This window comes from uncultured Streptococcus sp. (assembly GCF_963456385.1).
GTDB lineage: Bacteria > Bacillota > Bacilli > Lactobacillales > Streptococcaceae > Streptococcus.
Genome location: NZ_CAUOLF010000004.1, coordinates 1 through 115343, shown reverse-complemented (window position 1 = coordinate 115343; position 115343 = coordinate 1). Strand labels below are relative to the sequence as shown.

General features: G+C 43.7%; 112 protein-coding genes, 2 tRNA genes and 1 pseudogene (1 of these 115 running past the window's edge). 21 read left to right on the top strand and 94 right to left on the bottom strand.

All coding sequences use genetic code 11. The features are described 5' to 3' along the window. Positions 1-308: the start of a sugar-binding transcriptional regulator gene (locus RP262_RS02900; protein ID WP_311154246.1), read on the bottom strand. The gene continues 664 nt to the left of window position 1, outside the view; only the first 308 of its 972 coding nucleotides appear in the window; the start codon lies at positions 306-308; its stop codon lies beyond the left edge, outside the window. 18 nt (positions 309-326) lie between these two features. Then, positions 327-1070: a DeoR/GlpR family DNA-binding transcription regulator gene (locus RP262_RS02895; protein WP_002918201.1), complete on the bottom strand. Its 744-nt coding sequence runs from the start codon at positions 1068-1070 to the stop codon at positions 327-329. 124 nt (positions 1071-1194) lie between these two features. On the opposite strand from RP262_RS02895, the gene RP262_RS02890 reads away from it, so the two are divergent. Next, positions 1195-1971 (top strand): glycyl-radical enzyme activating protein, encoded by a 777-nt coding sequence (locus RP262_RS02890; RefSeq protein WP_311154245.1) that lies wholly within the window; start codon positions 1195-1197, stop codon positions 1969-1971. Between the two features lie 71 nt (positions 1972-2042). Here RP262_RS02890 and RP262_RS02885 read toward each other — a convergent pair whose 3' ends face one another. Then, a complete protein-coding gene (locus tag RP262_RS02885) occupies positions 2043-2912 on the bottom strand; it encodes a glycosyltransferase family 2 protein (RefSeq protein WP_311154244.1) in 870 nt (289 codons plus the stop codon). A 210-nt stretch (positions 2913-3122) separates the two neighbouring features. Between RP262_RS02885 and RP262_RS02880 the strand changes: the two genes are divergently transcribed. After that, entirely contained in the window at positions 3123-4103 is a 981-nt protein-coding gene (locus RP262_RS02880) for an NERD domain-containing protein (protein WP_311154243.1), read from the top strand. A gap of 48 nt (positions 4104-4151) precedes the next feature. On the opposite strand, the gene RP262_RS02875 is transcribed toward RP262_RS02880, so the two are convergent. The 6 genes from RP262_RS02875 to RP262_RS02850 all read right to left on the bottom strand — a co-directional run bounded on the left by RP262_RS02875 (position 4152) and on the right by RP262_RS02850 (position 10408). Beyond that, entirely contained in the window at positions 4152-5561 is a 1410-nt protein-coding gene (locus tag RP262_RS02875) for an LPXTG cell wall anchor domain-containing protein (RefSeq protein WP_311154242.1), read from the bottom strand. 118 nt (positions 5562-5679) lie between these two features. Continuing rightward, positions 5680-6609, bottom strand: a complete 930-nt coding sequence (locus RP262_RS02870; protein ID WP_311154241.1) for an aldo/keto reductase — start codon at positions 6607-6609, stop codon at positions 5680-5682. A gap of 9 nt (positions 6610-6618) precedes the next feature. Further along, entirely contained in the window at positions 6619-8397 is a 1779-nt protein-coding gene (locus RP262_RS02865; RefSeq protein ID WP_311154240.1) for a beta-galactosidase, read from the bottom strand. Continuing rightward, complete coding sequence (locus RP262_RS02860) at positions 8398-9759, bottom strand: PTS transporter subunit EIIC (RefSeq protein ID WP_311154239.1); 1362 nt, start codon at positions 9757-9759, stop codon at positions 8398-8400. It lies immediately after the preceding gene. A gap of 5 nt (positions 9760-9764) precedes the next feature. Further along, the gene (locus RP262_RS02855; RefSeq protein ID WP_002898520.1) at positions 9765-10082 is read right to left on the bottom strand and encodes a PTS lactose/cellobiose transporter subunit IIA; all 318 of its coding nucleotides are present in this window, start codon (positions 10080-10082) and stop codon (positions 9765-9767) included. Positions 10083-10090: 8 nt separating this feature from the next. Beyond that, positions 10091-10408, bottom strand: a complete 318-nt coding sequence (locus RP262_RS02850; protein ID WP_004188921.1) for a PTS sugar transporter subunit IIB — start codon at positions 10406-10408, stop codon at positions 10091-10093. 204 nt (positions 10409-10612) lie between these two features. Between RP262_RS02850 and RP262_RS02845 the strand changes: the two genes are divergently transcribed. Next, on the top strand, positions 10613-11809 hold the full coding sequence (locus tag RP262_RS02845) for an ROK family protein (protein WP_311154238.1): 1197 nt from the start codon (positions 10613-10615) through the stop codon (positions 11807-11809). A gap of 86 nt (positions 11810-11895) precedes the next feature. Here the strand turns inward: RP262_RS02845 and RP262_RS02840 are convergent, their stop codons facing one another. Both RP262_RS02840 and RP262_RS02835 read right to left on the bottom strand, forming a co-directional pair. Then, a complete protein-coding gene (locus RP262_RS02840; RefSeq protein WP_311154237.1) occupies positions 11896-12792 on the bottom strand; it encodes a haloacid dehalogenase-like hydrolase in 897 nt (298 codons plus the stop codon). Positions 12793-13025: 233 nt separating this feature from the next. Beyond that, positions 13026-14918 (bottom strand): M13-type metalloendopeptidase, encoded by a 1893-nt coding sequence (locus RP262_RS02835; protein WP_311154236.1) that lies wholly within the window; start codon positions 14916-14918, stop codon positions 13026-13028. Between the two features lie 149 nt (positions 14919-15067). On the opposite strand from RP262_RS02835, the gene RP262_RS02830 reads away from it, so the two are divergent. The 4 genes from RP262_RS02830 (at position 15068) to tpx (ending at position 18228) form a co-directional block, all read left to right on the top strand. Then, complete coding sequence (locus RP262_RS02830) at positions 15068-15787, top strand: metal ABC transporter ATP-binding protein (RefSeq protein ID WP_311154235.1); 720 nt, start codon at positions 15068-15070, stop codon at positions 15785-15787. A 1-nt stretch (position 15788) separates the two neighbouring features. Then, positions 15789-16637, top strand: a complete 849-nt coding sequence (locus tag RP262_RS02825; protein WP_042763134.1) for a metal ABC transporter permease — start codon at positions 15789-15791, stop codon at positions 16635-16637. Between the two features lie 19 nt (positions 16638-16656). Next, the gene (gene ssaB, locus RP262_RS02820; RefSeq protein WP_311154234.1) at positions 16657-17586 is read left to right on the top strand and encodes a metal ABC transporter substrate-binding lipoprotein/adhesin SsaB; all 930 of its coding nucleotides are present in this window, start codon (positions 16657-16659) and stop codon (positions 17584-17586) included. 150 nt (positions 17587-17736) lie between these two features. Beyond that, positions 17737-18228, top strand: coding sequence for a thiol peroxidase (gene tpx / locus RP262_RS02815; protein ID WP_002896683.1), 492 nt, complete (start codon positions 17737-17739; stop codon positions 18226-18228). Between the two features lie 20 nt (positions 18229-18248). Here tpx and RP262_RS02810 read toward each other — a convergent pair whose 3' ends face one another. The 3 genes from RP262_RS02810 to RP262_RS02800 form a co-directional block, all read right to left on the bottom strand. After that, positions 18249-19346, bottom strand: coding sequence for a DUF3114 domain-containing protein (locus RP262_RS02810; RefSeq protein WP_311154233.1), 1098 nt, complete (start codon positions 19344-19346; stop codon positions 18249-18251). Between the two features lie 287 nt (positions 19347-19633). Further along, positions 19634-21874 (bottom strand): SEC10/PgrA surface exclusion domain-containing protein, encoded by a 2241-nt coding sequence (locus tag RP262_RS02805; RefSeq protein ID WP_311154232.1) that lies wholly within the window; start codon positions 21872-21874, stop codon positions 19634-19636. 279 nt (positions 21875-22153) lie between these two features. Then, a complete protein-coding gene (locus RP262_RS02800) occupies positions 22154-24727 on the bottom strand; it encodes a GBS Bsp-like repeat-containing protein (RefSeq protein WP_311154231.1) in 2574 nt (857 codons plus the stop codon). A gap of 227 nt (positions 24728-24954) precedes the next feature. Here RP262_RS02800 and RP262_RS02795 point away from each other — a divergent pair, with 227 nt between their 5' ends. The 3 genes from RP262_RS02795 to RP262_RS02785 all read left to right on the top strand — a co-directional run bounded on the left by RP262_RS02795 (position 24955) and on the right by RP262_RS02785 (position 26587). After that, on the top strand, positions 24955-25602 hold the full coding sequence (locus RP262_RS02795) for a metal-dependent transcriptional regulator (RefSeq protein WP_311154230.1): 648 nt from the start codon (positions 24955-24957) through the stop codon (positions 25600-25602). Positions 25603-25707: 105 nt separating this feature from the next. Beyond that, positions 25708-26169 (top strand): MarR family transcriptional regulator, encoded by a 462-nt coding sequence (locus tag RP262_RS02790; protein WP_311154229.1) that lies wholly within the window; start codon positions 25708-25710, stop codon positions 26167-26169. Next, positions 26162-26587, top strand: a complete 426-nt coding sequence (locus RP262_RS02785; protein WP_311154228.1) for an EVE domain-containing protein — start codon at positions 26162-26164, stop codon at positions 26585-26587. The genes RP262_RS02790 and RP262_RS02785 overlap by 8 nt, the downstream gene beginning before the upstream one ends. Positions 26588-26631: 44 nt before the next feature. Here the strand turns inward: RP262_RS02785 and RP262_RS02780 are convergent, their stop codons facing one another. Beyond that, a complete protein-coding gene (locus RP262_RS02780; protein ID WP_311154227.1) occupies positions 26632-27246 on the bottom strand; it encodes a CPBP family intramembrane glutamic endopeptidase in 615 nt (204 codons plus the stop codon). 499 nt (positions 27247-27745) lie between these two features. Here RP262_RS02780 and RP262_RS02775 point away from each other — a divergent pair, with 499 nt between their 5' ends. Then, positions 27746-28543 (top strand): DUF4037 domain-containing protein, encoded by a 798-nt coding sequence (locus RP262_RS02775; RefSeq protein ID WP_311154226.1) that lies wholly within the window; start codon positions 27746-27748, stop codon positions 28541-28543. Positions 28544-28636: 93 nt separating this feature from the next. Here the strand turns inward: RP262_RS02775 and dtd are convergent, their stop codons facing one another. The 6 genes from dtd to RP262_RS02745 all read right to left on the bottom strand — a co-directional run bounded on the left by dtd (position 28637) and on the right by RP262_RS02745 (position 33576). Then, positions 28637-29080: a D-aminoacyl-tRNA deacylase gene (dtd, locus tag RP262_RS02770; protein ID WP_002910787.1), complete on the bottom strand. Its 444-nt coding sequence runs from the start codon at positions 29078-29080 to the stop codon at positions 28637-28639. A gap of 68 nt (positions 29081-29148) precedes the next feature. Then, the gene (locus tag RP262_RS02765) at positions 29149-31368 is read right to left on the bottom strand and encodes a bifunctional (p)ppGpp synthetase/guanosine-3',5'-bis(diphosphate) 3'-pyrophosphohydrolase (RefSeq protein WP_311154225.1); all 2220 of its coding nucleotides are present in this window, start codon (positions 31366-31368) and stop codon (positions 29149-29151) included. Positions 31369-31635: 267 nt separating this feature from the next. Then, positions 31636-32028: a DUF1310 family protein gene (locus RP262_RS02760; RefSeq protein ID WP_311154224.1), complete on the bottom strand. Its 393-nt coding sequence runs from the start codon at positions 32026-32028 to the stop codon at positions 31636-31638. Between the two features lie 45 nt (positions 32029-32073). Continuing rightward, complete coding sequence (locus RP262_RS02755; protein ID WP_311154223.1) at positions 32074-32466, bottom strand: DUF1310 family protein; 393 nt, start codon at positions 32464-32466, stop codon at positions 32074-32076. A gap of 66 nt (positions 32467-32532) precedes the next feature. Beyond that, entirely contained in the window at positions 32533-32667 is a 135-nt protein-coding gene (locus RP262_RS02750) for a hypothetical protein (RefSeq protein WP_311154222.1), read from the bottom strand. A gap of 249 nt (positions 32668-32916) precedes the next feature. Beyond that, positions 32917-33576, bottom strand: coding sequence for a hypothetical protein (locus tag RP262_RS02745; protein WP_311154221.1), 660 nt, complete (start codon positions 33574-33576; stop codon positions 32917-32919). A gap of 251 nt (positions 33577-33827) precedes the next feature. On the opposite strand from RP262_RS02745, the gene RP262_RS02740 reads away from it, so the two are divergent. After that, positions 33828-36239: a bifunctional 2',3'-cyclic-nucleotide 2'-phosphodiesterase/3'-nucleotidase gene (locus tag RP262_RS02740; RefSeq protein WP_311154220.1), complete on the top strand. Its 2412-nt coding sequence runs from the start codon at positions 33828-33830 to the stop codon at positions 36237-36239. A 43-nt stretch (positions 36240-36282) separates the two neighbouring features. On the opposite strand, the gene RP262_RS02735 is transcribed toward RP262_RS02740, so the two are convergent. The 5 genes from RP262_RS02735 to RP262_RS02715 form a co-directional block, all read right to left on the bottom strand. Further along, on the bottom strand, positions 36283-37035 hold the full coding sequence (locus RP262_RS02735; RefSeq protein ID WP_311154219.1) for a 16S rRNA (uracil(1498)-N(3))-methyltransferase: 753 nt from the start codon (positions 37033-37035) through the stop codon (positions 36283-36285). Then, entirely contained in the window at positions 37036-37989 is a 954-nt protein-coding gene (gene prmA, locus RP262_RS02730) for a 50S ribosomal protein L11 methyltransferase (RefSeq protein WP_311154257.1), read from the bottom strand. It abuts the gene before it with no gap. A 143-nt stretch (positions 37990-38132) separates the two neighbouring features. Continuing rightward, on the bottom strand, positions 38133-38603 hold the full coding sequence (locus RP262_RS02725; protein WP_311154218.1) for a GNAT family N-acetyltransferase: 471 nt from the start codon (positions 38601-38603) through the stop codon (positions 38133-38135). Then, complete coding sequence (locus RP262_RS02720) at positions 38600-39052, bottom strand: NUDIX hydrolase (RefSeq protein ID WP_311154217.1); 453 nt, start codon at positions 39050-39052, stop codon at positions 38600-38602. Before RP262_RS02720 ends, RP262_RS02725 begins: the two co-directional genes overlap by 4 nt. A gap of 9 nt (positions 39053-39061) precedes the next feature. Then, complete coding sequence (locus tag RP262_RS02715; RefSeq protein ID WP_311154216.1) at positions 39062-39532, bottom strand: DUF3013 family protein; 471 nt, start codon at positions 39530-39532, stop codon at positions 39062-39064. An 87-nt stretch (positions 39533-39619) separates the two neighbouring features. Between RP262_RS02715 and RP262_RS02710 the strand changes: the two genes are divergently transcribed. Together RP262_RS02710 and RP262_RS02705 are read left to right on the top strand one after the other, a co-directional pair. Then, positions 39620-40888 (top strand): replication-associated recombination protein A, encoded by a 1269-nt coding sequence (locus RP262_RS02710; RefSeq protein ID WP_311154215.1) that lies wholly within the window; start codon positions 39620-39622, stop codon positions 40886-40888. Between the two features lie 265 nt (positions 40889-41153). After that, positions 41154-41226 (top strand) — tRNA-Lys (locus tag RP262_RS02705). 81 nt (positions 41227-41307) lie between these two features. Here RP262_RS02705 and RP262_RS02700 read toward each other — a convergent pair. The 22 genes from RP262_RS02700 to RP262_RS02595 all read right to left on the bottom strand — a co-directional run bounded on the left by RP262_RS02700 (position 41308) and on the right by RP262_RS02595 (position 61955). Beyond that, complete coding sequence (locus RP262_RS02700) at positions 41308-42435, bottom strand: site-specific integrase (RefSeq protein ID WP_311154214.1); 1128 nt, start codon at positions 42433-42435, stop codon at positions 41308-41310. Between the two features lies 1 nt (position 42436). After that, the gene (locus tag RP262_RS02695; RefSeq protein WP_311154213.1) at positions 42437-42622 is read right to left on the bottom strand and encodes a DUF3173 domain-containing protein; all 186 of its coding nucleotides are present in this window, start codon (positions 42620-42622) and stop codon (positions 42437-42439) included. Positions 42623-42637: 15 nt separating this feature from the next. Further along, the gene (locus RP262_RS02690) at positions 42638-43648 is read right to left on the bottom strand and encodes a replication initiation factor domain-containing protein (protein WP_311154212.1); all 1011 of its coding nucleotides are present in this window, start codon (positions 43646-43648) and stop codon (positions 42638-42640) included. A gap of 4 nt (positions 43649-43652) precedes the next feature. Next, positions 43653-44072, bottom strand: coding sequence for a hypothetical protein (locus RP262_RS02685; protein WP_311154211.1), 420 nt, complete (start codon positions 44070-44072; stop codon positions 43653-43655). A 265-nt stretch (positions 44073-44337) separates the two neighbouring features. Then, positions 44338-45735 carry an FtsK/SpoIIIE domain-containing protein gene (locus tag RP262_RS02680; RefSeq protein WP_311154210.1) on the bottom strand — a complete coding sequence of 466 codons (1398 nt, stop codon included), beginning with the start codon at positions 45733-45735 and terminating at the stop codon, positions 44338-44340. Then, entirely contained in the window at positions 45728-45937 is a 210-nt protein-coding gene (locus RP262_RS02675) for a hypothetical protein (protein ID WP_311154209.1), read from the bottom strand. The genes RP262_RS02680 and RP262_RS02675 overlap by 8 nt, the downstream gene beginning before the upstream one ends. A gap of 63 nt (positions 45938-46000) precedes the next feature. Continuing rightward, entirely contained in the window at positions 46001-46321 is a 321-nt protein-coding gene (locus RP262_RS02670; protein ID WP_311154208.1) for a hypothetical protein, read from the bottom strand. Positions 46322-46485: 164 nt separating this feature from the next. After that, positions 46486-46872, bottom strand: a complete 387-nt coding sequence (locus RP262_RS02665; RefSeq protein ID WP_311154207.1) for a hypothetical protein — start codon at positions 46870-46872, stop codon at positions 46486-46488. A 309-nt stretch (positions 46873-47181) separates the two neighbouring features. Next, a complete protein-coding gene (locus RP262_RS02660; RefSeq protein ID WP_311154206.1) occupies positions 47182-48690 on the bottom strand; it encodes a PIN-like domain-containing protein in 1509 nt (502 codons plus the stop codon). A 668-nt stretch (positions 48691-49358) separates the two neighbouring features. Continuing rightward, a complete protein-coding gene (locus RP262_RS02655; protein ID WP_311154205.1) occupies positions 49359-51203 on the bottom strand; it encodes a Cna B-type domain-containing protein in 1845 nt (614 codons plus the stop codon). Between the two features lie 466 nt (positions 51204-51669). Beyond that, complete coding sequence (gene groL / locus RP262_RS02650) at positions 51670-53292, bottom strand: chaperonin GroEL (protein WP_002928978.1); 1623 nt, start codon at positions 53290-53292, stop codon at positions 51670-51672. Positions 53293-53315: 23 nt separating this feature from the next. Continuing rightward, the gene (gene groES / locus RP262_RS02645) at positions 53316-53597 is read right to left on the bottom strand and encodes a co-chaperone GroES (protein WP_311154204.1); all 282 of its coding nucleotides are present in this window, start codon (positions 53595-53597) and stop codon (positions 53316-53318) included. 210 nt (positions 53598-53807) lie between these two features. Next, positions 53808-54098, bottom strand: coding sequence for a hypothetical protein (locus RP262_RS02640; RefSeq protein WP_002901670.1), 291 nt, complete (start codon positions 54096-54098; stop codon positions 53808-53810). A 12-nt stretch (positions 54099-54110) separates the two neighbouring features. Next, positions 54111-54941, bottom strand: coding sequence for a PTS system mannose/fructose/sorbose family transporter subunit IID (locus RP262_RS02635; RefSeq protein ID WP_002923061.1), 831 nt, complete (start codon positions 54939-54941; stop codon positions 54111-54113). Between the two features lies 1 nt (position 54942). Continuing rightward, positions 54943-55800, bottom strand: coding sequence for a PTS sugar transporter subunit IIC (locus RP262_RS02630; RefSeq protein ID WP_002927051.1), 858 nt, complete (start codon positions 55798-55800; stop codon positions 54943-54945). A 27-nt stretch (positions 55801-55827) separates the two neighbouring features. Then, the gene (locus tag RP262_RS02625; RefSeq protein ID WP_002896729.1) at positions 55828-56322 is read right to left on the bottom strand and encodes a PTS sugar transporter subunit IIB; all 495 of its coding nucleotides are present in this window, start codon (positions 56320-56322) and stop codon (positions 55828-55830) included. A 43-nt stretch (positions 56323-56365) separates the two neighbouring features. After that, a complete protein-coding gene (locus RP262_RS02620; protein ID WP_002896730.1) occupies positions 56366-56803 on the bottom strand; it encodes a PTS sugar transporter subunit IIA in 438 nt (145 codons plus the stop codon). A 220-nt stretch (positions 56804-57023) separates the two neighbouring features. After that, a complete protein-coding gene (locus tag RP262_RS02615; RefSeq protein WP_311154203.1) occupies positions 57024-58307 on the bottom strand; it encodes a sugar ABC transporter substrate-binding protein in 1284 nt (427 codons plus the stop codon). After that, entirely contained in the window at positions 58304-58987 is a 684-nt protein-coding gene (locus RP262_RS02610; protein ID WP_311154202.1) for a response regulator transcription factor, read from the bottom strand. The genes RP262_RS02615 and RP262_RS02610 overlap by 4 nt, the downstream gene beginning before the upstream one ends. Continuing rightward, on the bottom strand, positions 58980-60293 hold the full coding sequence (locus RP262_RS02605; RefSeq protein ID WP_311154201.1) for a sensor histidine kinase: 1314 nt from the start codon (positions 60291-60293) through the stop codon (positions 58980-58982). Before RP262_RS02605 ends, RP262_RS02610 begins: the two co-directional genes overlap by 8 nt. Further along, positions 60293-61279: a substrate-binding domain-containing protein gene (locus tag RP262_RS02600; protein WP_311154200.1), complete on the bottom strand. Its 987-nt coding sequence runs from the start codon at positions 61277-61279 to the stop codon at positions 60293-60295. Before RP262_RS02600 ends, RP262_RS02605 begins: the two co-directional genes overlap by 1 nt. Positions 61280-61559: 280 nt before the next feature. Further along, positions 61560-61955, bottom strand: coding sequence for a single-stranded DNA-binding protein (locus RP262_RS02595; protein ID WP_002896737.1), 396 nt, complete (start codon positions 61953-61955; stop codon positions 61560-61562). A gap of 128 nt (positions 61956-62083) precedes the next feature. Between RP262_RS02595 and RP262_RS02590 the strand changes: the two genes are divergently transcribed. Continuing rightward, positions 62084-62671: a hypothetical protein gene (locus tag RP262_RS02590; protein WP_311154199.1), complete on the top strand. Its 588-nt coding sequence runs from the start codon at positions 62084-62086 to the stop codon at positions 62669-62671. An 82-nt stretch (positions 62672-62753) separates the two neighbouring features. Here the strand turns inward: RP262_RS02590 and ytpR are convergent, their stop codons facing one another. The 3 genes from ytpR to RP262_RS02575 are packed head-to-tail and all read right to left on the bottom strand — an operon-like array spanning position 62754 to position 63996. Next, positions 62754-63380 carry a YtpR family tRNA-binding protein gene (gene ytpR, locus RP262_RS02585; RefSeq protein WP_002901679.1) on the bottom strand — a complete coding sequence of 209 codons (627 nt, stop codon included), beginning with the start codon at positions 63378-63380 and terminating at the stop codon, positions 62754-62756. Next, positions 63377-63712: a thioredoxin family protein gene (locus RP262_RS02580; protein WP_002901680.1), complete on the bottom strand. Its 336-nt coding sequence runs from the start codon at positions 63710-63712 to the stop codon at positions 63377-63379. Before RP262_RS02580 ends, ytpR begins: the two co-directional genes overlap by 4 nt. Beyond that, on the bottom strand, positions 63709-63996 hold the full coding sequence (locus tag RP262_RS02575) for a DUF4651 domain-containing protein (RefSeq protein WP_032910658.1): 288 nt from the start codon (positions 63994-63996) through the stop codon (positions 63709-63711). Before RP262_RS02575 ends, RP262_RS02580 begins: the two co-directional genes overlap by 4 nt. A gap of 170 nt (positions 63997-64166) precedes the next feature. Here RP262_RS02575 and pepA point away from each other — a divergent pair, with 170 nt between their 5' ends. After that, positions 64167-65231 carry a glutamyl aminopeptidase gene (gene pepA, locus RP262_RS02570; RefSeq protein WP_311154198.1) on the top strand — a complete coding sequence of 355 codons (1065 nt, stop codon included), beginning with the start codon at positions 64167-64169 and terminating at the stop codon, positions 65229-65231. Positions 65232-65350: 119 nt separating this feature from the next. After that, positions 65351-66835 (top strand): DUF1846 domain-containing protein, encoded by a 1485-nt coding sequence (locus tag RP262_RS02565; protein WP_311154197.1) that lies wholly within the window; start codon positions 65351-65353, stop codon positions 66833-66835. Between the two features lie 56 nt (positions 66836-66891). Here the strand turns inward: RP262_RS02565 and RP262_RS02560 are convergent, their stop codons facing one another. The 32 genes from RP262_RS02560 to pbp1b form a co-directional block, all read right to left on the bottom strand. Next, complete coding sequence (locus RP262_RS02560; RefSeq protein WP_311154196.1) at positions 66892-67326, bottom strand: hypothetical protein; 435 nt, start codon at positions 67324-67326, stop codon at positions 66892-66894. Between the two features lie 9 nt (positions 67327-67335). Beyond that, positions 67336-67500 carry a hypothetical protein gene (locus RP262_RS02555; RefSeq protein ID WP_124765806.1) on the bottom strand — a complete coding sequence of 55 codons (165 nt, stop codon included), beginning with the start codon at positions 67498-67500 and terminating at the stop codon, positions 67336-67338. Beyond that, positions 67497-67700, bottom strand: a complete 204-nt coding sequence (locus tag RP262_RS02550; protein WP_311154195.1) for a helix-turn-helix transcriptional regulator — start codon at positions 67698-67700, stop codon at positions 67497-67499. Before RP262_RS02550 ends, RP262_RS02555 begins: the two co-directional genes overlap by 4 nt. Positions 67701-67849: 149 nt before the next feature. Next, complete coding sequence (locus RP262_RS02545) at positions 67850-68887, bottom strand: HAMP domain-containing sensor histidine kinase (RefSeq protein ID WP_311154194.1); 1038 nt, start codon at positions 68885-68887, stop codon at positions 67850-67852. After that, entirely contained in the window at positions 68854-69552 is a 699-nt protein-coding gene (locus RP262_RS02540) for a response regulator transcription factor (RefSeq protein WP_311154193.1), read from the bottom strand. The genes RP262_RS02545 and RP262_RS02540 overlap by 34 nt, the downstream gene beginning before the upstream one ends. A 12-nt stretch (positions 69553-69564) precedes the next feature. Continuing rightward, positions 69565-70287, bottom strand: coding sequence for a lantibiotic ABC transporter permease (locus RP262_RS02535; protein ID WP_311154192.1), 723 nt, complete (start codon positions 70285-70287; stop codon positions 69565-69567). Next, positions 70287-71075, bottom strand: coding sequence for a lantibiotic ABC transporter permease (locus tag RP262_RS02530; RefSeq protein WP_311154191.1), 789 nt, complete (start codon positions 71073-71075; stop codon positions 70287-70289). The genes RP262_RS02535 and RP262_RS02530 overlap by 1 nt, the downstream gene beginning before the upstream one ends. A 1-nt stretch (position 71076) precedes the next feature. Next, positions 71077-71784 (bottom strand): ABC transporter ATP-binding protein, encoded by a 708-nt coding sequence (locus tag RP262_RS02525; protein ID WP_084945598.1) that lies wholly within the window; start codon positions 71782-71784, stop codon positions 71077-71079. Between the two features lie 94 nt (positions 71785-71878). Beyond that, the gene (gene folK / locus RP262_RS02520) at positions 71879-72691 is read right to left on the bottom strand and encodes a 2-amino-4-hydroxy-6-hydroxymethyldihydropteridine diphosphokinase (protein WP_311154190.1); all 813 of its coding nucleotides are present in this window, start codon (positions 72689-72691) and stop codon (positions 71879-71881) included. Positions 72692-72778: 87 nt separating this feature from the next. Continuing rightward, on the bottom strand, positions 72779-73333 hold the full coding sequence (gene folE / locus RP262_RS02515) for a GTP cyclohydrolase I FolE (RefSeq protein ID WP_002896758.1): 555 nt from the start codon (positions 73331-73333) through the stop codon (positions 72779-72781). Further along, the gene (locus tag RP262_RS02510; protein WP_311154189.1) at positions 73314-74708 is read right to left on the bottom strand and encodes a folylpolyglutamate synthase/dihydrofolate synthase family protein; all 1395 of its coding nucleotides are present in this window, start codon (positions 74706-74708) and stop codon (positions 73314-73316) included. The genes folE and RP262_RS02510 overlap by 20 nt, the downstream gene beginning before the upstream one ends. Before the next feature lies 1 nt (position 74709). Further along, a complete protein-coding gene (gene folP / locus RP262_RS02505; RefSeq protein WP_311154188.1) occupies positions 74710-75663 on the bottom strand; it encodes a dihydropteroate synthase in 954 nt (317 codons plus the stop codon). Positions 75664-75856: 193 nt separating this feature from the next. Continuing rightward, on the bottom strand, positions 75857-76495 hold the full coding sequence (locus tag RP262_RS02500) for a CAAX protease family protein (RefSeq protein ID WP_311154187.1): 639 nt from the start codon (positions 76493-76495) through the stop codon (positions 75857-75859). A gap of 117 nt (positions 76496-76612) precedes the next feature. Next, positions 76613-77362 carry a type II CAAX endopeptidase family protein gene (locus RP262_RS02495; protein WP_311154186.1) on the bottom strand — a complete coding sequence of 250 codons (750 nt, stop codon included), beginning with the start codon at positions 77360-77362 and terminating at the stop codon, positions 76613-76615. 143 nt (positions 77363-77505) lie between these two features. Further along, positions 77506-78699 carry an acetate kinase gene (locus RP262_RS02490; protein WP_311154185.1) on the bottom strand — a complete coding sequence of 398 codons (1194 nt, stop codon included), beginning with the start codon at positions 78697-78699 and terminating at the stop codon, positions 77506-77508. 36 nt (positions 78700-78735) lie between these two features. After that, positions 78736-79701, bottom strand: a complete 966-nt coding sequence (locus RP262_RS02485) for a class I SAM-dependent methyltransferase (protein WP_311154184.1) — start codon at positions 79699-79701, stop codon at positions 78736-78738. 81 nt (positions 79702-79782) lie between these two features. Next, on the bottom strand, positions 79783-80175 hold the full coding sequence (gene comGG / locus RP262_RS02480) for a competence type IV pilus minor pilin ComGG (RefSeq protein WP_311154183.1): 393 nt from the start codon (positions 80173-80175) through the stop codon (positions 79783-79785). Next, on the bottom strand, positions 80156-80593 hold the full coding sequence (gene comGF, locus RP262_RS02475) for a competence type IV pilus minor pilin ComGF (RefSeq protein ID WP_311154182.1): 438 nt from the start codon (positions 80591-80593) through the stop codon (positions 80156-80158). The genes comGG and comGF overlap by 20 nt, the downstream gene beginning before the upstream one ends. Continuing rightward, positions 80577-80870 (bottom strand): competence type IV pilus minor pilin ComGE, encoded by a 294-nt coding sequence (gene comGE / locus RP262_RS02470; RefSeq protein ID WP_002911065.1) that lies wholly within the window; start codon positions 80868-80870, stop codon positions 80577-80579. Before comGE ends, comGF begins: the two co-directional genes overlap by 17 nt. Next, the gene (comGD, locus tag RP262_RS02465; RefSeq protein ID WP_311154181.1) at positions 80836-81270 is read right to left on the bottom strand and encodes a competence type IV pilus minor pilin ComGD; all 435 of its coding nucleotides are present in this window, start codon (positions 81268-81270) and stop codon (positions 80836-80838) included. The genes comGE and comGD overlap by 35 nt, the downstream gene beginning before the upstream one ends. Further along, complete coding sequence (comGC, locus tag RP262_RS02460) at positions 81230-81547, bottom strand: competence type IV pilus major pilin ComGC (RefSeq protein WP_002896769.1); 318 nt, start codon at positions 81545-81547, stop codon at positions 81230-81232. The genes comGD and comGC overlap by 41 nt, the downstream gene beginning before the upstream one ends. Next, complete coding sequence (gene comGB / locus RP262_RS02455; protein WP_311154256.1) at positions 81547-82581, bottom strand: competence type IV pilus assembly protein ComGB; 1035 nt, start codon at positions 82579-82581, stop codon at positions 81547-81549. The genes comGC and comGB overlap by 1 nt, the downstream gene beginning before the upstream one ends. Then, positions 82511-83452: a competence type IV pilus ATPase ComGA gene (gene comGA, locus RP262_RS02450; protein ID WP_311154180.1), complete on the bottom strand. Its 942-nt coding sequence runs from the start codon at positions 83450-83452 to the stop codon at positions 82511-82513. The genes comGB and comGA overlap by 71 nt, the downstream gene beginning before the upstream one ends. 130 nt (positions 83453-83582) lie before the next feature. Then, complete coding sequence (locus RP262_RS02445; protein WP_311154179.1) at positions 83583-83963, bottom strand: DUF1033 family protein; 381 nt, start codon at positions 83961-83963, stop codon at positions 83583-83585. A 377-nt stretch (positions 83964-84340) separates the two neighbouring features. Next, complete coding sequence (locus tag RP262_RS02440) at positions 84341-85447, bottom strand: glycosyl hydrolase family 8 (RefSeq protein ID WP_311154178.1); 1107 nt, start codon at positions 85445-85447, stop codon at positions 84341-84343. An 8-nt stretch (positions 85448-85455) separates the two neighbouring features. Continuing rightward, entirely contained in the window at positions 85456-86766 is a 1311-nt protein-coding gene (locus tag RP262_RS02435) for a glycosyltransferase (RefSeq protein WP_004189100.1), read from the bottom strand. After that, positions 86759-86902 carry a hypothetical protein gene (locus RP262_RS02430; RefSeq protein ID WP_002928913.1) on the bottom strand — a complete coding sequence of 48 codons (144 nt, stop codon included), beginning with the start codon at positions 86900-86902 and terminating at the stop codon, positions 86759-86761. The genes RP262_RS02435 and RP262_RS02430 overlap by 8 nt, the downstream gene beginning before the upstream one ends. Positions 86903-86913: 11 nt before the next feature. After that, complete coding sequence (locus RP262_RS02425; protein WP_002896779.1) at positions 86914-87702, bottom strand: hypothetical protein; 789 nt, start codon at positions 87700-87702, stop codon at positions 86914-86916. Then, positions 87695-88852 (bottom strand): non-hydrolyzing UDP-N-acetylglucosamine 2-epimerase, encoded by a 1158-nt coding sequence (gene wecB / locus RP262_RS02420; RefSeq protein WP_002911057.1) that lies wholly within the window; start codon positions 88850-88852, stop codon positions 87695-87697. The genes RP262_RS02425 and wecB overlap by 8 nt, the downstream gene beginning before the upstream one ends. 762 nt (positions 88853-89614) lie before the next feature. Beyond that, positions 89615-93262 (bottom strand): DNA-directed RNA polymerase subunit beta', encoded by a 3648-nt coding sequence (gene rpoC / locus RP262_RS02415; protein ID WP_311154177.1) that lies wholly within the window; start codon positions 93260-93262, stop codon positions 89615-89617. A 40-nt stretch (positions 93263-93302) separates the two neighbouring features. Then, a complete protein-coding gene (gene rpoB, locus RP262_RS02410) occupies positions 93303-96869 on the bottom strand; it encodes a DNA-directed RNA polymerase subunit beta (RefSeq protein WP_311154176.1) in 3567 nt (1188 codons plus the stop codon). A gap of 393 nt (positions 96870-97262) precedes the next feature. Then, on the bottom strand, positions 97263-99677 hold the full coding sequence (gene pbp1b, locus RP262_RS02405) for a penicillin-binding protein PBP1B (protein ID WP_311154175.1): 2415 nt from the start codon (positions 99675-99677) through the stop codon (positions 97263-97265). 154 nt (positions 99678-99831) lie between these two features. Between pbp1b and tyrS the strand changes: the two genes are divergently transcribed. Then, positions 99832-101088: a tyrosine--tRNA ligase gene (tyrS, locus tag RP262_RS02400; protein WP_311154255.1), complete on the top strand. Its 1257-nt coding sequence runs from the start codon at positions 99832-99834 to the stop codon at positions 101086-101088. Between the two features lie 70 nt (positions 101089-101158). Continuing rightward, on the top strand, positions 101159-102007 hold the full coding sequence (locus RP262_RS02395) for a putative RNA methyltransferase (RefSeq protein ID WP_311154174.1): 849 nt from the start codon (positions 101159-101161) through the stop codon (positions 102005-102007). Positions 102008-102076: 69 nt separating this feature from the next. Here RP262_RS02395 and RP262_RS02390 read toward each other — a convergent pair whose 3' ends face one another. After that, positions 102077-103207, bottom strand: a complete 1131-nt coding sequence (locus tag RP262_RS02390) for an ABC transporter ATP-binding protein (protein ID WP_002896829.1) — start codon at positions 103205-103207, stop codon at positions 102077-102079. Positions 103208-103384: 177 nt separating this feature from the next. Beyond that, positions 103385-105727 carry an SIALI-17 repeat-containing surface protein gene (locus tag RP262_RS02385; RefSeq protein WP_311154173.1) on the bottom strand — a complete coding sequence of 781 codons (2343 nt, stop codon included), beginning with the start codon at positions 105725-105727 and terminating at the stop codon, positions 103385-103387. Between the two features lie 356 nt (positions 105728-106083). On the opposite strand from RP262_RS02385, the gene RP262_RS02380 reads away from it, so the two are divergent. Further along, positions 106084-106686, top strand: coding sequence for a TetR/AcrR family transcriptional regulator (locus tag RP262_RS02380; protein ID WP_311154172.1), 603 nt, complete (start codon positions 106084-106086; stop codon positions 106684-106686). A gap of 212 nt (positions 106687-106898) precedes the next feature. Beyond that, positions 106899-107473, top strand: a pseudogene (locus RP262_RS02375) (TetR/AcrR family transcriptional regulator). Positions 107474-107611: 138 nt separating this feature from the next. On the opposite strand, the gene RP262_RS02370 reads toward RP262_RS02375, so the two are convergent. From RP262_RS02370 to RP262_RS02330, 9 genes are all read right to left on the bottom strand, one after another. Continuing rightward, the gene (locus tag RP262_RS02370) at positions 107612-108214 is read right to left on the bottom strand and encodes a DUF6287 domain-containing protein (protein ID WP_311154171.1); all 603 of its coding nucleotides are present in this window, start codon (positions 108212-108214) and stop codon (positions 107612-107614) included. Positions 108215-108299: 85 nt separating this feature from the next. Next, on the bottom strand, positions 108300-108518 hold the full coding sequence (locus tag RP262_RS02365) for a heavy metal-associated domain-containing protein (RefSeq protein ID WP_311154170.1): 219 nt from the start codon (positions 108516-108518) through the stop codon (positions 108300-108302). A gap of 20 nt (positions 108519-108538) precedes the next feature. Further along, positions 108539-110785 (bottom strand): heavy metal translocating P-type ATPase, encoded by a 2247-nt coding sequence (locus RP262_RS02360; RefSeq protein ID WP_311154169.1) that lies wholly within the window; start codon positions 110783-110785, stop codon positions 108539-108541. Beyond that, a complete protein-coding gene (locus tag RP262_RS02355; RefSeq protein WP_311154168.1) occupies positions 110785-111228 on the bottom strand; it encodes a CopY/TcrY family copper transport repressor in 444 nt (147 codons plus the stop codon). Before RP262_RS02355 ends, RP262_RS02360 begins: the two co-directional genes overlap by 1 nt. 148 nt (positions 111229-111376) lie before the next feature. After that, positions 111377-112879, bottom strand: coding sequence for a zinc ABC transporter substrate-binding protein AdcA (locus tag RP262_RS02350; RefSeq protein WP_311154167.1), 1503 nt, complete (start codon positions 112877-112879; stop codon positions 111377-111379). Between the two features lie 9 nt (positions 112880-112888). Further along, positions 112889-113695, bottom strand: a complete 807-nt coding sequence (locus tag RP262_RS02345; RefSeq protein ID WP_004189713.1) for a metal ABC transporter permease — start codon at positions 113693-113695, stop codon at positions 112889-112891. Beyond that, the gene (locus tag RP262_RS02340; RefSeq protein WP_311154166.1) at positions 113688-114398 is read right to left on the bottom strand and encodes a metal ABC transporter ATP-binding protein; all 711 of its coding nucleotides are present in this window, start codon (positions 114396-114398) and stop codon (positions 113688-113690) included. The genes RP262_RS02345 and RP262_RS02340 overlap by 8 nt, the downstream gene beginning before the upstream one ends. After that, entirely contained in the window at positions 114395-114838 is a 444-nt protein-coding gene (locus RP262_RS02335) for a zinc-dependent MarR family transcriptional regulator (RefSeq protein ID WP_311154165.1), read from the bottom strand. The genes RP262_RS02340 and RP262_RS02335 overlap by 4 nt, the downstream gene beginning before the upstream one ends. 357 nt (positions 114839-115195) lie before the next feature. Further along, positions 115196-115279 (bottom strand) — tRNA-Leu (locus RP262_RS02330). Positions 115280-115343 lie beyond the last annotated feature (64 nt).

Here is a 115343-nt window from a genome sequence, read left to right as displayed (position 1 = left end):
AGCATAGCTGCAGCAGCTTGGGCAAGCCTCTCTTCCAGGTCTGCTGGAGATTCATCCACTAAATTACTGACAATTTCGATTCCCTTGAGCCCATATTTTTCTTTTACATAGTTTTCTAAATGAAACAAGCGGGTATCAAAGTCTTCAATCTCAATCTTTACAATGCCATCTTTTTTCGCTTCTGCCAGCATTCGGCTAATGGTGGTGCGATAAATCCCTGTCTCAGCCGCAATGTCAGACTGGCTTCTTTCTTCTATGTAGTAGAGATAAGCAATTTTTGCCAATAGTTTTTTTCTTTCATTTTTCATCTTATCTCCTTCTCTCTGCTAGATTAGAGTCAGTTTGATATCCGCAGCTTTCAAGCGCTCAACAGCTTCTTTAGGAATCGCCTTGTCAGTCACCACTTGGGCAATCTGTTTGAAGCCAAATCTCTTAACTATTCCTTTTCTGGTAAACTTACTTGAGTCCGTCAAGACAATCATCTGGTCAGATGCCTCTGACATATACTGAACAACCTCACTCCGCATCAGATCCTTGCCTGTAAAGCCTAGATTTTCATCATAGCCATCTGTTCCTACAAAAGCATGTCCTACGTGGAAAAACCGAATCATTTCCTTGAGAAGAGGCCCTACTGTCACTTGAGAATCTTTCTGAAATTCTCCGCCCAGTAAGATAATTTTACAAGAATCAGTTTGTTTTATATAATCCGCAATAAAATAAGAATTGGTAATAATCTTGACATTCTTCTTCGTTCGGCAGATTTCCTCAGCTAGCAAGGCACAGGTTGAGCCCGATTCGATCATAATGGTTTCATTATCCTGAACAATTTTTGCTGCTTCCTGGGCAATTCGGCGCTTGGTATCATAATGAAAGGAAAGCCTGACATTCAGATCATCGCCGCTATTTAAAACAGCATAGCCATGCTCTCTGCGCAACAGACCTTTGGTTTCCAGCTTATCCAAGTCTTTGCGAATCGTCACTTTGGAAACTTTTAAGCGGTCAGATAAAGTATTGACATCAATTCGTTCAAATTCAGATACTAATTTAACAATTTCATCTAAACGTTCCATTCTATCACCTCTGCTATTATTGTAACAAAAGACGCCTTAAAAATAAAATAAAAATAACTTTCATTCGTAATTGTTTTTCTTTCCAAAATAAGTTATAATGATTGTATCCAAAGGAGGCCTGAGTATGGAAACAACAAAAGGAATTATTTTCAACATCCAACATTTCAGTATTCATGATGGACCAGGGATTCGTACAACGGTTTTCCTCAAGGGCTGTCCTCTGCGTTGTCCTTGGTGCTCCAATCCAGAATCACAGCAATTAAAACCCGAGCCTATGCTGGATGCTACTACCAAAAAAAGCATCACTATGGGGGAGGAAAGAAGTGTCGAGGAGATTATCAACGAAGTCCTAAAGGACAGAGATTTTTATGAAGAATCTGGCGGTGGCCTAACCTTATCTGGCGGAGAGATTTTCGCCCAGTTTGAATTTGCCAAGGCCATTCTCAAAGCGGCTAAGGAAAAAGGGATTCATACCGCTATCGAAACAACTGCCTTTGTAGAACACGAAAAATTCGTGGATCTCATCCAGTACGTTGATTTTATCTATACAGACCTGAAACATTATAACTCTGTCAACCACCGCAAGGTGACTGGAGTAAAAAACGAATTAATTGTTCAGAATATCCACTACGCCTTTACTCATCAAAAGACGATTGTTCTCCGCATTCCTGTCATTCCAGATTTTAATGACTCTTTAGAAGATGCGGAGCAGTTTGCGACCCTGTTTAATGAACTATCCATCAATCAAGTACAGCTGCTGCCTTTCCATCAATTTGGCGAAAATAAATACAAATTACTTGGCCGAAAGTATGCCATGGAAGATGTCAAGGCCTTGCACCCTGAAGACTTATTTGAATACCAAGATGTCTTTTTGAAGCATGACATTAATTGTTATTTTTAGTCTTTAATTTTTCAAACACCAAAAAACAAGCCACGCTTTCAGCCCTACGGTTGAAAGGTAGCTTGTTTTATTTATTCTCCAAATAGTTGGAGTTTGCTTTCAATTTCCTGATAGACCCGACTGGACTGCATGCCAACGGCTGCAGCGCTGTCACGACAATACTGGAGCAGGAAGGTGTAATACTTGTAGTAGAAGCTCAGGTCATAGCCCAGCTTACCTAGAATGGCTAGCTGCTCCTCAAAACCTACAATCAAGTCTCGAAACCACTGCTCATTCCAAGTCATGGAGATGCTATTTGGCCGCAAGCGATAGTAATAGAGCGGTTCATTGAGGTAGATAATCTTCTCTGACTGAAGGTACAGCTTATAAGTCGTGAAGGCATCTTCGGCCACTCGGCCGACTGGATAGCGCACTGTATCAAAGAGCTCACGCTTATAGAGCTTAGCCCAGGCACAGAGAAAGACACCGTCTAGCATGCGCCGTCTAGGATACTCCTCGATTATCTCTTCTCGCGTATAGAGGGTTTCAAAATGCTCTGTCGAATAGTAGAGGAAGGCTGAATCCTCTGCACGAAAACTACAGTGGTGACCAATAGCAATGTCCGCATCATACTCCTTGAGCTTTTCATAGAGGCGGGCAACATGCTGCTCAGGCAGCCAGTCATCCGAATCCACAAAAATCAAATAGTCTGCACTGGAGTGCTCAATCCCTGTATTGCGGGCACCGGACAAGCCTTGATTGTCCTGATGAATGAGACGAATCCTCGCATCCTGGTCAGCCAGCTCTTGGCAAATCTGGCCAGAAGCATCTGTTGAACCATCATTGACTAGAATAATCTCCAGATTTTGATAGGTCTGACGACAGACGCTGTTCACACATTCTGCTAAATACTGCTCAACATTGTAAACAGGGATGATAACACTGATTAATTCCTGAGACATGATAACTCCTATTCTTTTCCTGTCTTTTTATTATACATGATTTTTTAGGTTTGTGAGGTGTTTTTGGAAAATAAGTTTTTAAAGGATAGCTTTCTATTTTTAGAGATATTTCAATCCATTGTTCAATTGTTTTGTTTTTACACTTATAAAAATCTTTCGTTCTTTATTTTGTGCTATACTCGAATTAGGGATTTTAAGGGAGATTAGGAAATGATTGGATTCTTTTTCGTCGCATTTGTGGCTGTCTTTGGCATCGTCTTTTTTATCAGTTATAAGCTACTCGAAGACCGAGAAGATACAGACTCGGATTGGTCGTCCAGCCAAAGCCAAGAGCCTGACTATTTCCAGCAAACTCAGACTGCCCCTTGGGAACTCAAATACAACAAGGGAAAACAGGGAGAGTACCAGCTTGGTCAGGTCTTGAACCAGCTCTATGGCTATAAAAAGATTTTGTACAATCTCTACATCTTCAAAGAAGATGGCACTACCACTGAGATTGATGCACTGCTGATTCATCCATCTGGAATTTACATTTTTGAGTCAAAAAACTACAAGGGCTGGATCTTCGGCTCAGAAAATCAGCAATACTGGACTCAGGTTCTTTCCAGAGGCCGCGGAAAATCTTACAAGCATTCTTTTTTCAATCCCATTATTCAAAATAAAGTCCATCTCAAATGGCTCAGCTATTATCTCAACCAATACACGCCAAATCTATATTCCTATATCGTCTTTGGCAATGACTGTCAGCTTAAGGAAATCCATCTAAACAGTGACAGGCATAAGGTTATTCAGACCTGGCAAGTGATTGGGGCAATTGACCGGCAGGCCTGCCAAAGTCCAGTCTACCTGTCGCCTGAGCAGATTGACGACCTCTATCGTATGCTCCTGCCCTTGACCAAGCGAAAGCAGGTCATCAAAGAGCGCCATATTAACAGCATTGCCCAGAATAAACAGCGTAGAGAAGCAGAAAAGATCTGCCCTCGCTGCCAGCATGGATTGGTGCTCCGTACAGCAGCCAAAGGTTCTAAGGCCGGTCAGAAATTTTGGGGCTGCTCCAACTTCCCAAGATGCCGCTTTACTCAAAAATACCAAGAGCCTGTCTGCAGTCCGATTGCCGAGCAGGTTGCGCAAGCACCTAATTTTGGACAGCCTGTCGTGCAAAACCTAAATCAAACACAAAGCAACAGCTAGAATCTGCTGTTGCTTTTTTGTAGATTATTTTCCCTCTAGCTTGCAAAACTAAGATTTTTTCTTCAAGCCAAGGAAGCTAGCACTCAGCCCTAAGAGCCCGAATCCAAGCAGATTGGCCAATAGGCTGCTTTGGCTACCGGTCTTAGGCAGTTGTTTGGAAGAAGCTTGTTGAAGAGTTGGCTGTTGAGACGCTGCTTGAGGGCCCGTCTTGCCGCTTGTTTTGTAGGTCAGATTTTCCGCTTGGCTACCCTTTGGATCAGGTCTTGCAGGGGTTGGCTGCTGAGCTTGATTTTGGGCGGCTTGCTCCATATCGGCCAGCGGCACGATACTCTTCATAAACTCATCTTGTGAAATGGCCCTTTCTTCGACTGCATCTTGAATACCAGTGAGGCTTACAAAATAGTAACGAGCCCAATCCTTGGTCAGTCGCTGAATACCAGCCAAACCAGCTCCTGGATACCAGAGCGGCTTACTCACTTCTTCAGCAAATTTCCAGTCACCGCCAACTTGAATACCAAGCTTGGCATCTGGGTCAGATTTTTCAGAAATACGCGCTTCGACAGAAACCAGAACAGCCCGAATGGTCTGAGGATTCGGAATATCACGAGCCTGATCAGAACCCCAGTGGGCAACCCGATCCTGCTTAGGTAAGACCTCAATAGCTGTTCCCCCGCCAGCCAAGGCTTCCTGCCGGGCATCTCCTACGTTGCTGGACATATTTCCCTTGAATTGAGAAACCCATTGAACCCCTTGAGGGTGATCTACAATTTTCTCCCAGACATTGGAGTCCTTCCGAAGGACGAAAGCCTGCATGTTACGAATATCCGCCCAAGCATTGCCAGCCTTATTGTCCGTCATTTCCATCACAACACCCCAAGGATCAAATTCATTCATCCATTTGCCGCGTTCCTTGTCAAAGACAGCCTGCGCTTCTTCGTCGGTCATCCCTTCGCCTTTATAAGCTAGGTAGTACCAATCAGCCGCTGGGTCATAAGTCGGACGACCGCCTAACACAACGGCTCCGCCATTAAATTGGCCGGGGCCGCCATTAGGGCCACGCTTTTGACGCTCCCCATTTTCTTCAACGACATTTTCCTCCGACCAAACCCAGACATCCCCTTGATTGGCCCCCATCTGAGCAATGGCGCGCTGCTTCTGCTCATCGGACATGACCTGACTGGCTGGCAACTCGCTAGCAGCTGATTCGGCCTGACTTGCAGGAGCTGCTTGGGGTTCAACCACAGCTGGATTTTCAGCCTCAGAACTTGCTTGGGCTGCTGGAGAAGTCGGCGTTTCAGTTACTGCGGCAGGGGCAGTCGCAACATCTTCTGCTTCAACTCTTGAGACGCACGTCAAAGCTGCTAAGGACAAGAGGGAAGCACATAGCAGCAAGCCGCTTCCATACTTGGCAGCAGAAGCAGATTTTGCTAGGCCTTGCCAAGAAAACTTATTATTCATATCATTCTCCTTTCATAAGGTACAGAATCTAGCTTAATCAATGAAACAAGCAGACTGATTCACTGCTCTTAGCCTTCATTGATTCTGAATAACAAATAATCTCCCTGCAAAAACAAGCTTAGGGCAGAGGATTCCCTGCGCTCTTGTATATCTTATACCAGTCAGACCGAGAGAGCTCAATATCAAAAGCAGCCACCATTGAGCGAATTCGCTGCGGATTCATGGAGCCAACAATCGGCTGCATTTGTGCCGGATGACGCAAAATCCATGCGAGAACTAAGGCTTCAAAAGAAACTTGATAGTCTGACGCAAAGGCATGCAGAGTTTCTGTAAGCTGAGCATATTTAGGATGCTTCATAAAAAGTCCCTGATTCAAGTCGACCTGAAATGGTGACCAAGGCTGAATCGTGATATGATGCAATCGACAATAGTCCAGTACACTACCATCCCGAACGATTGCTAAAGGATTGAGCATATTGGCATTGAGCCCAGCGTCCAGCATCGGAGTATGGGCTGGGCCAAACTGCAGTTGGTTAGCAATCAGTGGCTGCTCCACACTTTTCTGCAGCAGCTCGATCTGATAAGGATTTTGATTGCTGACTCCGAAATAGCGGACCTTCCCAGCTTGGTGCAGCTGTGAGAAAGCTTCAGCTACCTCTTCCGGCTCCACAAGAGCATCCGGCCGGTGCAGGAGGAGCACATCCAGATAGTCTGTCTGTAAGCGCTCCAAACTGGCTTCAACCGAACGAATAATATAATCCTTAGAAAAGTCAAAATGGTAGTTAGTGTGAACATCTCGCAGTCCGCACTTGGACTGGATGAGAACTCGGTCCCGGGGGATCTTAGCCGTACGCAGAGCCTGCGCAAACTTAGCTTCAGACTGGCCGCCAGCATAAACATCTGAGTGGTCAAAGAAATTAATTCCCACTTCTATGGCTGTTTCAAGAACGGAAACGACCTCTTCAGGATTGTGTTCTGCCAATCGCATGCAGCCCAAAATCAGCTGACTGGCTCCCTCCAGTTCATTCCCGACTGTTATATATTTCATCGCAACACCTCATTTCTTATAGACTGGATTGTCAAGCAAGGTCAACTCTTCAATCTTGACATTTTCAGTTTCAAAGACGATAAATTCATTCTTTTCCTTGAGCAAGCCAGACGGCACATAGAGATAGTGAATTGGTCCTTCATTCCAGTAGCGGCCAAGGTTGAAGCCGTTGACCGCAATACAGCCCTTCCCATACTTAGAGCAGTCGATGAAGGTATCAGCGATATCATCCAGCTCTGCTTCAAAGCGATAGAAGGTCGGTGCTTTGACACTTTCAGGTGGATCTGAGTAGCAGTCTAGCTTGGCCAGCATTTCCTGGTCAAACTTAAGCGCATAATGCTTCCAGCCCTTGCGGAACTGGTGGTTAATCATGATACCACCCTTGACTCCCTTGGATTGACTGGGTGCACCCAGCTTGTAACCATAGTTGACTCGCCCCATATTTTCCACCAGCACATCAATCTGAATCCGCTCGGTATCAGCTGAGAAGAGCATCTCATCACCGATTTCTTCCCGATACTGGGTAGCTAGGTGCTCCTGATTGACATAGAAATGGCAGCGGTCATGAGTCTCCAATGCCTTGAGCCTTTCCTCATGGTATTGATTTTTGATATCGGAACGGTAGAGGATATAGCCATGATTCTGCCCAATCTGCTCCATAGGCTGCGGATAATCCAGCAGAATTTCCTCTGTGATGTCCGCTGCCACATCCAGCAGGTTTGCAGTCCCAAGCAGCGGAAAACTGCCATAGGCTTTGGCCTGTCGGCTAATCGGCTCCATCTGCTCAAGCTCTGGAAAGACCTCGTGGGTCACCCGCTGAACAGCGTAGTATTTCTCGGTCGGCTGCCCCCACTCAGTAATAGGAGCATCAAAATCATAGGAGGTAATCTGTGGCAAATCCTTGGTCTTTCGAGCTGAACAGCCGCTGATAAAACCAAAATTGGTCCCACCTCTCAGTAGAAAGAGGTTCATGCTGCCTAGCTGCAGCATTTCTTTGACATCCTGAGCCAAATCTTCTGCCTCTCGCCGAACGATTTCCTCGCTCCAGCGGCTGAACCAGCCGTCCCAAAACTCCGTACACATAAGCGGCCATTTCTTGCCATAGCGATCCATGAAAGCTCGCAGATTATCTGTATTTTCCTTGGGCTGAGATCCGAAATTCCCCGTCACAAAAATATCATCCTCAATCAAGGTCCCAGATTCCAAAGCCTCAATCCAAGTCCCATCAGAGGTAAAGAGGGGAACCGTAACGCCACGTACCTTCATCATCTGCGCAATGCTGCGCATGTAGGCCTTGTCTTCGGCGTAAGAACCGTATTCATTTTCCACCTGCATCATGAGGATAGGTCCGCCTTGATCACTCTGATAGGGCAGAAGCTTGGGAAAGAGCCAGTCATAGAAATGACTGACCTTTTCCAGAAAAAGCGGATGATTGACCCGCAGGCGCATCGAAGGATATCTCAAGAGCCAAGCCGGCAGGCCGCCAAAGTCAAACTCTGCACAGATGTAAGGCGTCGGACGGACAATGAGATAAAGCCCCATCTCCTCAACCAACTTGAAGTATGCTTCAAAATCCAGCATGCCCTCTGCCTGAAACTGCCCTTCCTGAGGTTCATGCAATGCCCAAGGAATATAGGTTTCTACCGTATTAAAGCCTAGAGCTTTAAGATTGTAAAGGGTATCTCGCCACTGGTCTGGATGAAGTCGAAAATACTGAATAGCTCCCGATAAAATCTTAAAAGGCTTGCCATCCAAGTAAAATTCTTCTTTAATTTCAAATTTTGCCATTTATCCAAACTCCTCCTGTTTATCTGCCATCTTGACAAAGGGCAGATATATAGCGGTTGAAATAGCGATATTAACCAGCGAAAGAATAATTGCCCGCCAGTCGAAGGCTGTCGCAAAGAAACCGTAGAGAATCGGCGGCATGACCCAAGTAACGTTTTGAGTAACCGGCGCAACCAAGCCCATAGAGGTTGCAAAGTAGGCTACTGTTACCATGACCATTGGAGTAAGGACGTATGGAATAAACATAATTGGATTCAAAACGATTGGCAGACCGTACATGACCGGCTCACCGATGTTGAAGACCATTGGGAAAATTCCCAACTTGGCCACTTCGCGATAGTGCTTGTTCCGAGATTGCCATAGAATGGCAATGGCAACCCCAATCGCATCAAACCAGACAAAAGCACCAAAAGAATTATCCGTCCACATGTAAGGAATCGCATGCCCAGCCTGATAAGCTTCCAGATTGGCCAGCATGGTCACACCAAAGAGACTGGCCATAACTGGCGCCAGCACATTACCCCCGTGCAGTCCGAAGAACCAGAAAATCTTATTGAGAAAGACAATGAGCAACACAGCCCAGAAGCTTTGAGACAAGCTGAGAAGCGGTGCCTGAAGAATCTTGTAAATCCAGTCAATCAACAGCTCGCCTGTCACCAGATTAAAGAGATAGGTCGCAATTCCCACGACATACATTGCAATTGCAGCCGGAATGATAGACAGGAACGGCTTCATGATAGCTGGAGGAACAGAATCCGGAAGTTTGATAGTCCAGTTACGATTCATGACCTTACAGAAGATGATGACAGACACAAAACCAATCAGAATGGCAGTAAAATAGCCACGCGCACTGATCTGGTCACCGGGAATGACACTGTTAATCGTCACAGACAGGTCACTGCCGTCAAGTTTTAGCTCTGGAAGTTTTGAAATTGCCTTGCTCAGCCCTGGTGTTTTGCCAGCCAACTCAAAGGTTTTAGTAACAGAGCCACCAATGGTAATGATATAGGAAGCCACAGCTACCAGACCGGCAGACACCTTGTCGGTATTGTAAATCTTAGCGATATTGACCCCGAAGGTAAAGAGGAACAAGAGGGTAACGATAGGAATACTGCCCTTAAATACCAGCCAGTTAATATCAATCAGCCACTGGAAGGTAGAGGAAATCCAGGTCCAGCCGAACTGTCCTGGCAAGTCAGATAGAAAGGCGTTGACCATGAGGGCGAAAGAGCCCGTCATAATCACAGGCATGGTCCCGATAAAGGAATCCCGGAGGGCAACCAGAAATTTTTGGTTGCCGATTTTATTGGCAATAGGCATGAGACGCGCTTGCCATTTATCAACCAAACTACTCATCTGCATTTCTCCTATTCATCAAATTTTTTATGTAAATCAACAATCTCCTTTGCCAAATCAACAAAGGCGATACTGGTCATGAGATGATCCTGCCCATGTACCATAAATAAACTAAGTTCTGTCTTCTCTCCTTGTGCCTCCTTGCTCAGCATTTCAGCCTGAGCGTGATGGGCTTGCAGCAGGGCCTTCTGAGCCTGACTCAGTCTCTCCTGAGCTCGGTCAAAGTCCTGCTTTTTAGCTGCCGCAATGGCTTCGATAGCACAAGACTTAGCCTCTCCGCCATACATAATGAGGGTCATAGCGACCTCTAAGGAATCTTTATTTTCCATAGGAGCACCTACTTCATGAGCGACTCTGCCAGATCCAGGACCTTATCCCCCTTCATCATTCCGTAGTCCGTCATAGGGATAACATCGACCGGAATGCCTTTTGAAGCTAGTTTTTCCTGTAAATCCTCCAATAGATAGCGGACCTGAGGCCCCAGCAAAAGGACATCAACCTTTTTCTCGCTTAGATAGTCTTCTGCTTCTGACACTGGCACCGCAAATATCGTCGCAGCTAAGCCTCGCTCCTCTGCAGCTTTCTGCATTTTATTGACCATGAGACTGGTGCTCATCCCAGCCGCACAGACTAACATAATCTGTTTTGTTTCCATCGGCATCCTCCTTTATGAATCTGACCTAGCCTGCAACGACGCTTGCTATTTATTTTTAATATATAAACAAAAATCCAAAAATAGAATATTTTTCACCATGTTATTAATATTCTATAAACATTATAACTATTTTTCTGTACTATGTCAACGCTTACATTTGAGATTTTAAGCTTTTTTTGATAGTATAGCAGCAGAGGAAACAAGATGACACGAACTAGAAAACAAAACGAGCTAAGGGCAACTGTTCTGGATCAGCTCTATGCCAAACGACCGATTTCTCGGATTGATATTTCAAAAGAAACTCAAATTACACCAGCCACGACCGGCAGCATCATCAATGAACTGATCAAGGAAGGCTTGGTTCTAGAGCTGGGCGAGCTCAATGACGAGAGCGTAGGCCGCAAGAAAACCCTGCTAGATATTGCGCCTCGTAGCCGCTACTATCTGGGCTTTGAGATTTCTGAAAAACAGCTGGCCATCGTCATAGCTGACAATACCGGTGAGATTGCAGAAAGCAGCATTCGGACTTATCAGATCGAGGTGACAGGCGGCCCGTCTGACCAGGAAATCATCCGGCTGATTCAAGATTTTCTAAAAAAGAACAGCCAATACCCCATCTCAGCGATTGCCCTCGGGTTGCCGGGGCATGTGAATCTCTCTGAGAGTGATTTTATTATTTCTAAAAACCCCCACTGGGGACAGATTAACCTGCGGACTATTCAAGAAGCCTTTGACTTCCCTGTCTACTTCGCCAATAAGTCCCACTGTTTGACACTGGCTGAACGCCTCTTTAGCTATCATCCGACAGACAGTAATTTTATCGTCTATCATGTCGCCAGAGGTATTCATTGCTCTTACATGTACAAGGGTAGCATTTACAGTCAGGATAATTATCTTATCGGGGAGGTGGGGCATACCGTTATCAACCCTGAAGGCGAGCGCTGTCCTTGCGGCAAGCACGGTTGCCTACAGGTCTATGCCAGCGAGAGCGCTCTGATTGACAAAGCTGCTATCCTGTACCGGGCTTCCCAGACCTCGCTCTTAAAGACCCTTGTAGAGGACGTCAATGATATCGATTTGACAAGTCTGATGACCGCCTATCGCTTAGGAGACCTGGGCAGCATTAAGTTGATTCATACTGCCTGCCGCTATCTAGCCATTTCCATTTCTAATCTCTGCCAGCTTATTGATAGCGAAAGGATTTATCTGGACGGCCAAATATTCTCCTATCCGGTTATTGCCGAACAGGTCCTGGCTCAGTTAGAGCAGGAAGTACCTCTCTTTCCAAAGCAAAAACAAGCAGAGATTGTCATTATCCCCTACTCTAAATACAGCATTGCCCGCTCTGCAGTCAGCCTCTGTGTCTATCATGAATTTTTAGATAAAAAAGGAAACCTATAAAAGCCGAGACAAGAATCTCGGTCTTTTTTATAAAAAATAGAGACAGGCTTTCTAGGAGCTTACCCCTAAAAGTCTGTCTCATTTTACTATCTATTGATTGAGCGTGAAATCATGGAAATGGTGTGGCGCTGTCCTCTGAGAGCCTTGCTCATGGCAAAGATATTTTCAACCGGAGCCAGACAGCCGTAACCGGAATCTCCGATATGCTGGATATCTACACCGCAGATTTTGTTGCGGATGGCCATTTGCTTGACAATATCCTCATCAGCACTCTCCTGGCTGGTACCGATAGCACTCATAACCAGAGCCCCTTTTTGATGGGCCAGTCGGACAATCTGCTTCAAGTCCTGCTCATCAAAGCCAGGCACACTTCCGACTGCCGGTGCTAGGACAATATCAACACCTGCTTCGATAAATCGAGCGATTGCTTCCAGGTCTGCTACCGGCTCATCCACACCTGAAGCATGCATTTTGCCAGCAATCAGGAGGCCTGAAAAATTCTCCTTGACCACTCGAATGGTGTCGATAATGGCCTGATTGGTGACACCAGTTCCTGGATTACCCGTCAGACAGATAAAGTCAACCCCCAGCTCTTCCGCTATCTGAATGGTTGCTAGACTAGCTTGACGGCCTTCATTAATGATCAGGCGTTCTCCCGCCATCTGGGCCTGGCTATCCACCGGCTCTAGATTGATACCGATAGGACGACCCACCAAGCGATGAAGTTCCTGAACAAAATCTTCCTTGGCATCCAGACCAGCTACAAAAGGCTGGAAGATATCAATCCCATTCAGCAGAATCAAGTCAGCACCAAAAGACCGAGCAATTTCTGCATTGGTCACATCGCCAATATAAGATTCTTTGAAAGCTACGTTTTCAGACAGGATAACGCGGCCCTCACTGGCCTTGATGCTCTGTTTCAGCTCCGGCGCAGTCATACTTAAAATTTCTGAAGCATTTGAACTAATGAATCGTTTTACCATAAGAACATCTCTTTTCTTTATTATTCATTAATAAACACTTTGAAATCTATTCTATTTGGATATTTTGTTTATTTTTTGTTATCAACTACAGTATAGCACAAGGTCACGAAAATGTAAACGCTTTATATTTTCCTTTGAAAAAATAGCCTGCTTTCACAAACAAAAGCAGACTATTGAAATGAGCTCGATTATTTTTGATTTGAGCAAAATTCGATAAGCGTCTTATCTCGGCATCACCAGATGACCACCCGCTCTTCTGGACTCCGCCACATGCCGTCTCCCTCTTGGACATCAAAGGTCGTAAAGAAGTCGTCAAAGTTAGGCAGCTGCACATTGGTCCGAAGCTTGGCTGGAGCATGGACATCGACACTCGCCAAGAGCTTCATATATTCCTCTCGCCCCTTCATTCGCCAGATGCGGGCAAAGTTGGTAAAGAATTCCTCTGCAGAGAAATCAGCTTCTTTCTTTGCTGCTTCTAGGGCTGCTGCAATCCCGCCCAAATCTGCCACGTTTTCTGAAACAGTCAGCTTGCCATTGACCTTAGCACCATAGGAATCCTGTCCTTCGAACTGGTCAATGACCTTTTGAGTCCGCTTGGTAAAGGCTTGGTAGTCGTGCTCTGTCCACCAGTTATTGAGGCTGCCATTTTCATCAAAGGACGCTCCATTGGTATCAAAAGCATGAGAAATCTCATGGGCGATGACCGCTCCGATACCACCATAATTAGCTGAAGAGGACTGGTGCAGGTCATAGAAAGGCGCCTGCAGGATAGCCGCTGGAAAAACAATCAGGTTTTTCTGCGGATTGTAGTAGGCATTGACCATATGGGCTGGCATGCCCCATTCCTTGTAGTCCACTGGTTGATTCCACTTGCTCCAGCTGTAAGCAATATCAATCTGGCTTAGCTTCTGAGCATTTTCAAAGAGAGTCAGCTTTTCATCGACGACCTTGCGGGAATAGCGTTCAGGCAGCTCGTCAGGATAGCCAATATAAGGCTTGATGGCATTGAGTTTGACAATAGCCTTGTCCCGAGTTTCTGGTGTCAGCCAGTCATTCTGGGCCAGGCGATTTTTGTAAACTTCAATCATCGTCGCCACTTTCTGCTCCACATCAGCCTTGGCTTCTGGTGAGAACTTTTGACCGGCATACCAAAGACCGACAGCTTGATTAAAGGGACCTTGGGCTAGGTAAAAGGCTGCTTTTTTCTTGTCCTGAGCCTGAGGAGTCCCTGATAGAGCACGATGATAAGCTCCTGCCAAGACACGGATGTCATCCGTTAGATAAGGGGTTGTATTGCGGACCGCAGAGAGAATCAGCAGAGCATGGAGTTTGTCCCAGTTAGCAGCTGTATAGATATCCTTAGCCGCCTGCCAAAAACGCTCTTCTGGCACAATGACTTGGTCAGGTTCTTGGCCGATTAACTTGGTGAAAATATCCGCCAGAGGCAATTCCGGTACCAAGGCTTTGAAATCGTCCCACTTATAAGGATGGTAGAGCTTAGCATACTCAGAGCTTTCTTCACTAGACAGAACATACTGAGCAAAAACAGCATCCAGCTCCAAGACCTTATCCAAAAGATCCTTGATTTCCTCTTCCGCAAAGTCGAATTTGGCTAGCAAGTCTTCCTGAGCCTTGCGCCATTTTGCAAGCAGGTCAGCCTTCTGCGGATGGTCTTCCGCATAATAGGTCGTGTCTGGCAAAATCGTTCCCGGTCCGTCTGCCCAGAGGACATTGATTCGGGCATCCATAAAGTCAGGCGCTACACCAAATGGGAAATAAGTCGGCTTGCCAGCCAGCTCGAAGTCTGCAATCTTAGAAGCATAGTCTTCAAAAGATGTTAGGTTGCGAATTTCATCAACGTAAGCACGCGCAGGTTCAATCCCATCTGCTTCCCGTTTATCATAATCCGCTGCCAAGCGATGGTAAGCAACAAAGTTCTGCAGAATAGCATCTTCTGGCACTCCATCGCCAGCCAGCCATTTGTCAGTCGTGGCGAGCATAAGATCTTCAATCTCATCTGCCAGATCCATGAAACCTCCCGTCACTGGCTTATCATCAGGAATGACCGCCGTCTTGGCCCACTCACCATTAATCGCATCATAGAAATCATCTTGTAGTCGTGTCATCTTCTTCTCGCTTTCATGCTTTTGATATAACCTTATCAAAATCTACTTGTTTTTTCAAACATTTCTTATATTAATTTTAGAGATTTATTAAAAATTAACTTGACTTAATTTTTATTTTAATGTATATTAATCTCATAGAGGTGTATGAGATGATTACGATTAAAGATTTGACTGTCAGCTATCAGGATACGCTGGCTCTTGAGCCCCTTTCATTAACCATTAAGGAGCCAACCATTACTGGGATTATCGGCCCTAACGGAGCCGGAAAATCCACCCTGCTCAAGGGCATGCTAGGGATTATTGACCACCAAGGCCAGACTCTGCTGGATCAAAAGCCGCTGCAGAACTCTCTCCAGCGCGTCGCCTATGTAGAGCAAAAGATTAATATTGATTATCATTTTCCTATCAAAGTCAAAGAGTGTGTCTCTTTGGGACTTTACCCGCAGCTCAAACTCTTTCAAGGACTAAAGAGTTCCCATTGGAACAAGGTGGCTGAGGCATTGAAAATTGTCGGTTTAGAAGACTTGGCTGAGCGCCAGATTAGCCAGCTATCCGGCGGCCAATTCCAGCGGGTCTTGATTGCTCGCTGCTTGGTTCAAGAGGCGGATTGTATCTTTTTGGACGAGCCCTTCGTCGGGATCGACTCTGTCAGCGAAGAGATTATCATGTCTACCCTGCGCAGTCTCAAAGCCGCAGGCAAGATTATCCTGATTGTCCATCATGACCTGAGTAAGGTGGTTGATTATTTTGATCAGGTCATCCTGCTCAATCGTAAGCTGATTGCCTTCGGTCCTACTGAGACCAGCTTTACCAAGAACAATATGAAAAAGACTTACGGCTCCCAGCTCTTTATGAATGGAGGTGCCTAGATTGATTTTAGAATTTTTCCAAGGGCTGCGGGACTTTCACTTTCTGCAAAATGCCCTCATCACAGCAATCGTCATTGGAATTGTCGCTGGAGCTGTAGGCTGCTTTATCATTCTGCGCGGCATGTCACTCATGGGAGACGCTATCTCTCATGCGGTTCTGCCCGGTGTGGCTCTCTCCTACATTTTAGGGATTAATTTCTTTATCGGAGCCATCACCTTCGGACTTTTGGCCTCGATTATTATCACTTACATCAAGGGCAACTCCATTATTAAAAGCGATACGGCCATTGGGATTACCTTTTCTTCCTTCCTAGCTCTGGGTGTGATCCTAATCGGCGTTGCCAATAGCTCCACTGACCTCTTTCATATTCTCTTCGGGAATATCTTGGCCGTACAGGATATTGATATGTGGATTAGTATTGGAGTTGGAATAGCTGTGCTCTTAATCATCACCCTCTTTTTCAAACAGCTATTGATTACTTCCTTTGACCCCTTGCTGGCTCAAGCAATGGGCATGCCAGTCAGCTTCTACCACTATCTGCTGATGATTCTCTTGACCTTGGTCTCTGTGACAGCTATGCAGAGCGTGGGAACCATTCTCATCGTCGCTCTCTTGATAACGCCAGCAGCAACGGCCTACCTCTATGCCAACAGTCTGAAAACTATGATTCTGCTGTCCTCAGGGCTGGGCGCTCTAGCTTCTGTACTGGGACTCTTTATCGGCTACAGCTTTAATGTCGCTGCAGGATCCAGCATTGTCCTGACCTCAGCCCTCATCTTTCTCCTCTCTTTCTTTATTGCCCCTAAGCAACGCTATTTAAAACTTAAAAACCGACCTAAACTAAAATAAAATTTAATGGAGGAATCCCATGAGAAAATTAGGTTTTTTATCCCTGCTTTTGCTAGCAGTCTGCACTCTCTTTGCCTGCTCCGGTCAGAAGAGCGCATCCAGTGACTCGTCCAAGCTCAAGGTTGTTGCGACCAACTCAATTATCGCTGATATTACCAAAAATATAGCTGGCGATAAGATTGACCTGCATAGCATTGTACCAGTCGGCAAAGACCCCCACGAATACGAGCCCCTGCCTGAAGATGTAAAAAAGACTTCTCAAGCGGATCTCATCTTCTACAACGGTATCAACCTGGAAACTGGCGGCAATGCTTGGTTTACTAAGTTGGTCAAAAATGCCAATAAGCAAGAAAACAAGGACTACTATGCTGTCAGCGATGGCGTTGACGTCATCTACCTTGAAGGGCAAAGTGAAAAAGGCAAGGAAGATCCTCATGCTTGGCTCAACTTGGAAAACGGTATTATCTATGCGCAAAATATCGCCAAGCGTTTGATTGAAAAAGACCCTGACAATAAGGCTACTTATGAGAAAAATCTCAAAGCCTATGTAGAAAAACTGACCACTTTGGATAAGGAAGCCAAGGAGAAATTCAACAATATCCCAGAAGAAAAGAAAATGATTGTGACGAGTGAAGGCTGCTTCAAGTACTTCTCTAAGGCCTACAATGTGCCATCAGCCTATATTTGGGAAATCAACACCGAAGAAGAAGGAACTCCAGACCAAATTAAAAGCTTGGTTGAAAAACTACGCAAGACCAAAGTGCCGTCTCTCTTTGTCGAATCAAGTGTGGACGATCGTCCGATGAAAACTGTTTCTAAAGACACCAACATCCCAATACACGCTAAAATCTTTACTGACTCAATCGCTGATGAAGGCGAAGAAGGCGACAGCTACTACAGCATGATGAAATACAATCTGGATAAAATTTCTGAAGGATTGGCCAAATAATGATAAAAGGTTAGGAAGACAAAATCCTAACCTTTTATTTTTGGAGAAGGAGCTTCGCATGGAGTCGATTTCAAATTTCCGGTCAAATTATTCGAAAAAAATCACTATTCGCTGTACAATGAAGCTATCAAACATGAATGGAGACTTCCTATGACAACTTTTCTCGGAAATCCTGTAACCTTTACTGGAAAGCAACTGCAAGTCGGCGACACCGCCCACGATTTTAGCTTGACAGCAACTGACCTTTCAAAGAAAACTCTGGCTGATTTTGCTGGCAAAAAGAAAGTTCTGAGCATCATCCCATCTATCGATACTGGTGTCTGCTCGACTCAGACTCGCCGTTTCAACCAAGAGCTATCTGACTTGGACAATACCGTTGTTATCACGGTTTCAGTTGATTTGCCTTTTGCTCAAGGCAAGTGGTGTGCTGCTGAAGGCATTGAGAATGCTGTCATGCTCTCTGACTACTTCGACCATTCTTTCGGCCGTGACTATGCTGTCCTCATCAATGAATGGCACCTTTTGGCCCGCGCAGTTCTAGTTCTGGATGAAAATAACACTGTGACCTACGCTGAATATGTCGACAATATCAACACCGAGCCCGACTTCGAAGCTGCTATCGCCGCAGTTAAGAGCTTGTAAGAGATAAAAATACGGACCTGCTAGTCCGTGTTTTTTTGTGCGAAAAACTTCTGCCAAAACTGATGGAAGCAAGCCCAGGAACGCAAAAGAACGGATGGTCGATTCAGAAATTTCTTGAATTGAGCAATCTCTGCCTTTACCTGTTTATAAGCACTCCGCCCCTTTCGAGCATAAGGGCTCTTAGCCGAACGATAGCCCAGCGGACCACGATTATTCTGAGGTGACTTGAACTTGCGGCCGCTATTTTCAATGGCAAGCCTGCGAAAGCGAGGATCCCAGACAGCAGGCGTTTTGACATCGTAGCGAGTATGAGAAGCCTGGTTGACCGGACGATTGCGCTCACCGTAGTTAAAGCTGGCGCCATTCACAACACCATTTTGGCTAGCCCCCTCTGGATCGATAATATTGAGAAAACGACCTGTCTGATCCAGAATAAACTCTGTATGAAAATCAATCAGGATTTTTATATTGGCCTGACTTGCTTGACCATCCGGATAGACAGCTTGCTCTGACTTCTTATCAATATAGACTTTATTGTGCAAGCGAGAGGATTCTTGAAAACTATAAGACAGCGCTGGAAAAGCCTTTAGATAGGAGGCCAAGGCTTCTGCATCTGTCATACCAGTCTGACGGTAGTGATCTCTGACCCACTGGGCCTGCTGGCAGGAAATGACATAGCGAAACTGATGCAGCTGCTTTTTGAGCTTTTGATTACCATCCTTTTGGCTCAAATCATCTGCCGGAAAAGCCTGGCGCAAGGTCCTTGAGAAAATCTTCCAAAAGCCATCATGAGGTGTTAGGCTTGGAGCAATCCGAGCCAGCAAAAAATCCGTCTCTGACTTGTCCCCGCTCAACTCCTCAGGCATATTAACAATATTCATAGCCAGAACCAGCAGCTCCTGAGCTCCTAACCTGCTGATTTGAGTCTCCTCAGCCTGCCAGAGCTCTTGAAAGAAGGGACTGCCAAAAAGTTGAGCCTCCTGCAAGTAATCTTCTTCTGACACTGTTTTTCCTTGCCCGTTATTTAACCCTGCAAAAACTTGTTCTAGTGCTGTCTGAGACCAACCGATTGATTGCAATTGCTGAAAGAGATGTTCTTTCCCTTCTTTCGGATACATGGCTCCCCTCCTTTCTATTAGCTCTAATAGTTCAAAACTGTAGAGATTATAATAAAAAAATTAATTCACATAGAACAATTAGATTTTATCACAAACTCACATGATGACAAAGAACAAAATATGAATCCTTGGACTATTAACAATAAAGATGTTCTTAACAAATCACTCAATAAATAAAGAGAAGACCAAACTGGTCCTCTCTCAGTATGAGTTTTATTGAAATGAGTCGTCCAACTTTTCACCGATTGGACAATTCATCTAGAATTTGATTTTATCGATAAATTCTCTTAAGCTTTACGACGTTTTGCAAAAGCCAGTCCCAGCATAGAGAGCAATCCCAGGCCTGCAAGTGCTAGAGATGATTCAGCAGAACCTGTTTTTGGAAGAGCTGCCGGAGCCTGATAGGTCTGAACTGGTTTCTTTCCCTTCTTCACTCCCGTTGTAGTGACTTTCAGAACCTTTCGCTCATTCTTAGAAACGAGGTTGGTTGGGTCGTCTGTCTCTAGGGCTGCAAGAGCCGCTTTCAAAGCTTCAAGTTTTGCATTTTCGACTCTATAGGTTTCTTCCTTACTTGCCAAATTTGCTTTAGCATCATTGAGAGCCGCTTCTGCTTCTTTTAGAAGAGCAGGGGCATTTTGCAAGCGAGTAACATAGTCTTTAGCAGCTTGAACAGCGCGTTGAGCCTCTTCCAGAGCTGTAGCCGCAGCAGTTGCCTTTTCTTGAGCGTTTGCTGTAGCTGCTTTCAATTCAGCAAGCTTGGCATTAGCTTCCTCAGCTGTTTTTTGCGCAGTTGCTTGGGCTGCTTCTTTTTCTTTCAAGCTTGCTTGAGCTTTAGCTAAAACTGCAAGCTTAGCCTTGGTTTCTTCAGAAGCCGAATTCTTGCTATTTTCGAGTTCAGCTTGGTAAGTACTTTCCGCCTTGGCCAACTTGTCCTTAGCAGTTTTCACAACCTCACGCAGTAATGGGGCTGTCTCCTGCTTGTTCTGAGCATTTGTCAACGTACGTTGAGCAGCGTCCAACTTAGCTTGCGAAGCCGCCAAATCTTTACGAGCTGCATCTGCCTCTTGATTATTAGTATTTGGATTGATTAAGGCTGGTGTTATTTTGGAAGGATCTTTAATATCACCGTCATTATTTGGGAAAAGAAGGAAGTTAATTCGGTTAATAATGCCGTTGTTGCTAAAGTTAACAGCAACATATGCACCTTTCTTCTGATTATCAAGATGCCCCACTACCTTTTGGGCATAGATAGTCCCTCTCTCCCTATACGCACTGCTATCTCCTAAATCAAACAGTTGGAATTTGATATCATCATAAATAACCTTTTTCAAGTAGTCAACAGAGACATTCTCTTGGCTAGCAAGAATAGGATAAGGGCCGAGTTCGTTAGTTCCTGATACTCTATGACCAAACTGATCCAGTCCAAATTTAGCAACCACACTTCTTGGAACATCTACTTGTGAAGTTATAGGTTCTTTTGATTGGTATTTATATTTTTGTTCACGGGCTGCTTGGCTTAGAGCTGCTGCATAGTCAATACTATTTTGTGTTAATGTTACTGGTGCTGTTCCTGCTTGCTTACGGATTTGATTAATCAAATCTTGTGCATAATAGTTCAATTCCATCAGAACATCATTTGGAATGGCATTGATGTTAACCATTCGTTGCGCATCTTTTTGACTGCCAATATAATTGTTGCTGGATTTTAGGGTAGCTGCTTCTTTAGCAAGTGTTTCTTGTGCCTCAGGTGTTAATTTAGCTGTACCGTTGATATTGTTACTTTTAATTGCATTTATATAGGCTTGTGATAGGGTAAAGGTATTGTGTACTTGGTCCTGGGAAGAAAGTTTCGCTTCTTTTTCCTTGATTTCTGCTTGAGCTGCTTTAATCTCTGCTTGGGCTTGATCAATCACTGCTTGACGTTTGGCATCTTCCGCTTCAGCTGTCTTCAACTGATCTTCGTAAGAAGCTAAGTTATTTTTAGCTTTGTCAAGCTCCTCCTTTGCCTTCGTTACCTTTTCACTTACCAGTTTGCTGTCCACATCTTTTTGAGCTGCATTCACAGCATCCTGAGCTGTTTGGGTTTCAGTTTGTGCCTTAGCTGCTTGAGTTTGAGCATCTTGAGCTACAGCTGCCTGTGTGTTTTCCGCAGTTTTAGCTGTATCAAGAGCTGCTTGGGCTTGCTTGGCTGCGTTTTCCGCTGGGGCAACTTTTTTCTCAGCTTCTGTCACAGCTGCCTGAGCTTCCGCAATCTTTTGTGCACTTGTATCAGCATTATCTTTCTTAGCTGTTTCAACCTTAGTCTCAGCAGTCGCAACCTGTTCTTTGGCTTGGTCAACAGCCGTTTTGGCTTGCTTAACCTGCTCAGTCTGCTGTTTAAGAGCTTCTGGACTTGCAGATAGAACCTTATCTTGGTTTGCAGGGGCATTTACATCCACTGGAGTTGTATCTGCAGCTACAGTGTGAGCAAAGCCAGTACTGGCAAGAACTGCTGCACCTAGAATGACATGTTTTTGGATTTTTTTCATGGGTTTCCTCCTGATATGTTAATAGCATAACGAGAAAAACTTTGTTTGTCAAACTATTTACATGTTTTTTTGAGAACATTCATCGCAAATATGTCCAAAAATAGAATCTCGTCTCCATCGCTTCCAAAAAAACCTATGTGTCTGTCCAAAATCATAAAATGATTTTTACTCTTACTGACCTTGCCAATGATAAAGTCTTAACCGATTACAAACATATTAGTCATAGAATGCAGAAAACCGCCCGTCAAACAACGAGCGGTCTTCTTATTCACGAATTTCTTATCCTTTGATGGCAATGAAGGGAGAGCCCTCAGTATTATCCGTCGGATCTACACTCTTGACTCCAAAGAGATAGTCTACTGGGTACCAGCCATTATTAGCTGCATTATAAGGGTCACGGACATAGGTTTTTCCATTGTCATAGCCTTTAAGAACCAGCTCATGAGTTACTGGATAATGGGCAAAGATGCTGGTACCAACGGCACCTAGGACATGATGCCCCTGCGAAAGTACTTCTTTGACCGCAGAAGCTGTAAACAGGGTCTCAGTCGTCAGATCCCAGTGCTGGGCAGCGCGGACAATGCCACGGCTGCTGGTGCCAAATCCATCTTTATTAAATTCATTAGTATGGTTATATAGGTAATCCGCAACAGTTGTCGGAAGCACTTCTGTCCCAGTAATCCCAGAAATAACCATGGCTAGCGTTGTTGGCACGCATCCTGTCGCATCCATGCTGTAAGGACCATACTTCCTGCCGCCCCAGCGACCATCACGCTGTGAGTAGTATGGAGTATTGTAAACTGCTTTGGAGACCTGGGTCGTAGTAGCATCAACAGCGATGAGCTGACCATTGTCCTGCTTATAGTAAAGATGAATCTTGTACTCGCCGGTAGAAAGCTTATGGTCGCTAGCTCGGACTGTGATTTTATAGGTACCATTCGCCTGCTTTTGAGCTAAATACCACTTGACATCATCCTGATCCTTATCTGTTGACCAAGTTGGCAGATAGACTGCTTGAATCCCTCCAGGATTGGATACATTTGTCACAACCACATCAAAAGTTCCTGTTCGCGCATTATTGTTTTGGATATTGATTTTTCCGGTCGCACGGATATTCTCAGGCGCTACAGAAACCATCAGCTTCTCGCCACCTGCACCTTGCATCTGGCCGTCCTCATTCAGATAGTAAAGATGAACCTTGTACTCACCCACTGAAAACTTATGATCCTGAGCTCGAACATGTTTTTTATAGGTGCCGTCAGATTGGCGCTCAGCGATATACCACTGCACATCGTCTTGGTCATCCTTGCTGGACCAAGTCGGTAGGTAGACCGCCTTCAGGCCATCCGGGGCAACAATATCAGAAACGACTATATCAAATTCACCTGTCTGCGGATTATTGTTCTGAATGGTGATTTTTCCCTGTGGCTGCGCGCGAGTAACTACCGTCTTAGCCGAACCCGCACCCTGCAGCTGGCCTGCATCATTCAAGAAATAGAGATGAACATTATACTCACCCAAGGAGTTCTTGTGGTTGCGGTGGCTAACATGTTTGAAATAGGTCCCATCAGCTCGTCTTTCAGCTGTGTACCACTGCACGTCGTCTTGGTCGTTAACAGCTGACCATGTCGGCAGGTAGACCGCCTTCAGGCCATCTGGGGCGACAATATCGGACACAACAATATCAAATTCACCTGTCTGCGGATTGTTGTTCTGAATGGTGATTTTACCCTGTGGCTGGGCGCGGGTAACCACTGTCTTAGCCGAACCTGCTCCCTGCAGCTGGCCTGCATCATTCACAAAATAGAGGTGAACATTATACTCACCAAGAGAGTTCTTATGATTGCGGTAGCTGACATGCTTGAAATAGGTCCCATCAGCGCGCCTTTCGGCTGTGTACCACTGAACGTCGTCTTGGTCGTTAGCAGCAGACCAAGTCGGCAGGTAGACCGCCTTCAGACCATCTGGGGCTACAATATCTGACACGACTATATCAAATTCGCCTGTCTGCGAATTATTGTTCTGAATGGTGATTTTTCCCTGTGGCTGCGCGCGAGTAACTACCGTCTTAGCCGAACCCGCACCCTGCAGCTGGCCTGCATCATTCACGAAATAGAGATGAACATTATACTCGCCCAGAGAGTTCTTGTGGTTGCGGTAGCTGACGTGTTTAAAATAGGTCCCATCAGCGCGCCTTTCGGCTGTGTACCACTGCACATCATCTTGGTCGTTAGCAGCTGACCATGTCGGTAGATAAACAGACTTCAGACCATCTGGGGCGATAATATCGGACACGACAATATCAAATTCACCTTTCTGTGAATTGTTGTTCTGAATGGTAATCTTGCCTTGAGGCTTTTTGACTTCTGCTGCTGCCAAGGGGCGCTCTGTAGCAGAAGCTGCTTGTGCTGGCTGATTAGAAGCATCACTTTTTTCTGAGTTCTCAGCCACAGCAGGTTGATTTTCTGTCGAAGCTACAGTGTCACTTTTCGGCTGGGCATTTTCTACAGGAACTGAAGAAGGAGACTGAGCACTGGTATCGGAAGACGTAGGTATCTGACTAGCGTCAGGAGTAACAGCCTCCGGTGCTGGTGCAACCTTATCCACGCTTGACAGACTGGTTTCTGTCACAGTCGGACTTGCAGCTGTGCTAGCTTGGTCCTCCACAGCCTGACTGACAGCGACACTGTCAGCTGTCTGGCTAAGCGCTAGCTGATCTGCCTGCACTGCTCCACTTCCAAGAAAGGCCAGACCAGTCGCAATCGCTACTGAGACTGCTCCCAGACTGCATTTGCGAATTCCAAAACGAGTAAACTTCTCTGCTCGAGACGCAATTATTCGTCTTTTTTTCATAATAGGATTCTCCTTTTGCAAAAAAGTAAAAAGCAAGCCAAATTTTTGCAAACCAGCTAAAGAATTTTTACTTTTTATTTTTTAAATCGTACGCTTTGATTATATAATAATCGCAAAACGATTACAAGCGAATAAAGAAAATCTAAACATCAAAGAAAGGCTTAGACACTGTATTCTTGCAGCGATTTTTGTTATACTAATGATAGAAAGTTCAGCGAGGATGCAAGATGACCCCAAATAAAGAAGACTATCTCAAGTGTATCTATGAGATTGGCAGCCGCCACAAAAAAATCACCAATAAAGAAATCGCCCAGCTCATGCAGGTTTCACCTCCAGCTGTGACGGAAATGATGAAAAAAATGCTGGCGGAAGAACTTCTGGTCAAGGATAAAAAAGCCGGCTACCTGCTGACTGATTTGGGGCTAAGGCTAGTTTCTGACCTCTACCGCAAGCACCGTCTGATTGAGGTCTTTCTGGTCAATCATCTCGGCTACTCGACTGATGAAATCCATGAGGAAGCCGAAGTCCTAGAGCACACTGTTTCTGAGCGTTTCGTTGAGCGTCTGGATGCCATGCTCCAGTACCCCAAGACTTGTCCTCACGGAGGCACCATCCCAGCCAAGGGAGAGCTTCTGGACGAAGAAAACCAACTGACTCTGGAAGAGACTTCTGCCCCTGGTGACTATATCATCAAACGCGTACACGACGACTTTGACTTGCTCAAATACTTGGAAAAATACAACCTGCAAATCGGCCAAACCATCACCTTCATCCAATACGATTCTTTCGCTCAGGCCTATCTTCTCAAGACAGAAACCCAAGAAATCCAAATCAATCCTATAATTGCCCAGCAGATTTATGTAGAAAAACTATAAACAGAACCCAGTTAGGACTTTTTAGTCTAAACTGGGTTTTTATTGACAAAAAGAAAATGTCAGATTATAATAAGTGTACTTATAAAATATCTAGAGGGAAAGCTAATGGAAAAATCGCAGTTTAACTCCATCTACAAGGATGAATACAAAAAATCAACCGGTCTGCTCTTTATCCGTGCCTACCACAAGTGGCATGGGCTGGTAAAAAACAAACTGAGAACGATTGATTTGACCCATCCCCAGTTTGTCGTTCTGACCACTCTTGCTGCACTCCTGCGTCAGCAAGAATGGGTTAGTCAAACCGATATTGCCCGATTTTCTGACATGGATGTTATGACCGTATCCCAAATCATCCGCCTCTTGGTCAAGAAAGGTTTGATAATGCGGGAAGTCCATCCCAAGGACAGCCGCGCCAACATCATACTTCTAACGGATACGGGGCTGCAAAAGGTCAACCAAGCCCTCCCTCTAGTAGAAGGCATTGATCAGGCGTTCTTTGGAAAATTAGGAAATAAAACAGAAATATTGAATCAACTCTTAATGGAACTGGAGGCAGAAAATGACTAGATTTTGGATTGGTGTCGTATCAAAAGAACATGTACTAAGAGGTGTAGAAGGTGGATTTTGCCAAGTCTGCCATGGTAAGAAAGCGCCGCTGAACCGAATGAAAAAGGGGGACTATCTTCTGTACTACAGCCCCAAGTATCAACTGAACGGTCAGGAAAAATTGCAGGCATTTACAGCAGTTGGCAAGATTCTAGATGACACTGCTTATCAAGTAGAGATGTTTGAAGGCTTTTTCCCATTCCGGCGAGATGTCAGCTACTACCAGCCTGTCAAAGACTGCCCTATTGAGCAAGTCCGACAACATCCTCAGTGGCGCCAATATGCTTCTCAGATAAGATACGGACATTTCGAAGTTTCGAAAGACTTCTTCCTTTATGTTTTTGAGCAAATGAAACTGGACAGCCATGCAAATCAGTAGAAGCAGCTTCGTTTGACTTACACCTAAACCTTGCTCACCTGTCATCAAATCAGCATAAATGCCGATAAACTACCCGTAATCACATTTGCTAGAGCATGTATGATCCAGCTGGCTAAAACGGAGCCATCAGATTTCTTTTCATTGACAAAGCCCATATAGGCCGCGATGCCACCCGTACACAAAATGATGAGCAGGGTTTGCTGCCAAGAGAGCACTGTTATAAACATTAAGCCATGGAGCAGACCAAAAAGAGCAGCTTGTATGGTGTTGGCTACCACAAAGGGTAAGCGACTAGCCAATCTCTTTAAAAGAAAACCTCTGAATAGCAGTTCTTCTGACAGAGAAGTTTGAAAAATACCATAAATCAAAACAGCTGGCAAGGCTTGAAAGCCAAGGCCTGAGAAATTCGAAGTCGCTGTATCCAGATTTTTTACAGCAGGATATACTAGCAAAAACGAAAGAAGCAAGAAAGATAGCGAACCCAACAAAATCCACAGCCAGATCTTCCGGCTGCCAGCATCTTTTAGTGGTTTTAAGCCAAGCCATTCTAAAAATGGACTTTTTCTTCTAGCACTTATCAACCACCAAACAAAAGGAAGAAAAGCAAACAAAGCGATTTGAATCAGAGCATCCAGCATCTGTTGAACTAGATTTTCCATGATAAGAGACTCCTTTCTTTTCTTTAATATGATTATACAAGACAAACTTCAAGAATTTATAAAGTAATTATAAAATATTTCTAAAGAATGATAGAAATCATAAACATAAACAAATCAAAGATTATTGTCACTTCCACTTGCTTGCTATGCTCATCATTTTTGGACTAAATGATGTCAAAAAACTCTTTAAAGGCCTATCTCAAAATCTAAGAAAAGTTGCAGATAAAAATAAGGCGTTGAGTTTAAAAAATAGAAAACTGACAATGCATTAAAGAAAGAAAAAAGTCCTAAAATTTTATCACCCTAAGTCAATTTTTTAGCCTATCTATCCTAGATGATTTTCTTTTTAGTCAAATACTCCCAGCTTCTGTTTATCAACTTCATCCCCCTCGGAGTCTCAATTTTTCAAGCTCAGTACCATGCCAAAAGCTGTTTTTTCCTTCTTGCCAACCCGCTTACATTTTGCTAAAATGATGTCAAAAATCAGCGAGGAAAAATTATGCCACAAGAACTTTTTAAAGAATTTGCCCAGCTAGATCAAGTGGAAGCTATTGTTCTCGGTGGCTCTCGTGCTGGACAGCATTTTGACAAAGACTCAGACTATGATGTTTATATCTACTTGACAGATTCCATTGCTCCCCTGACCCGACGCGATATCCTCAGCAAGTACTGCTCCTACATGGAAATCGGCAATCAGTTTTGGGAACTAGAGGATGACTGTGTGCTGAAGAGCGACATCGAAATTGAGCTCATTTACCGTACACTGGACAGCTTTGATAAAGACCTGCAGACTGTCGTCCTAGACCACCAAGCTCAGAATGCCTACACCACCTGTATGTGGCACAATCTGCTCCACAGCAAAATCATCTACGACCGAAATGGTCGCTACGAGGCACTTCAAAACAAGTACAGACTGCCTTATCCAGCTGAACTTAAAAAGAATATTATTAAGAAGCAGCTCCTCCTACTCGATCAAGCCATGCCAGCTTTCTCCAAACAAATAGAAAAAGCGCTCAAGCGTCAAGACCTGCTCAGTATCAATCACCGCAGCAGTGAATTTTTTGCTTCCTATTTTGACTTGCTCTTCGCCCTAAACGAACAGACTCACCCTGGAGAAAAGAGAATGCTGGAGTTTGCAAAAACCAACTGCACGCTATTGCCTCAACATTTTGAAGAAAATATACAGACCTATTTTCAAAAACTCTACACTGAGCCCGCTGAAGCCATAAAGCTTATCAATCAGCTAGTGACGACCATCAAACAAATCATTCCTCAAGAAATGATTGATGGCTTTTAGTAATGTTGTCGGAAACTATACACTCATTGCTACAGAAGTAAAAAAAATTAGGAGTTTGAACATTAGTGTTCAAACTCCTTTTCATGCTTCTTATCAGCGATTTTTCGTATCGAGAATAATGGTCACTGGACCATCATTAACTAGTTCTACCTGCATGTCTGCTCCAAAAATCCCCGTCCGAGTCGGCACCTCTTGCTGCAAGGCAAGATTGAAGGCATCATAAAAATTGCTAGCCATCTCTGGCGGAGCAGCCTTGACAAAGGCTGGCCGATTACCCTTTTTGGTATCTGCATGCAGAGTGAATTGAGAAATCGATAAAATCTCTCCGTCAATGTCCTTGATAGACAGGTTCATCTTGCCCTCAGCATCGGAAAAAATCCGCATATTGACAATTTTCCTGACTGCATAATCCATATCCTCCTGACTATCGTCAGGGCCTACACCGACTAAGAGCAGAAGACCTTGTCCAATACTGCTGCGCAGCTGTTGGTCAATGCTGACCTGAGCACGTTTCACGCGCTGAATCACTATTTTCATATTTTTTCCTTTGATTTAAGCAAGTCACCAAGGGTAACTTACAGCTAGATAATGATTTCCGAAATGGATCAACCATTGGTCCGCTTGACCGAGTAGACCTCCGGCACGCTCTTGATCTTATCCACCACCGTCGTCAGCATGGACAGATTAGCAATGCCAAAAGAAACGTGGATATTAGCAAATTTCATATCCTTGGTTGGCTGAGCATTGACTGTTGAAATATTTTTGGTGGTATTGGACAGAACCTGCAACACATCGTTGAGGAGGCCAGAGCGGTTGAGACCGTAAATATCAATGTGAGCCGTGTACTCTTTGGTTGTGTTATTGTCTTCCCATTCCACATCAATCAGCCGCTGCTCGTAATTTTCCTGAGCCTTGAGATTCATGCAGTCCTGCCGATGAATGGCTACACCGCGTCCTTTGGTAATATAGCCGACAATATCATCACCCGGCACGGGATTACAGCACTTGGCAATCCGGATGAGGAGGCCAGACGCCCCCTGAATAACAACACCACCTTCATGCTTGACCTTGAGGGTGTCTTTTTTGTTTTCAACCTTGACTTCCCCACCCTTAACCAATTCCTCCGCTTCTGCTCTAGCCTTGGCCCGTTCTTCCTCACGGCGCTCTTTTTCTGTCAGGCGGTTGAAAATACTAATGGCACCAATCTCACCGAAGCCAATCGCCGCAAAAAGCGCCTCTTCAGTCTTATAACTGGTCTTCTGCAGCACTTCTTCCATGTGCTTCTTGTCCATGTACTTATTGGCTACATAGCCATGCTCCTGAAATTGAGCCTGCAAGAGCTCCCGCCCTTTGGAGATAGACAACTCCTTGTCTTGATTTTTAAAGAACTGACGGATTTTATTTCTGGCCTTGCTGGTCTTGACAATATTGAGCCAGTCGCGGCTCGGTCCGAAGGAGTTAGCATTGGTGATGATTTCCACCTGATCACCTGTCCTGAGCTTGGTTGTCAGAGGAACCATGCGGCCATTTACCTTGGCTCCCGTGGCTTTCTCACCGACCTTAGTGTGGATCTCATAGGCAAAGTCAATGGGACCCGAGTCCTTAGGCAGAGAACGAACTGCTCCATCCGGTGTGAAGACGTAGATTTCCTCAGCCAGATAGCTCTCCTTGACCGAGTCAACGAAGTCCTTGGCATTGTTAGACTGGTCCTGCAGCTCCATCAGCTCCTTGATCCAGTTCATCCCGATGGCTGATTCTTTGCTGTCTACCTGTCCTTTAACACCTTTTTTATAAGCCCAGTGAGCCGCAACCCCATACTCAGCGACCTCATGCATTTCCTTGGTCCGAATCTGAAACTCAATCGGACCTTTGGGTCCATAAACGGTCGTATGGATAGACTGGTAGCCATTGGCCTTGCGGTTGGCAATATAATCCTTGAACCGCCCTGGCATAGGACGCCAAAGCTCATGAATATAGCCCAGCATGGCATAAACATCACTTTGAGTATCCAAGATACAGCGAATAGCAATCAGATCATAAATCTCATCAAAACGCTTCTTCTTGTCCTGCATCTTGCGATAGATTGAGTAGATATGCTTGGGCCGGCCATAAATCTTACCGTACAGATTGCGCTCGCCAGCATAGGTCTCAATCTTCTGAACCACCTCTTCTACCAGAGCTTCACGCTCCCGCCGCTTCTCCTTCATCATGTGGGAAATTTTGTAAAATTCCACTTCATTGAGATAACGGAAGGACAAATCTTCCAGCTCCCACTTGACACTGGAAATCCCCAGGCGGTGAGCCAAGGGTGCGTAGATTTCCATTGTCTCTCGAGAAATCCGCTCCTGCTTATCCTTGCGCAAGTGCTTGAGCGTCCGCATATTGTGGAGACGGTCTGCCAGCTTGACCAAAATAACCCGGATATCCTCCGACATGGCCATCAGCATCTTACGGTGGTTTTCCGCCAGCTGCTCTTCATGGGATTTGTACTTGACCTTACCCAGCTTGGTAACCCCATCCACAATCACGCGCACATCCGTCCCAAACTCTCTTTCCAAATCATCCAGCGTCGCACGAGTATCCTCGACCACATCATGCAGAAAACCGCAGGCAACCGTTACCGCATCTAGCTTGAGTGTGGCCAAAATCCCTGCCACCTGAATAGGATGCACGATATAAGGCTCACCTGACCTGCGAAACTGCCCACTGTGACAATCAATCGCATAGATCAAAGCTTTCTGTATAAAGGCCACATCCTCCGCAGCCAGATATTTTCTCGTAAGGGCCAATACCTGATCGCCCGTCAAATTCACTTCTTTTGGCATCTCGTCTCTCCAATTCCTGCCTACTATTTTATCACTTTTAACCCGATATGAAAACCTAGAAGACAGTTCATATAAAAACCCGCCTTAAACGGGCGGGAGTTATCCGGTGTGAGGCTGGTAAAAACAAAGCCTTACTTATTATCCTGCAATTCCTGAATGCCACTTCTCTTTTGCTGGGCACTTTCTTTGACTTGTCACCGATTTTATAACTAGTATATTCTTGCCAAGCAATTTTATTCTTTTCTTCATCATTGTAAAACATCGAAATCACTCCTTAAGCAAATCTTGAAATTTCTTTGATTTTGACATTCCCACTGTACTAATTGGTTCGTCTTCCCCATATTTTTGAATGCCAAACTTCCCTATAATATCTCGGTTTTTGTTAATCATAATATGAAATATGATTCCGCCCATAGGATTATGACGGATGGTCTTGTCATCTATTTTATAAGAGCGAATCTTCCCATTCTCCGTTAAAGCATTCGGGTCCTTTCTCCTTAAATCTTCTTCAATCAACTCTCTCACTTCCTCACTATGGACAATCCTGAACATTTCATCCTGAAATTCATGATTTTTATGAGCTAGGTAGAGGCCAACTCCTATGCAAGCAGCCACAAACAAGCTGATAATCGATAAGATAATTTTATGTTTTTTCTTCATGTATTCACCTCTAAAAAAAGAAATCTTCTTATGGCTATTTGGCTGTCACTCCTCTAGTAACTGTTGAAGTTTTTCCGTAAGAGTGCCGCCAACTAAACTCATTCTACCATCTTGACTATATTTCCTTATACCAAATTTAAATACAGCATCCGAATCGTCATTAATTATAACATGAAACATAATGCCTCCCATTGGATTATGTTTAATGGAGCTATCATCAATTTTATAAGAACGAATTTTCCCTTTATCCGTTAAAGCATTCGGATCTTCTTCTTTTAATGCTTCTACAATCATTTTTCTAACTTCCTCACTGTGGACAATTCTTGTCATTTCATTTTGAAATTCTTGATTTTTATGAGCTAGGTAGAGACCCCCTCCCAGCAATATCAATACACTTAGGCCAATAAGCCCCATAATCCTATTTCTTCTCTTAAACATATAAACATTCCTCAATCTTTGTCAGTTTCATTATATAATATATTTTCCCAAAAGCAAAAACCCGCCTTAAACGGGCGGGTTGTGATGAAGAAAGTGATGAACTTCTTCCTTGATAAATTGACAATAAGCGTAGACAAGGTAGCAAGTAGATGCCACACCTAAAAGGCCGACAAACAACTCAAATAAGGCAGACACAGTCATGGCGAACCTCCTCTCCTTATCAGGCAAAATGCAGATACGCTTCCCAGCTTAGGTAGTCTGATTTTTTCCGTTTTTATTTTCCTTTCCGACTTACCCAAGTGAGTTCATTACTATTATACCAAAATACGAAAGCGGATACAAGACAGTGAGACAGTTGTTCCTAACAATGATTTTATCAAAATAGATAACATGCTAAATTTGAAGCGTCTAACGTAGGAATGTCACTGTTAACAAATTTTTTATCTCCTTTTAATTTGACACGGTTTCTCTAAATGAATAAACATTGTCGTAGTTGACAGTTACTGAATAATAGTAATAATCGTCGTTTCGGTTTGAGCTTCCAAATCCTAAAGTTGCCTGTTCTCTTTCATTTTTGTGAAAATACTGATTGATAGTTTGATTTTGAATCGAATAATCAATATCAAACGCCCCGTTGTTGCCGTTATAACTTTTGGATTTCATAGATAAAGAAGATAGAAAAGACTGATTAATTGTTAACTTTTGAAATAAGAATCCATCAAAAGGCCATAATTCTTTCGCTTTCCCCTCATCAGAAAAGATAAAGTTGCTGTCTATATAATCAACTCTTATTGTTTCTTCTGGCTTTTCAGTAATATCATCAGAAGCCCGTGTCTTGGTTAGCACTCCAGAAATTGTGTGATTGCTACTATCCCCTTGTAAAGACATTTCGATAAGATAAGTCCCACGTTTGATATACACTTGCCCTACTTTAAACCCATCCGGAAATTGCTTAAACAAATCAAATAGATTTTCAGTGGGATAGACGCGACCCACTTCAGCTACCTTATTCTCAATCCAATCTCGGCTGCTCCTCTTTTCTCCACATCCTATTAATCCTATCATCACTCCCCCTAAAAGTAATATTTTGAGAAAAATCCGCTTTTTCATAACATTCTCCTTGATTATTATGCTTAACAAAGTAACTTATTTCAGTCACTGTATAGTGTACCATAATTTTTTAAAACTCTATTTTATTCTACCTTCATCCAATCATTCACTTATCCACTGATATCTTCATTCAGTATTTTCAAACCAATATTAGACAGCATGAAAGCTCTAAACTGGAAATTCCTTCTTGATGATAGCGTTTTAATATAGTATAATATAAGTCTGAAATTTATTTTAACAAAGGAGATATTATGTCTAAATCATCCCTTCAAAAAACGGTTGTACTTTTGAGCGCAGCGGCTCTTGCGGCAGCTGTAAATGCTGTTCAAGCTGATGAGAATACTGCACCAGTCACTGCTAATCCTGCCCCAGTAGAAAGCAGCGCGGCGGAAGCAAAACCAACGACTGCTGCAAGTCCTACTGAAGCTGCTGAGACACCAGAGAGCACGGAGCCTAGCTCTGCTATTTCCCCAGAAAATGCTGGTGGAAATATTGATGCTCTGATGGCTATGGCTCGCAATGTCGCGGCTACTGAGGATACTAAGCCCGTGGAGGGACAGACTGTTGATGTGCGTATCTTGGCAACGACCGACCTCCATACCAACTTAGTCAACTACGACTACTATCAGGACAAGCCGGTTGAGACCTTGGGACTGGCTAAAACAGCCGTGCTGATCGAGAAAGCAAAGAAAGAAAATCCAAATGTCCTCTTGGTAGATAATGGCGATACTATCCAAGGAACGCCGCTTGGAACCTATAAGGCCATCGTGGATCCTGTGGAGAAGGGCGAGCAGCACCCTATGTACGCTGCCTTACAAGCACTGGGCTTTGAAGCTGGCACGCTAGGAAACCATGAGTTCAACTACGGTCTAGACTATCTGAACCGTGTGATTGAGACAGCAGGCATGCCTCTTGTCAATGCCAATGTGCTGGATCCAGCGACTGGTAAATTCATTTATCAGCCTTACAAAATCATCGAAAAGACCTTTACAGATACTCAGGGCCGCTTGACGACCGTCAAGATTGGTGTGACAGGGATTGTACCGCCACAGATCCTCAACTGGGATAAGGCAAATCTAGAAGGAAAAGTGGTTGTTCGCGATTCTGTTGAGGCTATTCGAGATATTATTCCTGAGATGCGTAAGGCTGGTGCAGATATCACCTTGGTGCTTTCTCACTCCGGTATCGGGGACGACAAGTATGAAAAAGGCGAGGAAAATGAAGGTTATCAAATCGCTAGTCTGCCAGGTGTGGATGCTGTTGTAACGGGCCACTCTCACGCAGAATTTCCAAGCGGTAATGGAACTGGATTCTACGAAAAATATCCTGGTGTAGATGGGGTCAACGGTAAAATCAATGGTACTCCAGTAACCATGGCTGGAAAATATGGCGACCATCTGGGCGTCATTGACCTCAAGCTCAACTATACCGACGGCAAATGGAAAGTCACTGACAGCAAAGGCTCCATCCGCAAGGTAGATACCAAGTCTAATGTGGCAGATCAGCGCGTCATTGACATAGCCAAAGAGTCTCACGAAGGTACTATCAACTACGTCCGCCAGCAAGTCGGGACCACCTCTGCACCGATTACCAGCTACTTCGCTCTGGTCAAGGACGATCCATCCGTTCAGATCGTCAATAATGCTCAGCTTTGGTATGCTAAGCAAGAGCTGGCTGGCACGCCTGAAGCCAACCTTCCTATTCTGTCTGCAGCAGCGCCTTTCAAGGCAGGAACTCGCGGGGATGCAACGGCCTACACAGACATCCCAGCTGGTCCTATTGCCATCAAGAACGTAGCAGACCTCTATCTCTATGACAATGTCACTGCTATCCTCAAGGTCAACGGTGCCCAGCTCAAAGAATGGTTGGAAATGTCAGCTGGCCAGTTCAATACCATTGACCCTAACAATAGCCAACCGCAAAATCTGGTCAATACTGACTACCGGACTTATAACTTTGATGTTATCGACGGTGTGACCTATGAGTTTGACATCACCCAGCCTAACAAATACGACCGCGAAGGCAAACTAGCAAACCCAAATGCCAGCCGGGTCCGTAATCTGAAATACCAAGGCAAGGAGATTGACCCCAATCAGGAATTTATCGTCGTGACCAACAACTACCGGTCTAACGGTAACTTCCCTGGTGTTCGAGAAGCCAGCCTTAACCGTCTGCTCAATCTGGAAAACCGCCAAGCTATCATCAACTATATCTTGGCTGTCAAAAATATCAATCCAAGTGCAGATCAGAACTGGCATTTCGCTGATACCATCAAGGGACTGGACCTGCGCTTCCTGACAGCTGATAAGGCCAAGAACTTGATTGGTACTGACGGAGACATCGTCTATCTAGCGGCATCTGCCCAAGAAGGATTCGGCGAATACAAATTCGTCTACGTCGCACCGAAAACTGAACCGGTTCCTATTGAGCAACCAAGCTCTCCTACTATCGCTGTTGAAGCAGCTAACCTGCAGCACAGCAGAGTAGATTTCCCTGTCTTGACTGCTGTTGACCCTAGCACGAACAAGCAAGCGTCCCACAGACAGGCAGGAGCAGAAAGCCTCCCAGTAACCGGAGAAAAGGCGTCCTCACTTGGAGTCTTGGGACTTGTCATGACCGGACTTGCAGGAATCTTCGCCTTTAAAAAACGTGAAAGACAATAATGATTAAAAAATCAGCAGCCAAAATGGCTGCTGATTTTACTTTTTAAAGACTGTCCTTGCTCAATTCCAACAAAACACTGACTGCAGTCAAGGCATAAAGCGGAGCGGTTTCAGCTCGCAGGATACGTGGACCTAGACCAGCGGAGACAGCCCCTGCTTGGCCAAAGGCTGCTATTTCCTCTGACGAGAGACCGCCCTCCGGTCCGAAGATAAAGAGGACTTTTGCGCCGGCTGCCAAGCCCAACAGAGCCCGGACTAGAGCTGCAGTTTCTCCTTCTTTGGCCGATTCTTCATAGGCCACGATGATGCGGTCAAAGTCTGCCAAGGCTGCCAGAAAGTCTGCCTTTTTATCAAAGAGCCGAACCTCCGGTATCAGATTACGCTTGCTCTGCTCTGCTGCTCCCTGAGCAATTTTCTCTAGCTTTTCACTCTTTTTAGCCAGCTTTTTGCAATCCCATTTGGCCACCGACCAGTCCGCTGGAAAGGACCAGATAGCACTGGCTCCTAGCTCCGTTGCCTTTTGAGTGATAAACTCTAATTTATCACCCTTGGGAAAGCCTGAAGCAATGGTCACTTGAACCGGCAGCTCGGTATTGTCTGCCAGCTCCTCCAAGATTTCCAAGCTCTGCTGGCTAGGATCCAATACCCGAGCCAGCCGTTTTATGCCATCATCAAAGACCAGTGTAACTTGATCGCCCTCTTTGAGCCGCATGACTGAAAACATATGTTTAGCCGTGTCCTTATCCGTGACCACCAGAGGAGACTGAGGAATTCCTTTTATAAAATAGTGTTGCATCTAACCACCTATCACACCTGAAATGTCCTGCGTTTTCTTAAAGACACAGGCATTCCATTCGCCCTGAATCATATGCGTTTCCAGGAAAAATCCTGCCGCTTCTGCTGACTCGCGCACCATTTCCCACTTCTCAGAAATGATCCCACTCATAATCAGATAACCCTCATCCTTGACTAGACGATAAGCATCTTCTGTCAGATGGATGAGAATATCGGCCAAGATATTGGCAACGATGACATCCGCCTCGATTTCTACCCCTCGGAGAAGATCACCTGGTGCCACATGAATGTTCTCCATACCTGGATTGAGCTCAATATTTTCCTGAGCCACGCGCACTGCCACCTCGTCTAAATCATAAGCGTAGATGTCCTTAGCGCCCAAGAGAGAGCTGGCAATGGAGAGGACACCACTTCCTGTACCTACATCCAGCACCGTTTCTCCGCCCCGCAAGACCTGCTCCAGAGCAAAGAGGCTCATCTTGGTCGTCGGATGAGTGCCTGTACCAAAGGCCATACCAGGATCCAGTTTGATAATCTTCTCACCAGCTGTCGCTTCATACTCCGTCCAGGACGGCACAATAGTCAAGTCATGGGTAATACGAGCTGGCTCAAAGTACTTCTTCCAGTTGTCCGCCCAGTCTTCCTCAGCCAGTTCCTGCCGAGTCAGCTCAATATCTCCCGTCTCCAAGCCGAAGCCATCCAGCTCAGCCAGTCGCTTATTGGCCCGGGCTGCAATGGCCTCTATATCCACCGAATCCGGGTAGTAGCCAGTAATCCGGACCCGATTGCTCTGCTCAACTTCTGGAAAAAGCTCACCATACTGGTCAACCTGCCCCAGATAATCTGCGCTGTCATCAATAGCCACACCCTGACTGCCCAGCTCAATCAGAATATTCGAGGCTGCTTCCTCCGCCTCACGCTTCACTTCAATCGTTAATTCCTGCCAAGTGTCCATCATTAAAATACCAAGCCCGTAAAACACAAAGCCAAAATAGGAAATTCTCTGACGACGTTTGCGTCTAAGAGAACTTTATCTTTTTGCCACAGTTTTTAGGGCGTGTTCAGTTTGGAAATTTAACTGAACAATCCTTTCTTTGTTTATTTCATTGTCTTTGTCATGTAAACCATATCCATGCCCTCTTTTTCGGGCTCAGTATGGGTCTGATGATAGCCGTTTTTCTCATAAAAAGCTACCATGCCTTTATCTTGAAAAACCGTGCACAAATCCCATTGCATAACGGTGGAGAATTTCTCCTCTATCAGACCAAGCCCCTCAGAACCATATCCTTTATTCTGGTACTCTGGCAAAATCGCTACTGTTCCAATCCAGCCTGCTGTCTGTTCGTCATTTGTATTCAAGCGAATAAAGCCAAGAATCTTCTCGGCGTCTTTGACAAAATAATAAAAACTATTGGGCCGCTCAACCAGCTTCCAGCGAATCCGCTCTCGCTCCTCCAGATAGGGGTCGTATTGATCCTGATATTTTTCATAAACGGCCTTAAAACTCGCTCGCTGAATGGCAATAATGGGCTCTAAATCCTCAGCTCCCGCCCGTTCAATATGAATCATGCTCGCACCTCCAAATAATCGCTCAACCTGTCCTGCAACTGCGGAATAACCTTTTTATCTGATAAGAACTGGCTCACATCCACCATCTGATAAGCCTGTCCCTCATCGCCAAAGACTATACTGGCAAAATCTTCCTGATTGATAGTTCCCACCATAAAAATAGAGGTTTTGTCTGGATCAAGCATCCCTTGATATTCCTTAACCCAGACAATAGCACCTTCTTCAAGCTTCAAACCAAGCTCTTCAAAAACCTCTCGTTGGACGCATTCAAAAGGCGTCTCCTCACTCTCTCGGCCACCGCCCGGCAACTCCCACATATTGGGCCAAGGGATGGTTGAAATATCATCTCGCAAGATAGTCAGTAGCTTGTCATCACAAATCAAGGCAATCTTACAGCCAGAAAATTCCATCCGTTTGTGCAGCAAATCTAATTCTTCTGCATTTTCCATAAGCGCCTCCTAATACCTCGGATATGAATAACATTCTGTCTCAGTCAACTCAGCTCTGCCATTTTCAAAAGCCTCAGAATTCCAAGCCATCTCAAACTCTGCTGCCTCTGGATCTGCTAAGAAGTCCATGAGCGCATCAAGGCCAGACTCAGCCGTTTGAGTTAGGAAATCTACGAAATAAGCCAGAAACTCCCGTGACAGCCCCTTCTTAGGCTCGTAGGGCAGGGTAGCCAGATAGTTCTCGGCCTCAAAACGAGACTTGGTTGGATTATAGAAAAGCACGGCTTCCTCAAAGTAAATATCCTCAGCCGAGGCATTGCCCTCAGCATCAACCGTCTCAATCCCGCCTGGATTTTGCACCTCAAGGAGAAAGGCCACTTCCACTGCGTGATTCTTCTTGTCCCAGTTTATCTCGTAGTCAAAAGGAAAGCTCTTCTCCATTTCCTCGTCCAATATCTCCAAAAAACCGTACTTAGCCATGATTTCCTCTTTTCATTGTGATAAAATATTACTATCTACAATAGTAACACAAAAAGCCAAGAAAAACACTTGCAGAAAGGAAATCTTATGCCAGAAAACCTAGCCCTGCGCATGCGGCCGACCGGCATTGATCAGATCATCGGCCAACAGCATCTGGTCGGACCCGGGAAAATCATCCGTCGCATGGTTGAAGCCAACCGCCTGTCCTCGATGATTCTCTACGGACCACCCGGCATCGGCAAGACCTCTATCGCCTCAGCTATTGCCGGCACAACTAAATATGCTTTTCGGACCTTTAACGCCACCGTAGATAGCAAGAAGCGCCTGCAGGAGATTGCTGAAGAGGCTAAATTTTCCGGCGGTCTGGTGCTCCTGCTAGATGAAATTCACCGTTTGGACAAGACCAAGCAAGACTTTCTGCTGCCGCTCTTAGAAAGCGGTCTGGTCATCATGATTGGAGCGACGACAGAAAATCCTTTCTTTTCCGTCACCCCTGCTATTCGAAGCCGGGTTCAGATATTTGAGCTTGAGCCCCTCAGCAACGACGACATCCGGACGGCCATTCAGCTAGCCTTGACGGATAAGGAACGAGGATTTGATTTTCCAGTAGAGCTAGATGATGAGGCTCTGGAATTCATTGCCATCTCTACCAACGGAGACCTGCGCTCCGCCTATAATTCACTGGATCTAGCCGTACTCTCTACCCCAGAAGATGGCAAGGGTATCCGCCACATCACGCTCCATGTCATGGAAAACAGCCTGCAAAAGAGCTATATCACCATGGATAAGGACGGGGATGGCCATTACGATGTCCTCTCTGCCCTGCAGAAGTCCATCCGTGGCTCCGATGTCAATGCCAGCCTCCACTACGCAGCTCGTCTCATTGAGGCAGGAGACCTGCCTAGCCTAGCTCGACGCTTGACCGTCATCGCTTACGAAGATATTGGACTAGCAAATCCAGACGCTCAAGTTCATACCGTTACAGCTCTGGAGGCAGCTCAGCGGATTGGTTTTCCTGAAGCCCGTATCCTTATTGCCAATATTGTTATCGATCTGGCTCTATCGCCCAAGTCCAACTCAGCCTATCTAGCCATGGACAAGGCCTTGGCTGACCTAAGAAAGAATGGAAACCTCCCCATTCCCCGCCACTTACGAGACGGCCACTATGCAGGAAGCAAAGAACTGGGCAACGCACAGGACTATCTCTACCCTCACTCCTATCCTGGCAATTGGGTCAAGCAGGACTATCTGCCTGACAAGATTAAAGATGCCAATTATTTCACCCCTAACGAGAATGGCAAATACGAGCGAGCCCTTGGGATGACCAAGGATAAGATTGACGACTTAAAAAAATGATGACATCGTTTGCAAAAAATTACATTTTTCTCTTGAATTTTTCAAAATTTATGGTATCATAATTATAGAAACGCTGTGGTGTACGACTTCACACTTAAGTGTTGACCGACTATTTTTTGTATTATTAGGGAAACAAAAGACTTCTAACAGCATGCAAGCCGTGTCACGCGGAAGCAGCTTCAGTTAGAGCGAGTTGCCCACCTGCTTAATTGCGCGGGTTCAATACAAATCGTGAAGGTCCGGCACCAATACAGCTTTTTCTATTGCCTCCTTAGCTCAGCTGGCAGAGCAGCGGACTCTTAATCCGTGGGTCGCAGGTTCGATCCCTGCAGGGGGCATAGAAATAGATTAAAAAAGCCTTGATAATCAAGGCTTTTTTGCTTGTCTTAAGTAAATTTGTTGCGAAATTTGTTGCGATTTCACAGTAAACTTTTTATCTCTTCAAATTCTTGATTAATTTTTTCCTCCAACGTGTGACCATAAACCTCTACTAACATGGATATATCCTTGTGTCCAAGAATTTTAGCAATAACTCCAAGGTCAACTCCTTTATGCCATAAATAACTGCCATAAGTATGACGAGCCCCTTTAGTGGTAATGATTGGAAAAACCTCAAGCTCTATCAGCATAACTTTGATAGCTTTGTTTACTGTCGCTATATCTGGCACAGCATGAATATATCCATAATGTTGAAAAATTAGGTTATCTTTATTTACAATATTTAATGACTTATTTGCTTGAGTCTGTAGTTTTTTCAAACTATTTAACAAACCAAGCATATCTGGAGTGATAGGCACTACTCTTACTGAAGTTTTATTTTTAGGAGGAGTAAACTTATGTATTGATGTGTTATATCTACGATATGTTTTCATCTGTCCATTTATTTCATCAATATCATCCCAAGTCAAGGCAATCAACTCCGCAAATCTCATGCCCGTTTTAAACAAGAAATAAATGATATAAGGAACAATAGATGTCTCATAATCAAATTTTTCTCGTAAAAAGGTTAGTACTTTTTGATAGTCATATTCTGTATGCAGATACTTTTCATCTACTGCCTGTCCACTTTTTGTTGAAAACAGCTCTACATAAGCAGTAAAATCTTCAATAACAACTTTATCAGCGATAGCCATCTGAATACTTGCACGAATACTTGAATTAAGACGTCCTAAAAAATTTCTAGAAACCCTTTTACCATAGTCGTTCATCACTTTCTGATATTCACTTGGCTTAATTTTTGAAACAGGTGTATCTCCAAATAGTCTAACAATGATATTTTTCCTCATGATATATTTGGCTTTAGTAACATCACTCTTGCCACTCGGTAAAATTTTCAGAACCAACCACTCTTGATAGAGTTCTGGTAGTGTCATATTCGCCCTCAATACACTGCCCGTATTCAGCTTGTGTAACACCTTTTCAGCATCTATCTTTGCCTCTCGCTTCGTTTTGAAGCCACTTTTATATTGTAAACTTCGATTCCCTTCCCTGATTGTATAAGCCCATAATCTTTTCTTTCCACGTTGGCTATATCCAATATAAGCCATTTTATAGCTCCATTCCCAGCAGTTCAGCTACGACTGATTTAGGAACTACCATTAATCGTTTTCGAGAATAGAATTTATAGCCACGAGCAACTAGTATTTCTCTAGCTTGATGAATAATGGCGTTAGCTGTCGATGGTCTATACCCCATAGCTATCAAATCTTTATTTGAAACTGTATTTTCAGACATACTGACACTTCCTTTCTACTTTACAATTCCCCAAGAATCAGAACTATTCTGCTCTCTAATATATTGCTCTATGTCTTTTTCGTCATTATCAGTCAGTTTTGATAAACCTTCTTTTAGTAGTCCTTGAATATAGGATTCAGCTTCCTCGACATCATAGGCTTGATACTTTGCTATATACACTTTTGCCAACGTTTTAGCTACTTGTTTCTCCGTCCAAACCTCCGATTGCCGCAGTGTGGGTTTAGTCCTTACAACGCTCAAAACTGTCTGATTTTCGGTTTTTAGATAATCTATCCACCACTTGACCTTTTTTCTTCTCCAACGGTTGCTATCTACCTCATTAGGACGGATAAAACGATAATGACCGTTGATAGCCTCAAAATAGATAGATGATAAAGGACGCTTTAGAAACAACTGCTCCGCAATAATATTGGCTTTTTCCTGCCAACATCTCAGTTCTGCACGAATCCAAGACGGAGATTCTACAACCTCTTGCTTGCCAAGTTGTTCCATACGTTTATTATATATACACCATTGCTGATTGCCTCTTGAACCTATAGCAACGGTTTCTCCAACTCGCTCTCCATTTTCCAAGATAGATTTTTCATGATACTCAAAATGTTTTGCCTTTGATATACATAACCCTTTTTTACAGTAGTCATATATCCTCTGAACATCTAAGCTACCATCAAATATATCATGGGCAATATCTATTCGAGTAAAATTCACAGTGTACTGATATAAACGACATATCAAAGCAATCCAATTATTTTCATTACCGTCTAAAAATTCTTCATATTGGCGACAACTCTGTCCCTTTAATTCGATAAATACTCCCATTGAAAGCCTATCTTCGTTAAAGTAAACATTAATTTCTGAGCAGGAATAATGTCGCTGATACTTATTGATTCCCCAGTTATTTAACGTGAAAGCTTCTAAAGGAATTAAAAGAATTTCAGTCAAAACTCTTTCTGGAGGAATATTTTTCACAGTCACTGCAAAGTAATCAATTCTGACTGTATTCATAGGACTATGCTCCTAAAAGTTTAATATCCTCACATACCAACTTAACGCCTGCCCAGTTGCTTCTTGCCATGTTCCAAGCCAATCGAACTTTAGGTTGAATCAATTCAACAGGAACGTTCAACAAAGACTCATTCTGAGCAAGTTTAGAGATTTTATCTAAATTTCCAACAATCTCTAAGTTTATAGCTTTTAAATCATCAGTAGAAATTCCCATTTCAGTTAGAACTTTCACTTTGTCAGCGTCTAGAACAGTACAAGTAATTTTACTTACTTCATCAGTCTTCACATTTTCGCCGTTGACTTCTTTGTATTTGTTGTTCACCCTAACTGACAAAATCACTACTTTCTTAGGAATATCAAATTGTGACATTTCAAGGTCAAGTAACCCAATTTTAATATTTACATCTGTCATATTGTAAACCATATTTTTCTCCTTTAAATCCGTATCCTACATGAAAATACCTCTCAGCCTTACTCTCCCAAGGGTTTGCGGCCATTTAGTGCAACTAACAAGCCGTAACCCCTTACGTACCAAGGGTTTAGAGTACATTTCACGTATGTGTGCGCCCCCTATTAGTACTGGGGGAATTCTCTGACCTCCTGCTAAAGCAGTCGGTGGGCTCTTTCTCCCTAGCGAAAAGAGGAACGCTCCGCTCGATTCTGCCCCCTGGGCAATCGTCCCTATTTAGCTAGGGAGAAAGACCATCATTGTTTCTCATACTCCAATAAAAATCGCAAGCCTTATCAAAATATTTCTCAAAATCTAGTTCATCAGACTTGAATGGAGTTTCAACATATTTAGGAGTAGCAATAACTCTGTCAATTTGAACATACCCTGTTCCAATATCACAAGTCTTGTAATCAATATCTTGACTTGAAAACATCATGCGACACGAATCTGAATCAGCAGTAGTCGAACCTAATAAGAGTGCTGTGCCAAAGTTTTGTCTCATATACGTCGGAATGAAGTCACTTGAGGCTCTCTGCAGACCTACTATAACTTCGATAGAGGCTTGGCGAGATTTTACTAATAGACTTCCAAGGTTCGACATTGCCTCTTGATAGGCTTGTTTCCCTTCTTTAGTCGTTTCTGCCTCTGTTTTAAAAGCAATCCCCTCATCAAGCACAATAGCAAGAGGATAGTTCCCCTTGACATCAGCCCAAGATAAAACTTTCCCTTTAGCAATATAGGTATCTGGGTTATCTGCCATAACCTGAAAGCGTCTATTCATTTCCTCAACAGCCTCTCTTAAAGCACCAGCAATTTGAAAGGGAGAATTATAAACTACTTTATAGCCTAACCTATCCTCTAACTTTTTACCAACAACCCAAGAGAGTTCTCCCTTTTTGGGGTCTAGTAACCTAATTTCAGACCCTAAATGCAAGTATTGAGCCACAAGGTTTTCTATCATCACCGTTTTTCCCGACTTCGTCGAACCTGCCAAAAGGACGTGAGGCGGGGAACCGAATTGCCATCCTACTTTCTCGGAAATTGTCAATTTTGCAGTTTGAAGGGTATCTTCCCAAGTTAATCTCTTTTCAGCAGATTTAGGGAAAATATACATCACGGAATTAGTGTATTCAATCATCTCTTCTAACTCTAAAGATACAGAACTAGAGAGAAGAGAGCCGAGTTGATTCGCTTTAGAATCATACTTACTCCCGTATTTCATACAAGCAACTCGAATATCTTCTGTATTCTCTTGATACTGAAGGCTAATATGGTTCATGATTTTTTCTTTACCGTTGACTACTTTACTTTCAAAGAAGCCATTAGAGACCACCATATAGTTTAAAGCGTATTCGATACCATTAAAATACTTTTTTTGCCTCTTCCTCCAAAATCTAAAGACAACTATAGTAATTCCTAAAAAGATAGTCGCAACAAACACATTGGCGAAGTTTGTTTGAAAATTAGCTATAATACTAATCGTAAGTATTCCAAAAATAGCATAGAAATAAATAGAAACCATTTTACTATATCTAAAGGGGAGATATAGTCTTGGCTTAAGAGTTCTTACCTTTTGCTTATTCCACAAGAAGGAAAAGTGATTTAGCACATTCATATAAAGCCCTCGCTTACTCATTTGAACGCTCTTTGTCAATGAATAGCATAATCAGTGCAGGCAACTGAACAGCCACTACAACTACTGACAATAATACTGCCGCTTTGGCGGACAACATCGGAGTGTATGCTTGGAAATTGATGCCATCAGCTGTGAAGCCAGCTAAGACTGAAATAATAGAAAGTAGCACAAATGTACTCGTTTGCCAAAAGTAATTTCTCATTTTTTATGTTCTCCATTTCTTTTTAATAATGAATGTAGGGGAGAAAAATTCTCCCTTACAGTTTTAAGATTCACTTACAGACGTGTAAAACGAATTATTTCTATACCCTTGATAAACAGGTTCATTCATCAAAGAAAGTCGAGTTCTATCAGAAACACGATGTTTCTGTCGATTAAGAATAAGAATATTTTCTGCGAACTTCTTCAAAGTCGGTTCATAGATTACATCAATATCTGACAACTCTTCCTTGAGGAACTCTCTAGATTCATCGTCTAAAATAAAGCTTACGGATTCGTCCGAATTAAAGCTTTGTACACGCTTAATCCCATTGCTAGTCGGCATTTCCATATTTTCTTTGTCAAAAATTTCTTTAAAAGTTTTCATGTTTTCTCCATTTCTCTATCTTATTGTTGCAGTTAAAGTCAATATTCTTAATAAGTATTGGCGAAGCTCGTACTCTCATTTTTTTCCCTCTTAGGTGGTTTATTTATCCCGTAAAACATTTTGTTTTAGCGAGGTATTCACACCTCGCTTTAATGTTAATAATACTATAAATCATTATTACTTGATATTGATAGAAATTGAGCTTTAAGACACAGTCTTACGCAGAAAGCCCGATGAATACGCTTAGCTTGAAAGACTTCTAAGAAGTAATTTTGCAGTTCAGAAAGCAAGGTTAGCACGTCTTCCTCTAACATGAATGATGTCTGATAGTCCCAATCGCTCTGCTCTGTTGAAGAAAACTTCAAGCTTGTTTCTTTCAATTGTATCCAATCAATACTATCTTTTTTAGGAACGAATTGTCGAACAGCTTGACTAACTAAGCTTGAATAGCTGACCTCGTATCCTAACTTACTGTAAATATCTTTTTGGAGTTTATCTAAAATTATTTTAGATTCAGACGATAATCGCATTCTTATATTCTCTTTTTCCACATTAGCCTCCTTTTACGTGGTTTATTTATCCCGTTATTGATTTAAGTATAGCACAATAATGATAATAACGCAAGCCAAATACAAATTTTTTTGCAGCCCATTATGCTATACATTCTAATATATTTGAAAGTACTAAATCTGTTGCGAATTTGTTGCGTTTTATAAAATACTATAAGTTTTATAAAACTTTAAACGTCCTTAAAATACTTTTATATCAACACTTTGCAGTAAATGAAAACTCAGATTATAGCTGCAGGGGGCATCTAAAAAAACCAAAAGAGGATTCCTTAGTCTGGAATCCTCTTTTGGTTAAAACACTTCAAAAATTGAGTTATTCAAAAACATAATCTTAATATTATCTTCATTAACTGATTTTTTAAAATTATATTTAAATTCTTCATCAATATCATTCGAAACTACTATTAGACATTTAGTTGCAACTTTTCCAGTATCTCTATAATACTTTTCAGCATAATTATTTAAGATTTGTAACTTATTATCAAGTTTTGACTTGTCAATGTACTTAAAAATGCTAATTTCAAATATAATATCTTTTCGATTTGGATTTTTACTAACAGCAAGAATATCCATTACATAATCAAAATTTGGTTTTAGATTTGTAAATACATCATAGTCATCGACTAATATTTTTCTTAGTAAAACTGTTACTTTTTCTTCAATTTCTAGATAACTATTATTATATTTTGAATATATATCATTTATTATTTCAGGATTCAAATTATACTTTTTTATATCTTCTATATTAGCTATAAAACTAGAAAAATCATCTATTTTGCTAAATATCTTATTATCACTTTCTGAATCTAGTAAGTCGCGTGTTATATCTTCTCTCGATACTTCCCCACTGTCAAATTTTGAAACAAAATCAGAATTTGATAGATGTCTAATAGTTGCTTTTCCAGTATAATTAATAAATTCTAATATCATTTGAGGATAAAATGAATTATTAAGAGTTTTATCTATCCAATCTCCCTTCTTCTCATCATCACTTACAATAACGAAATTACTTTTATCTGATTCTTTTGCGTAGTCTAATGTTTCCAACCATAAAAATATATCTCCATATTTAGCTGGAATTATTTTCCCGTTCCAAATTCTATTCCCCTTTGACAAATCTTCCTCGGATATTCCAGGGAATTGTTTTTCTTTTATTCTTATTTCTATTTTTTCAGTATATTTTTTTAGTTTTTCCTCACTATATTCGTCTCCAACTATAATTTGATTGCTCTCTATCATATTATTTATTATTCGCAAATGTTCTTTTATTTGAGGTATGTAATTGTCAAAAAACTTGAAATTTTCAAGTTGTGTTTTTTTCCATTCATCAATATTTTCATCTAATATCTTATTTACCGATTTTAAACTATTAACAAAGTGTTTATTTTGCTTTAATTTAGATAATATTTTATCTTTTTCATCTTGTAATAACTCTTTACCTAGACTATTGTCACTTTTTAAAATTTTTTTCTTAAAAATACTATCTATCTTATCTTCAATATCTTTATCCTCAAGACGTATACTACGGTTATCATCTAATTCCGTTAGCATTGCTTTTGTTTGCTTTAAAAATCCTTCTGTCTGAAAAATAACTCTTTGGAAATTATGTAAAAATTCTATCCATACAATAAAGGGTAAAAATATATTATTGATATTCTTTTTTAAAGCATTAATATAGTTTTTTGAATAATTTGGAGACTTTAAAGAATTTATTAAAAAATTTGTATCTAAAATATATATTATATCATCCTCATCAATTTTATCGTTTAGTATATTTGTTAAAAGATTTTTACTCATCATTCATCCCTCTTAAACTTCTAAATGATTTTTGAATACATTCCAATAAAAGTAGTGTAACTAAAATTTATCATTATAAGTAGTGTTCTCGCTGCAATTATTTTGATTATTCCTTTACTTTATTATACCTTATATTAGTACTCAACAGCACATTATAATATATATTTAATCCCGCTTTTTTCAACTCAATCATCTCCTTAAATTCAAAGTAGATTTTCAACAAAAAATCCCCTTCTTTTAGGCACAAAAAGGAGGGGGCATCGCATAGAAAAAACTACGAGAGAAGGCTGAAGCAAAATATGTTTGACGAAAACCTGATAAAGATGGTCACACACCGAGCATATTCCTAAGGATGTCTTATAATTTTTTTGATTTAGGAATTAAGAAAGATTATATATCAAGTTTTGATATGCCTCACGCTTGCATATCCAAGCGGCTTTCCCCGTAGTTTTGAGCAACTAATTTGTTCTAGGAAACATCTTAGTTGCTTTTTATTTTAAAACAACTATATTACGGAACATCACAGTCTTGATTAACAAAAGGATACAAGATAGTGACTGATTGTAAAAAACATTCTTAATTCTTAATTCTTCTTTCTAAAAAGCGACCACTGCTAATTCGGAGTTGGAATAAAAAATCTCTGTCCCTTAAGGGAACAGAGATGAAATAAGTTACTTCTTCGAACGGAAGACAATGAAGCCTACCAAGCCTACTAGAGCTACTCCAGCAGCAATCATGATCCAGCTAGCATTCTCACCCGCTTTAGGGAGAACTTTCTTGGTTCCAACATTAGAGGCATTTCCTCCGCCAGTACCATCGTCTGATTCGATGATCACAACAGTGCTTCCTGTAGTGCTGCTTGAGCTAGAAGTCGTGCTACTGCTGCTTGAGCTACTTGAACTAGAGCTGCTCTTAGAGCTATTGTCCGAGCTAGGTTTCGGCGGTTGCGGAACTCCTGGAACTGGTGTATTGGTAATGTTCATACCATCAACAGTAGCTGTATAGCCATAAACACGGTCTTCAGTAACTGAGTAGACAATATCTTTTCCATCTTCACCAGTCGCTGGCAAGTCAGTGAACTCATACTTCCACTCACCCTTATCATTCGGACCAACTTCTTTATGATCGACTTCAACACCGTTAGCATAGAGACGAACGGTAATCTTGTCTGGACGTTTGCCATCTTTATCGTTGTCATCATTCCAAGTCTTGGTACCTGAAGCGGTAACCAATGCCTTACGGTTGGTAAAGTCTTTATAAATAATACCAGAACCATAATTTTTGAGCTGAGCCGCATTGACCTGAATCTCTTCATCTGACAGTTGGTAACCTTCTGGTGCCTTGGTTTCCTTAATCAGATAATGCTCCTTAATCAAGTTGCTGAAAGAAGCAATCCCGTTAGCATCACTGGTTGCTTTTTGAACAATTGTCACACCATCTTCATCGTACAATGTGAATTCAGCACCTGCTAAGGCTTTACCAGCTTCATCTTTCTTAGTCACCTGCACACCATAGACATCCCCATGTGCATAGCCGTTCGCACGTTGGTAGCGGACAGCAACTGATGATTTTTGCTCTTCAATATTATCTGCTCGCATAATTGCTTCGTTCGGGAAGACTGTTCCATCAGCCGGAACTGTAGGGAAGTTAACACGATAGCGAACATAGAAGCCTTCATTGGCACCGATATGCCCCATGTTAATGGTAAAGGAACGCTTGTCAGCAGCAAGATTAATCGTATAATTTGCTGTCACATCCTCGCGTTGCTGACTTAGTCGATAAGAGTTATCAGCTGGGTCAACAACCCATGAACCTTTAAGAATTTGGAAGCTGTTAAGATCAATTTCTCCGGTATTAAAGCCCAGAGTATCTGAAATAACAACATTATCCAGTTCTTGATTTTGTTGGTTGATATTCAGGCTGTAAGTAATACTCTTGATATTATCCGCATTATTCCAGCCGTATTTTATGAAAGTATAAGGAGTTGCTTGGCCAGGAAGACCTTTGTAGTCAATTTTTCCATATTCGACAATCTTCTTGCCAACGATAAGTTTCAGAGGAATAGAGCCTTTATCTCTGGCTACTGTATGATCAACGCGAGCCAAGAGATGAACTTTCCCTTCAATATGAGAGCGAGTCAGGACATAGTCTGTATAAGTCAGTGTAAGCTGCTTAGAGCTTGCATCAACAACAGCTGTCGCTACGAGATTTCCGTCATCATCTTTGACTTCAAAATCAGCTCCCTCCAAGGCAAACTCAGCAGGAAGTCCAATAGTCGTAGTATCTCCCGGCTGAACCTTACCATAATTGAAGGCAAAGTTTGCGTCAATTTGAAATTTTTCCCAAGGGGAAAGGCCGTCAGTCAGTTCTTCACCCTTCTGATTGTAGACATTGATTGATGTGATAACATCATCTACCGTGTTAGCTCTGGCAGATTGACTGCTAGAAAACAGGCTAAAGAGGAGCACAAAGGCTACTGAGAAAAAGCGCGCAATAGTATGAGATATTTTTTTCATAAATAATCCCTCCATTTTTCCTTTTTTCCTTTTTACTGAACATGTAAAAAACATTAAGATTTCTTTACATTTCCAATTTACTACATATATTAGACTAGCATACGATTGACCATAAGTCAACTAATTACCTTAACCGGTTCCGGTTTGGTACACAGGTTGTAAACCAGTTTATTTCTCCAAAAACCTTGTCATATAAGAATTGAAAACAGTTTCCTCCGTTATCTCCTTGTATTTTCTTGAAACAAAAATGTAATATTTGGCTGCATAATAAATGAACAAATATGAATTATATGACCATAAATATTCATATATATAAATTTGTTTTTAAAGATAAGCATAATTATTAATGCTTGCTACATAACTAGTCACAATAAAAAAACTGAACAAATATGCTCAGTTTTCTAATTGATAAATATAAGACAAAGATTATATCTAATTTATACGAGTATATAATCCCGTTATTTTTCTACATCATTCCGCCCATCATGCCTGGATCCATAGCTGGAGCTGGGCTAGCTGGTTCTGGTTGATTAGCCACCACTGCTTCGGTTGTCAAGATAAGACTGGCAACAGAAGCGGCATTTTGCAAGGCTGAACGGGTCACCTTAACTGGGTCAATGATTCCAGCCTCAATCATGTTAACCCATTCTCCAGTCGCGGCATTGAAGCCTGTACCAGCTTCAGAGTTTTTCAGACGGTCAATGACGATTGAGCCTTCAAAGCCTGCATTCAGAGCGATTTGACGAACAGGCTCTTCCAAGGCGCGAAGAACGATGTTGCGACCAGTCGCTTCATCCCCTGCCAACTCAAGACCTGCGACAGCGTCCAGTACGTTGATATAGGCCGTACCACCACCGGAAACGATTCCTTCTTCTACCGCTGCACGAGTTGCATTAAGGGCATCTTCAATGCGGAGTTTCATTTCTTTGAGTTCTGTTTCTGTGGCAGCTCCGACCTTAATCACAGCTACACCACCGGACAATTTAGCCAGACGTTCTTGCAGTTTTTCACGGTCAAACTCAGAAGTGCTGCTTTCAATCTGTGACTTAATGACTGCCACACGGTTAGCAATGGCTTCAGGATTGCCAGAACCTTCCACAATCACAGTGCTGTCTTTGTCAACCGTGACTTTAGAAGCTTGTCCAAGCGCTTCAATCGTAGCATCCTTGAGCTCTAAGCCAAGATCATCTGTAATCACTGTACCGCCTGTCAAGATAGCGATGTCTTCCAACATAGCCTTACGACGATCACCAAAGCCTGGTGCCTTGACAGCTACGACATTAAAGGTTCCGCGAATCTTATTAAGAACCAGAGTTGGCAGAGCTTCTCCGTCCACATCATCCGCCACAATCAAAAGCGGACGGTTGGTCTTCAAGATATTTTCCAATAATGGCAGAATCTCTTGAATGTTAGAAATTTTCTTGTCAGTAATCAGGATGTAAGGATTGTCCAGTTCGGCTACCATTTTTTCATTATCGGTTACCATATACTGAGACAAGTAGCCGCGGTCAAACTGCATCCCCTCAACTACATCCAGCTCAGTTTCCATCCCTTTGGACTCTTCGATAGTAATAACGCCGTCATTTCCAACTTTTTCCATAGCTTCAGAGATGTACTCGCCGACTTTCTCGCTGCGAGAAGAAACGGCAGCAACCTGAGCAATAGCTTCCTTGTTGGAAACTGGCACTGAGTTAGATTTCAGGGCTTCAACAGCTGTCGCAACGGCTGCTTCAATCCCGCGGCGGATACCGATTGGATTAGCACCAGCTGTAACATTTTTAATCCCTTCACGGACGATAGCCTGAGTCAAAACAGTTGCTGTTGTTGTTCCGTCACCAGCGATATCGTTGGTTTTTGAAGCTACTTCTGACACCAGCTTAGCGCCCATGTTTTCAAAATGGTCTTCTAGTTCGATTTCCTTGGCAATGGTTACACCGTCATTGGTGATAAGGGGTGAGCCAAAGGATTTTTCCAAAACGACATTGCGGCCTTTAGGACCCAAAGTCACCTTGACAGTATTTGCTAAGATGTCAACACCACGAACCATACTGCTTCTTGCATCTGCTGAAAATTTAATATCTTTTGCCATTTTATTATTCCTCTCTTCTAATCTTACTCGACAACTGCTAGAATATTGGCTTCACTGACTAAGAGATAAGCTTCATCTCCGTCCTTGACTTCCACGCCTGCGTGATTTTCTACGAGAACCTTGTCTCCTTCCTTGACACTCAGGGATACCAGCTCACCGTTCAAAGTACGAATACCTTGTCCGACTGCTACAACTTCAGCTGTCTTAGTCGCTGCTTGGCCGTTGCTTGCAATGACAAATCCGCCAACTTTCTGCTCTTTTTCTTCTACTTTTAAGACCACACGGTCTCCTAATGGTTTTAACATAGTTTTCCTCCAAAGATTGAATTTTTAGCACTCTAAACTATTGAGTGCTAATCTATAGTTATTATTTTATCACTTGGTCAGAAATAGTCAAGAAAAAAACCGGCTAGATGACAGAAAAATTTTATTTTTTCTTCACTGCCTCCTAAAGTCAAAGAAAAAAACAAGTCCGAGCTAAAATCCTCTCAGACTTGTCTTTAGGGGGAGAAATGTCTATCTTGCAAGTTTTAGTTTTGCTTCAAAATCATCAATCACTTTTTGCAGATTTAAGCGTCCTCTATAGATGCCATAGCCAAACAAAAGCATGGCTAAGATACCAAGTAAAGCTAGGACGATTCCTGCAATCAGTGCTAGGAGATTGGTCTCATGAAAGAGATAAATCAGAACAAGACCGATGCTGGCAATGGCAAAGAAGAGACTGAACCAGCGTCCTAGATTTTCAATCATATGCTTCTGGTAGTGAATTTCTGTTTCATAGCCTTGAATCAATTCTTGTTCTGTCATGATCTTCTCCTTTTAATATTTCAATCCTGGGTTGAAGAAACCAACTAATACACCAACAAAAGCAACTACAACTAGGATGAGCATAACTTTGATTGGAGAAAAGTTTTTCTTCGCCATCAGCCACCAACAGAAGACGATAAAGAGTGCTGTCAAGAGACCAGGGTAGACACCATCTAACTGATCTTGCATGACCAAAAATGCTTTACCAGATGAATCTTTCAATTGGAAAGCCGTTTTTACTGGAACCCAAGTAGCAGCAACTGCTCCGATAACCATACCACCAACGATAGATACTGATTTACGGATAGCCTGTCCTTGAGGACCTACCAAAAATTCAACTGCCTTATCACCTAATTCATAACCTTTGAAATAGGCAAATTTCATACCTGCATAGGCAAGTAAATTCCATACTACAATGTAGAAGATTGCACCTAGAGGTGAACCGCCATTAGAGAGTCCTAGGGCAATCCCTAGAATAATCGGAATCAAAGTACCAACAATAAGGGAATCACCAATACCTGCAACCGGTCCCATAAGACCAGCCCGCAGTCCATTTATAGTTTCATCATCAACTCCATCAGCACCATTGGCACGTGCTTCTTCAAGACCAGCTGTAATCCCAACAATCAAAGCTCCCAGCTGAGGTTCTGTATTAAAGAAAGCAGTATATGTTTGCATAGCCTTTGCCTGCTCTTCTTTATCCTTATAAAGCTCCTCCACCACTGGCAACATAGAAGCTAAATAACCAAAGGTCTGCATGTGTTCTTGTGAAAAACAGGTTAGATTCCCATAGTACCAATGATGGAAAGATTTGCCTAAAGTTTTTCTCGTTAATTTCACCATCTTAAATATCCTCCTCATCATCGTCTTCAATAAAATCTGCATTTGGTCCTGCAGTAGCTTGCGCTCTTATATTTTTAGCCATTTGAATTTCATAAAACAGAACAGCGAAAATCAGAGAAACAACAGCACAAGAAACAAGATTCAGACCCAGAGAAGCTGCCAATGTAAAACCGACAAAGAAAGGAATGAAATCAACAGCTTTTTCAACAATTTGTTTTAAAAGGATAGCGATTCCGACACATGGAAGCAGTGAGCCAACTGTAAAGAGAGTTTTCATAGGAATTCCATCCAAAGGTAGAGCTGATTTCAAAGTTGTTACAGCCTCAGCACCTAGTTTACACATGATGAGTGTAGGCAGGAATGAAAAAACCAAGTGTGAAATCCAAGGGAAACCCCAATCGACTACATATAGCTTTTTAAAATCCTTTTTTTCTACTGCTTTCCAACCAATATGCTGCCAAAGCAGATTCATAGTTGCTGTACCATAGAAGAGTACTGTACCAACTGTTCCTACCAGAGTTCCCATTGATTTTGCAAGGTTTGCTGCATCAGCAGAATCTAAAGTTAAACCTTGTGTCTTAATGGCAACCATAGCAAGTGGAATCCCGATGTAAGAAACAGCTCGCACATCAGCAGAGACAGTACCACCAGGAGTGACCAAAGCGATGTAAACCAATTGCATAGCAACTCCACAAACAATACCGAGTTTAATATCACCTAAGATAAGACCAGATATTAAACCTCCAACTAAGGGACGTCCTAATGTATAGTTACCAATAGATGTACCACCCAAACCAGGCATAGATGACAGACATGCAAATAATCCCAGTAAAGCGGCTTGCAGCCAAGAAATTGTCATAATAGACTCTCCTTTTCATTATTGTAATTAAAAACCAAATTTAGATTTGAAATCGCTCCAGTAACCGATGGAAACATCTGGCAAGAGCTGGAATTTGACTTTGTAGCCTGCTTTTTCAATCGCCTCAATCGCTTCTGCCTCTTCCTGGGTGATGGACTGGTTATTTCCCAGCTTAACAGCTCCCGGACGGTCATTAGCAGGACCGACGATGATTTCCTTAACATCCCCAGGTACAAAACCTTGGTCCACTAGGATTTCTTTCATGTCTACAGGATTTTTCGTAATGAGGAAATAGCGACTGTCTGACTCTGTGACCTTGCCTGATTTTTCCTTGAAGGCTTCCTTGGTCCAAACAAAAGTCTTCTTATCAGAAGCTCCCTTGTAGGCCTGAATCAAAACCTTGTTTCCTGCCGCAGCATTATTAACTGCAATCAGGCCATCACAAGGGTATTCCTTAGCCCAGCGAGTGACTGTTTGACCGTGGATCATGCGGTCGTCAATCCGTACAAATGATACTGTCATCTTTAAAATCTCCTTTTATATTTTAGAATGTATGGCGGAAGTACTAAATGTCGTCTTCATCTTCGTCAGCTGCATCACTTACGACTTCAAATTCCTGCAAAGCAGCTGTAGCCTCGGAAAGGATAGCCTGAGCCAGCTCTTTTCCGTCCAAGATGTCTTTCATAACCAAGCCAGTCAGTCCCATGGTCAGGTTCAAACCGCCCAAGATAACTGCTGAGTCAAGCTTACCCATGTCAGCTAAGACGCTAGCTGCTGTCGTCAGAGGACTGCCTCCTACAATATCAGCCAGAACTAAGACACTGTCATCAGCGCTTAAGCCAGCCAAGGCCTGAGTAAAATCAACTGCAAAATCATCAACTGACTTGCCCTCCTGAAGACCGACTGCAATCACCTGATCCGTCTTGTCTCCGGCAAACATCTTCAAGGAACTCTGCACGCCTGCAGCCAGTCCCCCATGGCTGACCAGTACAAGGTATTTCATCTTTCCTGCCTCCTTTATCCTTCAACTTCTTAGCCAAGTCAGGCTTTAGATGACGAAGGATTTATTGATGATTTTATTGTACAGAATATGGAACCGGTTTCATATTGTCAAATGTCACTTTGCCCAGATGACATTTGTTAGGAAAAATATGACATTTGTCATATTGGTCTAGTCAGCTGTGCTTTTTTCTGGCTTAATTAGCAATAAAAAAGAAAGCAGATTATTTTCCGCTTTCTATTTCTCTTTGAATGCTCGGCAAGGCACTGTCAATCTCTTGATTCTGCATAGCATTTTGAATCAGATAGTCCATCCGGTCCATCGTATGACGGTCCACTTCCAGACTGATGTCAATGATGGAGCGATTCATCATGTGGTCTAGCCTCTCAGAAGTCAAGGAATCCAAGCCAAAATCATCGGCCTGTAAGATTTCTCTAGCCTGTTGACTTTTCACCACAGATGGTAAGACTGAGGTCCCCTGCGATTTTTCAAACAAGGCCTGCTGGCTTTCTTTATCCTGTGATAGCAAGAGCATAAATTCCCAAGCCAGCTTCTCTTGCTTACTATTGGAAGACATGGCAAAAAGCGAGGTCTTGACCTGTGTTCCCATCACCTGGCTATTGGCTGTTGGCATCGGGATACAGGTCCAAGAAAAGCTAGAATACTTGGCAACATGGTAAGGGTAAGGCTTGTAGGTCCGATACTGGGCCAGACTCATAGGATAGAAGGCCACCCGTCCCTCATCAAAATCATTAGAAGTCACCTTATAATGCTGGCTGAGCATGTCTAGCTTGCTCATAAAGGCCAAGGCTTGGTGCATCTCTGAGCTGTCTACATTGATACCGGATTTATCGGTAAGATGGCCGCCGTAAGCTACCAGAGCCTGCTGCCAAGTGTAATCCGTAATACCGTACTGATCCACCACACCATCGCCATTGGTATCCTTGGTTACTTTCTTGCAAATCTCATAGAAATCCGCCAGGGTCCAACCTGACTCAGGAATGCTAATCCCTTCTTTTTCAAGCAGGTCTTTATTGACACACATCATGATAGGATTGCTCTCGACTGGAAGAGCATAGCTGACTCCCTGATATTGCCCAGCTTCATAAGCCACTGGATAAAAAGCCTTTCGTTCATCATCCGTTAGGAGGGTATCCAAGGATTTGAGCGCGCCAGTCGAAGCCAACATGCTAAAGTCGTTTTCCGGTACCATAAAGAGATCCGGCTGCTCGCCTTTCAAGACTTGCTCTGCCAGCCAGTCAGCATAATCATCCTTGGGAATACCGCTTTCGTAGACGACCTTGACATGAGGATGCGTCTTTTCAAACTTTTTAATCAGGCTGTCCAAGACCTTGTTTTCGCGGCTGTTAGGTACATCCCAGCTAGAGCCAGCATAGACCCCGATACGAAGAACTTTTTTCTGAGCTGAAGCCCAAAAGACAAAAGCCAGAGCAACAGATATGATCAGGACAACCAGCAGGGCCAAATGTCTTAGTCTCCACTTCATTTGTCACTTTCCTTACTAAAATCTCTCTGGGTGACTCCGGTCTGCACAGCCCAGATAGCCAGCTGGGTTCGGTCGCGCAAGTTGAGCTTGGCTAGGATACCTGACAGGTAATTTCGGACTGTCCCTTCTGATAGAAAGAGCTTGGCAGCAATTTCTTTATTCGAAATCCCAAAGCCAATCTGCTGGATAATCTTCCACTCCGTCTGGCTCATGTCCTCTATATTTTCCTCCGTCACTGTGATAGCAAAGTTGGACTGGGCCATCTGAGAAAAGATTTTGAAGACCTTGGTGGCAATATTAGGATTGATCATAGCTCCGCCTCGGTAGACTGTCTGAATGGCTTCGTGAAGTTCTTCTGTCGAAACCCCTTTGAGAATGTAACCAGACGCGCCGTATTTGAGAGCGGAGAAGATAAATTCATCGTCATCAAAGGTCGTCAGAATGATAATCTTAACATCTGGATACTGCTCCTTGACAGCCTTAGTACAGAGAACACCGTCCATGACTGGCATGCGAATATCCATCAAAATCACATCTGGGCGCACCCGATGAAGCTTTTCCAGCACTTCCTTGCCGTCTCCAACTGTCCCGACAACCTCAATATCAGCGTGGGCTGACAGGATGATTTGCAGAGACTCACGAATCAAGGCCTGATCGTCTGCTATTAAAACCTTAATCATGTCTTCCTCCTATTTTTGGGATTTCGATATGCGTGTAGAAACCGTCCCGATTTTCAAAGCGGACGCTTCCGCCAATAATCATTAGGCGCTCCTGCATCTGCTTGAGGCCATAGCCATAGTGGAGTTCATCAAAGCCAACACCATCATCCTGAATGGTCATTACATAGGACTCTTCCTCCAACAGCTCAATCCAGATAGTCTTGGCATGCCCATGGCGGACAGAGTTGGTAATAGACTCCTGAATCACCCGGAACACAATGTCTTCCTTGGCAATATCCAAGTCAATATTATCCCATTCGTAGCGGAGATGAATCTCCAAATTGGAGATGGCTTGATACTCACGGATAATCTTAATCAGAGCTTCCTTCAAAGTGTTATTTTCCAGAGCTCCCGGCCGCATCTTATTGAGCGAGCCGCGGACATCACGGATACCATCTCGAACGACGACTGAGACATTATTGAGCTGCTCCTTAGCCCGATTGGTATCAATATCAACCAAGACCTTGACCGCATCAATACCCGCGGAAATTCCCGTCAGGGCATGGCCCAATGTATCGTGAATCTCTCTGGCAATCCGCTTCCGTTCTCGGTCTTCTGCTATTTTTTCGGACAAGGCCAGATAAGAGTTTAGTTCGCGATTGGCCTGAGAAGCCATGCGCAGCTCTTCCTCAATCCGATGACGCTCTGTAATAGCCGACAAGATATAGAATAGCAAGGAAATCATAAAAACGACGATATTTAAAGAATAGAGGAAATTCTTACCAAAAAGCAGTAACAGCCGGACGGACTCTGGGTAAAACCGAATATAGGTATCTAGAGAAGGCAGCTTGATAAAGAGCGACATGAGGTCATAGTTGGACAAGAGCAGCATGCCAAAGCTCAAAATAATGAAAGAAAACCAGTACTTCTTGTCCTTAGAAGCATTGAACTCCTTAGAGCCATAGAAAATATCCGCAAACACCAAGAGAATCAAGCCATTGTAGGACGAGTGCAAGACGGAAAAGATGACCAGCATAAGCAAGATTTCAATAATGGTCGCCTTGTCATAGACGGACAGCTGATTGGGGTGGCGCTCGCGATAGTACATGACCAAAAGCAGACTGCCATAGAGACTAATTGATACCCAGAAAATCAAGCTAGGAGATCCCGGAATAGCATCCAAACGCTCCAAAAGCGAGTGACTGAAGCCCTTAGCTGCTACATAGTTGGTCGCAAAGAGATAGATGGACGCATTATAGACAATGGCAACCAGATTGATGACCATCAAGGCTATTTTGCTGTAAAATATACTTTTTTGAGGTCTCATTATTGCCACCCTGTAACTGTGTATTGACTGATATTATCTCTGTTGACTAAGTGAACGGGAATCAGGTATTGGCTGTCGTAGGATTTCCCCTCCTGCATCAGCTCAATTACCTGTGCCACCTTGCGTCCCATCTGAATGGGTGATTGAGCCACGGTTCCCTCTATATCGCTAGTCGTAGCCAGAAAGTTTTTGATATCTGGTGAACCATCCACGCCATAGATTGAGATTTTCTTATCAAGACCTTGATTTTTAATAGCAGCCAAGGCCCCGATGGCTGCCCGGTCATTAAGCGCCATAACCACATTAAAGTCCAAACCCTCATCTAGAGCCCCTTTGACCTGTGGCATGGTTTCCTCAGTCTGGCCTAGTGTTTCTTTCTGGGAAACAATCTTGTAGCTAGGCTGTTTTTTAATCGTATCAATAAATCCCTGAATCCGGTCCATGGCAGAGACGGCATTGCGGTGCTCCAGAAGAAGAATATTGGCAGAAGGCAGACGCTTCATCATGTCCTGGGCAATCAGGACGCCTGCTTGATAGTTATCAGACACAATGGTCGTATCCACTTTTACATCCTGACTGATAGGCGCATCCACTACGATGATTTTAATACCAGCTTTCTTGGCCTTTTGAAGAGAGGAAATAATACTTGGACTATTGCTTTTCACCGGATTGATGACAATGACATCAACCTTTTCTCGGATAAAAAAGTCAATCTGCTGGCTCTGCTTGCCCTCATCCAGCTCAGGATCCCGAACGTAGAGCTTGCTGCCCTGCTGGTTGGTTTTCTTCTCCAGCTCCGCATTTAAGGTCTTGTAAAAGTCATTGTTCATGGTCATGTAGGTCACCCCGATCTTGACCTGCTTCTCATCTGGCAGAACGCCCTTGAAATAAACAAAAAGCAAACTCAAGATAAGCAGAATGAAAAGCGGCCAGAGAGCCTTTTTCTGATAATGCTGTATCCGTTTTTTGACCTTAGCTGATACCATTTTTCACCCCCTATGCCGTAAGCGCCTTTATGAAACATATAAGATTATTATATTACAAAGCCGGCAAAAAGCAAAATCTTTCCAGAAATGGCTATAATAAAAGAGGCGAGACAGAATCTAAAAAATCCATGATTTTTGATTCTTGATCCCACCTCAGCAATCATAACTAAACCTCAAAAAGCTTAATAGAAAGAGACTTTCAGTCAAACAGAGCTTGCATCCTGCAAAACTGAATGATGATTTTTTAGAGCTGGGTCATTTCCCACTCTTTGCTTCTTGCTTAAAAGGGAAGTTCCTCTTCTTCCAATACTAAATCTGCCAAATCAGCTCCGCTATTATTTTCACGCAGAGCGCGCTGGGCCCGACTTTCCAGGAGCTGGAAGCTATGACAGAGCACTTCTGTCACATAATGAGTCGCCCCCTCCTTCTCATAGCGACGAGTCCGTAGCTCACCATCCAGAGAAATCAAGCTGCCCTTACTTGCATAGCTGGCTAAAGTCTCAGCTAGACGACCCCAGACAACCACATTTACAAAATCCGCCTCACGCTCACCGCTCTGAGATTTATAACGGCGATTAACCGCGACCGTTGCACGAGCCACAGATTTTTCATTCGCAGTCTTGTGCAGTTCAGGTGTAGCCGTCAGCCGGCCGATTACAATTACTTTATTATACATTTTATATCCTCCTAACTTATCATTCGTAATAGGAGGCAAAAAGTGAAAAAAATGTGGTATAGTATAGACAAAAAGGAAAGTTGCAGCTTCTGTCCCTTTCCTACTAGACTTGTACAACGGAGGCTCCGATGACCATTAAACATTCCCCTGTGAAAAATATTCTTTTTATCCTGATTTCTCTGTGGTTCGGAGGTTTTTCTGCCTTAGCTGCCGTAGACTACCTGACTAGCTCCAACCCCTACAAAGACACTAGTTTCTTTGTCCTTAGTCTGCTGGTTGCTGCTTTCTTCTTACTGCCCCTTATCTTTGCTATTCGCAGACTAACCATTCATGCGACTATCCTATCCTTTGACCACGACTATGTGACCTACCACTATAGCGGACTCTTATCAGCAGCCACCTACTGCATTCCTATGCAGCAGATTAGTCATGCTCGCTACAGCCGAGACAGTGAAGAATCCGAGATTGGTCTTTGGATGGAGGACAGTTTCCATGACTTTGCTGCCTTTAACCATCCCCGCCACAAGATTTATGCCTATCCTGATAGCCAACTCATCGGCATTGTTTTCAAGAGAAAGCGCCTCAAAGCATTGGAAGACTACAGCCTAAACAGCCTTATCTACCAATACAAATACAACACTCCGAGCCAGATTCCCACAGCCACTCCTCAATCATCAACCAACTCGCAAAGCAATAGCGACAGCGTCTTCTTTTGAGACAATGTGGGGGCATTAGCCATAAGTTTCCAACAAAAAAGCTCAGAAATTCTGAGCTTTTTATGGTGTTAAATCCTCACCCTTATCCCTGCCAATGTTTGGCTGGGTCAAAGGCAGTTCCAACTAGTTCGCTATCGGCTAATTCAATGATGCCGCGTTTTTGAGGCGCATTAGGTAACTGAAGTTCCCGTGGGCTGCACATCATCCCAAAACTCTTTTCGCCTCGAAGTTCACCCGGGAAAATCAAATTCCCTTTAGGCATCATGGCACCCGGCAGAGCCACAATCGTTTTGAGGCCGACTTTGGCATTAGGAGCACCGGCCACGATTTGAACAGTCTTATCAGCAGCTACCTGCACTTGGCAGATATTCAGGTGGTCACTATCTGGATGAGCTACCATATCAACGATTTCTCCAACCACAAACTTCGGTTGGCTGTCATTAACCAAGTCCGCTGGGAAGCCTGCCTTGCTCAACTCCTGATTGAGAATGGCCACTTGCTCATCTGTCAAAAAGACCTGTCCGCGCTCTGCAATTTCAAAAAGGTCAGACTGCTCAAAAATATTCCAAGCTACAGTCTGGTCATTGTCTTCACGGTAAACACGCGCTACCCGTCCCTTGCGCTCAGCCGCCAGTTTAGCTCCTTGATTGTCCGCAGCAATAATCATCAGCACGTCACCGACATATTCTTTATTATAGGTAAAAATCATTTTACGCTCCCTTTTTCTCTTATACTAGCTAAAAATTCATTGATTTGACCCTTGGTCTTGCGGTCACGATTGACCAGACGGCCAATCTCCTGCCCCTTTTCCAACACTACTAAGCTGGGAATCCCGTAAACGTCCCACTCTTTGGCCAGATCCAAATAGGCATCACGGTCCACTTGGATAAAGCGATAGTCAGGATTTTCCGCTTCTATCTCTGGCAGAAAAGGTTTGATAAATCGGCAATCTCCGCACCAGTCAGCCGTGAAAAAGAAGACAGTCTTCTCCCCATCATTGACATAAGAAGCCAATTCCTCTATATTTATAGGAACAATCATACTTCTTCCTCGTAGCTTAGCTGACCATTTTCATAGACAAAAGCAAAATGACGGTCATCCTCTAAGACCAGACCGCCAACCAAGCGGTCATCCGTGGACTCGTAGAGCTTGACATAGAGACAGGAAATACTACCCTGACTGGAAAAGAAATCTCGCACAAGCTCGACGATTTCCTCCCGATTACGCAGTCGTTTCTGCTCCTGTACGACTTTGGCTGCCCCAAAAGCCAGCGCTCCAGCACCCAAAAGGGCGGTTGTGGTTAAAATGATTTTTTTAGCTTTCATGTAGAATATTTTAACACAAAAGAGCAGAGGCGACAAACAATATTCCAGATTTTCCTGGGAGAAGCTGGATTCTTGAATGGGCAGTCCTGTTGATTCAGGCAAGCTATAAGATTTACCTACTCATTTACCGCAAAAAGTGATAAAATAGGGGACAGAAAGAAGGTAAGTTTATGACAACATTATTTTCAAAAATCAAGGAAGTAACAGAACTTTCTGCTATTTCAGGTCACGAGGCACCTGTTCGCAACTACCTGCGGGATAAAATCACTCCCCATGTCAATGAAGTCGTCACTGACGGTCTGGGCGGTATCTTTGGGGTACGCCATACAGAAGCTGAAAATGCTCCCCGTGTGTTGGTAGCGGCCCACATGGACGAGGTTGGCTTTATGATCAGCGAAATTAAAGCTGACGGAACCTTCCGCGTAGTGGAAATCGGCGGCTGGAACCCACTGGTCGTTAGCAGCCAACGCTTCAAACTCTTTACCCATGAAGGTCGGGAAATCCCTCTTATCTCAGGCTCTGTCCCTCCTCATCTGACACGCGGATCTGGCGGACCAGTTATGCCACAGATTGCTGATATTGTCTTTGACGGTGGCTTTGCGGATAAGGCAGAAGCTGAAAGCTATGGCATCCGTCCAGGAGACACGATCGTGCCAGACAGCTCTGCCATTCTCACAGCTAACGGTAAAAATATCATCTCCAAAGCATGGGACAATCGCTACGGCGTCCTTATGGTCAGCGAATTGACTCAAGCCTTGTCTGGTCAACCACTAGACAGCCAACTCTATGTCGGAGCCAATGTTCAAGAAGAGGTTGGCCTGCGTGGTGCCCATGCTTCAACGACAAAATTTGCCCCTGAGGTCTTTCTGGCTGTAGATTGCTCCCCAGCGGGCGACATCTATGGTGGTCAAGGAGCCATCGGAGACGGAACGTTGATTCGCTTCTTTGATCCTGGTCATCTCATGCTGCCAGCTATGAAAGACTTCCTCTTGACAACTGCTGAGGAAGCAGGCATCAAGTATCAATATTACTGCGGCAAGGGCGGAACGGATGCTGGTGCTGCACATCTCCAAAGCGGCGGCGTACCATCTACCACCATTGGTGTCTGTGCCCGCTACATCCATTCCCACCAAACTCTCTATGCCATGGATGATTTCCTGCAAGCCCAAGCTTTCCTGCAAGCTCTGGTCAAAAAGCTGGATCGCTCAACGGTGGACACGATTACCAACTATTAATCTCAAAAGGCAGCTCGTTCTTCATTCGGGCTGCTATCTCTTTTGTCTGATACTTCCCCTTTCAACTTTCCAATTTGAAGAAAATTTTGTTATAATGCTTAGCAGAGGTGAAAATATACATGAAAAAAATTGCTTTTGATTCTGAGAAATACTTAAACTTGCAGCGCGACCATATCTTGGAGCGCATTAATCAATTTGAGGGCAAACTTTACATGGAATTCGGCGGTAAAATGCTGGAAGACTTCCATGCTGCCCGCGTCCTGCCAGGCTATGAGCCAGACAATAAAATCAGACTTCTCAAAGAGCTCAAGGACCAAGTAGAGATTGTCATTGCTATCAATGCTAACAACATTGAGCACTCTAAGGCGCGTGGTGATTTGGGCATTTCCTATGATCAGGAAGTGCTGCGACTAATCGATACCTTTAACGAGTTGGATATTTATGTAGGCTCAGTGGTCATCACCCAGTATTCCGGTCAGCCGGCGGCGGACCTCTTCCGCAGCCAGCTGGAAAAGAATGGTATCGCCTCCTACATCCACTACCCGATTAAGGGCTACCCGACTGACATGGACCATATCATCTCACCTGAAGGTATGGGGAAAAACGACTACATCAAAACCAGCCGTAATCTAGTCGTAGTGACCGCACCCGGTCCTGGTTCTGGTAAATTGGCTACTTGCCTATCCAATATGTATCACGACCAAACCAATGGCATCAAATCAGGCTACGCCAAGTTTGAAACCTTCCCAGTTTGGAATCTGCCCCTGCACCATCCAGTCAATTTAGCTTATGAGGCAGCGACAGCAGACCTGGACGATGTCAACATGATTGATCCTTTCCACCTGCAAACCTATAGCAAGACTACAGTCAACTATAACCGTGATATTGAAATTTTCCCAGTCCTCAAACGTATGCTGGAGCGTATACTTGGAAAATCACCTTATGCATCCCCAACGGATATGGGCGTCAACATGGTCGGCTTTGCTATTGTGGACAATGAGGCTGCCATTGAAGCATCTCAACAGGAAATCATCCGTCGCTACTACCAGACCATTCTGGACTTCAAGGCGGAGCGCGTTTCTGAATCTGCTGTCAAGAAAATCGAACTCTTGATGAATGACTTGGGTATCACACCGCTGGACCGCAAGGTAACAGTTGCTGCGCGTGCCAAGGCTGAAAGCACTGGTGAGCCAGCTCTGGCCTTGGAATTGCCAAATGGTGAAATCGTAACCGGTAAGACTTCTGAGCTTTTTGGTCCTACGGCAGCTGTATTGATTAATGCAATTAAGAAATTAGCCAATATTGCCAAAGAGACTAAGCTGATTGAGCCTGAGTATGTCAAACCAATCCAAGGCCTGAAAATCAATCATCTGGGCAGCCGCAATCCTCGCCTCCACTCAAACGAAATCTTGATGGCTCTGGCAATCACAGCCATGGAAAATCAAGATGCGGCAAATGCCATGCAGCAACTCGGCAATCTCAAGGGCAGCGAAGCCCACTCCACTGTCACTCTGACAGATGAAGACAAAAACGTCCTGCGTAAGCTAGGCATCCATGTAACCATGGACCCCGTTTACCAGTATGATAGACTTTATAGAAAATAAAAAAACAAGCTCTATTATAAGCTTGTTGAGATAGCTGGCGACGCCAGCTTTTTTTGTTAATAACGCTTGGACAGGAGAAAACGCAAGAGATAGTAAAGTCCCAAAACCAGGATAATGGTCAAGGTCAGAAACTGATTGAGACTTAAGATGATTGGAAAAACCATAGACAAAACGCTTAAACATGCTGCCAGCAGCAAAAGGATATTAAAAAGCAGAGTTCGAGTCTTTTCGTCAATCATGCGATTGCGCTCGTCAGTCACCTGAATGTAGAGCTTCTCAAAATTTTCTTCCTGTCTTAGGGCAAGATTATACCGAATGGTCATCAAAGAAAGCCCCAGCAGGATGCCGACCATGACTCCTTCCTGCTGATCATCCAGAGAATGAAAGTGACTCCAGACCAGTCCTAGCAAGATGATAAAAGTTAAGATTCGCCCCACGATAACTTTCCTTTGAAGTTTTTTTCGAAATTCTTGTTTAGTTAATGTTTCCATGTCATCCTCCTATTTTTCATACGCTTGAAAAATTTTCAATATCACCACAATCAGGAACATTCCCACAAAAGGCAGGATTTCCTTAGGGATAAAATTGGCTTGCAAATGGAGATAAGACAAGCCAACAACGACCAAAATAGCCAATATCCATTTACACAAATAAGTCCATTTCATGATTCATCCTCCTCAAAGAGAAACACTTCTTCAATCCTTAAATTGAAAAAGGATGCAATTCTATGAGCCAAAAACAGCGAGGCATTGTAGCGGCCCTTTTCCAAAGAAATAATCGTTTGTCTCGTGACCTCTAGCTTCTCAGCCAGCTCCTCCTGGCTGAGCTTTTTTCTTTTTCGTAATTCTTGAATTCGATTTTCCAAGGCTGCCTCCTTTTTACGATGTAAAACAAACTTTACTTTTCAAATATAGTATAGCTGCCTTTACATCTTTTGTCAAGAAGAAAGCGGCAAAAAAAGGACTGAAAATTTAAACATTGCAGTCCTTTCATCATCTTTATTGATTTCCTTTGTTATTTGCTTTTTAAAGCCACAGTCAACTCGACACAGGCTCCTCCTTGGTCTGGATTGAGCAGGGTCAGACGACCACTGTGCAAGAGAGCTACCTGCTTAGAAAAGGCTAAGCCGATACCATGATGGGGATTAGCTGAATTGCGGCTTTGGTCACTCTGGTAAAAGAGCTGTTCCGCTCCCAGCAGCATCTCCTCTGAAAATGCAGGGCCATTGTTCCAGATAGCAAAAACCAACTGGTCCTGCTGCACTGATACCGTTAGCTTGACTTCCTTTTGGTCTTGGTCAGCATGTTCAAGCGCATTCAATAAAATATTGAGCAAAGCTCGTTTGAGATAGTCCAAATGAATCGACAAAATCAGACCAGGCTCACAATCTTCTTGGAGATAAAAACGATAGCTTTCCTGTTTGCTGAACAGTGCCCAATCGTCCTGGAGATAAGCCAAAAAGTCCCCTAAGGAAAGCTGACTGAACTGATTAGAATCAATCTGAAAAGTCTTAGCGTAATCAATCAAAGAGCCACAATACTCTTCCATCTTGTGACTGGCCTGCAAAATCTCAGCAGCATAGTCTGCCTGTGGCTGGCCCAACTGCGCCAATTCCAAGAGCTCAGCATTCCCTTTAATCACAGTTAGGGGCGTCTTCAAATCGTGCGATGTCGCTGATAGCTGTAAAATCAACTCCTGATTATGCTGCTGCTCTCTTTCTAGAACACGAGCATTTTCTTGGTGGCTGCTCCGTAAATCGCTATAGACTTCTAGCATTTCCTCGATCCGAAAAAGCTGGCTTTGATTTTCTTCTAAAAGCTTCTCGCTCTTTAGCATTTTTATTTCCCTGTCGATTTTTCGGAGCAATTTCAAAATATGATAAAAAGTAATCAGCAGCAAGCTCCCTGCCCAAAAGAATAAGGTGAAAAGAACGTGATCACTTCCTTGCGTAAATTCATAGCCTATAAGCACAAAAATCAAAACATGAAAAAAGACGATTTTTAAACTGGTTGTCCAGACTAGGCTTTTGAAATTTCGGGTTCTAATTGCCATCTATAGCCTACTCCTCTCACTGTTGCGATTGCTTGCAGCCCTTCTTGTTTGCATTTTTGACGAATCTGATACACGTATTCTGAGATGGAGCGAAGCTGTGTTTCTGAGCTTTCTGGGTAAAGCAAGGTATGCAGGCGTTCAGCTGAAAAGGTCTGCTTGGGATTGCTAGCTAGTAAATGCAGTAACTTAAACTCTCGCTCTGAAAATTTCAAGACTTTACCAAAACAGGCAACTTCATAGCGCTCTGGATAAAATTGACAAGAAGCAATTTCAGAATAGCGCTCCTCACGTCTTTCCTCCCGCCGAAGATGAGCTCTGACACGCGCCAGCAATTCTTTGGTTCCAAAAGGCTTGACAATATAGTCATCTGCTCCGCGAAAGAGCCCTTCCACCTTGTCCGCCTCCAATTCCTTAGCCGTCAGAAAGATGATGGGACACGAAAGATGAGGACGAATGTAGGAACACAGCTCAAAACCATTAACAGGCTCCATCATCACATCCAGCAAAATCAAGTCATATCCGACAAAATGCGTCAGCTCTAGCTCTTCTATCCGATCAAGCGTCGTCACATCATAAGCGTCGAGCTCTAGGACGTTTTTCACCAGCTTCAAAATGCTCCGGTCGTCATCAACCACCAAAATACGATACTGTCTCATGAATTCCATTATAGCATACCTCTAGCGAACATCTCGTTTCAAGGTTAAGAATATAGCAGAGCTCCAAACCAAAGCTAACCATAACAGCTGTATTCCCAGCCCTGATAGATCTATTGAATGCTGAAGCCCTTCATACTCAAAAAGATTTAGCGTAGCCAGATCGGGCAGGTATTTTGCTTCCTTGATGAACGTTGCCAATAAACGGCTGAGACCAATCAAGAGAGGAAAAAGCACCGACACCGGCACAACCCAAGATTGAAAGAGCAAAGCGAGGCCGGCAGTTAAAAAAGCCAGAAAAAGATTGCTGAGAAGACCAAAAGAGCTGTAATAAAGGAATTTCCCCAGTAAGGACCAGCTAAAGTCTAGGTCAAAACGAGCCAGCATAACAAGGAAACAGTTGCCTATCATGACACTGTAGAGAACCAAGAGCAGAACGGCCAGAAAAAGGAATTTCCCAGCCAACCAAGCCTTTCTATTTGATACGGTTAGAAAATTCGTTCGCATCCCAGACTTGACAAACTCCTGGGCAAAATAGAGGGAAGTAAAGATGACGATGACAGGCTGCGCCAGATAGAGGGCGTGCAAAACCTCGCTCAGAGCCTTCATCTGACCAACTGCTGTCTGACTGTAGTCAAGATTCATTAGAAAAAATGGAACAGCTACCAGAGCCACCAAGGCTGCACCAAGAGCGAGATAGTAAGAACGGAACTTAATCCATTCACTTTTAAGTAGAGCTTTTATCATCAGTATCGCCCTCCTAAATCCGTCTTCAAAAAGCGCAGAGAGGTCATGCCGCCAATGACCAGCAACCATGTGCCTAGTATCAACAGCCCTTGCAAGGGATTATTGACATATTGGGAAGTTGGCGTTGCAGCAAACAACTCTCCTGCTGGTTGTGGCAGATAAGCTCCCCAACTCGTGTGAGCTGCCAGGTAGTTTCCTAGATTATAGATCTGTGGCACGAGAAAAAGCAGAGGAACTAGCATGGTCCGAGCCAATAAACCTAACAAAAATGAAAGGATTCCTAATAGGGTTAGAGATAAGGTTTTCCACAAAATCAAACTCCAAGCTGCCTGATTGAGCAGAATTGGATCAAGCCCTTCCTTTCCTAAAGCCAGGTGCATGACCATATAACTAAAGTAGATTGATAAAAAGCTACTGGCAAGAGAAAAGCAAGCAAAGGTCATGAGTTTCCCCACAAGCAACTTCAGGCGGTTATTACAGGTCAAAAGACTGGTTCTCAAGCTATGAGACTGAAATTCCATAGCTCCCAAAATTCCAGCTAAGATGACCAAAACCATGCCTGCCATAGAAGCCCCATTGAGGCCTAGATATTCCAGCGGGTCAATGGCTTCTGCCAGGCCGGGAACCGTCTCAGGCGTGGCATCCAAGCCGACAGATAAATACTGTCGACCCTCCAGCCAGGATACGGCAGGCACCAATAGCAGCATGAAGGCCATACTCACTTTGAAAGCCTTGGTTGAGCAAATTTTCAACCATTCTGAATGCAATAAGGACATCGTTTCTTTCATCTTAAACCTCCTCTGTCAAATCAAAGAAGAGATCTTCTAGACTGTCTGAATCTTGCAGCACCTCTTCTAATCGTCCCTGCTCAATAATTCGCCCATGATGAATCAAGACTACATCATCTGTCACCATTTGCACCTCTGATAGGATATGAGAAGATAGAAGTACCGTTTTCCCTAAATCAGCCTGCTGACGGATGAACTTTCTAAACCACTTAATCCCACTTGGATCCAGGCCATTGGTCGGCTCATCTAATATAAGAAACTGAGGATCACCCAGCAAAGCTGCAGCCAAACCTAAGCGCTGACCTTCCCCCAGAGACAGGCTTGACAAGAGGTCCTTCCTCTTATGAGCGATTCCAGTCATCTCCAAAACCTCATCGATCCGAGACTTGGGAATAGCATTACTCGCCGCAATAATTCTCAAGTGGTCATAGACCTTTCGATTTGGCAGACCGCCAATGCCGTCAAAGGCTGCACCTACCGTTCTGAGCGGATAGGTCATTGACTGATAGGTTTGCCCATCAAAAGTCGCCGTCCCTGCTGTCGCCCGATCTAACCCCAAGAGAATCCTCAAGGTCGAACTTTTCCCTGCACCATTTGGACCCAGAAAAGCTGTAATCCGACCGCTTCTAGCTGTAAAAGAAATATCTTCTAAAATCTGCTTGCTGCCATGCTTTTTGCAGACTCCTTCTATTTTCACCATATGTTCCATATTGAACTCCTTTTGATTTTTCTTTAGTATACAAGGACAAGTTCAGAGAAAGTTCAGACAATAAAAAAACTTGCCTTACGACAAGCTTCTTTTCTCATTTTTCAACCGCATCCCAGAGCTGGCGGGTGCTTTTTTTCTGCACGGGATCGACAAAGTGTGGGGCGATTTCCACCAGAGATTGCAAGACAAAAGCTCGCTCAGCCACATAAGGATGAGGAACTATCAAGTCTGGACTGTATAACTCTTCTTGTCCTATGTAAAGAATATCCAGATCAATCACACGAGGTCCCCATTTAATCTCCCGCACGCGCCCTAAATCAGCTTCGATGGCCAAGAGCGTCTGCATTAACTCCTCAGGATTGAGCCAAGTCTCAACTTCAACAACTTGATTGAGGAACCGATTCTGCTCAACGCCACCCCAAGGCTCTGTCTCAATACGGCTTGATTCCTGCAAAATTCTTATATTTTGCTCTGCCATTTTTTCCAAAGCAGCATCCAGATTGGCAGCTGGACTGCCTTGATTGCTGCCCAGAGCGATAAAGGCTTTCCGCTTTTGACGAACTAGCTTGACTGAGCAGGTCTCTAAAGGCAGCGGCACCGGTGCCCAAGGCTTCTTGACCTCCAAGCTGACCTTCTGCACCAAAGGGTGAGTCAGAAAAATCCGATCAATCATCTTGTAAGCCAGCGTCTCAATCAAGTCTTCCTTGCTTTCCTGACACCAGCGGGTCAAATCTTGAGCCAATTCTCCATAGTGGATAGAAGCCGTCAGGTCGCCTGTTTTGGCAGCCCCAGTCATATCATAGTCCAAAATCAGATCCAGCACAAAACGCTGGCCTAATTCCTTCTCTGCTCCAAACAGACCGTGATAGGCATACACTTCCAAATCCTTTATGCGTAGCTGATCCATTCCCTTATCCTTTCTGATTCAAGTTTCTGCATTGCATCCTTGATAAAACTATCTAGCCTTTCCCGACACGCTCCACCTCTGATAAGCTCAATGTCCCATCAGCTTGTAAGCTTCATTTTTCAAATCCTTGTCTGTCGCTAAAACGCCACGCGCCGCTGTTGTAACCGTTGCAGTGCCAGGCTTTCTGACTCCGCGCATATTCATACACATATGCTCAGCTTCCACCCAGACTAAGGCCCCTTGAGCACCCAGATAGTCCATCAAGGCTTCAGCAATCTCTACGGTCAATCGCTCTTGAATCTGCGGTTTCTTGGCATATACTTCAACCGTACGAGCCAGCTTGGACAGGCCTGCTACCCGACCATTAGGCACATAGGCGATGTGAACCTTCCCGTAAAATGGCAGGAAGTGGTGCTCACACATGGAATGAAAGAAAATATCCTTCTCCACTACCATATTATTGTCAATGATTTCAAAAGACTTGGCCAGATGCTCCTCTGCAGTCTCACCCAACCCAGCAAAGATTTCCTGGTACATTTTAGCAATGCGCTGTGGCGTCTCCTGCAAGCCTTCTCGGCTTCCGTCTTCTCCAACCGCCTCAATAATCTGGGCAACAGCTGCTTCAATTTTCTTCGTGTCCATATATGCTCCTATGTTCATTTTTATTTTTTGATAACTGACTTGACTGAGAAGGACGCTCAGCAAAGTCTAACTTGCGATTCTCAAGGATTGACTTTCTAACCTGAGCCAGAAAATAAAGAGATCCCGTAATCAGCAAAAGCTCATCTGACTCATGCTCTACTGCTAAATAATCTGCTAAATAATCCGGCCATTCTTTGTAAGACAGTCCTTGCTGCTTAGCCAAGGCTTGCATGCTCTCTTTAGAAAAACTCCGCGGATCAGCAAAGGCTGTCAAGCTTATAGTTGCTTTGGGAATCTTTTGCAGCAGCTCCACCATATCATCCAAGGCTTTGGTTTGGATACAAGCAAATAAAATGTGCTTTCTATACGTCGGATAATGCTGATCCAGTGTCGCAACTAGTGACCGCAAGGCGTGGGGATTGTGGGCTCCATCCAGAAGGATGAGCGGCTGATCCGATATTCTTTCCAAACGCCCTGGCCATACCGCAGCAAGCAAGGCCCCCTCAACCTCTTCTTTTGTCAACAAGGGCAGCGACTGCAACTGACAGTATAGGTCACACAAGTGCAGAGCCAATCCAGCATTGTCCGCCTGATGCAGTCCCATCAGAGCTGTTTGATACGAGTCTTTGGCCCGATAGGCATTCGAAAAGGAAAAGCACTCCCCCTTCTCCGACTCTTGATGTTCCACTTGATAGTCTTGAGACCAAGAAAAGAGCGGAGCATCTTTTTCAGCAGCCTTCTGCTCGACTACTGCCAGAGCCTCCAGCTCCAACCTACCGGTCACAAGGGGAACTCCAGGCTTGATAATGCCTGCTTTTTGCTGGGCAATAGCCTCCAGACTGTCACCCAGCAAGGCCACATGATCCAGACCGACTGTCGTGATAGCAGTCAGCAAGGGCTGACAGACATTGGTACTGTCCAAAAGCCCACCCATGCCGACCTCGATAATAGCCACGTCCACCTGCTGCTGGACAAAATAATCATAAGCCAGAGCAGTTACAATCTCAAACTCAGTTATCCCCTGCAAGCTAGAATCTGTCGCATGCTGGGCCAAAAGCTCTTGGTAATTAGAAAGCAATCGCTGAAGGTCTTGGTCGGAAATCGCATTGCCATTAATGGCAATCTGCTCATTGTAGTTGACTAGGTAGGGAGAGGTGAAGGTGCCAACACGCAGGTATCGCACCTCCAAAAGTTGGCGCAGATGGGCAATGGTTGAACCCTTGCCATTAGTCCCTGCAATATGAATGACTGGTAGCTGCAAATGCGGATTCCCCCGCAGCTCCAGCAAACGCTCCATCCGCTCCAAGCCAAAATTGGGACTGGCTGTCCGATAGGCTTCCAGCCAGCTTAAATCAGGTAATTCTTGTTTTTTCATCTTACTTGTACTGACCTAGATTGAGATCTTCTGTCTGCTGTGCTAGGCGAATCGCATCGCCAACGGCAGCAGCCATCCGGTGCTTAGCCACTTCGTGCACTCTGACAACTTCAACGCCTCTGCTAGCCGCAAGGGTAGTCAGATGGGCTGAAGCTGTATCACGGTTTTCGAAGCCTTCCTGAGTCTCAGGATTGACCTCAAAGTCGTTTTCTTCTAAGATACTAACGAGAAACCGCTTACGAGAAACCCCAAGAAAAATAGGAAAACCAGCCTGATGGAGACTATCCAGCTCCTGCAAAATGAGAAGATTCTCCCGCTTTGTCAAACCGAAACCAATCCCTGGATCCAGCATGATATTATCACGAGAAAGGCCGGCATGTTCCGCCACCTTCAAAGATTTCTCAAAACACTTCCACATTAGTTCTGCAATCGGCAGCTCTGCAAAAAGAGACAATTCTTCCTTACTAAAAGCAGGGGCAAAGCCAAATTCTGGGAAAATCCTTGAACTAGCATGTTGAGGACGAGCCATCACCGGATTAAACATGACAATGACTGGCGCGCCATATTTCGCAGCAGTCTCTGCCATCTTTTCATCACCCAAAAGACCGGTAATATCGTTGATGATATCTGCACCCGCAGCCAAAGCCGCTGCAGCCACTTCCGACTTCCAAGTGTCCACAGAAATCACAATATCACTTTCCCGACGAATAGCTTCAATGACTGGCACCACCCGCTCTATCTCTTCTTGAATAGCCACAAAATGACTGCCTGGCCGAGTAGACTCACCGCCAATATCCAGCATGTGAGCTCCCTCAGCAATCAGCTTTCTGGCCTGAGCCAATGCCGTCTTAACCGTATTGTAGCGCCCACCATCTGAAAAAGAATCCGGCGTCGCATTGATAATGCCACAGAGGCCCGTTCGGCCATCTGGAGCAATTGCTTTTAGATTCACCATTGATTTTCATCTCATTTCTATTGACTGCCCTGCTCTTCAACAAAAAAGGCACACTCATCTAGTGTACCGCAAAGCTCTCAGCAGATGCAGCATCCAGTCCTATGAACTGCACTCGACTTCACAAGAAGACCTTATCTAGTCCCTTGTTTCATTTACCATTTTACCATAATTCTTCTATTTGACAAAACACTTTCTAAAAGCAAAAGGGCAAAAGGCTGAGAATAATCATATTTCGGAGAATATGGGCCAGCACAGACAGCTCCAAACGCTGAAAATAAGGCCTGAGGAGATGGGCAAAGACTAGTCCCAAAACTAGATAGGAGAGAAAACACAGAGTTTCCTGAGGATTTTTCGCAAGGGAAAAGCAGAGAAAACCTAGTGCAATCCCCCAGCTCTTCCGATAGCGAAGAGAGAAGTCACTGTCAACAAATTTCGGTGCTGTAGGGGATAAAACGGAAATATCAATCCCCAGAAGCAAAAGAGAAGATGACAGAAAACTCTCCGTCAGCATCTGCTCTACCGCCTGACCTGACTGCGCCTCCTTACCACACAGCAGAAGAACTCCCGCAGCATTGACCAAAATCATCAAAAAATACAAGAAAAGCAAGTGTCGATAGTTGCTTGACTGACGCAGAGAACCTTTGATTTCCTGCAGTTCTCTGGAAAAATAAAAGGCACAACAAAAAAGCAACCCCAGCAAGCCCACCATAAAAAGCAGATTAGCCTGACTAAAGACCAAGCGATGAGGCATTGGATGGATCATGAGCAGCAGTCCCGTCTGAGTCAACATAGCCAGCAATAACAATTGAATGATTTTCTCTAATTTCAGCATATTCTCTCCATTCTTCTCTTATCATTATAGAAGAAGTAAGAGCAAGCTGGGAGAAATCCCCTCAAATGTCCTAATTTGTGCCTCAAATGACAAAAAAAGCAGATATTCTCTGCTTTCTTACTTGTTCACCAAACCTGTCAGTATCATGATGAGTACTGCAACTCCATTTCTCAGCATGTGTGCCAAAATAGACATTTCCAAACGCTTAAATATGTAAGCAACCGCAGCTAAAACAGCACCCATACCTGCATATATAACAAAACTGCCGATGTTGGTCGGACCATGGAAAAGACCGAAAAGAATGACTCCTACAACCAATCCCCAAACACAATGCTTGGTAAAAATCTTCTGAGGAATCAAGCCGCGAAAGACTACTTCCTCCAAGATAGGGGCCTGAATCACAGCTCCTACCACTAATAAAATCTTGGGTACATGCTGAAATAAAGCATTCAAGGCATCCTGATTAGCAGTAGAAATGGCCTGACCTTCCAGCAGCATGATAATTGCTCCCAGCATGTTGACGCCAATCATGACAACATTAGAAACAGCTAACCAGCCAAACGAAGACCATTTGAAAAAGCTAAAGTCTAAGCTCAGCAGTTCTTCTTGCTTAGCCATTCTCAGAACAAAAAAGACAATCAAAAGATATACCACCAGCACAAAGATAGTCTGTCCAGCTGAAAAATTCTTCTCAGAAGCAGTCATCTGTCGGATAAATATAAATGGTATCTGGCTGAGAAATAAGACAAACAGAGTCAGTAGAATGTACTCTAATTTTTTTAGAATTGCTTTCATATCTTCCTCCTTTTCCTTCCTAGTATAGCTCAATTTTCTTATTTTGTATAGACAATTCTTAACTGCAAGCATTTTGTATATCAAGTATTGAGAATAAGTGCTGATAGTGACAATGAGAACGAATCGCTCAGTTTTTCCAAAGCCAAAGACCAAGAAATTTTTTTCTTAAAGCATACAAAAAGCCCAGTCAAACTGAGCTTTTGGATTTTCTTAATTTATTGATTTTTGAATCGTTCGACATCACGCGCGATGACCAATTCTTCGTCAGTCGGGATAACCAAGACTTTGACCTTGGCATTAGGACTAGAAATCACACCTTCTGCACCACGCACATTCTTTTCTGGGTCTACGTCACAGCCAAACCAAGAAATACCATTAATAACCAATTCACGAATGGTCACAGAATTTTCACCGATTCCTGCGGTAAAGATGATAGCATCAGCTCCATTCAAGACAGCAAGATACTGACCAATGTATTTCTGAATCCGGTCTACAAAAATGTCGTTAGCTAATTGAGCCTTGGCATCACCTGCCCGCATCGCTTCATGAATATCGCGCATATCACTAGACTTCTCAGAAACTCCCAGCAGGCCTGACTCACGGTTCAAGACGCGGCTAATATCTTCCGGAGTATTAAAGTCATCTGTGTATTGCATCAGGTAAGGAATGATAGCTGGGTCAATATCCCCTGTACGAGTTCCCATCATGACACCGCCAAGTGGTGTGAATCCCATAGAGGTATCCACAGAAACGCCCTTGTCAACTGCTGTGATGGAAGCTCCATTACCGATATGGCAAGTGATAAGCTTGAGTTCTTCAATCGGACGACCCAAAATTTTAGCAGCTTCCTTGGCTACATACTCATGGCTGGTCCCGTGAGCCCCGTACTTGCGAACCTTGTTTTCAGTGTAATATTTAGTCGGAATCGGATAGCGATATGCTTTTTCCGGCATAGTTGTATGGAAAGAGGTGTCAAAGACTACCACGCTGGTGATGTCTGGCAGAATTTCTCTAAACGCACGGATGCCTGCAGCATTGGCTGGATTATGCAATGGAGCTAGAAGAGACAACTCTTCTACCTTTTGAATCACTTCTTCATCAACGAGAGCTGAATCCTTAAAGTATTCACCACCAGCCACAACACGGTGGCCCACACCGGTAATCTCATCATAAGATTCAATGATATTAAAGCGTTTCAAATCATCCAGCAAAATTTTTACGGCCTGCGTGTGATCTTCAATATCAAGAACCTGCTTCTCTGACCGACCATCAAACTTCACTGTTGAAATAGAATCCTTGAGACCAATCCGTTCCAGCAAGCCCTTAGCCAAGACTTTTTCTTCTGGCATCAAATAGAGTTGCCATTTTAAGCTTGAGCTTCCTGCATTAATGGAAATTGTTTTCGACATTTCTTCACCTCTTTAAGCGTTTTCAAAATCATTATATCAAAATTTTGTTTGAATTTCACTATCTTTGTACCAGTTTTGAAAACTTTGGCGGAATTTAAACATTTCATCATGATCCTGCAAATCCCGCAGAGGGTAGATAAAAGGCTGAATGTTATTCGCTTCCTGTTTCCTCAAGACAAAAAGGGTTTTGCCATGCTTGCTGCTTGAGAAAATAGACTCTGGCAAAGTTATCATCGCGATAAACTGAGCCTTGGCTAGGAGCCATTTTTTCAGCAGAGGAGCTTGAGCGCTGGTCAAGAGGTCATTGGGTGCCAGAAATATGGCATAACCTCCCGGTTTCAGATATTTGAGTGACTGCTCCATTAGAAGATGGTGGGCATAAGTGTGCTCATCCGGACTAGCCACTTCATAGCGAGAGGCAATACTGTCGTCTGGATAATAACCGACCGGTAAATCACTGATAATGATATCACTCTCTTTCAGAACCTGAGGCCGAACTGCATCCCCCTGAGCAAAGTGAGCCTTAGAGTTCATAACCTCTGCAATGCTGGCAGAAAGGTCGATTAATAAATCATCTAGTTCCAGACCCAGATAGTCTATCTTCTTTTGAGTATGGTTGAGAATAGTCTCAGCCAAATTCCCAGTCCCACTGCCGATTTCTAATACATCAGCTTCCTCTCCGTGAGCTAGCTGGTCCAATAAGAAAGTAATCAGAAAACCAATTGTATCAGGAGTGAACTGATGATTGACCTGCATGGGCTCCGTCTGGGCAGCCTTCATCAGGATAAACTGATAGGCTCTCCGCCACTCTTCCTTGGTCAAATGCAGAGCGCGGATTTTTTCATCGTTGGTCAGAACTTCTTGTAAGTCCGTATCCCCATCTAGGTAAATACCGTTCTGCTCAATCAGAGCATCGTAAAAATTGGTCGCCAGAGCGTTTTGGATATTCTGGACGTTTTCGAGAATCAGAGTATAAGCTTGTTCTATCTTTTCAAAATTCATGGAATCCTCCGTTCATCCTATCATACCAAAAATAAGGAACCTTTCCAAGATATATAAAATTACAAAGATTTTACAGTTATATTAGTCCGACTTACCAGCTTCGTCCGAAATCGCTTTCTCATTTTTGGCAGTTGCTTTCTTGTCTTCTTTTACTTTATCCTCACCCTTCTTAGAAATGGTAAAAGTAAAGGAATAGGAATGCCCGCTGCTGAGCTGACTGCTGATTTCCAGTTCCTTCCCTTTCTTACGATAGACCGCCTTGCCATGCTCAAACTCCATCTCACCGCTATCCTCCTTGGACCCAGCTTTTGTAAGAACTGCCATTGCATAGGCTTCCGTCCTTTCCCTGTTGAAAAGCTGCAAACGCTGACTGCTGACTTGACGGTTGAGATAAAACTGCAGGAGCAGGCTAAAGACAGCGGCCATCAGCAGCGCATACAGTAAAATACCAGCATCAACTTTCTTCTTCCACACGATAGATGAACTCCCTCTCTAAGCCTTTTTCAAAGCGAAAATGAAGATGGACAAGCTTACCTTCCTGACGGACGTCAGCTGCTTCTAAACCATAAATCATCGGCTGGTAGCCGCGACCGCTCTTATCTGTTTTACGGAAATCATCTCCCTTGGATTTACCCAAGGCCAAGTCCCTGCCATCCTGTCTGATGTAGATTTTATTATCTTCAACCTTATCAAATTGACTTCGCGAAAGCTCTGTCTCCAGTTGGTCGGCAAACAAAAGCCACTCTTGCTGCTGATTGTTCTCCTGCTGATGCAGTTCTGAAGATATGAGCTGGGTCATGGCCTGAAAGACTAACACCCCGCCACTGAGAACCAGCAAGGCTACCAAGGTCTCCAAGAGAGTAAAGGCCTTGACTTTAAGGTTTTTGGACACGTATAACTACCTCCCCTTCGTGATAGACCAGCAGCTGCTTATCTGTCTTAAGCTGACGCACAGCAATTCCATTGATATGAAGCTCTTCTTGTCCTGTTTGCAGGGCCATACGAGCTACCCGAAGCACCTCTTCCTGCTGCAGAAGGATCTGCTGCTCTTTACGAGACCGGCTAATCTGTCCCAGAAGCAGACTGGCAATAGCCGCAAAAACTGCCATGGCCACCAGAGCTTCCAGCAGAATGCTAGCTTGAAGCTGTCGTCTTTTTAAACTTGCCATTGCCCATATAAAGCTGGTAAACAACTGTCCTGTCCTCCGTCTGAAAAATAATCTTGCTGAGTGATGAATTCCCACCAGCCCGGTCAAACAGAATGACCTGCTGCTCATGATTCTGCAAAGTTTGCGGAAAATCCAGTTCTTGATAGCCATTAGAAATCTGCCGTCCTGAAATCTTGAGAGAAAGCTTCTCATGCCCAGCCAAGCTCAGGCTCTGCGTCTCCTGATAGAGCCTCTCAAACTCTAAAAAGAAGAGTTGCTCTTGAACCTGATTGAAGCCAGCCCTGACCGAGCCAGATAAGCCTAGTAGTAGAAAACTAACGACAAAAAGAACGAGGAGACTTTCCAGCAGTGTAAAAGCCTTAATTGGCAACCGCTTGAGTTTCGCCACTGTGTTTTCCATAGTAAGCCTTATAAGAATCTGCCTGTTTCTGGCTGATATTTCCTGCGCTGACTAGCTTGCTCAGACTAGCCTTTTCATTGGTATTCTTCAGTTCATACAGCTCCGCCTGGCTTTCTACTACCTTGACCACCGCTGCAGTTCCTGTATCTGAAACAGCATCTTTTTGCTTGGTCAGATTAGGCACAAAGAGCAGCAAGAGTACGCTGATAACCAGCAAGACAATCAGCATTTCCACAAGGGTGAATGCTTGAACTTTTAAGGTATTAAGTTTTTTCATTACAAATGAACCTCCATATTCTGATAAATGGGCAAGAGCATTGCCGCATAAAGTAAAACAATCACTAAGGCAACAAAAATAAATACTAGGGGCTGAATGAAATTCATGGCCCGGTTGATACGTAGAAAAAATTCCTCCCAAGTCTTTTCAGCATAGACTTCCAGTTCACTCCCCAGCTTGGACTTGACCTCGCCGTACTCAATCATCAGGGACAATTCCTTTTTAAAGAAAGGATAGCTCGCCACCTTGTCCGCATAGCCTTGACCAGCTTGCAAAGCAGCAGCCATGTCTGCTCCGATTTCCTGAAAGAGTTGGGACGGTTGATCCTGCATAATCGCAAAAATCTGACTCAACTCCAAGCCCTGGCCAATCATATTTCCCCATTCACGAGCATAATAAGCTGTCAAGTAAGCCTGTACCAAACGACCAATAAAAGGCAGAGCTGCTAGTTTGCTAAAAAAACGAATCTTTGATGACTTTCGATAGTAAAAGAGAGCCACTGAAACCAAGGCAGTTAAAGCAAGACTGCTCCACAAAAAGATTTGAGGCAGGTGATTAATAAGCTGAGTAGCTAGATTCTGGCTGTCCAATTGAGGCAGAAGATAGTTGCGCAATCCCAGCATGATAAGGACCAAAAAGCCCAGCAGCATGAGAGGATAGGTTCCTACCTCTATCAATTTTTTCTTAACCTTGGATAGATTTTCCAGATAGGCCTCAATTTTGCCCAGACTTAGAGTCAGATTGCCATGCAGCTCAGATAAGGACAGCTGGGTTACAACGTTGTCGGAAAATCCCAGTCGACTGACAATCTCTGAAAAGGACTGACCAGCTGACAAGCCAGACCGCATTTCTGCGACATACACTTCCTCCAGCAAGGCACTTCGTCTCAGAAAGTCTACAATCTCTGCCAAGTGAAAACCGCTGCTGAAGAGATTATGAAAGAGCTCGATAATCTTTTTCTGCTTAGGCGTAGATAATTTTTTCGGTCTGCCTTTGCTCAGCACTGATATGTCCTTCTGCAAAAAGCTGATCAATCTGCTGATTCCAGACTGCGGCTTCGTGCTCTTGATAATTTTGACTGACAAAATCAACGACACCTCCTCCCCCAATTAAACGCTGGTAACAAACACCTTGAAGTACCATTCTTAGCTCATCCTCGCTAACGCCCAATTCCAAAAGCCGCTCATAGACACCGCGAACACTCTTGGCATGAATCGTTGAAAAGACCGTAGCTCCGGTCAAACTTGCCCGAACCACTGCTCTAGCTGTCTCTCGATCACGGATTTCCCCGATAATCAATAGATCCGGCCGATGTCGCAGAGACAGCTTAATCAGACTATCATAAGTCATGCCAATGGTTTCATTAAGCTGCAGCTGCAGCATAGCCTCTTGCTTAATCTCAACCGGATCTTCAATCGACATAACCTGCTGACCAGAAAATTTAAGCTGAGCCAAATGGTACATCAAGGTCGTCTTGCCGCTGCCGACTGGGCCTGAGAATAGATAGAGGCCGCGAGCCTGAATTTTCTTGCGCAGCTCCGGCAATTGCTCAAACCAAAAGCGCATCTCCCTGTCTTCATCATGCAGGAGCCTGATAACCAGACTTTCAAAACCACGGTAATCCCCAACTGTCGACAGTCGGATTGAAACCTTGGCTTCCTCACAGTCATAATCGCAAGACCCCAGTTGACTGCGGCGCTTTTCTCCAACATTCATACCTGCGACAAACTTAAAGTGGCTGATAACAGCTGACAGAAGCTCAAAATCATAAGTCTTTATAAAGCGGCGTTCATCACCGATTCTCATATAAAGCTCATAGCAAGTAGTCTTAGGAATGAGGTAAATATCCTGCGCCCCTTCTTGCCGAGCCTGCCTAATCATTTCTTTTGCAATTTCTTGAACCATACATCCTCCTCACCTTACTATTCGCAAAAAATCCAGAAAAAGAAAAAAACAGCGGAAGAAACTTAACTTCTAACAAGTTAGGTCTCTTCTGCTGCTCTATTATCTGATTTGCAAAATATATTCTGTCGATTTAAAGAGGCTTAGCGGTTTTTAGTTTAACTGAGCAAGCTCGGTGCTTTTCAAGACCGTTCTGCTTAGTATAGCCTGGCCGGTACTTGCTCTTAGGAATCTTGCAGTCATTCTCCAGCAAAAACAGCGAGTGGTACTGCTGAACATTCTCATCGCACTCCTCGCACCAGCGCTGATCCTCCGGATCCCAAAAAATTGTCATTAAATCACTGCGGCTCTTATACAAAGGTGACTGCTCCTCCATTTGCAGCCAACGGCTTTTATAATATTTAAGGGCTTCATAATAATCATCGAACTGCTTCTTTGCAACGATATCCTCTTCCCAGCCATCCAGAAACCACCACGGTTCATAGTCCCCGTACATCTCAATTACACAATACATACTCGTCCTCTCTTTGTACCGTATATTATATATGAATTCTTTGACGAACAAAACTATTTTGCTCAGAATCAGAGAGCAAGAACATTATTGGAACGAAGACAAGCACATCGCTCTTCATAATATGAAGAGTAACATCATGGATGGTGCTCTTATCCATGCGAACAAATAGTGTCGGACCATTTACACATACGACAGGTTTCTCAATATCTAGAAACTGGATAAGTCCTGATTTTGCATAAATACAGGCTTTCTTTTGTAACGCTTTGCGAAATAAATCTCAATCCTTTTATTCAAAAAAGGATGAGACAAACATTATTCTGTCCCACCCTATTGTCTGCATGATCTTAAGCAAAATTTTCATCTTGCTTGTTTCTGCATTATAAAGTTTCTAAAGCAATCATTGTAGTCACAGCTGCGTCATAGTAATTATCTGACGGTAAGCCTTGCATGAAGAGATATTTATTCTGCTGCACTAATTTGCGGAATTCAATGTTGTTATTAGCCGCATAGAATACTGGAGCGGTAAAACTACCAGCCTGATTACTATTGAGAGCTTTCCCTTTCAGAGTGTAGCCCGCATAGATCTTTTCTTGATTGAGGAAGAAGTTCAACATCTTCTTCAGCATTTTTTGACTTTTTTCATCCTTGCTTTGAGCCAAATTGTAAGGAAGTCGGCAGGCATTATAAGAATAATAGCCATCATTTGCAGATTCAACCGTATCAGCATCAGCAGCGCGAACTTTGTCACCGTCAACCCAGATAAAGTCTGGTATCAAACCAGTCTTGTTATCAGCGCTGATTGCTTCAAGTTTGCTGAGCATCTTATCCCGGATTGTCAGCCACTGCTTATCTTTGGTCAACTCATAGAAAGCTTGGAACTGCTGCGGCAATGTATCAGAAGTCCGCATGAGATTATAAAATTTCGATTCTGCATTTGCCCAGTTCCCAACCGTCAAAACGCCATTGCTTTCATTATAGTTATAAGCCAAGACATCTTTCAGAATAGCCTGAGCCTGAGCTTGGTATTCTTTAGCCTTGTCCGGCCACTGTTTAGCCGCCTGAATCAATGCATAGGCAATGTAGAGATCGCCATCTGTAGCATTGTTTTCGTCTTCATGATTGCTCTTCCCGTCCTTAATCGTCTGTTTCCAAGACATAAGCTGGGTATCTTTCAGACGATGAGCTAGATAATATTGGTAGAGCTTTTCAAAATCAGCCGAACTGGCATTGCCTTGCTTAGCTGCATCCACAGCAATCACCATGCCATAACCCTGTGCCTCAGACAGCACAACGTCTTCAGTCTTACTGTTTGTCGTCCTGATATAAGACAATTTGTCCTTGGTTACGACATATTCTTTAGACCATTGGCTGTATATTTTCTTTTTAATATTAGGAGTACTGCCCATGCGGGTGTACAAGAGGATACTAGCCAAGACAGCCAGAATTATCACAAACCAAATAAATCTTAATCTTGTTCTTTTCACACTTTCTCCTAACCTGCAAATCGTTTTGTTTTAACCCACTTGGTTTCTTTCCGCTTCAAAATCTTGTCCAAGATAACAGATCCTACTGCATCTAAAGAGACAACGATAAAGAGCTGAGAGTAAGTCAAATAGGACACAAGGGCCAGCCAAATCTGTTTGGTGGTCGCCTGTCCAAACTGAGAAGCCAGGGCGATATTGATCTGCAAAAGATAAAGCAAAATCATCAGAAGCCAGTTAAAGAGCATCAGCTGGACGATATAGATATTCTGAGCATCAAAAGCGAAAGGAATCCGCACATCCGGTATAAAGAGCTGGGTAATCATCGCCGCTACATTGGCAAAGAAAACCAAGTCAGATAAGACAATCGCCAAATTGAACCAGAAGAAGATACAAGAATAATTAAACACTTCCAGTTTCACACGCCAGTTACCGCCGCTAAAAAGATGCTTGAAGTTGTCAATAACCACCTCATAATTTCCCTTAGCCCAGCGCTTACGCTGCAAGTAGTAGGACTTGAGGGTTTCTGGTTCTTGCTGGAAAGCCTCTGAGTTATAAGCCAAAGCAATCAGTTTGCCGCTCTGCATAATCTTAAAGGAAATTTCTGTATCCTCTGTCAAGGCACCGTTTTTCCAACCACCAATACTCTTAACAAACTCAGTGTTAATCAAGAAGTTTGTACCTGGAATCCGTCCAATCTTGAAGAGATGCCACATACCTACGTGGTAAACACGCTGAGTTACAACGATTTCTTGGTTGATACAACGGGTCAGGAAGTTCTGGTTGGCATTACGGGTCTTATTGCGTCCAAAGGAAGCAACGTGGCGTTCTGGATCTTCCAAAACTTTCTTGACTAGGAAGTAGAGGGCATTCTTTTCTGGCATGGCATCCGCATCATAGACACAGATATATTCACCCTTGGCCATCTTCAGGGCATCATTCAACACCCCTGCCTTACCTCCCGTACCAGTACGGTCTGTAATTATAACATTGCGTCCAGCATACTCAGGCATAGCCTGTACTTTCAGCATTTCCTGATAGGTATCGTCCGAGCAGTTGTCCGCAAAGAGCAGAACTTCCACTCGATCATGAGGATAGTCCAAATCCAGAATGGCCTTAGTTGTCTGAGCGATAACCACATCTTCATTGTGGGCTGGGACAACGACTGTAACCATAGGATAATGTTCCAATGGACTGGTATCCACATTGAAGTCACTGCGCTTCATCCAGAAATGCACGGAAGAGCATAGGATAACCAAGGCCCAAGCCAGAGACATCCAGATGGAGAACAGGGTGATAATCATAATAAGCTGACTAATCATGACGAGTCACCGCCCTAAAATTTTTATTAACCCGATTGTAAATAACCAGATAATAGATGAAGAGGACAAAAAAACTAATAGCAAAAAAGATACTTAGCACCATAGATACGATAAAAAATACTTCAGTTAAAGACATGAGTTTACCTCCTAGTATTCTACGATAATGTCGGTTTCAAGCTGACGCTCCAGATTGCTCAAAGCGTCATCGAAATTATGGAATTTGTCAATGTTTTGAGCGTTCAATTTTAAACTGCCGGACTGAAACTGAATTTTTTGGTCAGTTTTCTTATTCTCAAAGTGCATCATCGTTAAATCGTCACGCACTTTCTCTTGGAAATATTCCTTGACTTCCTGATCCAGATCTTCTACCAGAACGAGAAAGTTACCATTGGATACATAGTAAACTGTTTCTACATTCTGGAAGTCCCAGTTAAGCAGTCGTAAAATTCTCTTGAGCATCCGCTTGTACTCCCGAGAGTGAATTTGATAAAAATGATGATTGTGTGCCCAATGGACCAGCAAAGCCTGAAAAGCTGGAGCTTGTTTCTGATTTACTTTCTGAACCATTTCTTCATAGGCCTCAGCAGCATCTTCACTGTCATCCTGCACTAATCCCAAGCGCTGATGGAGATAGAAATTCACTCGGCTGGTCAGCCAAGCACTGACAGGGAAGACATAAAGCAAGAAGAGAACTTGATTGTCCGGTAGATAGGTTACATCAAAGAGCAAGATCAGAGTTGCGATAACCACACCCAGAATCATAGCCCATGTCACCAAGAGATCAGATAGGACAAAGACACTAAAAATACCTAATAAAATCAGCGCGATTCCGATATAAAATATGTTAGCTGCAAAATTCCAACTGTAGAAAAGAATTAGTCCAATTGCCAGTACAAAGACGGCTAATGATTTTTCTAGTCCTTTTTTCCTAAACATTTTTTACTCCTGTCTTAAATTCTTCCGGCCTAGCCGTCTGCTTAAAATAGTGGGCAATAGCTTGAGCAATCCGCTCAGAAGCCTTACCGTCACCATACGGATTGCTGGCTTGGGCCATTTCCTGATAGAGTGACTCATCTGTCAGCAGGGCTTCCATTGCCTCTGCTACTGCTTGAGTTTCTGTACCGACCAGCTTCAAGGTGCCGGCTTCAACTCCTTCTGGTCTCTCTGTTGTATCACGAAGTACCAGTACAGGTTTACCTAAGGAAGGTGCTTCCTCTTGTACTCCGCCTGAGTCTGACATGATAAAGTAGCTTTTAGCTGCGATATTATGGAAATCCAACACATCCAAAGGCTCAATCAGATGAATTTTCTCATTGTCACTCAGAATTTCTCTAGCCGCTTCCTGAACCGCTGGGCTCAGGTGAACAGGATAGACAATTTCCACATCATCATGGGCATCTACAATCTGTCGTAGAGTTCGAAAGACCCTTCTCATCGGCTCGCCTTGATTTTCCCGGCGATGCATGGTCACCAAAATCATCTTGCGAGCTGGATCAATACGATCAAGCACCTCATGCTGATAATCAGCCTGGACGGTCAGCTTGAGAGCGTCAATAGCTGTATTTCCTGTCACAAAAACTGTTTCTGCCGGATGGTTTTCCTTGAGCAAGTTAGCCTTACTCTGATCCGTTGGCGCAAAATACAAGTCCGTCAAAGAGTCAGTCATCTGACGATTCATCTCTTCTGGGAAAGGAGAGTATTTATTCCAAGTCCGCAAGCCAGCTTCCACGTGGCCGATACGAACTTGATTATAAAACGCTGCAAGACTAGCCGCAAAAGTTGTTGTCGTATCACCGTGCACCAACATAATATCTGGCTTGTTTTCCTTTAAGATATCATCCAGCTTATGCAGGATCTTGACAGTAATATCTGTCAGGGTTTGATTCTTCCCCATAATATCCAAATCATAATCAGGCTTAATCTTAAAAGTTTCAAGTACCTGATCCAGCATCTGACGATGCTGAGCAGTCACAACTGTTGTTGTCTCAAACAAGTCTGCCTGCTTCTTCAGTTCAATAACCAGTGGAGCCATCTTAATTGCTTCTGGACGAGTTCCAAAAACAACCATTACCTTAATTTTCTTCATTTTTCCTCACCAAAAATCAACATTGTTATATTAACTTTTTACTAAAAAATGTTTGTTTTAAGCAACCTTAGTTATTTTACCATCAAGCGTTTCAATAATCAAAGCATGAACTATTATTTTATACTTTCTTAATAGTAATTTACATGTTGGTAACTTATTTAAGATTATTTTAATTTTCTTAACTTAATCGTAACTTAAAATTGCTGAAATTTTTTGGTTTTCTCAAAAAAATAAATAAAAAGGAAAGAACTTATAGGCTTAAAGCCCTGATTTATGCAGAATTTTGTGTTTTTTACCTATATTTTTTAATCTTTATTCATTGTAATAAAATATTATTCTATTTGTAATCTAATTGTTTTCTACTCTTTATATTTCAAAATCCTCCCTTCATGAATGAGCTAGCTAGATAAACGCCAGCTACTGTTCTCCACAATCTTCGACCACCACCATTAAAACCAACCTCCTCTTTTTTAAAATGTCAAACCTGCCCCTCCTACTATTTTAGGATTTTTAAAATAGTATAACCTAGCGCTATCATACTACAAAAAACCAGCTACCTCCGTGATTAAAAATAAATATGGCATCTCGCATCATAGAAAAACTGAAACAGGAAATCTTGAATATTTCTTCTATAGTCGTTGATCCATAAAGGAGAACTTAAAAACAACTTTCTAAGTATATTATAGGATAATATTTAGTTGCGAGCAAGAAATTATCGGCTGCAACAAAAAATCCCTCCCGATTTTCGGGAGGGAAAGTTCTTTATTTAAGAACAATATTTTCTTCAGTTTCAAATCCATCTGGCAGTTCTGTCACTTCGTTGATAATTTCAACTTCATTGACAGCCTGAGGTTCCAAATTGCGGTAGCGGGCCATACCAGTACCAGCTGGGATAATCTTACCGATGATAACATTTTCCTTGAGTCCGAGCAGATGGTCTTTCTTACCACGGATAGCAGCATCTGTCAGGACACGAGTTGTTTCCTGGAAGGAAGCTGCAGACAGGAAGCTATTTGTCTCAAGGGAAGCTTTGGTGATTCCCATGAGGACTGGACGGGCTGTCGCAGGTACACCACCTGAGATAACCACATCACGGTTAGCATCTGTGAAGTCTGTAATATCCATGAGAGTTCCCATGAGAAGATCTGTATCTCCTGGATCCATAACGCGCACCTTGCGAATCATCTGACGAACCATTACTTCGATGTGTTTGTCGCCAATTTCTACCCCTTGGCTGCGGTAAACTTTTTGTACTTCAGCAAGCAGGTAAGTTTCAACAGACAAGACATCGCGGACAGCCAGCAAGTGCTTAGGTTGGATAGAACCTTCGGTCAAGGTAGCACCGCGAGAGACTTGATCTCCCACTTCTACCTTCATGCGGGCTGTAAATGGCACTACGTATTCACCTTCGCCAGTTTGGCCTTTAACAAAGACCTTCTTGGTACGAGTAGATGCATCTTCTTCGATGGCAGTAACTTCACCCTTGACTTCAGTAATGACCGCTTCCCCTTTCGGATTGCGGGCTTCAAAAATTTCTTGGACACGAGGAAGACCTTGCGTGATATCGGTATTAGAGGCAACACCACCCGTGTGGAAGGTACGCATGGTCAGCTGTGTACCAGGCTCCCCGATAGACTGGGCAGCGATGGTTCCGACTGCTTCACCAACTTCAACCGCATCACCCGTTGCCAAGTTGATACCGTAACAATGACGGCAGACACCGTGGCGGGTGTTACATGTAAAGACTGAGCGAATCGTCACTTCGTCAACACCAGCATTAACAATCTCGCGCGCCTTGTCTTCTGTGATCAATTCATTTGGACCAATAATGACAGCACCAGTTTCTGGATGTTTAACCGTCTTCTTAGTGTAACGACCATTGAGACGCTCTTCCAGAGACTCGATCATTTCCTTACCTTCTGTGATAGAAGTTATGAGCAAGCCGCGGTCTGTACCACAGTCGTCTTCACGGATAATCACATCTTGAGCAACGTCAACCAAACGACGTGTCAAGTAACCCGAGTCGGCTGTCTTAAGGGCCGTATCGGTCATACCCTTACGAGCACCGTGGGTTGAGAAGAACATTTCCAGAACGGACAGACCTTCACGGAAGTTAGACAAGATTGGCAATTCCATGATACGTCCATTTGGCGCAGCCATCAGACCACGCATACCGGCCAACTGGGAGAAGTTAGAGATGTTACCCCGAGCTCCAGAGTCCATCATCATAACGATAGGGTTCTTCGGATCCTGGTTGGCAACCAGACGTTTTTCCAATTTCTCACGAGCTGCCCGCCACTCAGCAGTAACTGCATTATAGCGTTCGTCATCAGTAATCATACCACGACGGAATTGTTTAGTAATTTGTTCAACACGCTTGTGGGATTCTTCAATAATCTCAGCCTTGTCTTCGACAACTGGGATATCAGCGATACCCACTGTCAGACCAGCCAAAGTAGAATGGTGATAACCCAAGTTCTTCAAGCGGTCAAGAAGAGCAGATGTTTCTGTCGTACGGAAGCGTTTGAAGATTTCTGCGATGATATTCCCAAGATTTTTCTTCTTAAACGGAACATTGATCTCAAGCTGTTCAATGACTTCCTTGATGTCTTGTCCTGACTCCAAGAAATACTTAGCTGGCACACCTTCTGTCAAGTTAGCGTTAGTCGGCTCTTGCAGATAAGGCAATTCCTCAGGCATAATCGCGTTAAAGAGAATTTTACCAACAGTTGTGATCAAAATCTTATGCTTCTGGTCTTCTGTCCAAGGCTTATTGAGACTGTCTGTTGCAATACCAACACGAGTATGCAAGTGAACATAGCCGTTGCGGAGAGCCATAACTGCTTCATCCATATCCTTGAAAATCATGCCTTCGCCTTCGCGGCCAGCCTCTTCCATGGTCAGGTAGTAGTTACCCAAGACCATATCCTGAGAAGGTGTTACAACTGGTTTACCATCTTTCGGATTCAAGATGTGCTCAGCAGCCAGCATGAGGATACGAGCTTCAGCTTGCGCTTCCTCTGACAACGGTACGTGGATAGCCATCTGGTCACCGTCAAAGTCAGCATTGTAGGCTTCACAGACCAGCGGATGCAAACGAAGAGCTTTACCATCAATCAGAACTGGCTCGAAAGCCTGAATTCCCAAACGGTGAAGGGTCGGTGCGCGGTTAAGAAGCACTGGGTGTTCCTTAATCACTTCTTCCAGAATATCCCAGATGCGCTCATCTCCACGCTCTACCAAGCGTTTAGCAGCTTTCACGTTTTGCACGATATCGCGAGCAACGATTTCCCGCATCACAAACGGCTTGAAGAGTTCAATCGCCATTTCACGCGGCACACCACATTGATACATTTTCAATGTAGGACCAACGGCGATAACGGAACGACCTGAGAAGTCAACCCGTTTACCCAGCAAGTTTTGACGGAAACGTCCTTGTTTCCCTTTGAGCATATGGCTCAGAGACTTAAGCGGACGGCTACCTGGTCCAGTAATCGGACGGCCGCGGCGACCGTTATCAATCAAAGCATCAACCGCTTCTTGAAGCATACGCTTCTCATTTTGAACGATGATACCAGGGGCATTGAGTTCCAACAAACGAGCCAAACGGTTGTTCCGGTTGATAACACGGCGGTAGAGATCATTAAGGTCAGAAGCCGCAAAACGACCACCGTCCAGCTGAACCATCGGACGCAAATCTGGCGGAATAACCGGCAGAATATTAAGAACCATCCATTCTGGCTTATTGCCAGACTTGTAGAAGGCGTCCAAAACATCCAAGCGACGGACAGCTTTGATCCGTTTTTGACCTGAAGCAGTTTTCAACTCTTCTTTGAGGACAGCAATCTCAGATTCCAAGTCCACTTGTTTCAAGAGGTCTTGAATAGCTTCTGCTCCCATTTTGGCTACAAATGAGCCAGCACCGTACTCGCGTAAACGTTCACGGTACTCACGTTCCGTCATGATGGACTTGTGCTCTAGCGGTGTATCCTTAGGATCAATCACCACATAAGCCGCAAAATAAATAACTTCTTCCAGGGCACGTGGGCTCATATCCAAAGTGAGACCCATGCGGCTTGGAATTCCTTTAAAGTACCAAATATGTGAAACAGGTGCCTTCAATTCAATGTGGCCCATACGCTCACGACGAACCTTGGCGCGGGTTACTTCAACACCACAGCGGTCACAGACGATTCCTTTGTAACGAATCCGTTTGTACTTACCACAGGCACATTCCCAGTCCTTTGTTGGACCGAAGATCACTTCGTCAAAAAGACCTTCGCGTTCTGGTTTCAGGGTTCGGTAATTGATTGTTTCAGGTTTCTTCACTTCCCCATAAGACCATGAACGGACCTTATTTGGAGAAGCTAGGGTGATTTGCATACTTTTAAAACGATTTACATCAACCACTATTTCTTACCTTTCTTCATTTTCTAATCAGTGTGTATTCTTATTCTTTTCCTTCAGCTTCAAAAGCTGCTTTCGCTTCTTGAGCTGCTTTTTCACGCGCTTTTTCAAGATCGTCAACGTGAATCACATCATCATCTTCACCTTCGTCTAGGTCACGCAGTTCTACTTCATTGTCATCTTCATCGAGAACACGCATGTCCAGACCAAGAGATTGCAATTCTTTGACAAGAACGCGGAAGGATTCTGGCACACCTGGTTTTGGAATTGGTTTTCCTTTGGTAATAGCTTCATAAGCCTTCAAACGTCCGTTGACATCATCTGACTTGTAAGTCAAGATTTCTTGCAGAACGTTAGAAGCACCGTAAGCTTCCAAGGCCCAAACTTCCATCTCACCAAAACGTTGTCCACCAAACTGAGCTTTACCTCCGAGCGGCTGTTGGGTAACCATTGAATAAGGTCCTACTGAGCGGGCGTGGAGTTTGTCATCTACCATGTGGTGGAGCTTGATCATGTACATGACACCGACAGATACACGGTTGTCAAACGGCTCACCGGTACGTCCGTCGTAGAGAATAGTCTTGGCATCGCTGTCCATACCAGCTTCGCGTACTGTATCCCAGAGGTCTTCTGAGCTTGCTCCATCAAAGACTGGTGTTGCAATATGGATGCCCAAGTTACGTGCTGCCATACCAAGGTGAAGCTCCATAACCTGACCAATGTTCATACGAGATGGTACCCCGAGTGGGTTTAGCATGATATCAACTGGTGTTCCATCTGGCAAGTAAGGCATGTCTTCCACAGGAACGATACGGGATACAACCCCCTTGTTTCCGTGACGACCGGCCATCTTATCTCCGACCTTAATCTTACGTTTTTGAGCGATGTAAACACGAACCAGCATATTAACGCCAGATTGCAGCTCATCACCATTAGCACGGGTAAAGATCTTCACGTCACGAACCACTCCATCGGCACCGTGAGGTACACGAAGAGAAGTGTCACGAACTTCACGAGACTTGTCTCCGAAGATAGCGTGCAAGAGACGTTCCTCAGCAGAAAGGTCTTTTTCACCCTTAGGGGTAACTTTACCTACTAAGATGTCGCCTTCCTTGACTTCCGCCCCAATGCGGATAATCCCCATTTCGTCCAGATTGCGTAGGGCATCTTCCCCTACGTTTGGAATTTCGCGGGTAATTTCTTCTGGGCCAAGCTTGGTGTCGCGAGTTTCTGATTCGTATTCTTCCAAGTGAACAGAGGTGTAGACATCGTCTTTCACCAGACGCTCACTCATGATAACCGCATCCTCGAAGTTGTAACCTTCCCATGTCATGTAGGCAACGATTGGGTTTTGTCCCAGGGCCATTTCTCCATTTTCCATGGAAGGTCCGTCAGCGATAAAGTCGCCTTTTTCAACGACATCGCCAACTTTCACCAAGGTACGTTGGTTGTAAGCAGTTCCCGAGTTAGAACGGCGGAATTTTTGAATTTGGTAAACATCGAGAGAACCATCTTCGCGGCGGACTTCAACCTTGTCTGCATCCGCATAGGTCACCTTACCATCATGCTGGGCGATAACTGCTGCACCAGAGTCGTGGGCAGCTTGGTATTCCATACCAGTACCAACGTAAGGTGCTTTTGGATCAATCAAAGGCACAGCCTGACGCTGCATGTTGGCACCCATGAGAGCACGGTTGGAGTCGTCATTTTCCAAGAAAGGAATACATGCTGTCGCTACGGCAACTACCTGCTTAGGCGATACATCCATGTAGTCTACTTGGTCTGATGGGAATTCTTGGTTATTACCTTGGTGGCGTCCCATAACGATAGGCTCTGCAAAGCCACCTTTTTCATTCAGCTTAGAGTTAGCCTGCGCTACGATAAATTCATCTTCTTCATCAGCGGTCAGCCAAACGATTTCGTTGGTTACTACGCCAGCTTCACGGTCTACCTTACGGTAAGGCGTTTGGATAAAGCCATATTTATTAAGGTGTCCATAAGAAGACAAGTTATTGATCAAACCAATGTTTGGTCCTTCAGGCGTTTCAATCGGACACATACGACCGTAGTGAGTATAGTGCACGTCCCGCACTTCATAGCCAGCGCGGTCACGTGTCAAACCACCAGGTCCTAAGGCAGACAGACGGCGCTTGTGAGAAAGCTCAGACAGCGGATTGTGTTGGTCCATGAACTGTGACAACTGTGAAGAACCAAAGAATTCTTTAATGGCTGCAGTCACTGGACGGATATTGATGATTTGCTGTGGAGTTAGTACTTCGTTATCCTGAACAGACATCCGTTCACGAACATTACGCTCCATCCGAGAAAGTCCAAGACGGACTTGGTTAGCCAAAAGCTCACCAACAGCACGAATACGACGGTTCCCCAAGTGGTCAATATCGTCCACGCGACCAATGCCTTCAGCCAAGTTGAGGAAGTAGCTCATCTCAGCCAAGATGTCAGCTGGTGTCACAATCCGTACCTTGTCAGACGGATTTGCATTACCAATAATGGTCACAACGCGGTCTGGATCAGTCGGAGCCACTACCTTGAACTTCTGCAATTCTACAGGGTCTGTCAAAACAGCTGAATCGTTTGGAATATAAGTGATTTTGTTCAAACCATTGTCCAACTGCTCTGCAATGCTGTCAATGACACTGCGGGTCATAACTGTACCAGCTTCAACCAAGATTTCTCCTGTTTCAGCATCTACCAATGGCTCTGCAATGGTTTGGTTCAGCAAGCGTGTCTTGACGCTGAGTTTCTTATTAATCTTGTAACGACCAACTGCTGCCAAGTCATAACGATGCGGATCAAAGAAACGCGCTTCAAGAAGGGAACGAGAACTTTCAGCCGTCTTAGGCTCTCCTGGACGAAGACGCTCATAGATTTCTTTCAGAGCTTCATCTGTACGGGAGTCCATTGGGTTCTTGTGGATATCTTTTTCGATGGTATTGCGCACCAAGTCGCTGTCACCAAAGATGTCCAAGATCTCATCATCTCCTGAGAAACCAAGCGCACGCACCAGAGTGGTAAATGGAATCTTCCGCGTCCGGTCAATACGAGTGTAGGCAATGTCTTTTGAGTCTGTTTCCAACTCTAACCAAGCTCCGCGGTTAGGAATAACCGTTGAACCGTAGCCAACTTTTCCATTTTTGTCAACTTTATCGTTAAAGTAAACCCCTGGAGAACGCACCAACTGGGATACGATAATCCGCTCACCACCATTGATGATGAAGGTTCCCATTTCAGTCATGATTGGGAAATCGCCAAAGAAGACTTCCTGAGTCTTGATTTCACCAGTTTCCTTGTTAATCAGACGGAAGGTTACAAAGATTGGCGCTGAGTAGCTGGCATCGTGGATACGTGCTTCTTCCAGCGTATATTTAGGCTCACGGATTTCATAGCCAACAAATTCCAATTCCATGGTGTCGGTAAAGTTTGAAATAGGAAGTACATCTTCAAAGACTTCCTTCAGACCATGATCCAAGAAATCTTGGAACGAATCCGTTTGAATTTCAATCAAATTTGGTAAATCAAGAACTTCCTTAATTCTTGAAAAACTACGACGGGTACGATGTTTCCCGTATTGAACGTCATGTCCTGCCAAGTTTTTACTCCTTTATGATAAGATACTAAGCCCTTGATAAAGCGAGAAAAGACGTATCTTTTTCTCAACGCTCTGAGGGCGAGTTCTGTGAAATGTTTTCAGAGGAAAATCCTCTGTCATTTACAATGCTGCAAAACAGCCACAATCAGTCCCTTTTGTATAATTTTCAGAAAAATTAAATTACAGTTACATAATCCGTTTTTCCTAAAAATAGGCACAAAAAGAGCAGCTAAATCTGACTTATTCAAGTTTGATTTAACTGCTGTAAGCTTCTATTTGGACAATATTTCAAATAAAGCACACGACAAATTATTGCTATCATTATACCTTATTTAGCTAGAAATTGCAAGGATTTCATCCGCTTTCTGAAAAGTTAAAACTGTTCTTGATGCGCTAGTTCCCTTGCCGATTATTGTTAGAATTGGAGCTGGAACTAGAATTAGAGGTAGAACCGCCCAGAATAGCTGACCAAGCCTTCTGATAATCCGCATCTGATGCCCCAATACCAAAACGGTAGGTCGTGGTCGGAGCACCGTTTTTAGCCCAATAGCTAGGCACTGTCGGACCACTGAGATTAACAGAGCGGCCGTTTACCGTTACTGTACCTGGCTTTTCCCCTGTGGACTTGAGCACATCAGACTTAATCACACTTGGATCAAGAGTGAACTTATCACCAACACCCCAGGCATTTGGATCTGCCTGATAGATAGCATCTGCCATATAGGCCATGTAGGAGGCATTATTATTATAACCAGTCAATGCCGCCATAGAGCTATTATCATCATGACCAATCCAGCCTCCCAAAGTCATCTTAGGAGTAGAAAGCATCAGCCACATATCACCGTTGGTATTGGTCGTTCCAGTCTTACCAATCCAGTCGGCTCCAGCCAAGGTTCCGTTGACCTGACTGATTCTGGATTTATAGGTCGTAGTAGCTCCAGAATTGATAACGCCCCGCATGAGCTCCTGCATAATCGTAGCAGCTGCTGGACTGTAAATCTGAACAGGATTGGCCTTATGCTGGTAAATCACCTTGCCATCTCGGTCTGTGATTTTTTCAACCATATATTTTTTCTGGTAGGTTCCATTATTAGCCAAGGTTTGGAAACCATTGGTATGCTGAGCTACAGATACTTCAATTCCCCCGCCCATAGGCAGACTCTCAATGCTGTAGTCATCAATGTAATAGCCCATTTTTTCCATATAGCCACGGACATTGACACCTTTTTCGCGTAATCCGCGGTAAGTCCAATAAGCCGGAATATTCCAAGAAGTATTAAGCGCTTCTTGCAGGTCCATCATGGCTGTACCACGGCTATCTACGTGCATGATTGGATCGCCGCTTGAAAAGTTGGTCGGATAGTTAGAAAGAACGCTGGCGCTCCCCATCAGACCTTGGTCAATAGCAATCCCATAAGCCAAAATTGGCTTAATAGTTGAACCCGGTGAGCGTTCCGTATCAAAGGCGTGATTGTTCTGATTAGAAGCATAGTCTCTGCCTCCTACAAAGCCAATCACAGCACCGGTTTTATTATCCAAGAGAACATTTCCCACTTCAACTGCACCAGTTCCGTCATCCAAGACGCCGCCATAGTTGGCTACTGCATTTTGCATAGCAGTGTGGATGTTCTTGTTAATCGTGGTGGTGACAGTATAGCCGCCATCGCTCAGTTCTTTAGCAGCCAATTCCTTGTATGCCTTGACAGTGTCATTGTTTTTCAGCTCTTGCTGAGAAACATTGTCCCGCTGAATCAAGTACTCGTACATGGTCTGCTGGGCTTCTTCGACCGCTGTGTAATAAAGGTAGCCATGTGAAGATTTTTCCGAGCTTTCAGATGGCTTGAAATCCTTGGTCAGGTCGTAGTCCTTGTACTCCTTGTACTCTTTTTCGCTTAGATGGCCCGTCCGATACATATTATAGAGCACATCTTTGGCACGTTCCAAGCCCAGAGCCATATCCCCTGCACTCTTGAGACTGCCATCGGCTGCATAAGGCGAATAAACAATCGGACTCTGTGGCAAGCCAGCAATAAAAGCAGACTGGGGCACTGTCAAATCCTTAGCAGAAACACCAAAAATCCCTTGAGCAGCTTCTTCCACACCAGCGATATTCTGCCCCTTATTGTTACGCCCGAACGGCGAAACGTTCAAGTAGGTGGTCAAAATATCATCCTTGGACATGTAGCGCTCCAAAGCCAGCGCATCAACAATCTCCGCTGCTTTCCGCTTGAAAGTCGGTGCATCGCCCACCACCTGCTGTTTGATCAACTGCTGGGTAATGGTTGACCCCCCGCTAGAAGAACCAACTCCGACAACAGATCCGAGCGTAGCCCGAAGCACAGCCTTGGGCACCACTCCGTTATGCGTTTCAAAGTTCTCATCCTCTGTAGCGATAACGGCTTTTTTTACATTTTCAGAGATGGCGTCACTCTTAACTGGGATGCGGAGTAAATCATTATCCACTTCTGCAATCAAACTGCCATCGGCATAGGTAAGCTTAGAAATACCAGAGATATTATTCACCTGCTTGACCAGCTCGTCCTGCTTGGGCACTTCAACCTTACTGAAAAGACTAGCTGCATAGCCTATCCCAATCCCAGCACCGATTACGCCACCGAAGAAGATAAACACAAAAGCCATATTCATCAGAAGTTTAAAAGTTCGCAAGAAAACAGCAAAAACATCACCGATAGACCAGCCATTGTTGCCACTAACGATCTTCTTGCTCCATTCTGGAAGATGTATTTTTTTGATAAACTGCTGGGCTTTTTCCCAGAACTCTTTTAATTTCTCTATTAATTGTTCCAAGTTTGATTCTCCTTGTTATCTTCCCATTATACCAAATATCTATGATTTATTTCAAGGAAACATTGCTATTTAAAAGCTTTATGATACAATAGAGTAACATAAATTTAAAATATAGATAAGCCAATTTCTTGGCTTTTAGAATAGGAGAGACATGATGCACATTTTTGATGAGCTAAAAGAACGTGGCTTGGTATTTCAAACCACTGATGAAGCAGCTTTACGCAAGGCCTTAGAAGAAGGACAAGTCTCTTATTATACCGGATACGATCCAACCGCTGACAGCTTACACCTAGGCCACTTGGTAGCCATTCTGACCAGCCGCCGCTTGCAACTAGCTGGACACAAACCCTACGCTCTAGTCGGAGGAGCAACTGGATTGATTGGCGATCCATCCTTTAAGGATGCAGAGCGCAGTCTCCAAACCAAGGAAACCGTGGAAGGCTGGGTGAAATCTATCCAAGATCAGCTTTCTCGCTTTCTGGACTTTGAAAAGGGTGATAATAAGGCCGAAATGGTCAACAACTATGACTGGTTTAGCAGCATCAGCTTTATCGACTTCCTGCGTGACGTCGGCAAATACTTCACTGTCAACTACATGATGAGTAAAGATTCTGTCAAGAGCCGGATTGAGACAGGGATTTCCTATACAGAATTCGCCTACCAGATCATGCAAGGATATGACTTCTATATCCTCAATCAAAACCACGGCGTAACCCTGCAAATCGGTGGTTCCGACCAGTGGGGCAATATGACAGCGGGAACAGAGCTCTTACGCCGCAAGGCCGACAAGACTGGACACGTGATGACCGTGCCTCTCATTACTGACGCTACTGGCAAAAAATTCGGCAAGTCAGAAGGTAATGCTGTCTGGCTCAATCCTGACAAGACTTCTCCTTACGAAATGTATCAATTCTGGATGAATGTCATGGACGCAGACGCTATCCGCTTCCTGAAAATTTTTACCTTCCTGTCCTTGGATGAAATCGAAGAGATTCGCCAGCAGTTTGAAACAGCACCCCACGAACGCTTGGCTCAGAAAGTCCTCGCTCGTGAAGTCGTGACTCTTGTCCACGGTGAAGAAGCCTATAAGGAAGCCCTCAACATCACTGAGCAGCTCTTTGCTGGAAATATCAAAAATTTGTCCGTCAAGGAACTCAAACAAGGTCTGCGAGGTGTGCCTAACTATCAGGTCCAAGCTGACGAAAATCTTAACATCGTGGAAATCCTCGTGTCATCTGGTGTGGTAAACTCAAAACGTCAAGCCCGCGAGGATGTCCAAAACGGTGCTATCTACCTCAATGGCGAGCGCATCCAAGATTTAGACTATGTCCTTAGCGCCTCAGATAAACTGGAAGACGAGCTGACAGTTATCCGCCGCGGTAAGAAGAAATACTTTGTCCTGACCTACTAAAGATAAAAATCCGATTATCTGAATCGGATTTTTCTATGTCTTTACTATAAGAAATAGAAAGAGAGTTCTAATGAAACCAAGACTCGCCCGCTTTGCCCAAGCTCCGGCTCTAGCCTGTCCACTCTGCCAGCAAAGCTTGGCTATGGAAGAAAACAGCCTCAAGTGCGCCAATCGCCATTCCTATGACATCGCCAAATTCGGTTATGTCAATCTAGCTCCCCAGGCCAAACAAGCTAAAGACTATGACAAAACAAGCTTTCAAAATAGGCAAGTCATCTTGGAAGCCGGCTTTTATCAGCATGTCCTAGACGAGTTGCAGGATCTGCTGCAGGATCTGCCTGAAGAACAGACCATTCTAGACGTCGCTTGCGGAGAGGGGTATTATGCTCGAAAAATTCAGGAAAAATTCCCCAACAAAGAAACTTACGCCTTTGATTTATCCAAAGATTCTATCCAGTTAGCTGCCAAAAGTGATCAGAGCCTTGCTGTAAAATGGTTCGTAGGTGATTTGGCACATTTACCCATTCAGGATCAAAGCATGGATGTCTTGCTGGACATCTTCTCACCAGCTAACTACCATGAATTTCAGCGAGTATTGAAAAAAGAGGGACTTATCATTAAAGTCATCCCAACAGAAAATCATTTGAAGGAAATTCGTCAAAAAGCTGCTCAATATCTGGACAAGAAAGATTATTCTAATCAAGATATCATCCAGCACTTCCAGAAACACTTTACGATCCTATCTAGAAAAACCGTAGAATCAACCCATACTCTGCATTCTGAGGAGAAAATTGCCCTGCTGCAGATGACTCCTTTACTCTTTCATGTTGAAAAAAATCTAATCAATTGGGAGCAGCTTACACATGCCACCATTTCAGCCGAGATTCTTATCGGAAAACTAAAACAAGAAAAAATCTGAACACCTTTCAGTAAGCAGCCATTTTAAAAACGCAGACAAGCCTGTCTGCGTTCTTTGTTTATCAACTGATTAATAGACTGTCTTCTCTGTCTCTGGATCAAAGAAGTGTGCTTTATTGAGGTCAAAGCCTAGGTCAATACCCGCACCAGTTTCTAGGTAATCCCGTGAATCCACACGCGCTACAAACTCACTAGAACCCACTTGGCAGTAGAGATGAGACTCTGCTCCCAGCAATTCTGAAACAGAAATCTTAGCATGCACAACTGAATTCGGGAAAGTTTCCAAGAAAGCAGCTTCCGCATTGATATCTTCCGGACGAATACCGAAGATCAGTTCCTTGCCCTCGTAACCTTTCTCCCGCAGAACCTTAAGAGCTCCTTCTGGCACAGTTAAGCGCAGACCTTCTGCGACAATCTCATTCCCTTCAAGCTTAACTGGGATGAAGTTCATGGCTGGGCTGCCGATGAAGCCGGCAACGAACTTATTAACTGGGTTGTTATAGACTTCCTGCGGCGTACCAATCTGCTCCACTCGACCAATCGTTCCAGTTCCAGCAGGATTCTTGGTCGCTGACATGATAACAATCCGATCCGCCAAGGTCATAGCTTCAGTCTGGTCGTGGGTAACATAGATAGTTGTTGCCCCGATACGGCGGTGAATCTTGGCAATCTCTGCCCGCATAGAAACACGCAGCTTAGCATCCAGGTTAGACAAAGGCTCATCCATAAGGAAAACCTTTGCATCCCGAACAATAGCGCGTCCCATAGCTACCCGCTGACGCTGACCGCCAGACAAATCAGCTGGCTTGCGCTGCAAGAATTCCTTCAAGCCTAGGATTTCTGCTGCTTCGTTGACACGTTTGTCAATATCTTCCTTGCTATACTTGCGCAGCTTGAGACCAAAGGCCATGTTGTCGTAGACAGTCATGTGCGGATAAAGGGCATAGTTCTGGAAGACCATAGCGATATCACGGTCTTTTGGTGCCACATCATTGACCACTGTACCGTCAATAGAGGCAGTTCCTTCTGTGATGTCTTCAAGACCCGCAATCATACGCAGCGTAGTTGATTTCCCGCAACCAGAAGGACCAACAAAGACGATAAATTCCTTGTCCTTAATATCAAGATTGAAGTCTTCCACTGAGTAGTGGTCACTGTTGGGATATTTTTTATAGATATTTTTCAGATTTAATTCGACCATAATAAGCCCCTTCTTTTGAATAAAAATATTTTCTTTCAAGCTCTCGTTTGCAAAGCGCTTTCACATTGTCCATTATATCGTTTTTTTTTGACTTTTTCAAGCACTTTTAGTAAAACGTTTGCATAATTTTTGAAAAATTTCTCCATCAAAAAAGAGGCCACTGGGCCTCTTTAAAATTTATTCTTCTTTTTTTCTACTACGGAATGACAATCCAGCTGCACCTAAAGCGCTGATAACTCCTGCAACCGTGAGAAGAGCATTAGAAGCTTGTCCTGTATGCGGTAAGATTGACGCGCCACTCCTACTTTCCTTGTTTTTAAGCTGAGCTGGCTGGGTGACCTTAGCTAATGAAGACTGCTCTTGTACTGATTTGGCCCCATCAACTGCTGACAAAATACCACTAGTTACTTGGTAAGAAGGTAAAGCATCAGCTACTGCCGCGTCAGTGGCATTGACACCGCCGGCAAATTCTGGAAGAGCCGATATTTGAGGAGCGCTGTCTGGATGCGCACTCCTAACTGATGGCTGACCGCCAGCATCATAGGTTTTATGTTCTGTCATAGTTGGTTCAGAATCATTGACACCACCAGTAAATTCAGGCCGAGTTGCTGTTGTTGCTTCTGAATCATTAACATTTCCACTGAATTCTGGTTGTACAGACGCCTGTGGAGCTGTATCGGGATGAGTTCCAACTTCATGGTTAGACAAATCATACTCTGACGCTATCGCTGTTGGCGGCTCAGAATCACTGACTCCTCCACTAAATTCTGGTTGTACTGAAGACTGTGGAGCTGTATCGGGATGAGTTCCAACTTCATGGCTAGACAAATCATATTCCGACACCGTTGCTGTTGCTGGCTCAGAGTCGCTGACGCCTCCACTAAATTCTTGCCTATCTTCCTGTGGTGAATCACTTGGAATAGAAGAAGCTGTCTCAGCTTTAGCAGCATCCTTGACAATCGCTTCTAGATTTTCAAGAGCTTTTGTCTGCTCAGCAGCAATCTGTTCCTGCAGCTTCTCTGCTTTTTCAGCACTGTCTACACTATCATCTAGCTGCGCAATCGCATCTGTCACCGTCTTTAATACTGCTCGAATCTTTTCTTTAGCTTGCTTTTTATCGAGTTCTGAAAGTGTTTGGTGATGCTCAATCGCTTCAAGCTGTTTGTCGACTTCTTCTTCAAGCTCATCTAAAACCAAGTCTTTGCCAACTGGATGAATCGTGTCCAAGCTAGCAATTCCAGCTTCCTCAATTCTCTCTAGTTCTTCTTCGGTATCAGCCTTTTCAAGCGCTGTTTTCGCATCTGCTAGAGTTGCTTCCGCTTCAGCTTTAGCCGTAGCCCGTTCTGCATCTGACAGATTCGGGTTGCTCCGTAAGTCTGCTAGCTTATCAGACAGAGCAAGATCTAGTTTCAGTCCAGTCGTAACTTTTAGCAAACCTTGCTTCTCTGCCGCTACCTGTTCTTGAATTTTTTCGGCATCATCAGGACTTTCAACCCAAGCATTATAAGCTGCAATTGCTTTTTGAGCTATGGCTGCTGCATCTTCAATCTTCTTTTTAGCTGCAGTTTTTTCCTCAGTAGAAAGACTTTGACTCTTCTCAACAGCCTCGATAGTAGCTGTTTTTTCTTCCTGAATTTCTTTTAAAAACTGCTCTTTGCCAATAGGGTGAATCTTGGCTAAGCGGGCTATAGCTGTTTCTTTTGCTTGGTCATAGACTTCCTGAGAATCTGCTCCTTCAATAGCCTTCTTGGCCGCTTCCACAACCTGCTCTATCTCTCCTCTAACTGCTTTCTTTTCTGCTTCTGAAAGATTAGGATTTGCTTCCAAGTCAGCTAACTTGGCAGCCAGAGTGAAATCTACGGTTGAACTTGCTATAAATTTGAAAAACTTGTCTTCCTCGGTTACTGCTTGCTCTTGAATCACTTCCGCCTGCTCTGCTGTTGCTGCATTAACATCTAATTTCTGAATTGCATCCTCTGCTTCTGCAGCCTTCTTCCTTACAGACTCTTGGAAACTTTTCTTTTGCTCCTCAGGTAGCAAATCGCTACTATCTACAAGTTTGTCAAACTCTGCTTTCCCATTTTGGATTTCATCTAGAAGTAAATCTTTGCCGACTGGATTGATAGAGTTGATGTCTGCCAATCCATCTTCTTTAGCTTGATCAATCCTTTCTTTATCCTCAGCTGCGGCAATTTCATTCTGAGCCTTTGCAGATGTTTGATTGACTTCGTCCTTAGCTGCTGCAAGCTCCTCATCTGACAAATTTGGATTATTCCCAAGATCTGTCACTTTCTCAGCCAGAAATGTGCCTACTTCCTTGTTAGCAGCCTCCCTAACCGTTGTCAAATTCTGATTTACTGGCGATGCAGCAACTGGGTTCTCTACTGCATTTGCCACTGGCTGTTCCTCATCCGCCGCCACCAAACTGTGACCCAAAAACAGAGCACAAATAAGGACTGACCCAACACCTAAAACAGACTTCCGAATAGAATATCGCAAAACTTTTTCTGTTCTTTTCATCTTTTTCTCCTCTGAACATATTTTATTATCCTGATCAGTAACCCTTAATAAAAAGTCCAGTCAAACCTCCCATAAATCTTTCAGATTTGGTAATTTTTAAACTACACTTTCTATTTGACTTCTGATAAGATTTTTTATTATTTTATCATATTAACCTTTTAAAACAAAACAATTATCGGCTTGATTTATGTACATTAATTGTAAAATCGTCCAGTTTTTAAATAGACACGATGTCCAAAAATTAAACTAAAATTTTTTCCATTTAACAATGTGTAAACTTTTTTAGTAAAAATTCTGGGCTATTTTCTAGCTTATTTAAGATAGAAAAAGTAAAATGGTATAGGAGGGATAAAATTATGGCTCTTAATACACGAGATAGGATTTTGGATGCATTTTTTGAATTAGCAGATAAACAGCCAGATAGACCGCGTTTTACCTTTACAGAAATCGCTAAAGAAGCCGGTTTGTCAAGACAGGCTATTTACAAACGACACTTTAATAACACTACTGAAATTATCGAATACATTCGCCAAGATATGGTAAAGCAAGCCTTTGCTCCCAACTGGAATAGCAACAATTCTGAAGCGGGCTTAGATCCTTTCGCCTTTTTGGCTCAAACGATTCTTCCCGCTATTTATGAGCAACGCCAACGCATTAAAATATTATATACTAGTTCTGTCGATCCCCTGTGGAGCGATTTTATTACTGCTAGTTACAAGGACTGGATCGAGCAGAATCTAAATCTTGACCATCAAAAATTAGGTATTCCTGAAGACCTGGCCAATCAACTGCTGGCCGGCTGGATTAGTTCTCTTATCGAGAATTGGATCACTCAGGATGACCCCGTTCCTTGCAAGCAGTTTTCTAAGACATTTCTCAACCTTGTATCTTCACCCCTAACCAGCTTTGCTGCTTATGATAGTCCAGCTGGTCCTTCAAACAAAATTGTGATCGCATAGCCAACCAGAAGAAAAACAGAGAAATGACAGAACCGGTCCTTATAAGGGAAGACTGGTTTTTTAATATTTTTATATTAAATTTTAAAAATAATTGGACATTTCCTCTATAAAGTGTTATCATTTTAGTTGACAAGCGGTAAACTATTTTGTTGGAATTTGCTCTATTTTTAGACAAACCAGCAAGAACTTACTAAAAAAGAAGGAAGGTACTTATGCCCCAAGATACTCGAGACAAAGTCGTCAATGCCTTAATTGAGCTGGCAGAGCAAAATCCTGAAAAGTCTTATTTTACTTTTTCAGAGATTGCAAAACAAGCTGGTCTATCACGCCAGGCTATCTATAAAAAGCATTTTAGCAATGTTGAAGACATTATCCAATACATCCGCCAGACAATTATGACTCCGTTTTTGCCCCTGTATGAAAGCTACGAAGAAGGAAGTGGAGAAAATCCGTTCTGCTTCTTCGCCCAACATATGATTCCTACCCTTTATGAACATAGGAAATGGATGAAGGTGCTCTACACTACAGCTATCGATCCTTTCTGGAGTGACTATCTATCTACCTTCTTCACTCAGTGGGTCGTGCAAAATTTAGACATTGACTCTAAGAAATTGGGAATTCCAAAAGAAATGGCTACGGAAATTGTTGTTAGATGGATTAACTCCCTCATTGAGATTTGGATCATCAAAGAAGACCCTATGCCTGCAGAAGATTTCGCCAAATTGTTCCTAAATGTAATTTCAACCCCTATGGATCAGTTTATATAACGCCTCATAGTGAGTCCTAATTCAACTAAAAGCTATAAAACCTGCCTAATTTAGGCAGGCTTTTTTTGTAGATAAAATTTCTTACTTTACAAAAAAAGAGCAGATGTTTTTCTGCTCTCGTCAATATATAAGCTATAAAACTAAAAGCCAAGCTTCGTTTAATCTACCCGATAATAGAAGCTGCCTTGCTCGTCAAAGCTATTCAGGCCAACCCCTGTCCAGATTCTGTCTTGACCGGCATCGGAGTTGTCTGTAAAGTTTTCCTTGTCTGCGATCTTAACTCCCTTAGGAAGAAACTCAATCAGAAAACCTCCGCTTTCTCCGCCGTAGACACCGCCAGCAGCAGTGCCATAGTCTGTCAGAGAAGCTCCGTACAATTCATAAACACTTGAAACCAAGCCCTTGTCATCAAAAACAAGCTGGTTGCCAGAAGCATCCTGCCAGGTTCCTTTAACGCTGGCATAACTGCCATTTGCAAGTGCTGAAATGTCCATCGCTTCCTTCTTTTCCTTGGTTTTTTCTGTGCTCGCACTCTCTGAGCTAGTGCTGCTAGCCGCTGAAGATGCTGACACAGTTGATTGACTGGATACCTGCTCCACAGAACTTGTTACTGAGCCCGTACTGCTAGTAGGCGTCTCTGATTGATTCGTAGCACTGCCGTTTGAGCAAGCTGTCATAGCTAATAAAGCAGCTCCTGCTAGTAAAAAAGGTAAAGCTTTTTTCTTCATTTTTCTCCTCTTTCTCACGGTAAGATAAATCATGTGATTAGTAACATTATAGATTATTTTATCGCTTTTTACAAGAAGAATTCTAGCAGCTGGGCAGGAGCAAAGCTATTGATTTTATTTACTCAGCTTCTGCCACATCCAGAACCCTGTAGATTGTTTTTTCCAAAGCTGCTTCATAATCTGATGTACCATAAGGCTTATCAGTCGTGACGTGGGCTGTCTGCTTCTCTAGCTCTACTGCCACATCTGACACTCCCTCCATAGACAGGAAATGCTTGGTGACGTGTTTGACACAATTTTGACAAGATAAGTTTTCTAATTGGACTGTTTGTTTCATAGATTCATTCCTCTGTATATTTAGTTCATTTTAAAGCGTCCTAGATGCAGAGCATTGGCCACAACTGACACTGAGCTTAAGCTCATGGCCAGACCAGCTAGCATAGGATTGAGCAAGGGACCGCCGAAAAGATGCAATAGCCCCATAGCAATCGGGATACCTAGTGTATTGTAGGCAAAAGCCCAGAAGAGATTTTCCTTGATATTGCGGATGGTCGCCTGACTGAGCTTGATAGCCTTGACCACATCCTGCAAATCACTATGCATGAGCACTACATCTGCCGACTCAATAGCTACATCAGCGCCTGATCCGATGGCAATTCCCACATCTGCCTGAACCAGAGCCGGCGCATCATTGATACCGTCTCCGACCATGGCCAGTTTTTTACCAGCTTCCTGCAAGTCTTTGATAGCAGTGGCCTTACCATCTGGCAATACACCTGCGATAACTTTTTGGATTCCAGCTTTCTGGGCAATAGCTGTCGCTGTTTCTTCACGATCACCTGTCAGCATGATGACTTCCAGCCCCATAGACTGGAGCTCTTGTACAGCCGACAGGCTGCTGGACTTCATCTCATCTGCTACCGCTAAAATACCAGCCAGCTGTCCATCTACTGCGACAAACATGGCTGTTTTTCCTTCCTGGGATAGCTCCAACAACTGCCCTTGAAAGGCACTGCTGTCAATGTTCTTTTCTTTCATCAATGACTCATTTCCCACCAGAAGCTGTCTGTCCTCAACCCGAGCAGCCAATCCTCGTCCAATTACGGCCTCAAAATGACTGACAGGTAGCAAGCCAAGCTCCTCCTCTTCAGCTGCTTCCAAGATAGCCTGAGCCAAAGGGTGCTCAGAATGCTGCTCAGCACTAGCTATTAACCGCAACAAGTCAGACCGATTAAAATCACTCAAGGGCAGCAGATTTGTCAGACTGGGCTTACCAACCGTAACCGTCCCCGTCTTATCAAGAACAATAGTATCCAGCTGATAAGCAGCCTCCAAAGCTTGTCCAGACTTAATCAGAATTCCATTTTCAGCTCCTTTGCCAGTCCCAACCATAATAGCTGTTGGAGTGGCTAATCCCAGCGCACAAGGGCAGGCAATGACCAGAACTGCGATAAAGATTGACAGAGAAAAGCCAAGGCTCTCACCAGCCAGAAAATACCAGCCCAGCGCGGACAAAGTAGCCAAGCTCAGCACGATTGGAACAAAATAAAGCGAAATCTTATCTGCTAAAGCCGCTATCGGCGCCTTAGAACCCTGCGCTTCCTCCACCAATCTGACAATCTGAGCTAAGGTCGTATCCGAGCCTACCCTAGTTGCTTGGTAGTCAACACTACCATTTTGATTGATTGTTGCACTGGTAATGGTGTCGCCGACCTTCTTTTCAATCGGAATGCTTTCTCCAGTCATCATGGACTCATCCACAAAGGTCTGCCCCTCCGTCACAAGGCCATCTACCGGCATACGCTCCCCTGGCTTGATACGGATAATGTCTCCAACTCGGATATCCTCCGTATCAATGCTCACAGCCTCACCATAACGAATCACTGTCGCCTGACTAGGCACTAGCTCAAGCAGAGACTGAATCGCCTGAGACGTTCTGCCCTTAGCTGAACTCTCCAGATATTTGCCTAGAAGAACCAAGGCAATAATCACTGCAACCGACTCAAAATAGAGCTGATGAACAAAGGCATGATAGCCTAGAAAAACCTGCCCGACCGAGTAGAGGCTGTAAAAAAATGCTGCGCTGGTTCCCACCGCAATCAGACTATCCATATTGGGATGTCGCTTGATAAGATTGCGAAATCCTCTCTGATAGAAGCCGCGACCAATCCACACAGCAGGCAGAGTCAACAGCAGTTGTGACAGAACAAAGACCAAGGGATACGCCATATGATCCAAGAAGCCAGGCAGAGGAAGGCCGACCATACTGCCCATCGAGATATAAAGCAAGGGCAGAGCTGTGACCAAAAGAATTAGTAATTCTTGCTTCTTCCTTCGCAATTCCTGCGCTTTCATCGCAGCCTCTTCATTCACATCGGACGGTCGGTCTTTTCCTTTTTCTTCCGCCTGATAACCAGCCTCGGCTACTGCATCCAGCACTTGCTGGATGTCAAATCCCTCCTTAGGAACCAAACTGAGACGTTCTGTTGCCAGATTGACACTAACCTCCTCAACCGTTTCTAAGTCCTTGACCGCCATCTCAACTGTCATAGCACAAGATGCACAGGTCATTCCTGAGAGTTTGTATTCTTTCTTCTCGCTCATCAATGCTCCTCCTTTCCGTGCCCGCAACGACACTGACCTTGCGGACAGTGACATTTAATTTCCAGCGGAGCCGAAGCTCTTTTCTTATCAATGACTTGGCTGAGCCGCTCCAAGTCCCTTTGACTGAACTGACTTCTCTCAATCATCGAAATCAACAGTTCTCCATGCTTGGTGTTGCAGATATTATCAAAGAGAGCCTGCAAAGTACTTTCCAGATGATCCGATTCTAAAATCCGAGCATCGTAGTAAAACTTGCCCTCTATCTTTTCCATAGCGATAAATTCTTTTGTCTTCAGACGATTCAAAAGAGTCTTGATGGTTGCCGGCTTCCAGGAAAAATCAGCTTCCAAACGATCTATAATCTCTGTACTGCGACTATGTGGATAAGCCCACAGCACACGCATGACTTGCCATTCTGCTTGGCTAATATTTTGCTGTTCCATTGTTTAACACCTCCTTATCATTTACATTTGTAATCTAACTCTTTATTAGTTTACATCTGTAATCGTAATTTGTCAAGTATTTTTATCGTCATTTCCTGATATGCAAAAAAAGAAGGCGGGATAGTCCCGTCTTCTTACTTTATTTATATTAGTGCGCCAACATCTCTTGGGCAATTTCTTGACCGGTCAACTTACTTGGATAGTAGGTTGGCCAGTTTTCCAGCTCGTCAAAGAGTGCCTCCTGGCTTTCGCCACCATAGAAGATATGGAAGTGAGCCGCCTTGGTCGGTGCAATGTTGTGGTCGCTAAACTGAACATACTTGTACTCCCCAGCATCCTCGTCTGTCGCTTCAAACATGAAGCGAACTCCACGATTTCCCTTAGAGTAAGTCAGAGTGTGCTTGCCAACGTATTTATACGTATATTTCTTGGATTTTCCATCTACCACAAATTCCATAGTCTTGTCTGTGATATTGATATTGGAAACATCTGTCTTGTAGCCTTTGTCATAGTAGTCCTTGTATTCAGCTGCTGTCATTTTTCCAGTCAGCTTAGCCTTGTAGTCAAAGACTTGGTCCAAGGTCCCGTCTTTCAGATAAGGGTAAACAGACTGCCACTCGCCAGCATAATCAGACAAGGTCCGATCCTTGACGGCACTGTCTTCAAAGTAGCCGTTTTGCACTGTCTTATCGTCTTCTTCTTTCTCGGCTGCAATCTCCGCTCCCTCTTGGTCAGTTGTCTTCTTGAGAGCCTTTAGATTGGCCTGCATGATAGAAACATAGTCTGCTCCGTCCTTGGTCTGTTCTTCGGTCAAGCTTTCCAGCGGATTCAAGACATCAAGCTCTACTCCTGTTTCCTTAGCCAGAGTAGAAGCCAAAGCCTGGGAAGCATTCTCTTCAAAGTAAATATACTTGATTTTATTTTTCTTGATATACTCAGTCAATTCAGCCAAGCGTGAAGCGGATGGCTCACTGTCTGGTGAAAGTCCAGAAATTGGCACCTGCTTCAAGCCATAGTCCAATGCTAGATAGTTAAAGGCTGCGTGCTGAGTAACAAAGCTCTTTTGCTTGGCATTGGCCAAACCATCTTCATATTCCTTGTCCAAGGCTTCCAGCTTCTTGATATAAGCCGCTGCATTTTTCTCAAAAGCAGCTTTCTTGTCAGGATAAGACTTGTTCAGACTATCACGGATGTGCTCCACCATTTTAATAGCCCGCTTCGGAGATAACCAAACATGGGGATCATAGGCATGATGATGTCCCTCTTCCCCATGGTCGTGGTCTTCTTCCTCTTCACCACCAGGCAGCAAGAGCATATTACCTGTCGCTTTGATAACCGTTTCTTCCTTATTTTTTAAAGTTTTTAGCGTATCTGGGACCCAAGTCTCCATGTTTTCATTTTCATAGACAAAGGCATCTGCATCCTGAATAGTCGCAACTGCCTTAGCTGAAGGCTCATAATCATGCGGCTCTGTACCAGCCCCGATTAGAAGTTCAACATTGGCCTCATCTCCAGCGACCTGCTTGGTAAACTCATAAACCGGATAAAAAGTTGTGACAATATTGAGCTTGCCATCTGCATTTTTTTGATTGGAACAAGCTACTAAGAAAATACTCAGTAAACCTGCTAATAGTAAGCTAATTTTTTTCATTTTCTGCTCCTATTTCATAAATTTTTTGACCAGATTCACCAGCAAGAACAAGCTGACGAAGATAATCGTAATGCTAGCACTAGCTGGCGTCTCTGCATAGTAAGAAATATAAAGTCCAGCAATCATACCAAAGAAACCAATAGCATTTGCCAGCAAAATGACCGATTTGAAATTTTTCCCAATCCGCAAGGCAATACTGGCCGGCAAGACCATAATGGTCGAAACCAGCAAGGCTCCCGCAGCCGGAATCATGAGGGCAATCGCAACACCCGTCACGATATTGAAGAGAATAGACATGGTCCGCACCGGCAGCCCATCCACAAATGCTGTATCCTCATCAAAGGTCAAGATGTACATAGGCCGAATGAAGAGGAAGGTTAAGACAAGTACCACAGCAGCAATAACAAAGAGGGAAATCACCTGCTCCCTACTGATAGTCACAATGGAGCCAAATAGATACTGGTCCAGACTCATCGAGCTAGAACTCTTGCCCTTACTCATAACAATCAGGGAAATGGCTAAGCCAGTTGACATGAGAATGGCTGTCCCAATTTCCATGAAATTCTTATAGATTGTGCGCAGGTACTCTAAGAAGACTGCTGCGATAATGACGACAAGCACCGTTGTGAGGGTGGGCGATAGTCCAAGAACCAAACCAAAAGCTACACCTGCCAAAGAAACGTGACTGAGGGTGTCACTCATGAGACTCTGCCTACGTAAAATCAGGAAGGTCCCCAGAATCGGTGAGAAGAGACTCATGGCAATAACTGCCAAGAAGGCTCGCTGCATAAAATCATAGGAAAATAGATTAAGCATGACTCACCTCCTGTCCATTGTCGCTTTCATGCACATTGAAACAGCGCCAAGGTGAGTCCTGATTACGGACCAGGTGGATGTTGCGATCGGCATATTTACGAACTTCTTCCGGATCGTGTGTAATCATCAAGACAGCTTTCCCATGCTGGTGAGCACTATGGTGCATGAGCTTGTAAAATTCATCCTTGCTGCCTGCATCCATACCTGTTGTCGGCTCATCTAGGACAAAAATATCCGGATCCGAAGCAAACATCCGAGCAATCACAGCCCTCTGCTTTTGCCCGCCAGAGAGAGAACCAATCCTCTTATCCCGATGTTCCCACATTCCAACCGACTCCAGACTTACCTTAATATGCTCCTCATCATGCTCATTCAAACGACGAAACCAACCCTTGCGCGGATAACGTCCCGACTTGACAAACTCATACACCGTACTAGGAAAACCTGCATTAAAACTAGCAATCTGCTGAGGTAAATAAGCAATCCGCAGTTTCTTGCCTCGCACATTGGTCTTGGAAATCTTCACTTCCCCATACTTAGGTAGCAAAATACCCAAACTAGCCTTTATAAGCGTCGTCTTAGCAGCTCCATTTTCCCCCGTCAAAGTTACAAACTCACCACTGTCTAGAAAATAATGAATATGCTCTAGCACAGGCTCCTTGTCATAGTAAAAGGAAAGATTATCCACTGTGATATATCTCATTTGCTGATCTCTCCCACCAAGGCTTCCAAAAACTTCGCGATTGTCGCCTGTTCACTAGCAGAAAACTGCTCTGCCAATTTTTGATAGGTCTCCAAAGTATGTGCGTGATGATGCTGATGTTCCTTTGCAACCGGCTGAGCTAAGTCAGTCAAACGGTAAAAGGTAACCCGTGCATCTCTCTTATCTTTAAAGGCTTGCAGCATCTCTTGCCGAACCAAAGACTTCACAGCCTTGGTCACCGCAGCTTGACTCACATTCAGTTTTTTTGCTAAATCAGAATTTGTCAAAGATTCCTCAGACAAAAGCATCAAAATATGTTCCTGCGTATTGGTTAAAGGCACATCACTCGTGCAAGAACCAATCAGAATCTCATGCTGATTTTCTGCTTTCAAAATAACTTCATTTAAAAATTGATCGATCTTCTCTGCTAAATGAGTCATTTCCTCCTCCTTCTCTTAACTAGTTAAAGCTTTACTGGTTAATTATACCACAAAAAAGAAAAGAGTCAAGAATTTTCAGCAAAAGTAAGAATCTTTTCACAAAAAAATCTTACAATTAGACTCTCAAGCCCTAAATAAAAGTCAATCAGAGAATAAAAAGCAACAAATCAAGTTGACACTTTTTAGCATTCTAGATCTTATAATGCCTTTAATGGTGCAATTCGTCCGTAACCATTACACGAGTTGAGTATAAATTTACAAGAAAAATCACGATTCAATCTTCCGCTTTAGCTTGCAAGTGAATACTACAGAAAAGACAAAAAAACGAAGCTAAAATGCTTCGCTAAACTTAAGCTATACCGGCGGCCGGGGTCGAACCGGCACGTCCGTGAGGACACTGGATTTTGAGTCCAGCGCGTCTGCCAATTCCGCCACGCCGGCTCAAGTTTTTAACTGGGGTAGCTGGATTCGAACCAACGCATGAGGGAGTCAAAGTCCCTTGCCT

Coding starts and splice junctions, on each gene's coding strand:
- RP262_RS02895 (WP_002918201.1), bottom strand. CDS start 1,070: ATGGAACGTTTAGATGAAATTGTTAAATTAGTATCTGAATTTGAACGA.
- RP262_RS02890 (WP_311154245.1), top strand. CDS start 1,195: ATGGAAACAACAAAAGGAATTATTTTCAACATCCAACATTTCAGTATT.
- RP262_RS02885 (WP_311154244.1), bottom strand. CDS start 2,912: ATGTCTCAGGAATTAATCAGTGTTATCATCCCTGTTTACAATGTTGAG.
- RP262_RS02880 (WP_311154243.1), top strand. CDS start 3,123: ATGATTGGATTCTTTTTCGTCGCATTTGTGGCTGTCTTTGGCATCGTC.
- RP262_RS02875 (WP_311154242.1), bottom strand. CDS start 5,561: ATGAATAATAAGTTTTCTTGGCAAGGCCTAGCAAAATCTGCTTCTGCT.
- RP262_RS02870 (WP_311154241.1), bottom strand. CDS start 6,609: ATGAAATATATAACAGTCGGGAATGAACTGGAGGGAGCCAGTCAGCTG.
- RP262_RS02865 (WP_311154240.1), bottom strand. CDS start 8,397: ATGGCAAAATTTGAAATTAAAGAAGAATTTTACTTGGATGGCAAGCCT.
- RP262_RS02860 (WP_311154239.1), bottom strand. CDS start 9,759: ATGCAGATGAGTAGTTTGGTTGATAAATGGCAAGCGCGTCTCATGCCT.
- RP262_RS02855 (WP_002898520.1), bottom strand. CDS start 10,082: ATGGAAAATAAAGATTCCTTAGAGGTCGCTATGACCCTCATTATGTAT.
- RP262_RS02850 (WP_004188921.1), bottom strand. CDS start 10,408: ATGGAAACAAAACAGATTATGTTAGTCTGTGCGGCTGGGATGAGCACC.
- RP262_RS02845 (WP_311154238.1), top strand. CDS start 10,613: ATGACACGAACTAGAAAACAAAACGAGCTAAGGGCAACTGTTCTGGAT.
- RP262_RS02840 (WP_311154237.1), bottom strand. CDS start 12,792: ATGGTAAAACGATTCATTAGTTCAAATGCTTCAGAAATTTTAAGTATG.
- RP262_RS02835 (WP_311154236.1), bottom strand. CDS start 14,918: ATGACACGACTACAAGATGATTTCTATGATGCGATTAATGGTGAGTGG.
- RP262_RS02830 (WP_311154235.1), top strand. CDS start 15,068: ATGATTACGATTAAAGATTTGACTGTCAGCTATCAGGATACGCTGGCT.
- ssaB (WP_311154234.1), top strand. CDS start 16,657: ATGAGAAAATTAGGTTTTTTATCCCTGCTTTTGCTAGCAGTCTGCACT.
- tpx (WP_002896683.1), top strand. CDS start 17,737: ATGACAACTTTTCTCGGAAATCCTGTAACCTTTACTGGAAAGCAACTG.
- RP262_RS02810 (WP_311154233.1), bottom strand. CDS start 19,346: ATGTATCCGAAAGAAGGGAAAGAACATCTCTTTCAGCAATTGCAATCA.
- RP262_RS02805 (WP_311154232.1), bottom strand. CDS start 21,874: ATGAAAAAAATCCAAAAACATGTCATTCTAGGTGCAGCAGTTCTTGCC.
- RP262_RS02800 (WP_311154231.1), bottom strand. CDS start 24,727: ATGAAAAAAAGACGAATAATTGCGTCTCGAGCAGAGAAGTTTACTCGT.
- RP262_RS02795 (WP_311154230.1), top strand. CDS start 24,955: ATGACCCCAAATAAAGAAGACTATCTCAAGTGTATCTATGAGATTGGC.
- RP262_RS02790 (WP_311154229.1), top strand. CDS start 25,708: ATGGAAAAATCGCAGTTTAACTCCATCTACAAGGATGAATACAAAAAA.
- RP262_RS02785 (WP_311154228.1), top strand. CDS start 26,162: ATGACTAGATTTTGGATTGGTGTCGTATCAAAAGAACATGTACTAAGA.
- RP262_RS02780 (WP_311154227.1), bottom strand. CDS start 27,246: ATGGAAAATCTAGTTCAACAGATGCTGGATGCTCTGATTCAAATCGCT.
- RP262_RS02775 (WP_311154226.1), top strand. CDS start 27,746: ATGCCACAAGAACTTTTTAAAGAATTTGCCCAGCTAGATCAAGTGGAA.
- dtd (WP_002910787.1), bottom strand. CDS start 29,080: ATGAAAATAGTGATTCAGCGCGTGAAACGTGCTCAGGTCAGCATTGAC.
- RP262_RS02765 (WP_311154225.1), bottom strand. CDS start 31,368: ATGCCAAAAGAAGTGAATTTGACGGGCGATCAGGTATTGGCCCTTACG.
- RP262_RS02760 (WP_311154224.1), bottom strand. CDS start 32,028: ATGAAGAAAAAACATAAAATTATCTTATCGATTATCAGCTTGTTTGTG.
- RP262_RS02755 (WP_311154223.1), bottom strand. CDS start 32,466: ATGTTTAAGAGAAGAAATAGGATTATGGGGCTTATTGGCCTAAGTGTA.
- RP262_RS02750 (WP_311154222.1), bottom strand. CDS start 32,667: ATGACTGTGTCTGCCTTATTTGAGTTGTTTGTCGGCCTTTTAGGTGTG.
- RP262_RS02745 (WP_311154221.1), bottom strand. CDS start 33,576: ATGAAAAAGCGGATTTTTCTCAAAATATTACTTTTAGGGGGAGTGATG.
- RP262_RS02740 (WP_311154220.1), top strand. CDS start 33,828: ATGTCTAAATCATCCCTTCAAAAAACGGTTGTACTTTTGAGCGCAGCG.
- RP262_RS02735 (WP_311154219.1), bottom strand. CDS start 37,035: ATGCAACACTATTTTATAAAAGGAATTCCTCAGTCTCCTCTGGTGGTC.
- prmA (WP_311154257.1), bottom strand. CDS start 37,989: ATGGACACTTGGCAGGAATTAACGATTGAAGTGAAGCGTGAGGCGGAG.
- RP262_RS02725 (WP_311154218.1), bottom strand. CDS start 38,603: ATGATTCATATTGAACGGGCGGGAGCTGAGGATTTAGAGCCCATTATT.
- RP262_RS02720 (WP_311154217.1), bottom strand. CDS start 39,052: ATGGAAAATGCAGAAGAATTAGATTTGCTGCACAAACGGATGGAATTT.
- RP262_RS02715 (WP_311154216.1), bottom strand. CDS start 39,532: ATGGCTAAGTACGGTTTTTTGGAGATATTGGACGAGGAAATGGAGAAG.
- RP262_RS02710 (WP_311154215.1), top strand. CDS start 39,620: ATGCCAGAAAACCTAGCCCTGCGCATGCGGCCGACCGGCATTGATCAG.
- RP262_RS02700 (WP_311154214.1), bottom strand. CDS start 42,435: ATGGCTTATATTGGATATAGCCAACGTGGAAAGAAAAGATTATGGGCT.
- RP262_RS02695 (WP_311154213.1), bottom strand. CDS start 42,622: ATGTCTGAAAATACAGTTTCAAATAAAGATTTGATAGCTATGGGGTAT.
- RP262_RS02690 (WP_311154212.1), bottom strand. CDS start 43,648: ATGAATACAGTCAGAATTGATTACTTTGCAGTGACTGTGAAAAATATT.
- RP262_RS02685 (WP_311154211.1), bottom strand. CDS start 44,072: ATGGTTTACAATATGACAGATGTAAATATTAAAATTGGGTTACTTGAC.
- RP262_RS02680 (WP_311154210.1), bottom strand. CDS start 45,735: ATGAGTAAGCGAGGGCTTTATATGAATGTGCTAAATCACTTTTCCTTC.
- RP262_RS02675 (WP_311154209.1), bottom strand. CDS start 45,937: ATGAGAAATTACTTTTGGCAAACGAGTACATTTGTGCTACTTTCTATT.
- RP262_RS02670 (WP_311154208.1), bottom strand. CDS start 46,321: ATGAAAACTTTTAAAGAAATTTTTGACAAAGAAAATATGGAAATGCCG.
- RP262_RS02660 (WP_311154206.1), bottom strand. CDS start 48,690: ATGATGAGTAAAAATCTTTTAACAAATATACTAAACGATAAAATTGAT.
- RP262_RS02655 (WP_311154205.1), bottom strand. CDS start 51,203: ATGAAAAAAATATCTCATACTATTGCGCGCTTTTTCTCAGTAGCCTTT.
- groL (WP_002928978.1), bottom strand. CDS start 53,292: ATGGCAAAAGATATTAAATTTTCAGCAGATGCAAGAAGCAGTATGGTT.
- groES (WP_311154204.1), bottom strand. CDS start 53,597: ATGTTAAAACCATTAGGAGACCGTGTGGTCTTAAAAGTAGAAGAAAAA.
- RP262_RS02640 (WP_002901670.1), bottom strand. CDS start 54,098: ATGACAGAACAAGAATTGATTCAAGGCTATGAAACAGAAATTCACTAC.
- RP262_RS02635 (WP_002923061.1), bottom strand. CDS start 54,941: ATGGTGAAATTAACGAGAAAAACTTTAGGCAAATCTTTCCATCATTGG.
- RP262_RS02630 (WP_002927051.1), bottom strand. CDS start 55,800: ATGACAATTTCTTGGCTGCAAGCCGCTTTACTGGGATTATTTGCATGT.
- RP262_RS02625 (WP_002896729.1), bottom strand. CDS start 56,322: ATGACAGTATCATTTGTACGGATTGACGACCGCATGATCCACGGTCAA.
- RP262_RS02620 (WP_002896730.1), bottom strand. CDS start 56,803: ATGAAATACCTTGTACTGGTCAGCCATGGGGGACTGGCTGCAGGCGTG.
- RP262_RS02615 (WP_311154203.1), bottom strand. CDS start 58,307: ATGAAGTGGAGACTAAGACATTTGGCCCTGCTGGTTGTCCTGATCATA.
- RP262_RS02610 (WP_311154202.1), bottom strand. CDS start 58,987: ATGATTAAGGTTTTAATAGCAGACGATCAGGCCTTGATTCGTGAGTCT.
- RP262_RS02605 (WP_311154201.1), bottom strand. CDS start 60,293: ATGAGACCTCAAAAAAGTATATTTTACAGCAAAATAGCCTTGATGGTC.
- RP262_RS02600 (WP_311154200.1), bottom strand. CDS start 61,279: ATGGTATCAGCTAAGGTCAAAAAACGGATACAGCATTATCAGAAAAAG.
- RP262_RS02595 (WP_002896737.1), bottom strand. CDS start 61,955: ATGTATAATAAAGTAATTGTAATCGGCCGGCTGACGGCTACACCTGAA.
- RP262_RS02590 (WP_311154199.1), top strand. CDS start 62,084: ATGACCATTAAACATTCCCCTGTGAAAAATATTCTTTTTATCCTGATT.
- ytpR (WP_002901679.1), bottom strand. CDS start 63,380: ATGATTTTTACCTATAATAAAGAATATGTCGGTGACGTGCTGATGATT.
- RP262_RS02580 (WP_002901680.1), bottom strand. CDS start 63,712: ATGATTGTTCCTATAAATATAGAGGAATTGGCTTCTTATGTCAATGAT.
- RP262_RS02575 (WP_032910658.1), bottom strand. CDS start 63,996: ATGAAAGCTAAAAAAATCATTTTAACCACAACCGCCCTTTTGGGTGCT.
- pepA (WP_311154198.1), top strand. CDS start 64,167: ATGACAACATTATTTTCAAAAATCAAGGAAGTAACAGAACTTTCTGCT.
- RP262_RS02565 (WP_311154197.1), top strand. CDS start 65,351: ATGAAAAAAATTGCTTTTGATTCTGAGAAATACTTAAACTTGCAGCGC.
- RP262_RS02560 (WP_311154196.1), bottom strand. CDS start 67,326: ATGGAAACATTAACTAAACAAGAATTTCGAAAAAAACTTCAAAGGAAA.
- RP262_RS02555 (WP_124765806.1), bottom strand. CDS start 67,500: ATGAAATGGACTTATTTGTGTAAATGGATATTGGCTATTTTGGTCGTT.
- RP262_RS02545 (WP_311154194.1), bottom strand. CDS start 68,887: ATGGCAATTAGAACCCGAAATTTCAAAAGCCTAGTCTGGACAACCAGT.
- RP262_RS02540 (WP_311154193.1), bottom strand. CDS start 69,552: ATGGAATTCATGAGACAGTATCGTATTTTGGTGGTTGATGACGACCGG.
- RP262_RS02535 (WP_311154192.1), bottom strand. CDS start 70,287: ATGATAAAAGCTCTACTTAAAAGTGAATGGATTAAGTTCCGTTCTTAC.
- RP262_RS02530 (WP_311154191.1), bottom strand. CDS start 71,075: ATGAAAGAAACGATGTCCTTATTGCATTCAGAATGGTTGAAAATTTGC.
- RP262_RS02525 (WP_084945598.1), bottom strand. CDS start 71,784: ATGGAACATATGGTGAAAATAGAAGGAGTCTGCAAAAAGCATGGCAGC.
- folK (WP_311154190.1), bottom strand. CDS start 72,691: ATGGATCAGCTACGCATAAAGGATTTGGAAGTGTATGCCTATCACGGT.
- folE (WP_002896758.1), bottom strand. CDS start 73,333: ATGGACACGAAGAAAATTGAAGCAGCTGTTGCCCAGATTATTGAGGCG.
- RP262_RS02510 (WP_311154189.1), bottom strand. CDS start 74,708: ATGAAAAAACAAGAATTACCTGATTTAAGCTGGCTGGAAGCCTATCGG.
- folP (WP_311154188.1), bottom strand. CDS start 75,663: ATGGTGAATCTAAAAGCAATTGCTCCAGATGGCCGAACGGGCCTCTGT.
- RP262_RS02500 (WP_311154187.1), bottom strand. CDS start 76,495: ATGCTGAAATTAGAGAAAATCATTCAATTGTTATTGCTGGCTATGTTG.
- RP262_RS02495 (WP_311154186.1), bottom strand. CDS start 77,362: ATGCTTGCAGTTAAGAATTGTCTATACAAAATAAGAAAATTGAGCTAT.
- RP262_RS02490 (WP_311154185.1), bottom strand. CDS start 78,699: ATGTCGAAAACAATTTCCATTAATGCAGGAAGCTCAAGCTTAAAATGG.
- RP262_RS02485 (WP_311154184.1), bottom strand. CDS start 79,701: ATGAATTTTGAAAAGATAGAACAAGCTTATACTCTGATTCTCGAAAAC.
- comGE (WP_002911065.1), bottom strand. CDS start 80,870: ATGGCAAGTTTAAAAAGACGACAGCTTCAAGCTAGCATTCTGCTGGAA.
- comGD (WP_311154181.1), bottom strand. CDS start 81,270: ATGGAAAACACAGTGGCGAAACTCAAGCGGTTGCCAATTAAGGCTTTT.
- comGC (WP_002896769.1), bottom strand. CDS start 81,547: ATGAAAAAACTTAATACCTTAAAAGTTCAAGCATTCACCCTTGTGGAA.
- comGA (WP_311154180.1), bottom strand. CDS start 83,452: ATGGTTCAAGAAATTGCAAAAGAAATGATTAGGCAGGCTCGGCAAGAA.
- RP262_RS02445 (WP_311154179.1), bottom strand. CDS start 83,963: ATGTATTGTGTAATTGAGATGTACGGGGACTATGAACCGTGGTGGTTT.
- RP262_RS02435 (WP_004189100.1), bottom strand. CDS start 86,766: ATGATTAGTCAGCTTATTATGATTATCACCCTGTTCTCCATCTGGATG.
- RP262_RS02430 (WP_002928913.1), bottom strand. CDS start 86,902: ATGTCTTTAACTGAAGTATTTTTTATCGTATCTATGGTGCTAAGTATC.
- RP262_RS02425 (WP_002896779.1), bottom strand. CDS start 87,702: ATGTTTAGGAAAAAAGGACTAGAAAAATCATTAGCCGTCTTTGTACTG.
- wecB (WP_002911057.1), bottom strand. CDS start 88,852: ATGAAGAAAATTAAGGTAATGGTTGTTTTTGGAACTCGTCCAGAAGCA.
- tyrS (WP_311154255.1), top strand. CDS start 99,832: ATGCACATTTTTGATGAGCTAAAAGAACGTGGCTTGGTATTTCAAACC.
- RP262_RS02395 (WP_311154174.1), top strand. CDS start 101,159: ATGAAACCAAGACTCGCCCGCTTTGCCCAAGCTCCGGCTCTAGCCTGT.
- RP262_RS02390 (WP_002896829.1), bottom strand. CDS start 103,207: ATGGTCGAATTAAATCTGAAAAATATCTATAAAAAATATCCCAACAGT.
- RP262_RS02385 (WP_311154173.1), bottom strand. CDS start 105,727: ATGAAAAGAACAGAAAAAGTTTTGCGATATTCTATTCGGAAGTCTGTT.
- RP262_RS02380 (WP_311154172.1), top strand. CDS start 106,084: ATGGCTCTTAATACACGAGATAGGATTTTGGATGCATTTTTTGAATTA.
- RP262_RS02370 (WP_311154171.1), bottom strand. CDS start 108,214: ATGATTTATCTTACCGTGAGAAAGAGGAGAAAAATGAAGAAAAAAGCT.
- RP262_RS02365 (WP_311154170.1), bottom strand. CDS start 108,518: ATGAAACAAACAGTCCAATTAGAAAACTTATCTTGTCAAAATTGTGTC.
- RP262_RS02360 (WP_311154169.1), bottom strand. CDS start 110,785: ATGAGCGAGAAGAAAGAATACAAACTCTCAGGAATGACCTGTGCATCT.
- RP262_RS02355 (WP_311154168.1), bottom strand. CDS start 111,228: ATGGAACAGCAAAATATTAGCCAAGCAGAATGGCAAGTCATGCGTGTG.
- RP262_RS02350 (WP_311154167.1), bottom strand. CDS start 112,879: ATGAAAAAAATTAGCTTACTATTAGCAGGTTTACTGAGTATTTTCTTA.
- RP262_RS02345 (WP_004189713.1), bottom strand. CDS start 113,695: ATGCTTAATCTATTTTCCTATGATTTTATGCAGCGAGCCTTCTTGGCA.
- RP262_RS02340 (WP_311154166.1), bottom strand. CDS start 114,398: ATGAGATATATCACAGTGGATAATCTTTCCTTTTACTATGACAAGGAG.
- RP262_RS02335 (WP_311154165.1), bottom strand. CDS start 114,838: ATGACTCATTTAGCAGAGAAGATCGATCAATTTTTAAATGAAGTTATT.